103 protein-coding genes, 2 tRNA genes and 3 pseudogenes (2 of these 108 cut by a window edge) are annotated in these 113,153 nt (G+C 68.6%); 40 read left to right on the forward strand and 68 right to left on the reverse strand.

The genetic code is table 11. The features are described from left to right. A protein-coding gene (locus QFZ52_RS08030) for an APC family permease (RefSeq protein ID WP_307497097.1) crosses the window boundary here: on the forward strand, positions 1-657 show its end. 846 nt of this gene lie to the left of the window's left edge; 657 of the gene's 1,503 nt are visible here — the last part of the coding sequence; its start codon lies off the left edge, out of view; it ends in the stop codon at positions 655-657. 88 nt (positions 658-745) lie between these two features. Here the strand turns inward: QFZ52_RS08030 and QFZ52_RS08035 are convergent, their stop codons facing one another. The 4 genes from QFZ52_RS08035 to QFZ52_RS08050 are packed head-to-tail and all read right to left on the reverse strand — an operon-like array spanning position 746 to position 4,832. Then, the gene (locus QFZ52_RS08035) at positions 746-1,750 is read right to left on the reverse strand and encodes a sugar phosphate isomerase/epimerase family protein (RefSeq protein WP_307497098.1); all 1,005 of its coding nucleotides are present in this window, start codon (positions 1,748-1,750) and stop codon (positions 746-748) included. Between the two features lie 3 nt (positions 1,751-1,753). Next, positions 1,754-2,920, reverse strand: a complete 1,167-nt coding sequence (locus QFZ52_RS08040; RefSeq protein WP_307497099.1) for a Gfo/Idh/MocA family protein — start codon at positions 2,918-2,920, stop codon at positions 1,754-1,756. Then, on the reverse strand, positions 2,917-4,032 hold the full coding sequence (locus QFZ52_RS08045; protein WP_307497100.1) for a Gfo/Idh/MocA family protein: 1,116 nt from the start codon (positions 4,030-4,032) through the stop codon (positions 2,917-2,919). The genes QFZ52_RS08040 and QFZ52_RS08045 overlap by 4 nt, the downstream gene beginning before the upstream one ends. Then, positions 4,029-4,832 carry a sugar phosphate isomerase/epimerase family protein gene (locus QFZ52_RS08050; RefSeq protein WP_307497101.1) on the reverse strand — a complete coding sequence of 268 codons (804 nt, stop codon included), beginning with the start codon at positions 4,830-4,832 and terminating at the stop codon, positions 4,029-4,031. The genes QFZ52_RS08045 and QFZ52_RS08050 overlap by 4 nt, the downstream gene beginning before the upstream one ends. Positions 4,833-5,000: 168 nt before the next feature. Here QFZ52_RS08050 and QFZ52_RS08055 point away from each other — a divergent pair, with 168 nt between their 5' ends. The 3 genes from QFZ52_RS08055 to QFZ52_RS08065 all read left to right on the forward strand — a co-directional run bounded on the left by QFZ52_RS08055 (position 5,001) and on the right by QFZ52_RS08065 (position 8,267). Beyond that, positions 5,001-6,206, forward strand: coding sequence for an ROK family transcriptional regulator (locus tag QFZ52_RS08055; protein ID WP_307497102.1), 1,206 nt, complete (start codon positions 5,001-5,003; stop codon positions 6,204-6,206). A gap of 193 nt (positions 6,207-6,399) precedes the next feature. Continuing rightward, positions 6,400-7,509 carry a Gfo/Idh/MocA family protein gene (locus QFZ52_RS08060; protein ID WP_307497103.1) on the forward strand — a complete coding sequence of 370 codons (1,110 nt, stop codon included), beginning with the start codon at positions 6,400-6,402 and terminating at the stop codon, positions 7,507-7,509. Next, on the forward strand, positions 7,509-8,267 hold the full coding sequence (locus QFZ52_RS08065) for a ThuA domain-containing protein (RefSeq protein WP_307497104.1): 759 nt from the start codon (positions 7,509-7,511) through the stop codon (positions 8,265-8,267). Before QFZ52_RS08060 ends, QFZ52_RS08065 begins: the two co-directional genes overlap by 1 nt. Positions 8,268-8,438: 171 nt before the next feature. Here the strand turns inward: QFZ52_RS08065 and QFZ52_RS08070 are convergent, their stop codons facing one another. From QFZ52_RS08070 to QFZ52_RS08085, 4 genes are all read right to left on the reverse strand, one after another. After that, on the reverse strand, positions 8,439-9,833 hold the full coding sequence (locus QFZ52_RS08070) for a GntP family permease (RefSeq protein WP_307497105.1): 1,395 nt from the start codon (positions 9,831-9,833) through the stop codon (positions 8,439-8,441). A gap of 131 nt (positions 9,834-9,964) precedes the next feature. After that, positions 9,965-10,597 (reverse strand): bifunctional 4-hydroxy-2-oxoglutarate aldolase/2-dehydro-3-deoxy-phosphogluconate aldolase, encoded by a 633-nt coding sequence (locus QFZ52_RS08075; RefSeq protein ID WP_066212153.1) that lies wholly within the window; start codon positions 10,595-10,597, stop codon positions 9,965-9,967. After that, entirely contained in the window at positions 10,594-12,270 is a 1,677-nt protein-coding gene (locus QFZ52_RS08080) for an N-acyl-D-amino-acid deacylase family protein (protein ID WP_307497106.1), read from the reverse strand. The genes QFZ52_RS08075 and QFZ52_RS08080 overlap by 4 nt, the downstream gene beginning before the upstream one ends. Positions 12,271-12,278: 8 nt before the next feature. After that, positions 12,279-13,598, reverse strand: a complete 1,320-nt coding sequence (locus QFZ52_RS08085; RefSeq protein WP_307497107.1) for an amino acid deaminase — start codon at positions 13,596-13,598, stop codon at positions 12,279-12,281. Positions 13,599-13,782: 184 nt separating this feature from the next. On the opposite strand from QFZ52_RS08085, the gene QFZ52_RS08090 reads away from it, so the two are divergent. The 3 genes from QFZ52_RS08090 (at position 13,783) to QFZ52_RS08100 (ending at position 16,057) form a co-directional block, all read left to right on the forward strand. Next, complete coding sequence (locus tag QFZ52_RS08090) at positions 13,783-14,778, forward strand: sugar kinase (protein WP_307497108.1); 996 nt, start codon at positions 13,783-13,785, stop codon at positions 14,776-14,778. Beyond that, entirely contained in the window at positions 14,775-15,521 is a 747-nt protein-coding gene (locus QFZ52_RS08095; protein WP_307497109.1) for an IclR family transcriptional regulator, read from the forward strand. Before QFZ52_RS08090 ends, QFZ52_RS08095 begins: the two co-directional genes overlap by 4 nt. A gap of 131 nt (positions 15,522-15,652) precedes the next feature. Beyond that, entirely contained in the window at positions 15,653-16,057 is a 405-nt protein-coding gene (locus QFZ52_RS08100) for a RidA family protein (RefSeq protein WP_066212148.1), read from the forward strand. Positions 16,058-16,191: 134 nt separating this feature from the next. Here QFZ52_RS08100 and QFZ52_RS08105 read toward each other — a convergent pair whose 3' ends face one another. Further along, a complete protein-coding gene (locus tag QFZ52_RS08105; RefSeq protein WP_307497111.1) occupies positions 16,192-16,674 on the reverse strand; it encodes an Lrp/AsnC family transcriptional regulator in 483 nt (160 codons plus the stop codon). A gap of 126 nt (positions 16,675-16,800) precedes the next feature. Here QFZ52_RS08105 and QFZ52_RS08110 point away from each other — a divergent pair, with 126 nt between their 5' ends. Then, a complete protein-coding gene (locus QFZ52_RS08110) occupies positions 16,801-17,484 on the forward strand; it encodes a YitT family protein (RefSeq protein ID WP_307498688.1) in 684 nt (227 codons plus the stop codon). Position 17,485: 1 nt separating this feature from the next. Here the strand turns inward: QFZ52_RS08110 and QFZ52_RS08115 are convergent, their stop codons facing one another. The 8 genes from QFZ52_RS08115 to QFZ52_RS08150 form a co-directional block, all read right to left on the reverse strand. After that, positions 17,486-18,475, reverse strand: coding sequence for a HoxN/HupN/NixA family nickel/cobalt transporter (locus QFZ52_RS08115; RefSeq protein WP_307497112.1), 990 nt, complete (start codon positions 18,473-18,475; stop codon positions 17,486-17,488). Positions 18,476-18,524: 49 nt separating this feature from the next. Beyond that, entirely contained in the window at positions 18,525-19,487 is a 963-nt protein-coding gene (locus tag QFZ52_RS08120) for an urease accessory protein UreD (protein WP_307497113.1), read from the reverse strand. Further along, entirely contained in the window at positions 19,484-20,098 is a 615-nt protein-coding gene (ureG, locus tag QFZ52_RS08125) for an urease accessory protein UreG (RefSeq protein ID WP_307497114.1), read from the reverse strand. Before ureG ends, QFZ52_RS08120 begins: the two co-directional genes overlap by 4 nt. Before the next feature lie 10 nt (positions 20,099-20,108). Beyond that, positions 20,109-20,825: an urease accessory protein UreF gene (locus QFZ52_RS08130; RefSeq protein ID WP_307497115.1), complete on the reverse strand. Its 717-nt coding sequence runs from the start codon at positions 20,823-20,825 to the stop codon at positions 20,109-20,111. Next, positions 20,825-21,298 (reverse strand): urease accessory protein UreE, encoded by a 474-nt coding sequence (gene ureE / locus QFZ52_RS08135; RefSeq protein ID WP_307497116.1) that lies wholly within the window; start codon positions 21,296-21,298, stop codon positions 20,825-20,827. The genes QFZ52_RS08130 and ureE overlap by 1 nt, the downstream gene beginning before the upstream one ends. Before the next feature lie 37 nt (positions 21,299-21,335). Further along, entirely contained in the window at positions 21,336-23,486 is a 2,151-nt protein-coding gene (gene ureC / locus QFZ52_RS08140; protein ID WP_307497117.1) for an urease subunit alpha, read from the reverse strand. Between the two features lie 8 nt (positions 23,487-23,494). Then, positions 23,495-23,797 carry an urease subunit gamma gene (locus tag QFZ52_RS08145; protein ID WP_307497119.1) on the reverse strand — a complete coding sequence of 101 codons (303 nt, stop codon included), beginning with the start codon at positions 23,795-23,797 and terminating at the stop codon, positions 23,495-23,497. Positions 23,798-23,959: 162 nt separating this feature from the next. Next, entirely contained in the window at positions 23,960-25,654 is a 1,695-nt protein-coding gene (locus QFZ52_RS08150) for a purine-cytosine permease family protein (RefSeq protein WP_307497121.1), read from the reverse strand. A 343-nt stretch (positions 25,655-25,997) separates the two neighbouring features. On the opposite strand from QFZ52_RS08150, the gene QFZ52_RS08155 reads away from it, so the two are divergent. From QFZ52_RS08155 to QFZ52_RS08165, 3 genes are all read left to right on the forward strand, one after another. Continuing rightward, positions 25,998-27,875 (forward strand): beta-glucoside-specific PTS transporter subunit IIABC, encoded by a 1,878-nt coding sequence (locus QFZ52_RS08155; protein ID WP_307497122.1) that lies wholly within the window; start codon positions 25,998-26,000, stop codon positions 27,873-27,875. Between the two features lie 31 nt (positions 27,876-27,906). Further along, complete coding sequence (locus QFZ52_RS08160) at positions 27,907-29,340, forward strand: glycoside hydrolase family 1 protein (RefSeq protein WP_307497123.1); 1,434 nt, start codon at positions 27,907-27,909, stop codon at positions 29,338-29,340. 118 nt (positions 29,341-29,458) lie between these two features. Beyond that, the gene (locus QFZ52_RS08165; protein ID WP_307497124.1) at positions 29,459-30,301 is read left to right on the forward strand and encodes a PRD domain-containing protein; all 843 of its coding nucleotides are present in this window, start codon (positions 29,459-29,461) and stop codon (positions 30,299-30,301) included. 34 nt (positions 30,302-30,335) lie between these two features. Here QFZ52_RS08165 and QFZ52_RS08170 read toward each other — a convergent pair whose 3' ends face one another. The 4 genes from QFZ52_RS08170 to QFZ52_RS08185 form a co-directional block, all read right to left on the reverse strand. Next, entirely contained in the window at positions 30,336-31,202 is an 867-nt protein-coding gene (locus QFZ52_RS08170; protein WP_307497125.1) for an HAD-IIB family hydrolase, read from the reverse strand. Positions 31,203-31,380: 178 nt separating this feature from the next. Next, positions 31,381-32,235 carry an alkaline phosphatase family protein gene (locus QFZ52_RS08175; RefSeq protein ID WP_307497126.1) on the reverse strand — a complete coding sequence of 285 codons (855 nt, stop codon included), beginning with the start codon at positions 32,233-32,235 and terminating at the stop codon, positions 31,381-31,383. Between the two features lie 159 nt (positions 32,236-32,394). Beyond that, positions 32,395-34,440, reverse strand: coding sequence for a right-handed parallel beta-helix repeat-containing protein (locus tag QFZ52_RS08180; protein ID WP_307497127.1), 2,046 nt, complete (start codon positions 34,438-34,440; stop codon positions 32,395-32,397). A gap of 107 nt (positions 34,441-34,547) precedes the next feature. Then, positions 34,548-35,708, reverse strand: a complete 1,161-nt coding sequence (locus tag QFZ52_RS08185; RefSeq protein ID WP_307497128.1) for an ROK family transcriptional regulator — start codon at positions 35,706-35,708, stop codon at positions 34,548-34,550. Positions 35,709-35,797: 89 nt separating this feature from the next. On the opposite strand from QFZ52_RS08185, the gene QFZ52_RS08190 reads away from it, so the two are divergent. The 4 genes from QFZ52_RS08190 to QFZ52_RS08205 are packed head-to-tail and all read left to right on the forward strand — an operon-like array spanning position 35,798 to position 40,267. After that, positions 35,798-37,147 (forward strand): Gfo/Idh/MocA family protein, encoded by a 1,350-nt coding sequence (locus QFZ52_RS08190; protein ID WP_307497129.1) that lies wholly within the window; start codon positions 35,798-35,800, stop codon positions 37,145-37,147. Then, positions 37,144-38,436 (forward strand): ABC transporter substrate-binding protein, encoded by a 1,293-nt coding sequence (locus tag QFZ52_RS08195; protein ID WP_307497130.1) that lies wholly within the window; start codon positions 37,144-37,146, stop codon positions 38,434-38,436. Before QFZ52_RS08190 ends, QFZ52_RS08195 begins: the two co-directional genes overlap by 4 nt. Next, positions 38,433-39,395: a carbohydrate ABC transporter permease gene (locus tag QFZ52_RS08200; protein ID WP_307497131.1), complete on the forward strand. Its 963-nt coding sequence runs from the start codon at positions 38,433-38,435 to the stop codon at positions 39,393-39,395. Before QFZ52_RS08195 ends, QFZ52_RS08200 begins: the two co-directional genes overlap by 4 nt. Further along, on the forward strand, positions 39,392-40,267 hold the full coding sequence (locus tag QFZ52_RS08205) for a carbohydrate ABC transporter permease (RefSeq protein WP_307497132.1): 876 nt from the start codon (positions 39,392-39,394) through the stop codon (positions 40,265-40,267). The genes QFZ52_RS08200 and QFZ52_RS08205 overlap by 4 nt, the downstream gene beginning before the upstream one ends. A gap of 21 nt (positions 40,268-40,288) precedes the next feature. Here QFZ52_RS08205 and QFZ52_RS08210 read toward each other — a convergent pair whose 3' ends face one another. Genes QFZ52_RS08210 through QFZ52_RS08220 form a run of 3 tightly spaced genes read right to left on the reverse strand, consistent with a single transcriptional unit; the run spans position 40,289 to position 43,157 of the window. Next, positions 40,289-41,227 (reverse strand): hypothetical protein, encoded by a 939-nt coding sequence (locus QFZ52_RS08210; protein WP_307497133.1) that lies wholly within the window; start codon positions 41,225-41,227, stop codon positions 40,289-40,291. Between the two features lie 59 nt (positions 41,228-41,286). Further along, positions 41,287-42,468, reverse strand: a complete 1,182-nt coding sequence (locus tag QFZ52_RS08215; RefSeq protein WP_307497134.1) for a sensor histidine kinase — start codon at positions 42,466-42,468, stop codon at positions 41,287-41,289. Next, complete coding sequence (locus QFZ52_RS08220) at positions 42,462-43,157, reverse strand: response regulator transcription factor (RefSeq protein WP_307497135.1); 696 nt, start codon at positions 43,155-43,157, stop codon at positions 42,462-42,464. Before QFZ52_RS08220 ends, QFZ52_RS08215 begins: the two co-directional genes overlap by 7 nt. A gap of 195 nt (positions 43,158-43,352) precedes the next feature. On the opposite strand from QFZ52_RS08220, the gene QFZ52_RS08225 reads away from it, so the two are divergent. The 4 genes from QFZ52_RS08225 (at position 43,353) to QFZ52_RS08240 (ending at position 46,854) form a co-directional block, all read left to right on the forward strand. After that, entirely contained in the window at positions 43,353-43,832 is a 480-nt protein-coding gene (locus tag QFZ52_RS08225) for a DM13 domain-containing protein (protein ID WP_307497137.1), read from the forward strand. Continuing rightward, positions 43,832-44,320, forward strand: coding sequence for a DoxX family membrane protein (locus QFZ52_RS08230; RefSeq protein WP_307497139.1), 489 nt, complete (start codon positions 43,832-43,834; stop codon positions 44,318-44,320). The genes QFZ52_RS08225 and QFZ52_RS08230 overlap by 1 nt, the downstream gene beginning before the upstream one ends. A gap of 45 nt (positions 44,321-44,365) precedes the next feature. After that, positions 44,366-46,387: an ArnT family glycosyltransferase gene (locus QFZ52_RS08235; protein ID WP_307497140.1), complete on the forward strand. Its 2,022-nt coding sequence runs from the start codon at positions 44,366-44,368 to the stop codon at positions 46,385-46,387. Between the two features lie 71 nt (positions 46,388-46,458). Further along, positions 46,459-46,854: a hypothetical protein gene (locus tag QFZ52_RS08240; protein ID WP_307497141.1), complete on the forward strand. Its 396-nt coding sequence runs from the start codon at positions 46,459-46,461 to the stop codon at positions 46,852-46,854. Positions 46,855-46,866: 12 nt separating this feature from the next. On the opposite strand, the gene QFZ52_RS08245 is transcribed toward QFZ52_RS08240, so the two are convergent. The 4 genes from QFZ52_RS08245 to QFZ52_RS08260 are packed head-to-tail and all read right to left on the reverse strand — an operon-like array spanning position 46,867 to position 51,462. Further along, positions 46,867-47,490: a GyrI-like domain-containing protein gene (locus QFZ52_RS08245; protein WP_307497142.1), complete on the reverse strand. Its 624-nt coding sequence runs from the start codon at positions 47,488-47,490 to the stop codon at positions 46,867-46,869. Positions 47,491-47,519: 29 nt separating this feature from the next. Further along, a complete protein-coding gene (locus tag QFZ52_RS08250) occupies positions 47,520-48,692 on the reverse strand; it encodes an acyl-CoA dehydrogenase family protein (protein WP_307497143.1) in 1,173 nt (390 codons plus the stop codon). Then, positions 48,689-49,954, reverse strand: coding sequence for a beta-ketoacyl-[acyl-carrier-protein] synthase family protein (locus tag QFZ52_RS08255; RefSeq protein WP_307497144.1), 1,266 nt, complete (start codon positions 49,952-49,954; stop codon positions 48,689-48,691). The genes QFZ52_RS08250 and QFZ52_RS08255 overlap by 4 nt, the downstream gene beginning before the upstream one ends. Next, positions 49,951-51,462, reverse strand: coding sequence for a class I adenylate-forming enzyme family protein (locus tag QFZ52_RS08260; RefSeq protein ID WP_307497145.1), 1,512 nt, complete (start codon positions 51,460-51,462; stop codon positions 49,951-49,953). Before QFZ52_RS08260 ends, QFZ52_RS08255 begins: the two co-directional genes overlap by 4 nt. Positions 51,463-51,696: 234 nt before the next feature. Here QFZ52_RS08260 and QFZ52_RS08265 point away from each other — a divergent pair, with 234 nt between their 5' ends. The 4 genes from QFZ52_RS08265 to QFZ52_RS08280 all read left to right on the forward strand — a co-directional run bounded on the left by QFZ52_RS08265 (position 51,697) and on the right by QFZ52_RS08280 (position 55,932). Continuing rightward, on the forward strand, positions 51,697-52,749 hold the full coding sequence (locus QFZ52_RS08265; RefSeq protein ID WP_307497147.1) for an iron ABC transporter substrate-binding protein: 1,053 nt from the start codon (positions 51,697-51,699) through the stop codon (positions 52,747-52,749). A 121-nt stretch (positions 52,750-52,870) separates the two neighbouring features. Beyond that, on the forward strand, positions 52,871-54,355 hold the full coding sequence (locus QFZ52_RS08270) for an ABC transporter permease (RefSeq protein WP_307498689.1): 1,485 nt from the start codon (positions 52,871-52,873) through the stop codon (positions 54,353-54,355). Beyond that, entirely contained in the window at positions 54,352-55,512 is a 1,161-nt protein-coding gene (locus QFZ52_RS08275) for an ABC transporter ATP-binding protein (RefSeq protein WP_307497148.1), read from the forward strand. The genes QFZ52_RS08270 and QFZ52_RS08275 overlap by 4 nt, the downstream gene beginning before the upstream one ends. 81 nt (positions 55,513-55,593) lie before the next feature. Further along, entirely contained in the window at positions 55,594-55,932 is a 339-nt protein-coding gene (locus QFZ52_RS08280) for a transcription initiation protein (RefSeq protein WP_208189027.1), read from the forward strand. A gap of 58 nt (positions 55,933-55,990) precedes the next feature. On the opposite strand, the gene QFZ52_RS08285 is transcribed toward QFZ52_RS08280, so the two are convergent. From QFZ52_RS08285 to QFZ52_RS08310, 6 genes and pseudogenes are all read right to left on the reverse strand, one after another. Next, positions 55,991-56,812, reverse strand: a complete 822-nt coding sequence (locus tag QFZ52_RS08285; RefSeq protein ID WP_307497149.1) for an SDR family NAD(P)-dependent oxidoreductase — start codon at positions 56,810-56,812, stop codon at positions 55,991-55,993. Between the two features lie 35 nt (positions 56,813-56,847). Next, positions 56,848-58,164 carry a threonine/serine exporter family protein gene (locus tag QFZ52_RS08290; protein WP_307497150.1) on the reverse strand — a complete coding sequence of 439 codons (1,317 nt, stop codon included), beginning with the start codon at positions 58,162-58,164 and terminating at the stop codon, positions 56,848-56,850. Positions 58,165-58,316: 152 nt separating this feature from the next. Continuing rightward, entirely contained in the window at positions 58,317-58,748 is a 432-nt protein-coding gene (locus tag QFZ52_RS08295) for a universal stress protein (RefSeq protein WP_307497151.1), read from the reverse strand. Between the two features lie 234 nt (positions 58,749-58,982). Continuing rightward, the gene (locus QFZ52_RS08300) at positions 58,983-61,316 is read right to left on the reverse strand and encodes a glycoside hydrolase family 65 protein (RefSeq protein WP_307497152.1); all 2,334 of its coding nucleotides are present in this window, start codon (positions 61,314-61,316) and stop codon (positions 58,983-58,985) included. A gap of 106 nt (positions 61,317-61,422) precedes the next feature. Beyond that, positions 61,423-62,158: pseudogene (locus tag QFZ52_RS08305) on the reverse strand (HAD family hydrolase). Positions 62,159-62,167: 9 nt separating this feature from the next. Next, entirely contained in the window at positions 62,168-62,788 is a 621-nt protein-coding gene (locus tag QFZ52_RS08310) for a LacI family DNA-binding transcriptional regulator (protein ID WP_307497153.1), read from the reverse strand. A 113-nt stretch (positions 62,789-62,901) separates the two neighbouring features. Here QFZ52_RS08310 and QFZ52_RS08315 point away from each other — a divergent pair, with 113 nt between their 5' ends. After that, complete coding sequence (locus QFZ52_RS08315) at positions 62,902-63,054, forward strand: hypothetical protein (RefSeq protein ID WP_307498744.1); 153 nt, start codon at positions 62,902-62,904, stop codon at positions 63,052-63,054. 53 nt (positions 63,055-63,107) lie between these two features. On the opposite strand, the pseudogene QFZ52_RS08320 reads toward QFZ52_RS08315, so the two are convergent. The 4 genes and pseudogenes from QFZ52_RS08320 to QFZ52_RS08335 all read right to left on the reverse strand — a co-directional run. Beyond that, positions 63,108-63,224: pseudogene (locus tag QFZ52_RS08320) on the reverse strand (hypothetical protein); the annotation flags it as partial. A gap of 175 nt (positions 63,225-63,399) precedes the next feature. After that, positions 63,400-63,678 (reverse strand): hypothetical protein, encoded by a 279-nt coding sequence (locus QFZ52_RS08325; RefSeq protein WP_307497154.1) that lies wholly within the window; start codon positions 63,676-63,678, stop codon positions 63,400-63,402. A 476-nt stretch (positions 63,679-64,154) separates the two neighbouring features. After that, positions 64,155-64,760 carry a hypothetical protein gene (locus tag QFZ52_RS08330; RefSeq protein ID WP_307497155.1) on the reverse strand — a complete coding sequence of 202 codons (606 nt, stop codon included), beginning with the start codon at positions 64,758-64,760 and terminating at the stop codon, positions 64,155-64,157. Positions 64,761-64,769: 9 nt separating this feature from the next. Continuing rightward, complete coding sequence (locus tag QFZ52_RS08335; RefSeq protein WP_307497157.1) at positions 64,770-65,675, reverse strand: AvrD family protein; 906 nt, start codon at positions 65,673-65,675, stop codon at positions 64,770-64,772. A 105-nt stretch (positions 65,676-65,780) separates the two neighbouring features. Here QFZ52_RS08335 and QFZ52_RS08340 point away from each other — a divergent pair, with 105 nt between their 5' ends. Further along, positions 65,781-66,386 (forward strand): TetR/AcrR family transcriptional regulator, encoded by a 606-nt coding sequence (locus QFZ52_RS08340; protein ID WP_307497159.1) that lies wholly within the window; start codon positions 65,781-65,783, stop codon positions 66,384-66,386. Positions 66,387-66,551: 165 nt separating this feature from the next. Here QFZ52_RS08340 and QFZ52_RS08345 read toward each other — a convergent pair. Both QFZ52_RS08345 and QFZ52_RS08350 read right to left on the reverse strand, forming a co-directional pair. Then, a tRNA-Ala gene (locus QFZ52_RS08345) sits at positions 66,552-66,624 on the reverse strand. 136 nt (positions 66,625-66,760) lie between these two features. Then, the gene (locus QFZ52_RS08350) at positions 66,761-67,201 is read right to left on the reverse strand and encodes a MarR family winged helix-turn-helix transcriptional regulator (protein ID WP_307497161.1); all 441 of its coding nucleotides are present in this window, start codon (positions 67,199-67,201) and stop codon (positions 66,761-66,763) included. Between the two features lie 50 nt (positions 67,202-67,251). Between QFZ52_RS08350 and QFZ52_RS08355 the strand changes: the two genes are divergently transcribed. From QFZ52_RS08355 to QFZ52_RS08370, 4 genes are all read left to right on the forward strand, one after another. Continuing rightward, positions 67,252-67,674: an organic hydroperoxide resistance protein gene (locus QFZ52_RS08355; protein WP_066210439.1), complete on the forward strand. Its 423-nt coding sequence runs from the start codon at positions 67,252-67,254 to the stop codon at positions 67,672-67,674. 1 nt (position 67,675) lies between these two features. After that, positions 67,676-68,071 (forward strand): DUF1304 domain-containing protein, encoded by a 396-nt coding sequence (locus QFZ52_RS08360; RefSeq protein ID WP_144628336.1) that lies wholly within the window; start codon positions 67,676-67,678, stop codon positions 68,069-68,071. Positions 68,072-68,086: 15 nt separating this feature from the next. Further along, on the forward strand, positions 68,087-69,097 hold the full coding sequence (locus tag QFZ52_RS08365) for an NADP-dependent oxidoreductase (protein ID WP_307497162.1): 1,011 nt from the start codon (positions 68,087-68,089) through the stop codon (positions 69,095-69,097). Between the two features lie 235 nt (positions 69,098-69,332). After that, a complete protein-coding gene (locus tag QFZ52_RS08370) occupies positions 69,333-69,911 on the forward strand; it encodes a hypothetical protein (protein ID WP_373425643.1) in 579 nt (192 codons plus the stop codon). Here the strand turns inward: QFZ52_RS08370 and QFZ52_RS08375 are convergent. The 5 genes from QFZ52_RS08375 to QFZ52_RS08395 all read right to left on the reverse strand — a co-directional run bounded on the left by QFZ52_RS08375 (position 69,833) and on the right by QFZ52_RS08395 (position 73,877). Next, entirely contained in the window at positions 69,833-70,513 is a 681-nt protein-coding gene (locus tag QFZ52_RS08375) for a DNA alkylation repair protein (protein WP_307497164.1), read from the reverse strand. The two genes, QFZ52_RS08370 and QFZ52_RS08375, sit on opposite strands and share 79 nt — an antisense overlap. Positions 70,514-70,588: 75 nt before the next feature. Continuing rightward, positions 70,589-70,933, reverse strand: a complete 345-nt coding sequence (locus tag QFZ52_RS08380; RefSeq protein ID WP_307497165.1) for a zinc ribbon domain-containing protein YjdM — start codon at positions 70,931-70,933, stop codon at positions 70,589-70,591. 79 nt (positions 70,934-71,012) lie between these two features. Next, positions 71,013-71,750, reverse strand: a complete 738-nt coding sequence (locus QFZ52_RS08385) for a hypothetical protein (RefSeq protein ID WP_307497166.1) — start codon at positions 71,748-71,750, stop codon at positions 71,013-71,015. A gap of 181 nt (positions 71,751-71,931) precedes the next feature. Further along, positions 71,932-73,152 (reverse strand): aminotransferase-like domain-containing protein, encoded by a 1,221-nt coding sequence (locus tag QFZ52_RS08390; RefSeq protein ID WP_307497167.1) that lies wholly within the window; start codon positions 73,150-73,152, stop codon positions 71,932-71,934. Positions 73,153-73,208: 56 nt separating this feature from the next. Further along, a complete protein-coding gene (locus QFZ52_RS08395; protein WP_307497168.1) occupies positions 73,209-73,877 on the reverse strand; it encodes a TetR/AcrR family transcriptional regulator in 669 nt (222 codons plus the stop codon). Between the two features lie 152 nt (positions 73,878-74,029). Between QFZ52_RS08395 and QFZ52_RS08400 the strand changes: the two genes are divergently transcribed. The 5 genes from QFZ52_RS08400 to QFZ52_RS08420 all read left to right on the forward strand — a co-directional run bounded on the left by QFZ52_RS08400 (position 74,030) and on the right by QFZ52_RS08420 (position 80,312). Next, positions 74,030-75,046 (forward strand): ABC transporter substrate-binding protein, encoded by a 1,017-nt coding sequence (locus QFZ52_RS08400; protein WP_307497169.1) that lies wholly within the window; start codon positions 74,030-74,032, stop codon positions 75,044-75,046. A 27-nt stretch (positions 75,047-75,073) separates the two neighbouring features. Then, the gene (locus QFZ52_RS08405; protein WP_307497170.1) at positions 75,074-75,994 is read left to right on the forward strand and encodes an amino acid ABC transporter permease; all 921 of its coding nucleotides are present in this window, start codon (positions 75,074-75,076) and stop codon (positions 75,992-75,994) included. Continuing rightward, positions 75,994-76,752 (forward strand): amino acid ABC transporter ATP-binding protein, encoded by a 759-nt coding sequence (locus QFZ52_RS08410; RefSeq protein ID WP_307497171.1) that lies wholly within the window; start codon positions 75,994-75,996, stop codon positions 76,750-76,752. Before QFZ52_RS08405 ends, QFZ52_RS08410 begins: the two co-directional genes overlap by 1 nt. A gap of 119 nt (positions 76,753-76,871) precedes the next feature. Continuing rightward, the gene (locus QFZ52_RS08415) at positions 76,872-78,584 is read left to right on the forward strand and encodes an amidohydrolase (protein WP_307498690.1); all 1,713 of its coding nucleotides are present in this window, start codon (positions 76,872-76,874) and stop codon (positions 78,582-78,584) included. 3 nt (positions 78,585-78,587) lie between these two features. After that, on the forward strand, positions 78,588-80,312 hold the full coding sequence (locus QFZ52_RS08420; protein WP_307497172.1) for a thiamine pyrophosphate-binding protein: 1,725 nt from the start codon (positions 78,588-78,590) through the stop codon (positions 80,310-80,312). 41 nt (positions 80,313-80,353) lie between these two features. Here QFZ52_RS08420 and QFZ52_RS08425 read toward each other — a convergent pair whose 3' ends face one another. Then, positions 80,354-81,109 (reverse strand): SDR family NAD(P)-dependent oxidoreductase, encoded by a 756-nt coding sequence (locus tag QFZ52_RS08425; protein WP_307497173.1) that lies wholly within the window; start codon positions 81,107-81,109, stop codon positions 80,354-80,356. Positions 81,110-81,541: 432 nt separating this feature from the next. On the opposite strand from QFZ52_RS08425, the gene QFZ52_RS08430 reads away from it, so the two are divergent. Next, positions 81,542-82,933 (forward strand): NAD-dependent succinate-semialdehyde dehydrogenase, encoded by a 1,392-nt coding sequence (locus QFZ52_RS08430; protein WP_307497174.1) that lies wholly within the window; start codon positions 81,542-81,544, stop codon positions 82,931-82,933. A 125-nt stretch (positions 82,934-83,058) separates the two neighbouring features. Here the strand turns inward: QFZ52_RS08430 and QFZ52_RS08435 are convergent, their stop codons facing one another. Continuing rightward, on the reverse strand, positions 83,059-83,682 hold the full coding sequence (locus tag QFZ52_RS08435) for a ScbR family autoregulator-binding transcription factor (RefSeq protein ID WP_307497175.1): 624 nt from the start codon (positions 83,680-83,682) through the stop codon (positions 83,059-83,061). A gap of 426 nt (positions 83,683-84,108) precedes the next feature. Between QFZ52_RS08435 and QFZ52_RS08440 the strand changes: the two genes are divergently transcribed. Beyond that, entirely contained in the window at positions 84,109-84,936 is an 828-nt protein-coding gene (locus tag QFZ52_RS08440; RefSeq protein WP_307497176.1) for a DUF6357 family protein, read from the forward strand. Between the two features lie 61 nt (positions 84,937-84,997). On the opposite strand, the gene QFZ52_RS08445 is transcribed toward QFZ52_RS08440, so the two are convergent. Beyond that, positions 84,998-85,372 carry a VOC family protein gene (locus tag QFZ52_RS08445; RefSeq protein ID WP_307497177.1) on the reverse strand — a complete coding sequence of 125 codons (375 nt, stop codon included), beginning with the start codon at positions 85,370-85,372 and terminating at the stop codon, positions 84,998-85,000. A gap of 165 nt (positions 85,373-85,537) precedes the next feature. Between QFZ52_RS08445 and QFZ52_RS08450 the strand changes: the two genes are divergently transcribed. After that, positions 85,538-86,032: a hypothetical protein gene (locus QFZ52_RS08450; protein ID WP_307497178.1), complete on the forward strand. Its 495-nt coding sequence runs from the start codon at positions 85,538-85,540 to the stop codon at positions 86,030-86,032. A gap of 167 nt (positions 86,033-86,199) precedes the next feature. Here QFZ52_RS08450 and QFZ52_RS08455 read toward each other — a convergent pair whose 3' ends face one another. After that, positions 86,200-86,517 (reverse strand): hypothetical protein, encoded by a 318-nt coding sequence (locus QFZ52_RS08455; protein WP_307497179.1) that lies wholly within the window; start codon positions 86,515-86,517, stop codon positions 86,200-86,202. 579 nt (positions 86,518-87,096) lie between these two features. On the opposite strand from QFZ52_RS08455, the gene QFZ52_RS08460 reads away from it, so the two are divergent. Both QFZ52_RS08460 and QFZ52_RS08465 read left to right on the forward strand, forming a co-directional pair. Further along, positions 87,097-88,344, forward strand: a complete 1,248-nt coding sequence (locus QFZ52_RS08460; protein ID WP_307497180.1) for a hypothetical protein — start codon at positions 87,097-87,099, stop codon at positions 88,342-88,344. After that, positions 88,341-89,693: a DUF4041 domain-containing protein gene (locus tag QFZ52_RS08465; protein WP_307497181.1), complete on the forward strand. Its 1,353-nt coding sequence runs from the start codon at positions 88,341-88,343 to the stop codon at positions 89,691-89,693. Before QFZ52_RS08460 ends, QFZ52_RS08465 begins: the two co-directional genes overlap by 4 nt. Positions 89,694-89,931: 238 nt before the next feature. On the opposite strand, the gene QFZ52_RS08470 is transcribed toward QFZ52_RS08465, so the two are convergent. From QFZ52_RS08470 to QFZ52_RS08525, 12 genes are all read right to left on the reverse strand, one after another. Beyond that, a tRNA-Ala gene (locus QFZ52_RS08470) sits at positions 89,932-90,004 on the reverse strand. Positions 90,005-90,105: 101 nt separating this feature from the next. Further along, complete coding sequence (rsfS, locus tag QFZ52_RS08475) at positions 90,106-90,507, reverse strand: ribosome silencing factor (RefSeq protein WP_307497182.1); 402 nt, start codon at positions 90,505-90,507, stop codon at positions 90,106-90,108. Between the two features lie 68 nt (positions 90,508-90,575). Then, positions 90,576-92,153, reverse strand: coding sequence for a hypothetical protein (locus tag QFZ52_RS08480; protein WP_307497183.1), 1,578 nt, complete (start codon positions 92,151-92,153; stop codon positions 90,576-90,578). A gap of 69 nt (positions 92,154-92,222) precedes the next feature. Continuing rightward, positions 92,223-92,888 carry a nicotinate-nucleotide adenylyltransferase gene (nadD, locus tag QFZ52_RS08485; RefSeq protein ID WP_307498691.1) on the reverse strand — a complete coding sequence of 222 codons (666 nt, stop codon included), beginning with the start codon at positions 92,886-92,888 and terminating at the stop codon, positions 92,223-92,225. A gap of 1 nt (position 92,889) precedes the next feature. Beyond that, complete coding sequence (locus QFZ52_RS08490; protein WP_278266561.1) at positions 92,890-93,132, reverse strand: hypothetical protein; 243 nt, start codon at positions 93,130-93,132, stop codon at positions 92,890-92,892. Positions 93,133-93,220: 88 nt separating this feature from the next. Beyond that, complete coding sequence (locus tag QFZ52_RS08495) at positions 93,221-94,525, reverse strand: glutamate-5-semialdehyde dehydrogenase (RefSeq protein ID WP_307497184.1); 1,305 nt, start codon at positions 94,523-94,525, stop codon at positions 93,221-93,223. Positions 94,526-94,551: 26 nt separating this feature from the next. Beyond that, positions 94,552-95,685, reverse strand: a complete 1,134-nt coding sequence (gene proB / locus QFZ52_RS08500) for a glutamate 5-kinase (RefSeq protein WP_307497185.1) — start codon at positions 95,683-95,685, stop codon at positions 94,552-94,554. Beyond that, positions 95,682-97,292, reverse strand: coding sequence for a GTPase ObgE (gene obgE, locus QFZ52_RS08505; RefSeq protein ID WP_307497186.1), 1,611 nt, complete (start codon positions 97,290-97,292; stop codon positions 95,682-95,684). The genes proB and obgE overlap by 4 nt, the downstream gene beginning before the upstream one ends. Before the next feature lie 144 nt (positions 97,293-97,436). Next, a complete protein-coding gene (gene rpmA, locus QFZ52_RS08510; RefSeq protein WP_066210496.1) occupies positions 97,437-97,697 on the reverse strand; it encodes a 50S ribosomal protein L27 in 261 nt (86 codons plus the stop codon). 44 nt (positions 97,698-97,741) lie between these two features. Further along, positions 97,742-98,050 (reverse strand): 50S ribosomal protein L21, encoded by a 309-nt coding sequence (rplU, locus tag QFZ52_RS08515; RefSeq protein ID WP_066210498.1) that lies wholly within the window; start codon positions 98,048-98,050, stop codon positions 97,742-97,744. 284 nt (positions 98,051-98,334) lie between these two features. After that, positions 98,335-99,882, reverse strand: coding sequence for a bifunctional hydroxymethylpyrimidine kinase/phosphomethylpyrimidine kinase (thiD, locus tag QFZ52_RS08520; protein ID WP_307497187.1), 1,548 nt, complete (start codon positions 99,880-99,882; stop codon positions 98,335-98,337). A 149-nt stretch (positions 99,883-100,031) separates the two neighbouring features. Further along, positions 100,032-103,619 (reverse strand): ribonuclease E/G, encoded by a 3,588-nt coding sequence (locus QFZ52_RS08525; RefSeq protein ID WP_307497189.1) that lies wholly within the window; start codon positions 103,617-103,619, stop codon positions 100,032-100,034. Between the two features lie 457 nt (positions 103,620-104,076). Between QFZ52_RS08525 and QFZ52_RS08530 the strand changes: the two genes are divergently transcribed. Continuing rightward, positions 104,077-104,718 carry a vitamin K epoxide reductase family protein gene (locus tag QFZ52_RS08530; RefSeq protein ID WP_307497190.1) on the forward strand — a complete coding sequence of 214 codons (642 nt, stop codon included), beginning with the start codon at positions 104,077-104,079 and terminating at the stop codon, positions 104,716-104,718. A gap of 69 nt (positions 104,719-104,787) precedes the next feature. Here the strand turns inward: QFZ52_RS08530 and ndk are convergent, their stop codons facing one another. From ndk to QFZ52_RS08565, 7 genes and pseudogenes are all read right to left on the reverse strand, one after another. Beyond that, on the reverse strand, positions 104,788-105,201 hold the full coding sequence (ndk, locus tag QFZ52_RS08535) for a nucleoside-diphosphate kinase (protein ID WP_278266568.1): 414 nt from the start codon (positions 105,199-105,201) through the stop codon (positions 104,788-104,790). Positions 105,202-105,274: 73 nt separating this feature from the next. Then, positions 105,275-105,712, reverse strand: coding sequence for a DUF4233 domain-containing protein (locus QFZ52_RS08540; protein ID WP_307497191.1), 438 nt, complete (start codon positions 105,710-105,712; stop codon positions 105,275-105,277). Positions 105,713-105,714: 2 nt separating this feature from the next. Beyond that, positions 105,715-107,076, reverse strand: coding sequence for a bifunctional folylpolyglutamate synthase/dihydrofolate synthase (locus QFZ52_RS08545; protein WP_307497192.1), 1,362 nt, complete (start codon positions 107,074-107,076; stop codon positions 105,715-105,717). Then, a pseudogene (gene ileS, locus QFZ52_RS08550) lies at positions 107,073-110,334 on the reverse strand (isoleucine--tRNA ligase). The gene QFZ52_RS08545 and the pseudogene ileS overlap by 4 nt, the downstream one beginning before the upstream one ends. A 501-nt stretch (positions 110,335-110,835) precedes the next feature. After that, positions 110,836-111,612, reverse strand: coding sequence for an SDR family oxidoreductase (locus tag QFZ52_RS08555; protein ID WP_307497193.1), 777 nt, complete (start codon positions 111,610-111,612; stop codon positions 110,836-110,838). Between the two features lie 201 nt (positions 111,613-111,813). Further along, complete coding sequence (locus tag QFZ52_RS08560) at positions 111,814-112,806, reverse strand: TauD/TfdA dioxygenase family protein (protein ID WP_307497194.1); 993 nt, start codon at positions 112,804-112,806, stop codon at positions 111,814-111,816. Between the two features lie 149 nt (positions 112,807-112,955). Continuing rightward, on the reverse strand, positions 112,956-113,153 hold the 3' portion of the coding sequence (locus tag QFZ52_RS08565) for an NADP-dependent oxidoreductase (RefSeq protein ID WP_373425708.1). 633 nt of this gene lie beyond the right edge of the window; the window shows 198 of its 831 coding nt (coding positions 634-831); the start codon falls outside the window, past its right edge; it ends in the stop codon at positions 112,956-112,958.

Raw genomic sequence — 113,153 nt, forward strand, 5'->3', positions numbered from 1 at the left:
CTGCTCTTCAGTCTGGCCGGGCAGTACCTCGGGGATCCGCTCGTGAAGGTCATGATGGTCCTACTGCTCGTCAGCCTCTTCGCGGCGATGCTGGCTTTCCACAATTCGGCGGCCCGCTATCTCTACGCCCTGGGCCGCGCCCGGGTGTTCCCGTACGCCCTGGCCCGCACCAACGCGGGAGGGTCGCCGGTGGTGGCGTGCGTCGTGCAGGCGGTGTTCGCCGTCGTCGTAGCGGGGGCGTTCGCCCTGGCCGGCCTCGACCCGATCACCTCGCTCGTGCCGAGCATGATCGGGTTCGGCACGCTGTGCATCATGGTGCTCCAGGTGCTCGCGGCCCTCGCGATCATCATCCACTTCCGGCGGCAGCGGGACCCGCGGACCGGCCGGACCTTCGTGGCGCCGCTCATCGCCATGCTGGGTCTGGGAACGATCGTGGTCCTGGCGATCATCAACTTCGACATCGTGGCCGGCTCGGACGCCCTGGCCGTGCGGCTCCTGCCGCTCCTGCTGGTGGTGGCCGTCGTCGGCGGGCTCATCCTCGGCCCGTACCTCCGGCGCAAGCGGCCTCAGGTGTACGCGGCGCTGGCGGAGGACATGGACAAGGCCGGTCTGGACGACGCGGAGGAGTCCGAGCCGCTCCCCTCACCGGCCACGTGACCCCACCACCCCGCGAGAGAACAGCTGATGCCCGGATACACGCCGTATCCGGGCATCAGCTGTTCTTTCGCGAAGAACGGGAGGGTCGTCAGCTCTGGTTGCTGAAGGCGGCGTCGAAGGACTGGGAGCTGGGCTCGAAGTCGAAGCGCTTCAGGGCCGCCAGCGCCTCGGGCGCACCCTGCAGCCGGTCCATCCCGGCGTCCTCCCACTCGACCGAGATGGGACCGTCGTAGCCGATGGCCGTGAGCGCGCGGAACGAGTCCTCCCACGGCACGTCCCCGCGTCCGGCCGAGACGAAGTCCCAGCCGCGGTGCGGATCGCCCCAGGCCAGGTGGGAGGAGAGGATACCCGCGCGGCCGTTGCCCATCCGCATCCGGGTGTCCTTGCAGTCCACGTGGTAGATCCGGTCCGCGAAATCGGTGATGAAGGAGACCGGGTCGATGCCCTGCCACATCATGTGGGACGGATCCCAGTTGAGCCCGAACGCCTCGCGGTGCCCGATCGCCTCGAGCGTCCGCTGCGTGGACCAGTAGTCGTAGGCGATCTCGCTCGGGTGGACCTCATGGGCGAAGCGCACCCCGCACTCGTCGAAAACATCGAGGATGGGGTTCCAGCGGTCCGCGAAGTCCTGGTAGCCGGCGTCGATGACCTTGGCCGGGACCGGCGGGAACATCGCCACGTACTGCCAGATCTTGGACCCCGTGAACCCGACCACGGTCTTCACGCCGAGCTTCCTCGCGAGCCGCGCGGTGTTCTTCAGCTCCTCCGCGGCGCGCTGCCGCACGCCCTCCGGGTCGCCGTCGCCCCACACCGCGCTGCCGACGATCGCCTGATGCCGGAAGTCGATCGGGTCATCGCACACGGCCTGGCCCTTGAGGTGGTTCGAGATGGCCCACAGCTTCAGGCCGTGCTTCTCGAGGATCCCGAGCCGCTCGGCGATGTACGCGTCATCGTCCCAGCGGGCCGCGTCGAGATGCTCACCGGAGACGGCGATCTCCAGTCCGTCGTAGCCCCAGCCGGCGGCCAGGCCGGCCACCTCGTCCAGGGTCAGGTCGGCCCACTGGCCGGTGAAGAGGGTGAAAGGTCGTGCCATGGCTCAGGCCTCCTGGGTGGCTGGGGATGCGGGATGAAGATCGACGACGGCGCCACGCGCCTCCGCGGACCGGGCGGCGGCGTCCAGCACAGACTGCACCTGGAGCCCGTCCGCGAACGACGGCGACGGTGTGCCGCCGTCCCGGATCGCGACGAGGAAATCGCGCACCTGGTGCGTGAAGGTGTGCTCCCAGCCGATCACGTGGCCCTGGGGCCACCACGCCGAGACGTACGGGTGTTCCGGCTCCGTGACGAGGATCGTCCGGAAGCCCTGTTCCTCCACCGGGTCGGCGCCGTCCAGGAACTGCAGTTCGTTGGGGCGTTCCAGATCGAACGCCAGGGCGCCCGCGCTGCCGTAGACCTCGATGCGCAGCGCGTTCTTCCGGCCGAACGCCATGCGGGAGGCTTCCACCGAGGCGACCGCGCCGCCGTCGAGCGCTAGGGTCAGCCAGGCCGCGTCGTCCACCGTGACGTCCTCCTCGCCATCCGGCCCGGGGCGCCGGGGCACGAACGTCTCCAGGCGGGCCGAGACGCCGGTCACGTCGTGGCCGGTGAGGAACTGGACCTGGTCGATCGCGTGGCTGGCGATGTCGCCGAGCGCGCCGCTTCCGGCCGTTTCGCGGCGGAGCCGCCAGGACATGGGCGCCTGCTCGTCGGCGAGCCAGTCCTGAAGGTAGGAGGCCCGCACCTGGCGGATCTCCCCCAGGCGGCCGTCCCCGATCAGGCGCCGGGCGTAGGCGAGGGCCGGCACGCGACGGTAGTTGAAGCCGATCATCGACTTCACGCCGCGCTCGGCGGCACGCGCCGCGGCCTCGACCATGGCCTGCGACTCCTCGAGGGTGTTGGAGAGGGGCTTCTCGACCAGGACGTGTTTGCCGGCCTCCAGCGCGGCGATGGCGATCTCCGCGTGGGTCCAGCCGGGTGTGCAGATGTCCACGACGTCGATGTCCGGCCGCGCGATCACCTCGCGCCAGTCCGTGGCCGACTCCTGCCAGCCGAACCTCTCGGCGGCCTCGGCCACCTGGGCGCCGTCCCGGCCCACCAGGACCTTGCGCTCGAACGCGGGCACGTCGAAGAACGAGGCCACATTCCGCCAGGCCTGCGAATGCGCCTTCCCCATGAAGGCGTAGCCGATGGCCGCGACCCCCAGCGGCCGGGTCTCCCCGCTCATGCCGTCCCCTCCAGGGTGGCCGCGAGCGGATCCCAGTCCTCGGGGAGGGGCTCGGACGGCTCCGCGGAGCTGTCCACCGTGAGGAATTCCCCGCGTTCCACGGAATCGGAGATGGCGATCATCGTGTCCAGCACGTGGAAGGCCAGCTCGCCCGTGGCCCGGTGCGGCACGCCGGCGCGGATCGAGCGGGCGAGGTCCAGCACGCCCATGCCACGTCCCTGTGCCGCCCCGCTCGCCGCGATGACGGACCAGTCGTCCTCGCCGGGGCGGATCAGCCGAAGCTCGCCATCGAAGTTGTTGGGGTCCGGGATCAGCAGCGTGGCCTCGGTTCCCGCGACTTCGACGTAGCCCGTCCGGACGTGAGGCGACTGGAAGCTGAAGACGCTGTGCGAGGAAGCACCGCCCTCGAACTCGATCTGGGCGCTGACGTGGGTCGGGACCTCGACGTCGAAGGTCTCACCGGCCAGTGGACCGGTCGCCACCGTGCGCCGCGTCAGTGCCGCCGAGCCCATCGCGGCGACCCTGCGGGCGCTGCCGAACGTCTGGACGAGGGCGGTCACGTAGTACGGACCCATGTCGAACAGTGGTCCGGCGCCCCGCTGGAAGAGGAACGCCGGGTTCGGGTGCCAGCGGTCCGGCCCGGGGTACTGCATGACGGTCTGTGCGGTGAGCGGCGTGCCGAGGTCGCCGCGTTCGATCACGCGGCGCGCCGTCTGGAGCCCGGCTCCTAAGAACGTGTCCGGCGCGCAGCCGACCCGCACCCCCGCGGCGGCCGCCGCCTCCAGCACTTCCCGGCCGCTCTCCCGATCGAGGGCGAGCGGCTTCTCGCTCCACACGTGCTTCCCCGCGCGGATCGCCTGCAACGCGACGTCGGCATGCACGGCCGGGATGGTGAGGTTGACGATGATCTCGACGTCCGGGTGCTCCAGCGCCAGCTCGGGCGTGCCGTGCTCCGCGATCCCGTATTCCTCGGCGCGGGCCTTGGCCGCCTCCGGGTAGAGATCCGTGATGGCGACGACCCGGACATCCGGGAAGACGGTGAGGTTGTCCAGGTACTGCTTGCTGATGTTCCCGGCGCCGATGAGCGCGACGCCGACCGGGCCGCGGCTCACGCGCCGGCCTCGGAGGGGGCGCCGCTGTCCGGACGGCCGGCGTCGAGATAGGCCAGGGAGGCGGCGAGGCCCTCGAAGATGTCTCCGGCGTAGTCATCGAACTCCACGACGCCCACTTCCAGACCCGGGGCGGCGTCGATGACATCCCAGATGTTCACCTCGCCCTGACCGGCCGGGAGCTGCGAGGCGGTGATCCCGGCCATCTGCTCGGGGTCGAAGCCATCGCCGGGCAGCACGGTGATGGGGCCGTCCTTGAGGTGCACGGCGACCACGCGGTCTCCGAGGCGGCGGAGGAACGCGGCGGGATTCTGACCGCCGGCGGCCACCCAATAGGCGTCCACTTCAAGGACGACCTCGGGGTCGAGGAGGCCCGCGAAGAACTCGAGGGCCGTGGTGCCCTCCAGGGTGGAACCGATCTCCCAGTAGTGGTTGTGATAGCCCACGCGGATGCCGTACTCGGCACCCTTCTTCGCTGCGGCGTTCAGGCGCTCGGCGATGTCCCGCACGCTCCCGGCGTCCTGCCACTGCGCCGGTTCGACGAAGGGGTCGATGACGGTGCCGATGCCGAGTTCACGGGCCGCCGTGAAGATCTCGTCCTGGTCCGCGGACAGCAGCGAGGCGTGCCCGGTGGGCGCCGAGAGCCCGTTCTCCCGCAGGGCCGGACCGAGCTGATCGGCCAGCGCGGCGAAGCCGTACGGCTCCACCTGGGTGAACCCGAGCTCGGCGAGACGCCGGAGCGTCCCCGGAAGGTCCTGGCTGAGCGCGTCGCGGACGCTGTAGAGCTGCACGGAGTAGGACATGAGTGGGGCACCCCTTCTGACTGCTGATGGACATCCTGTGACATGGGTCATCCTCGGCCCAGGCTACGCCCCACGCTAAGGGCCACTTATGACGGAAGTCAAGCAAAAGTATCCACGAACCCCCAGTAAAGTAACGAGGCCGGCGGCCTCCTGTGCTATGTCTTATGCATGACCAGTAGTTCTCCCGCCGCACCCGGCGCCGCGGATCCCACCGCCCCGAGCGGTCCCGGCCAGCTCTTCCAGCTGCTCCGGGACGGCAAGGCCCGCACGCGCGCGGAGATCATGGACCTCACGGGACTCGCCCGGACCACCGTGGTCGCCCGCTTGGACGCCCTGCTCGGCGCGGGCCTGATCGAGGCCGCCGGCGAGGCCGCCTCCTCGGGAGGCAGGCCGCCGTCGCGCTTCGCCTTCCGCGCCTCCCGCCGGATCGTGCTGGCCGCGGACATCGGCGGCGCTCACGCGACGGTCGCCGTCGCGGACCTGGGCGGGACCATCCTGGCGCGCCATTCGGAGCCCCGGGACATCGCCGACGGCCCGGAATCCGCCCTCGCCTGGATCGCCGCCACCGGGAGGGAACTTCTGGCAGGCCTCGGCCGGGACGAGCTGGAACTCGCCGGGATCGGCGTCGGCCTGCCGGGTCCCGTGGAGCACGAGACCGGGCGTCCCGTGAACCCGCCGATCATGCCCGGCTGGGACGGCTTCGACGTGCCCGAGCGCCTGGCGCAGGAGTGGCAGGTGCCGGTCCTGGTGGACAACGACGTCAACATCATGGCCCTCGGCGAACAGCACACGCACTGGAGCGAACACCGGGAGTTCCTCTTCGTGAAGCTGGCCACGGGCGTCGGTTCGGGCATCATCGCCGGAGGCCGGCTCCAGCGCGGCGCGGACGGCACGAGCGGCGACATCGGCCACGTCCGGGTGCCCGACGGCGAGGACGTCCCCTGCCGCTGCGGCAACACCGGGTGCCTGGAAGCGGTGGCGTCCGGACCGGCGCTGGCGGCGAAACTCCGACTCCAGGGCCTGGACGCCGACCGCGGATCCGACGTCGTCGCCCTCGCAGCCCGCGGCGAAGTGGCCGCCATCCACGCCCTGCGACAGGCGGGACGGGACCTCGGTGAAGTCCTCGCGTTCTGCGTCAACGTGCTGAACCCCTCTGTGATCGTGGTCGGCGGCACGCTCGCACAGGCCGGGGATCCCCTCATGGCCGGCGCACGGGAGGCCGTGTACCGGCGGTCTCAGCCACTCGCCACGCGGCACCTGAGGATCGAGCCCTCGCGCGCGGGAGCGGATGCCGGCATCCTGGGAGCGAGCCGCCTTGTGATCGAGCACCTCCTCTCCCCCGAGTCCATCGAGGCGGCGATCGCTCACGCCTGAGCGCCGCAGGGATGTGTAAGCGCCGATGCGCCAACGGCGATGTGCAAACGCTGACGCAAAACCCTTGACGCACCGGGCGGCGCGTGAAAATCTGCTCTTGGCTTCTTGCGCGTTACTTATGACTTTTATTGTGCAAAAGTCTTCTCAAAAGCCCCGAGAACCACCCCTCTCCACCACCCCGAAAGGAACCCCTGTGACTCAGGAATCCACCCGGCCGGACGCTGAGCAGCAGCTGAGGGTCGGCGTCGTCGGCATCGGCTGGGCCGGCCAGCAGCACCTGGAGGCGTACTCCCGGATCCCCGGCGTCCGCGTGGTGGCGCTGGCCGCCATGGAGGCCGAACCCCTGGCGAAGCTCCAGGCGGAGTACGACGTCCCCGCGACGTACGCCCGCTGGGAGGACATGCTCGACGCCGGCGGTCTCGACGCCATCAGCGTCGCCGTGCCCACCTTCCTGCACGCGCCCATCACGGTGGCGGCCCTGGAACGCGGCCTCCACGTGCTCAGCGAGAAGCCGCTGGCCAAGGACGCCGTCGAGGGCCAGGCCATGGTCGACGCCGCGCGGCGCGCCGGTCGCGTCCTGGACGTGGCGTTCAACCACCGCCGCCGGGGCGACATCGGCGCCCTGAAGACGGTCATCGACTCCGGCGAGATCGGCCGGCCGTACTACGCCAAGGCGGCGTGGCTCCGCCGCAAGGGCATCCCGACCCTCGGCAGCTGGTTCACCAACCCGGCGCTGGCCGGCGGAGGACCCCTCGTGGACATCGGGGTGCACGTCCTCGACTACTCGCTGCATCTGCTCGGCGAGCCGAAGGTGCTCTCCGTCAGCGCCACGACGCACTCCGAACTGGGACACCGCGGTCTCGGCGGCAGCGGCAGCTACAAGGCGACCTCCACCGAACACCGCTTCGAAGTCGAGGACTTCTCCTCGGCGTTCCTCCGCCTGGAGGGCGGCGGCGCGCTCCTCATCGAGGCCGGCTGGGCCAGCTACCGCAACCCCGACGACGAGATCAACTTCCTGGTCTACGGCACCGACGGCGGCGCCGAGCTCCGGGTGGCCGGCGAACCGATGCCGGAAGCCGGGCACCTGACCGTCTACAAGGACACCGGCGAAGCGAGCGCCGACTACGCCCCGGTGATCGGCCCCAACGGGATGCACCAGCAGGTGGTGGAGGACTTCGTCTCCGCGGTCCGCTCCGGCCCCGAGGAATGGGCCCGGCACGACGGCTCGGTCGCCCTGGGCCGTGCCCGCATCATCGACGCCGCGTACCGGTCCGCCCGCGAGAACCGGGAGGTTCAGCTCTGATGTCCCGTCCCCTGCGCATCCTGGTGTGGAACGAAGGCGTCCACGAATCACTCAACGAACCGGGCCACATCGGCGAGATCTACCCCGACGGCATGCACGGCGCGATCGCCGACGGACTCCGGGAACTCCTGCCCGGCGCCGAAGTCTCCACGGCCACCCTGGCCTCCGCGCCGGACCACGGCCTGACCGAGGAGGTCCTCGCGGCCACCGACGTCCTCCTATGGTGGGGCCATATGGCGCACGGCGAGGTGGACGACGCCGTGGTGGAGCGCGTGCAGCGACACGTCCTGGGCGGCATGGGTCTGCTCGTGCTGCACTCGGGGCACTTCTCCAAGATCTTCATCAAGCTCCTGGGCACCAGCTGCTCCCTCGCGTGGCGCAACGACGGGGAGCGGGAACTGGTGTGGAATGTGAAGCCGTCCCATCCGATCTCCGAAGGCGTGGCGAACCCGATCATCATCCCGGAGCAGGAGATGTACGGCGAGCTGTTCGACATTCCGGATCCGGACGATCTGGTCTTCATCAGCTCCTTCGCCGGGGGCGAGGTGTTCCGTTCCGGTGTCACCTTCACCCGCGGCAAGGGCCGGATCTTCTACTTCAGCCCGGGCGATCAGGAGTATCCGGTGTACCACCACCCCGAGGTCCGCAAGGTACTGGCCAACGGCGTGCGGTGGGCGGCGCAGCCCGGTCTGGACCGGCGTGAGCCCGGCGTCCAGAACCTCCAGAGCGGCTGGTACGAGGCGCTCCCCGCGGTCTGACCACGGCTGAACAGGACACAGCAGGACAACACGAAGGGCCGGTCACCGAGAGGTGGCCGGCCCTTCGCCGTCGTCGGCGCCGGGAGTACCGGGACGATTCCGCCGGGGAGGCGCTGTGCTTGCAAAGGCGCTGCGCTCTTGAAGGCGCTGTGCCCTAAAGAGAGCGCTCCGTCAGGAGACGAGTACCCACAGGAGGCTCGCCATGCCGAAGCCGACCACCGAGAGCACGGTCTCCAGCACGGTCCAGGTCTTCAGCGTGTCCTTGACGGACATGTTGAAGTACTTGGAGATGATCCAGAACCCGCCGTCGTTGACGTGGCTCGCGATGATGGAGCCGGACGAGATGGCCATGACCAGCAGGGCCAGCTGCGGCTGCGAGTACTGACCGGAGGTCAGCGCCGGGGCGAGGATGCCGCCCGTGGTCACGATCGCCACGGTCGCGGAGCCCTGGGCGATGCGCATGCCACAGGCGATCACGTAGGCCGAGACGATGAGCGGCAGCCCGGCCTCGGACAGCGAGGTGGCGACGGCCTTGCCCACGCCGGTGGCGGCGAGCACCGCACCGAAGAATGCGCCAGATCCGACGACCAGCAGGATCATGCCCACCGGACGCAGCGAGGAGGAGCTGAGTTCAGAGAGGTCCTTGGACGTCATGCCGTTGCGGATGCCCAGGAGCCACATGGCCAGCAGCACGGCGACCGTGAGCGCGATGGCGGGGTTGCCGAAGAAGATCAGCACGTCCCGGAAGCCTCCCGCCGGGAGGAACACGTTGCCGAAGGTCGCGCCCAGGATCAGGATCATGGGCAGGCCGATGGTCAGGGCGACGACGCCGATGTGCGGCTCGCGCCCCTTGGCCTCCTCGGCTTCCGGGACGATGCGGTCCTCGGGGACGTTCACCATGACGCGCTTGCCGATCCAGGTACCCCAGAGCATGCCGGAGACGAACCAGGCGGGGATGCCGCAGGCGAGGCCCATGATGATGATCCAGCCGAGTTCCACGTGGAAGAGGCCGGCCGCGGCCACGGGACCCGGGTGAGGAGGCAGGAACGCGTGGGTCACGGAGAGGCCCGCGAGGAGCGGCAGGGCGTACAGGACCAGGGACTTGCCGCCGCGGACCGCGGCCACGTAGACGAGCGGCGCCAGGACGAAGATGCCGATGTCGAAGAACACGGGGATGCCGAGCACGAAGCCCGTGATGCCCATGGCGAGCGGGGTGCCCTTCTCGCCGAACACCTTCACGAGCCGGCCGAGCAGCACTTCCGCACCGCCGGAGCGTTCCAGGATGGCGCCCAGGACCGTGCCCAGGCCGATGATCAGGGTGATGTGACCGAGGATCCCGGCGAAGCCCTTTTCAATGAGGGCGTCGCTGCTCTTGATGGGTGAGCCCACCAATTGCTCGACTGTCACGCCGCCCACGAGGGCCACGAGCACGCCCGTGCCGACGAGGGCGATGAAGGGTTCGACCTTCACCTTGATGATGAGGAAAAGCAGGAGGGCGATGCCCACGCCTGCCAGCAGGAGCAAGCCTGCTGTGTCGTGGCGCAGCCACGACAGGAATCCATCCATGTTCTCTCCTTTGAGCTGTTCGCCTCCGGGGGCCGGGGCGCGGATGATTTAGTGGGGGGTCAGGGTGATGTCAGGGGGACGGAGTGTCAAAGCCCTGTGCCTCAGAGCCCGGTGCGTCAGAGCCCGGTGCCTCAGAGTGCTTGGACGAAGGCCTTGGCGCGCGCGGTGATGTCGTCCCAGTCCCCGGCGTCGACGGCGGCAGGCGGCACCACGGAGGTGCCGCAGCAGACGGCCAGCGCACCGGCGTCGAGGTAGCCACGGGCGTTCCCGGCGTCCACGCCGCCGGACGGCAGGAGCTTGATCCCCGGGAACGGTCCTTGCAGGTCCTTCAGGTACTGCGGACCGAGCTGGCGGGCCGGGAAGATCTTCACGATCTCCGACCCGAGGTCCAGAGCCGCGGCGACCTCGGTGGGGGTCATGGCGCCCAGGCTGATGGGCACCCCGGCCTCCCGCGCGACCGCGGCCACGTCCGGACGCAGGCCCGGGGTGACGAGGAACTGAGCGCCGGCGTCGATGGCCTCGCGCGCCTGCGCCGCGGTCATCACGGTGCCCACGCCGACGACGGCGCCGTGGTCACCGGCGGTCTCGGCGGCACGGCGGAGGTGCCGGGTGACATCGGGGGTGGTGAAGGTGAGTTCCAGGGTGCGGATGCCGCCCTTGGCCAGGGCCTCCGCGAGGCGCGCGGCGTCCGGAATGGCCTTGGCACGGACCACGGCCAGGGTGCGGTCCTCCGCGAGAATCCGTTCGAGCTCCGAGTTGTTCATCGCTGTGCTGCTGTTCCTTCCGGGGTTCGGCGGAGCGCGCGGCCCGCGCGGGCTCCGGTGGGCCGGCCGTCGGCGATGGCCGCCGTGCCGTTGACGAAGACGTAGTGGATGCCCTCGGCGGCCTGACGCGGCTGCTCGAAGGTGGCGGTGTCCCGGACGGTCTCCGGATCGAAGAGCACCAGATCCGCCGCGTAACCCTCGCAGACCAGACCCCGGCGGTCCAGCTTGAGGCGCGCCGCGGGCCGGCCGGTCAGATGGTGCACGGTCTCCTCGAGGCTGAGCAGCCCGAGCTCCCGGCAGTAGTGGCCGAGGTACCGGGGAAACGTGCCCCAGGCCCGGGGGTGCGGCTTGCCGCCCACCAGGAGTCCGTCGCTGCCGCCGGTGTGAGTGCGGTGCACCATGATGGCGCGGACGTTCTCCTCGTGGCCGACGTGCTGGAGGATGCCCGTGCCGCAGCGGTCCTCGAGCAGGATCCCGGCGAAGACGTCGAACGGCTCGCGCCCTTCCTCCTGCGCGATCTGTTCGATGGTGCGGCCCACGTAGCCGGCCAGCGCCTGATTCTGCACGCCGCTGATCTCCAGGGTGTCCCATTCGGCGACGACGCCGTGGCAGCCGTCGGATCCGTAGATCTCCACGTTCTCGCGGATCCTCGCGCGGGTCTCCGGATCGCGCAGCCGCTCCAGCGTCGCGTCCGTGCCGCCCGCGGAGGCCCAGCTCGGCAGGATCGCGGACAGCGTCGTGGCGCCGGGAAGGTACGGGTATGTGTCCAGGGTGATGTCCACGCCGTCGTCGAGCGCCTCATCGATCACGGCGAGGAGTTCGCCCGCCCTGCCCTTGTTCTCCGCGAAGTTCATGGTGGCGTGGGAGAGGTGCAGCGCACAGCCGGTGTCCCGGCTGAGGCCGATCATCTCGGCGTACGCGTCGAGCGCGCCCTTGCCGTACGAGCGGTGGTGCGGGGCGTAGAAACCCCCCAGCTCCCCCACCGTGCGGCACAGCGCGCCGAGTTCCTCGGTGGTCGCGTACATGCCCGGCGTGTAGGTCAGCCCGGAGGACATCCCGACGGCGCCCTCCTCCATCGCGGTCCGGACCACCTCACGCATGCGATCGACGTCGTCAGGGGTCGCCTCGCCCTCGTCGAAGCCCATGACGAGTGCCCGGACGGTGCCCTGAGGCACGAGGTAGGCGGCATTCGTGGCGATCCGGCCGCCGTCGGCGTCCGGACGGTCCAGCCGGTCCAGGTACTCCCGCACGGACCGCCAGTCCCAGTCGAAGTCCTCGGGATTGTCGTTCCATCCGGCGATCTTCTGACGGACCCCGGCGAGCGTCGGGTTGTCCACCGGGGCGTAGGACAGGCCGTCCTGACCCAGGAGTTCCGTGGTGACACCCTGGCTGAGCTTGGCGTAGTGGTCCGGGGTGACCAGGAGCTGGAGGTCGGAATGGGCGTGCATGTCGATGAACCCGGGGCTCAGGACCAGCCCGTCGCCCTCGATGATCTCGCAGCCGGGCTCCGCGTACTCCCGGAGCTCGCCGGGACCGGCGATGCGGGCGATCACCTCGCCTTGGACCAGCACGTCTGCGGCACGACGGGCATCGCCGGTGCCGTCCACGAGGGTGACGTTCGTGAAGAGGATCTGGGGAGCGTTGATCTGGGAAGCGCTGTTCTGGGAAGACATCGTCGCTCCTAGAAGAAGGTCCGCACGGCGCCTACCACGGTGGGCGCGGCGGCGTCCCGCGTGGAATCGAGCACGGGGATCACGGTCCACTTGTCCAGGGCCGTGCACGGGTGGGAGAGGCCCAGGCGGATCACGTCTCCGGGCTTGACGTCCACGGTTTCGGGGAACCGCAGGAAGGCGTGCTGGTCGTTGACCGCCGTGATCTCGGCGTCGTCCAGGGGCACGCCGGGCTCGCCGAGGCCGGCGCTCAGGAACTGCGGGACGGGCAGGCCCTCGTCGAAGGGCAGGTCGCGCTTGCCGCCTTCGAGGATGGCGAGGCCCGGCTCGGGCTGGGAGACCACCCGCACCCAGGCGTGCATGGCGGACCGGAACGACTCCGGGCCGTCCGGATCCTGGCGGGAGAACGGCGAGATGCCGCGGTAGAAACCGTCATCGTGGACGATGTAGGCGCCGCTGCGGATCACGACGTCCACCCGAGGCGTGCCGTCTCCACCGCTCGTCCGGACCGGTCCGAGCACGTCCACGACGTCATCGAAGTAGGCGCTTCCGCCTGCGGTGACCAGCAGCTCGTCCGTGTCGTAGAGCCCCTCGGCGAGCAGCGCTTCGTGGAGCGCGACGACGTCGGCGAGGTAGCCGCGCACGGCGGCCAGGCCGGCGTCGTCGGCCGTGTGGGCGAGCGCGCCTTCGTAACCGCCCACGCCGACCAGCCGGAGCCGCGGGGATCCGTGGACCGCGCGGGCGATGGCCAGGGCTTCCCCGTGGCTGCGGGCTCCCGTGCGGCCGCCGTAGCCACCGCGTTCGACGATGACGTCCAGGGTTCGGTTCCCGCCGAGGCCGTCCCCGGCCAGTTCGCGGTCGAGCAGGGCGACAGTGTCCGGTGAGTCCACCCACGAGACGATCCGGGCGCCGTCGGCGGCCTGCTCCGCGGCCCAGCGGATCGCCTGCGGGTCGGTGAGGCTGTTGGCGAGCATGAGGCGGGTGAACCCGAAGTGGCGGGCCACCCGGAGCTGCGCGGCGTTGGCGAGTGTGATGCCCCAGGCGCCGAGATCCATCTGCTGTGCCCACAGCTCGGGCGACATGGTGGTCTTCCCGTGCGGGGCGAGCAGAATGCCGCGCTCCTCGCACCATGCGGCGAGCAGCCGGGCGTTGAAGTCGAGGGCGTCGCGGTCGAGAGTGAGCAGCGGGGTCTGGAGACGGTCGAGTCCACGGCCCCCGAAGTCCGCGAGGCGGAGACCGTGCTGGGCCGCCGGCACGGCCTTGTGCCGGAAATCGAGGATCTCCTCCCCCAGGCTCCGGACCCGGGCCGGGTCGTACGTGGTCTCGCTCACTGGTGCACCTCGTCATCGTGGTCGCTCTTCCGGCTCTCACTGCGTGAGGAACCCGAAGGATCTGGCGTTGCGTATTTTGCAATCGGTATTGCAAAACTTCTGACTTCATGTTTAGCATTGAGCCGGGGCCGCGTCAACGGATGCGGCCGGAATCGTGTGAGCAGACCGTCGCAAAGGAGCCGAGATGCCACGAGCCATCTGCCTGGGAGAGACCATGGCGATGCTGACCCCGGGCGGCAATGGGAATCTGGAGACCGCGGACACCCTGCATCTCGGGGTGGGCGGAGCGGAGTCGAATGTCGCGCTGGGCCTCGCGGCGATGGGGCTGGACACGGCCTGGATCAGCCGGGTCGGCGACGACGGTTTCGGACGGCGCATTCTGCGCGAACTCGAGCGGCACCGCGTGCGGACCGACGGCGTCCAGCTCGACCCCGAACGCCGCACGGGCCTCTATGTCAAGGTCCCCGGCGACGCCGCCACCGGCTCGGCGATGCTGTACTACCGCAGTGGCTCCGCGGCCTCAGCGATGGCCCCGGACCTGCTGGTGGATCCCGCCGTCGCGGCCCTGCTCGACGGCGCCGACCTCATCCACCTGAGCGGCATCACCGCCGCCCTCGGAGACTCGTGCCGCGACCTGCTCCTGGCTCTGCTCTCCCGGCCCCGCGACCGGCAGCTGATCAGCTTTGATGTCAACTGGCGGCCCGCCCTGTGGGAGGGCCGCGACCCGTCGGTGCTCCGCCGACTGGCCAATCTGGCGGACATCGTCCTCATGGGCAAGGACGAGGCTCTGCTCGCCTTCGGCACCCAGGATGAGCGCGAGCTCCGCGCCCTGCTGCCCGATCCGGCGGTGCTCGTCCTCAAGAATGAGGCGATCAGCGCCATCGCCCTGGGGCACGACGGCGAACGCTGGGAAGTCCCTGCGCTCCACGTCGAGGTGGTGGAGCCGGTGGGCGCCGGCGACTCCTTCGCCGCCGGCTACCTGAGCGGCGTGGTGTCCGGACTGGAGCAGCCGCTGAGCCTGCGCCGCGGACATGTCGCCGCCGCCTGCACCCTCACGGTCCACGGCGACCGGGGGCCGCTCCCGGACGACGAGGATCTCGATCGCATCCTGCGCTGCCCCGAGCGCGAGTGGGAGTCCATCACCGTGACGCACGGCCGCTTCCTGGTGGCGCAGTCATGAGCCAGAGTCTGCTGCGCGCCCTCGACCTGCTGTCCGCGCTGGCCGCCGGCCCCGCCACGCTGGACGAGCTGGCCTCCACCGCCGAGGTCCACAAGACCACCGTGATGCGACTTCTGCACAGTCTCGAGGACCGGAGGTTCGTGGTCCGGGACGCCCAGCAGCGCTACCGCCTCGGCTCGAAGCTGTTCGAGCTCTCAAGCCTGGCGCTGGAGCAGCGGGACATCCGCAGTTCTGCCCACCCCTACCTGGCGCGGCTCAACGAGGCCACCGGGCACACCGTGCACCTCGCCGCCCCGGAGGGCCGGGACATCGTGTACATCGACAAGCTGGAGTCCCGCCATCCAGTGCGCATGTACTCGCGGATCGGTCTCACCGCCGCGTTGCACGCCGCCGCAGTGTCCAAGGTGATCTTCGCGGATCTGCCCCTCGAGCAGCGGAAGACCCTGGCCGACAGCCTGGAGTACCCCCGCTACACGGACAACACCATCACCGGCCCGGACGCTTTCCTGCGCGAGCTGGAGCAGGTGGCCGGCCAGGGCTGGGCGCTCGACGGCGAAGAGTTCGAGGAGTTCGTGCACTGTGTCGCCGCGCCCATCCGGGATGCCGGCGGCCGGGTGGTCGCGGCCGTCTCCTGCTCGGTTCCCACCGTCATGCTCGACCGCGAAGGCCTCCTGGGTCTGCTGCCCGCGCTCCGGGAATGCACCGACGCCGTGTCGGCCGAGCTCGGGTACACGAAGCGGTGACGGCTCTGCGGCCGGGATGCCCGGCCTCCACCAGCACTTTCTTCCATCAGCACCACTGAGATCAGCAGCACTTAATTCAGCACCGAACCTGAACCAGCACCGAACCTGAACCAGCACCGAAAGGAATCACCATGAGCTCCAAGGAAATCGTCTTCACGGAGAACGCTCCGGCACCGGCCCACACCTTCTCCCAGGGGGTGAAGAAGGGCGGCCTGTTCCAGGTCTCCGGCCAGGGCCCCATGGATCCCGAGACCAACCAGTACATCGGCGACGGCGACGTCCGCGTCCAGACCCGTCGCACCCTGGAGAACGTCAAGGCCATCCTCGAGGCCGGCGGCTCCTCGGTGGAGGACGTCGTGATGTTCCGCGTCTACCTGACCACCCGCGACGACTTCTCCGCCATGAACGAGGTCTACGGCGAGTTCATCCAGGAGAACGTCCCGAGCGGCCAGCTTCCCAGCCGCACCACCGTGTTCGTGGACCTGCCGCACGAGGTCATGCTGGTCGAGATCGACGCCCTCGCCGTCACCGCCTGAACCCGGCGAACGCCGTCTGGAGCCTGATCCCTCAGGCGAACTACCGGGCAGCACGAAGGTCCGGAGCGGACAGCCGCTCCGGGCCTTCGGCATCCCCGACACGCGTCAGCGCTGGATCGTTCAGCCGCGAGTCCTCAGCCCTCGACGGCGCGACGTTCCAGCAGCGCGCGTGTGCGGAACGGCATCGTCTCCTCGAGCGACACCGCCGTGCTCGACCGGACCACCCCCGGCACCGCGACCATCGCCTGCGTGACCCGGTTCAGATCCGAGGTGTCCCGCGCCACCACTTTGACCAGGAAGTCCGCGTCGCCGGTGGTCTTGTGGATCTCCACCACCTCAGGGATCTCCTGGACGCTCCGCACCGCCGTCGCGCTGTCCGCCTGAGCGATCGCGAGGGAGACGAACGCGACCAGACCGTAGCCGAGGGCGGACGGCGGCACCCGCTGGGTGAAGCCGAGCAGGAGCCCCTGACGGTTCATCCGCTGCAGGCGCGCGTGGACCGTGTTGCGCGAAACGCCCACCAGTTGAGCGAGTCGCAGCACGGAAGCGCCGGGCTCCTCGTCCAGGGCGAGCAGGATGCGGGCGTCGAGCGCGTCCAGGCCATGAGGGTCATTCATCGGCGGATCACTCCTCTTCTTGTCAGAAATGCAGGTGTTTCGCATCTTCTCTTGACATACATCCCAGCAAAAGCAATCGAGCTTGCGCGGACATCCCAGTCTTCCGAGAATTCTCTCATGACCACCATGCAGGCCCGTCGTCAGCAGGACGTCCCCCCGACCCGTCCGGACTCCCCCGACGCTCCCTCCGACGCGCCCCCCTCCGTCACCCCGGAGAGCACCCGGCACGGGCTGGCCGAAGACCTGCTCGGGCTCATCACGGGTACCTTCATCGCCTCGCTCGGCCTGTACCTCCTGCACAGCAGTGGGACGGTGACCGGTGGGACGGCCGGGCTGTCGCTCCTGCTCAGCTATGCGGTCGGCGCCCCGTTCGGCGTGGTCTTCCTGATCGTCAACGCCCCGTTCTTCGCCCTCGCGGCCTGGAAGAAGGGCTGGAACTTCACCCTCCGCACCATCGTGTGCGCCCTCGCCGTCTCGGCGCTGACCTCCCTGCACCCCCTGGCCCTCGGCGAGATCCACTTGAACCCCGTCTACGGCGCACTGGCCGGCAATCTGCTCTCCGGCGTCGGGCTGCTCATCCTGTTCCGGCACAAGGCCAGCCTGGGTGGCTTCAACATCCTGGCGCTGCTCATCCAGGAACGCAGCGGCTGGCGTGCCGGCTACGTGCTCATGGTGGCCGACATCCTCGTGATCCTCGGCGCCCTCACCGTCGTCCCCTGGAACCTGGTGCTGCTCTCGGCGGCCGGGGCGATCGTCCTGAACATCATCCTGGCGTTCAACCACCGCCCGGGTCGCTACACGGGGATCTGAGTCACGCGGCCGTCGGCCGCACCCGGCGTGCCAGGGCCGCGACGGCCCAGACCACGAGGAAGGACGCGACCAGGAGAAGGCCTGCGTCGCCCAGATCGATCGAGGCCAGGAATCCGGTGATCGGGTCCTCCAGCCCCAGCAGCTCCCGGAAGAGCGCCCCGAGCGTGATGGTGGCGACGAACAGTGCCGAGACGGCGGACATCCCCGTCACCACCAGGTTGAAGCGGAGCCGCTGCAGGGGCTGGGCGAGCGCGTTCCGGTAGAGCGTCATCATCGCGGCGCCGTTGGCCGTGTCGAAGAGGGTCATCGCGGCCGAGAACGCGAAAGGCATGGCCAGCAGCGCGACGGCGGGCACCCCGGCCAGCACGGCCGACGCGGAGGTCACCAGCAGGCCGACCGTGGTGGCGGTGTCGAAGCCGAGCCCGAACAGGAACCCCACCGCATACAGATGGCGCGGCGCCTGCACGGCCTTCAGCGGCGCGGCCACCAGGCGCGCCGCCAGGCCGCGCGGTTCGAGATCCTGCGTGCTGACCGGACGGCCCTCCCGCAGCAGCCGTGCCGTCCGGGCCGTGCCGAAGAACGCGCCCGAATTGAAGAGGCCGAGCGTCAGAAGGAAGAACCCGGACACGGCCGCCCCCGTGCAGGACAGCACCACGTTCGCGGTGCTGCCCTCGGCGAAGAGCTGCTGCATGGAGCCCACCCCCAGCACCACGAGCGCGCAGGCCAGCACCACCACGGTGCAATGCCCCAGGCTGAACGCCAGGCCGACGCCGGTGTGATACCTGCCCTGCGCGGCGAAGCGGCGGCTGGAATTGTCGATGGCCGCGATGTGGTCCCAGTCGTAGGAGTGCTTCACGCCGGCCAGGTACGCCACCGCGCACAGGCCCAGGGCGGCGCCGGACTGAGGCCCGGCGGCGGCGAGGAGGAACGCCCCGGCCAGGAGGTGCAGGACGAGGACCACGGCCGCGGCCCGGAGGGTCTTGTGTCGCATCTCGGTACTTCCTCGGGTCTGTATTTGCGGAGGTCAGTATGGGCGCAAGTCAGTATTTGCGCAGGTCAACGGGCGACTGCCCGTGCCATTCCCTGCGCATCCAGTCCAGTGCCCGGTGGAGGACGGCTTCCGCGGACTGGGTACTGCCGGTGAGGGCTCGGAGGACGAAACCCGGCACGGCCAGGCGGGTGATCCCCAGCAGTGCGCCGGACGACGCCGGCGGCAGAAGGACTCCGAGCTCCTCGCGGAGCCGCTGCACGGCGTCGTCGTCGGCGCGGGGGTCGACCACGAGCAGCGTGGCGAGGTGCGAGTGTCCGCCGAGCATGAGACGGGCCGTGCCGCCCTGGTCCGGGCGCAGCAGGAGGTTGTCGGAGACCGCGAGCCGGTCCCCCACGTGGACGCGGGTACGCAGGGACACCTCGTCGAAGCGGAACGGGGTGCCGTCGGGCGCCCAGCCATGCGTGACGGTCTCCGCGAGGGCGAGCGACGCCGTCGGATGCATCCGCACCTCGGTGTCCTGGTGGTAGCTGGAGGCCTGGTAGGCGATCAGCGCGTCCGGGACGGATTCGAGTCGCGCACCGGCATCCAGGCGGAACTCCTGGCTCGACCGGACGGGACCCTGGGGCGTGCGGTAGACCTTCGTGGCCGATTGCGTGGTCAGCAGGAGCGAAGTGTCCGCGCCCAGCTCCGCGCCGAGCACGTACCGGTCCCCGCCCAGATAGCCGCCGCCCGGGTTGATGGCGGTGACCAGGACCTGCTCGGCCCGCTCGGTCTGCTCCGCGGTCCTCTGACCGGCGGCCCGGCCCTGATCCCCCGGGTAGAGCGGCCGGAGCATCCGGAGTGCGCCGGCGTGGAACTGTCCGGCCACCACGGAGCGGCCGTTCCGGGCCTCGAGCCGGAGGCGCAGCTCGCCCGTGGGCAGCTCGGCAGGAGAGCCCGTGGGCTCAGCCGGGCCGGCCCCGGGAGCCCCGTAGGACCCGACAGCCCCGGGTGCCACAGTCGTCACGGTCACGCGAGGTCCGTCATGAGCACATCCCGGCGGATCCAGTTCAGCACGTAGTCCAGGCCTTCATCGGTCTTGAGGTTGGTGAAGCAGAACGGGCGGTCTCCGCGGAACGACCGCGAATCGCTCTCCATGACCGCCAGATCCGCGCCCACGTGCGGCGCCAGGTCGGTTTTGTTGATGACGAGCAGATCCGACTTGATCATGCCCTGCCCGGCCTTGCGCGGGATCTTCTCCCCCTGTGCCACGTCGATGACGTACACGGAGAAGTCCACGAGTTCCGGACTGAAGGTCGCCGAGAGGTTGTCGCCGCCCGACTCGACGAAGATCAGTTCCAGCCCCGGATGGCGTTCCTTGAGGTCCTCGATGGCCGCCGTGTTCATGGAGGTGTCCTCGCGGATGGCGGTGTGCGGGCAACCGCCGGTCTCCACGCCGACGATCCGGTCCTCCGGGAGCACGCCGTTGCGCGCCAGGATCTTGGCGTCCTCGATCGTGTAGATGTCGTTCGTGATGGCGGCCATAGAGAAGTCGTCGATGAGCGCACGGGTCACGCGCTCCACCAACTGGGTCTTCCCGGCGCCCACGGGGCCGCCGATTCCGATGATGACGGGATCGTTCATGGTCTGCTCCTCAACTGGCGAACATGCGCGCACGCTGGTGCTCGTGCCGCATCTGATGGATTTCAAGGGCGGGCGCCGCGGCGCCGAAGTGGCGCTCCTCGGCGGTTCTGGACCGTTCGACGGCGGCGGGCACCCTGGCGCGGACACCCGCCAGGACACGCTGCCCGGAGAGCTGGCCCAGCGGGATCGCCCGGACCGCGTTGTAGGCGAGGGAGGTCAGCGCCGCCGAAAGGTGCGCCTCCACCACGGTGTCCTCGTCGAAGCCGAGCCCGTGCGCCGCGAGGGCGAATGCCAGGACGAAGTGGCCCTGGCAGTCCCCCGCGGCCACCGCGTCGGCGTAGACGTCCACGGCCGGCGACGGGAACGACTCCCGGGCGATCTCCAGCAGACGGCGGCCCATGCGCAGGCTCGCCTCCCGGAGCTGGCGCGGGATGAGCAGCGCGCCGAGTTCGGCGTCGAGCTCCCGAAGACCACCGAGGGCAGCTCCCCCGGGGTGGTCCCCCAGCTCTGCGGCGAGCCTGCAGGCCCGGCGGACCGCGATGGCGTCCGTGAACGTCAGCTGGGTGCTGAGGTACCCCTCCAGCCAGGCCAGCAGGGTGTGCTCATCCGTCACCTCGCCGCCGTCCAGGTACGGTTCCAGGCCGAAGGAATGGCTGAACGCACCGGTCGGCAGAGCCGAGTCGGTGAGCTGGAGGAGCGCCGCGAGGCTGGGGGCCGAACGGCTCATCAGTGGGTGTGCTCCGCGTGGCGGAACGGCACGGCCATGACCCGCTCCTGACGGCTGAACGGCACCTGGTGGTGGTTCAGGAAGTCCTCCACGGTGTGGTCGTACTGGCACACCATGACCTCGGCAGCATAGTCCGAGTCCAGTCCGAAGAACTGCGCCTGCAGATGGCGGTTGCCGAGCGAATGGGCCGTGAACAGCGCCTCCCCGATGCTCCGCGGCGCGATCACCAGCACGTCGCTGGCCTCGACAGCGACGACGACGGCGTTCCCGTCCTCCGCGAACAGCACGTCGCCGTCGCGCAGATCGGGTGAGCCGGCCGGCAGCCGGATGCCAAGCTCGCGGCCGTGGTCACTGGTCACGCGCTGAATCCGCTTGGCCAGGTCCGCCACGGGAAGGGTGACCTTCTCGCGGTGGCCGGCCGAGAAGGGGTGGTCCTCGTCATGGATGTTGCCGAGGATGCTGGTCACGATCATGGTCGACTCTTTCTCCGGGTCCGGTCCGGAACAGCTATCAGAACAGGAAGTACCGCTGGCCCAGAGGCACGGTGTCCACGGGATCGCAGGTCACGGCCTCACCGTCCACTCGCACTTCATAGGTCTGCGGGTCGACCTCCAGCCGCGGGGTCTCCCCGTTGAACGGCAGGTCCTGTTTCCGCAGCGTGCGGATGCCGTGGACCGGCCGGATGACCTTCTTCAGCCCCAGCGAGGCGGCCACGCCCGCGTCCACGGCCGCCTGCGAAAGGAAGGTGATCGAGGAGGCTTGCACACTGCCCCCGTACGCGCCGAAGGCCATGCGGAGGGTCTGGGGCTGCGGCGTGGGGATCGAAGCGTTCGGGTCGCCCATCACGGAGTTGGCGATCGTGCCGCCCTTGAGGACCAGGTCCGGCTTGACCCCGAAGAACGCCGGATCCCAGAGGACCAGATCGGCGAACTTGCCCACTTCGACGCTGCCCACCGAGTCCGCGATCCCCTGCGCGATGGCGGGATTGATCGTGTACTTGGCGACGTACCGCTTGATGCGGAAGTTGTCCGAGTCCGTGCCGGCATCCGGCTCCGTCGTGCTGCCGTCGGCGTTCAGGTGGCCGCGCTGGGCCTTCATCTTGTCGGCCAGCTGCCACGTGCGGGTCACCACTTCCCCCACGCGGCCCATGGCCTGCGAGTCGCTCGACATGATCGAGAACACGCCGAGATCATGCAGCACGTCCTCCGCCGCAATGGTCTCGGGCCGGATGCGGGAATCGGCGAACGCCACGTCCTCGGGGATGGCCGGGCTCAGGTGGTGACACACCATGAGCATGTCCAGGTGTTCCTCGGCCGTGTTGCGGGTGAAGGGGATGGTCGGGTTGGTCGAGGCCGGCAGGACGTTGGGCTGTGCCGCGATCGCGATGATGTCCGGCGCGTGTCCGCCGCCTGCGCCCTCGGTGTGGAAGGTGTGGATCACCCGGTCCCCGATGGCCGCCACGGTGTCCTCCAGGAAGCCGCACTCGTTCAGGGTGTCCGTGTGGATGGCGACCTGCACGTCGTATTGGTCCGCGACCTGCAGCGCCCTGTCGATCGAGGAGTGCGTGGCGCCCCAGTCCTCGTGGATCTTGAGCCCGATGGCGCCCGCGCGGATCTGCTCCGCGAGAGGTTCGGTGCTGCTGGCGTGCCCCTTGCCGAGCAGGCCGATGTTCATCGGGAACGCCTCGGCGGCCTGGAGCATGCGCGCGATGTGCCAGGCGCCGGGGGTGACCGTGGTGGCCTTGGTGCCCTCGGCCGGTCCCGTGCCGCCGCCGATCATCGTGGTCACGCCGGAGGCCAGAGCGGTGGGGATCTGGTCCGGGGAGATGAAGTGGATATGGGTGTCGATGCCACCCGCGGTGAGGATCTTGCGCTCCCCCGCGATGATCTCGGTGGAGGACCCGACCACGATGTCCACGCCGTCCTGGATGAGCGGGTTCCCGGCCTTGCCGATCGCCTGGATGTGGCCGTCGCGCAGCGCGACGTCGGCTTTGTAGATCCCGCTGTGATCCACGATGAGCGCGTTGGTGATGACCGTGTCCGGCACGTCGCCGCCGTCGCGGGTCACCTGGCCGTTCTGGCCCATGCCGTCGCGCAGCACCTTGCCACCCCCGAACACCACTTCCTCGCCGTAGACCGTCAGGTCCCGCTCCACCTCGGCGAACAGCCCGGTGTCGCCGAGCCGGACGCGGTCACCGGTGGTGGGCCCGTAGAGCTGCGCGTACTGCGTGCGCGGGATGGTGAGATTCGGCAAGGCACCCTCTTCACTCGCGACCGACGACGACGCCGCCGCCCCCGCGCCGTCGCTCCCGACCGCGTCATCCAGCGGGCCCTCGGTCAGTCCGCGGAGGCCGTACACCTCGCGCGCTCCGGCGAGCGGGACGAGCCGCACCGTCTTGGTGTCGCCCGGCTCGAAGCGCACCGCCGTGCCAGCCGGGATGTCGAGCCGGAGACCGTGCGCGGCCTGGCGGTCGAAGTCGAGGCCTCGGTTGGTCTCGGCGAAGTGGAAATGGGATCCGACCTGGACCGGCCGGTCGCCCGTGTTGGTGACCGCGATCTCGGTGACCGGGCGGCCCGGGTTGAGCGTGATGTCGCCGTCCGCTACCAGGGTCTCGCCGGGCGTGAAGGACGGGGAGGACGGGGTGCTGTTCTCGATGCTCATGGCTCGGCCTAACGGATCGGTTCGTGGACGGTGACGAGCTTGGTGCCGTCGGGGAAGGTGGCCTCGATCTGAACGTCGTGGATCATCTCCGGCACCCCGTCCATGACGTCCTCGCGACGGAGGATCGTGGCGCCCCAGGACATCAGCTCCGGCACCGACCGGCCGTCCCGCGCCCCTTCGATCAGTTCGTAGCTGAGGATGGCGATCGCTTCGGGATAGTTGAGTTTCAGACCGCGTGCCTGTCTGCGCCGCGCCAGATCGGCGGCGACCACGATCATCAGTTTTTCCTGCTCACGTGGGGAAAGACGCATGGGGAGGCTCCTGCGATCACGAGAGACGGCTCTGGGGCTCCGGCACTCACGGGGTGGGGGGGAATTTGATCGTACGACCACACGCGGCGGATCTGTTTCATGGGGCAACAGAACCGTGGCGTGTCGCTGTTTGTTACCTACAGGCTCACGGCCGTCGCTGCCTCACCGCGGATCGGCGGGCAGGACGTGCGCGCCGCTGCGGTCCGTCGCGAGAGCGAGCGAGGACACATAGCGGATCTCGCCCTCGGGCCCATCGACGGCGGAGCGGATCATGTCCGGGCGTTCGAATTCCAGCCCCGTGACGTGGCACAGCAGCGTCTCCCCGGAAGGGTTGCCGTGCTCATCGAACATCGGCAGATCGACGCCGTCGTCGGCACGGCGCAGGTAATACTTGCCCCGGGTCAGGATGGCCATGAGCGGAGTGGCGATGAACGCGACTAGCACGGCGACCACGGGCGAGAACGGCTGGATCGCGGGACCGAAAGCCCCGAAGAAGACCGCGATGGAGAGGCCCGCCGAGAGGATCATCGAGACGAAGCCCACCGGGTTGATCGCGTAGAGCATGCCGCGGCGGAACTCCGGGACCTTCGGGGAGATCTTCAGGACGTACTTGTTGATCCCGATGTCCGTGGCGACCGTGACCACCCACGCCATGGCGCAGTTCGCGTAGAAGCCGAGGATCGCGTTGAGGAAGGAGAACATGTCCGCCTCCATCAGGACCAGGGCGATGCCCACGTTGACCACTACGAACACGAGCCGGCCCGGGTAGCGGCGGGTGAGCCGCGTGAAGGAGTTGGTCCAGGCCAGCGAGCCGGAGTAGGCGTTGGTCACGTTGATCTTGATCTGCGAGATGACCACCAGGACCACCGCGAGCGTCATGGCGAGCCACGGCGGCATCATCTCCCGGTAGACGCCCAGGAACTGGTGCACCGGCTCGTTCGCCGTCGCCGATGCCGCCGGGTCCAGTCGTGCGACGAGGTACACCGCGATGAACAGGCCGACCGCCTGCTTGATCGCCCCGAACACCACCCAGCCCGGGCCGGCCAGGATCACGGCGCGCCACCACGAGCGGCTGTTCTCCGGCGTCTTGGGCGGCATGAAGCGCAGGTAGTCGATCTGCTCGGCGATCTGCGCCATGAGCGACAGGCAGACACCGGCGGCGAGCATGGCCGAGGCGAGGTCCACCCCACCCTGCCCCGAGGTGCCCTGGTAGCTGAGGAAGGCGCCGAGCGAATCCGGATGCGCCGCCACAAGGTACACGAGCGGCACCACCATGAGCAGGAGCCACAGCGGGGTGGTCCAGACCTGCAGCTTCGCCAGGGCGTTCATGCCGAAGATGACGAGCGGGATGATCAGCACGGAGGAGATCAGATACCCCAGCCAGCGCGGGATGCCGAGCCCCAGTTCGAGACCCTGCGCCATGATCGAGCCTTCGAGGGCGAAGAAGATGAAGGTGAAGACGGCGAAGATGACGTTGGTCAGGATGGAGCCGTAGTAGCCGAAGCCTGACCCGCGGGTGATCAGGTCCAGGTCGATGTTGTAACGGGCCGCGTAGTAGGCCAGCGGGAAGCCCGTCACGAAGATGATCACGGCCGCGATCGCGATCCCGAGCAGCGCGTTGACCGTGCCGTAGGCCATGCCGATGTTGGCGCCGATCGCGAAGTCGGCAAGGTAGGCGATGCCGCCCAGCGCACTGGTCGCGACGACGCCGACGCCCCACTTCCGGTACGAGCGCGGCGCGAAGCGGAGGGTGTAGTCCTCCAGGCTCTCGCGGGTCGCCGCCTGGGCGGCGGCGTCCTGCGAAGACGTGTGCTGAGACGGTGTGGTCTCAGGTGTGGTGAGGGTGTCCTGCGTCAAGAGCTGCCTCCTGGTGGTCGGATGAGGTTCCTGCTCAGCACGCTACGGAGCCACGATGCCCCCGGGATGACGCTGGTGTTTCGGCGAGGTATCGACGTGTGTCGGCGGCGTAAATCCGCGTTTCGGTGATATTTCGCGGAGGCGGCGGCGAACCCGGCCCGCGCCACTTGCCTGTGAATCAGATCACGTGTATCTTCAAGTTTTGTGGTCCTCTGAGGCCACGAAGGATTGTCACCCGGGATGAACCGGGGCAAGACCTAGGAAACACCCCTGCGGGTGGGTCCTAGGTCTTTTGTCGTTTCCGGGCCAGTGCGGGCACGGAACACAGGAAGAAAGGACCACCATGGCATCGGTCGATTACCGGTCGCTGGCCGCCGACATCCTGCGGGAGGTCGGCGGGGAGGACAATGTGTCCAGCGCCGTGCACTGCGCCACCCGGCTGCGCCTGCGCCTCAAGGACGAGGGGAAGGCGGACACGGCCGCCATCGAGAAGCTGCCCGGCGTCATCACCGTGATGAAGGCCGGCGGCCAGTACCAGGTGGTCGTCGGAAACGACGTCCCCACCGTGTACGCGGAGCTGAGCCGGATCACGCGCTTCGGCTCCGAGGACGCGGGCGCCACCGGGGGCGACGCTCCCGCCCAGGGCAATCTGTTCAACCGCTTCATCGACATGGTCTCCGGGATCTTCACCCCGATGCTGTGGCCACTGGCAGGGTCGGGCCTCTTCAAGGCGTTCCTCACCATGGCCACCACCTTCGGCTGGATCAAGGCCACCGATCAGAGCTACATCATCCTGGCCGCGGCCGCCGATGCGCTCTTCTACTTCCTCCCGGTCTTCCTCGCCGTGACCGCGGCCCGCCGTTTCAAGGCGAACCAGTTCACGGCCATGGCGATCGCCGGCGCCCTCGTCTACCCGACCATCGTCGCCCTCGCGGCCGAAGGAAAGCCCGTCTCGTTCGCCGGGATCCCGGTGGTGATGATGAACTACACCAGCTCGGTCATCCCGATCATCGTGGCGGTCTGGCTGCTCGGCTACCTCGAGCGCTTCCTCGCGAGGATCCTCCCCTCGGCCGTCCGCAACTTCCTGGTCCCGCTCCTCAGCATCGCGATCATGGTCCCACTGACCCTCATGACGGTCGGTCCGGTCACCACCTTCATCTCCGCCGGCATCTCGAACGGCGTCTCGGCGATCTTCGGCTTCGCCCCCTGGCTGGCGGGCGCCATCATGGGCGGCCTCTGGCAGGTCTTCGTCCTCTTCGGCCTGCACTGGGGCTTCGTCCCGCTCATGGCCACCGACCTCGCCACCCTGCACTACTCGATCATGTTCGGCCCGGTGGTCCCGGCCGTGCTCGCCCAGGCCGCTTCGATGCTCGCCGTCGCCCTCCGCAGCCGGAGCGCCAAGCGCCGGGCCGTGGCCGCGCCCGCCGCCTTGTCCGGATTCCTGGCCGGTGTCACCGAACCGGGCATCTACGGCGTCAACCTTCCGCTGAAGAAGCCCTTCTACTTCGGCATCGCGGGCGGCGCCGTCGGCGGTGCGATCGCGGGCATGGGCGGCAGCGCGGCCACGGCGTTCGTGTTCCCGTCGCTGCTCTCCCTTCCCGCTTTCTCCCAGGTCGGCAGCTTCGCCGTCCTCATGCTGGGCGTCCTGGCCGCCGTCCTCATCGCGTTCCTCCTCACCTTCTTCTTCGGCCCCCGTGAGCAGGCGGACGACGACGCCGCGGCCACCGCCGCGCAGGAACAGACCGGTCCCGCCGTGGCCGCCGTCGGGAACATCACCGTCCTGGCCCCCGTCACCGGGGCGGTCATCGACCTGGCCGACGTCCCGGACAAGGTCTTCGCCTCGGGCGCCATGGGTGCGGGCCTCGGCATCGTCCCCGAGGAGGACCGGGTCTACTCCCCCGTCTCCGGCACCGTCCAGGCCGTCATGAAGACCGGCCACGCTTACGGCATCAAGTCGGACGACGGCGTCGAGGTGCTGGTCCACATCGGCATCGACACCGTGCAGATGAAGGGCGAGGGATTCGTCTCCGCCGTGTCGCGCGGTGACCGCGTCGAGGCCGGGGCCCTGCTCGCCACCGTCGACCGCGCCAAGATCCTGGAGGCCGGCTACGACACCACCACCCTCATGGTCGTCACCAACACCAAGGACCTCACCGCCGTCGTGCCCCTCGCCCAGGGCCGCCTGACGCACGGGGTGCCGGCGCTCGACGTCGAACTCTGATCCGGTCCCGAACAGAACAAGGAGCACCAGCATGAGCAAGACCGTGACCCGGCCCGCGACCGGCCCCTTCCCGGAGGGCTTCCTCTGGGGCGGCGCGACCGCCGCGAACCAGGTGGAGGGCGCCTATGCCGAAGGCGGCAAGGGCCTGTCCATCCAGGACGTCATGCCGCACGGCATCACCACGCCCCCGACCGAGGGCCCCACGCCGGACAACCTGAAGCAGGTCGCCGTGGATTCCTATCACCGGTACGCGGAGGACATCGCGCTTTTCGCCGAGATGGGGTTCAAGGTCTACCGCTTCTCCATCGCGTGGAGCCGCATCTTCCCGCTCGGCGACGAGGCCGCGCCGAATGAGGAGGGCCTCGCCTACTACGGCCGAGTCCTGGACGAGCTAGAGAAGCACGGCATCGAGCCCCTGGTGACCATCAGCCACTACGAGACCCCACTGCACCTCGCGCGGCAGTACGGCGGCTGGACCAACCGGGAGCTGATCGGGTTCTACGAGCGGTACTGCCGGGTGCTGTTCGAGCGCTTCGGCGCACGCGTGAAGTACTGGCTCACGTTCAACGAGATCAACTCGGTCATCCACGAGCCGTTCATGTCCGGCGGCATCCCGACGCCCCGCGAAGACCTGACGGACTCCGATCTCTACCAGGCGATCCACCACGAGCTCGTGGCGTCCGCCCGGGTGACGCGCCTGGCCCGCGACATCATGCCGGAGGCCAGGATCGGCTGCATGATCCTCGCGCTGCCGGTGTACCCGCTCACGCCCGCCCCGGCCGACGTCGTGAAGGCGATGGACACCGCTCACGCCAGCTACGCGTTCGGCGACATCCACTGCCGCGGCGAGTACCCGGGCTACCTCCTGCGCTTCTTCCGGGACAACGGCATCGAGCTGGAGATCACCGAACAGGACCGTGAGGACCTGCGGAACACGGTCGACTTCGTCTCCTTCAGCTACTACATGAGCATCTGTGAGACCGCCGATCCGGACCACCAGGTCCAGGGACCCGGCAACATCATGGGCGGTGTGCCCAACCCGACCCTCGAGGCCTCCGAATGGGGCTGGCAGATCGACCCTCAGGGCCTGCGTGTGGTGCTGAACGACTACTGGGAACGCTGGCAGAAGCCGCTCTTCATCGTGGAGAACGGCCTGGGGGCCAAGGATCAGCTGGTCGAGGTGGACGGCGTGAAGACCGTGGAGGATGACTACCGGATCCGCTACCTGAACGACCACCTCGTACAGGTGCGTGAGGCGATCGCCGACGGCGCGCAGGTGCTCGGCTACACGACGTGGGGCTGCATCGACATCGTCAGCGCCTCCACGGCACAGCTGAGCAAGCGCTACGGCTTCATCTACGTGGACCGGAACGACGACGGCTCGGGCACCCTGGAGCGTCACCGGAAGAAGTCCTTCGGCTGGTACCGGGACGTGATCGCCGCCAACGGCGCCAACCTCGTCTGACCTCTTCCGCATCCCTGCCGTGTGGCGGGACCGCCCGGTCCCGCCACACGGCCGTAACCTCTCCCCAGGAGCTCCTCCGGGGATTCCGCCCGATTCCGACAGACAGGCAGCACCCATCGTGGAGATCCTCCGCGTTTTCAACAACAACGTCGTCCTGGCCCGCAATGACGCGGGGCAGGAGACCATCCTGACCGGCCGGGGCCTCGGGTTCCAGGCCAAACCGGGTCAGCAGGTGGACCCGGCCAAGGTGATCCGGGTCTTCGTGCCGGAGAACGGCCGCGATCCGGACAACTTCGGGGCGGTGGTGGCCGCGATCCCGCCCGAGCATCTGCTGCTGGCCGATCAGGCGCTCAAGGCCGTGTCCGCCGAGTTCAGCGACGCCGTGGGATCGACGCTCCTGGTGGCCCTGGCCGATCACCTGAGCTTCGCCATCAAGCGCGTCCGGCAGGGCATCCGGCTCGAGTATCCGCTGCGCTCCGAGGTTCTGCACCTCTACCCTCACGAGTTCCGGATGGCCCGCCGGATCGTGGAGCACGTCAACGCCACCCTGGAGGTTCGCCTCCCGGAGGAGGAGTCCGCGGCGGTGGCCCTGCACCTGGTCAACGCGGGATTCTCCACGGGAAATCTGGCGTACACCTACCGCATGACGGGCGTGCTGACCCAGCTGTTCGAGGTCATGGAGACCGCCTACGGGCGACCCTTCGACCGCGACTCGGTGAACGCGGCCCGCTTCATCACCCACCTGCGGTACTTCTTCGTGCGGGCCCACTCCGGGCGACAGCTCAACGAAGGCAACGACAAGCTGTTCACCGCGATCCGGGAGGCCTACCCGGCGGATTACGCCACCGCCGTGAAGCTCCAGTCCGTGCTGGAGCTCCGGCTGGATCAGGAGCTCACCGACGACGAAGTCGCCTACCTCACCCTGCACCTGGCCCGTATGGCGGACGACTCCCGGGGCTGAGCGGGACTGGCTGGTCAGGTTTGCCGGCCGGGCGTCAGCCCAGCAGGCCGAGTTCCGCCAGCGCGCGGGCCACACCATGCTCCGCGGGACCGGCCGTCATGCGGTCCGACACCGCAACCAGGTCCGGCGCCGCACCCTCGACGGCGATCCCGATCCCCGCGTACTCCAGCATCTCCAGGTCGTTCGCGCTGTCACCGATCGCGATGATGTCCTCCCGGGCCAGTCCCAGATGGTCCTGGACCACCTGGATGCCCACCGCCTTGTGAGTTCCCGCGACGAAGATCTCGCCGGCCGTGTCGCCGAGCGCCGACAGCGAGCTGGGCACGAGCCCCACCTCGGGGCCGAGTTCGGCGATCACCTGGGTCAGCGGGGTGTCCGAGGCGAAGCAGGAGACCTTCGCGAAGGAGGTGCCGCGCAGGTCGTCGGCGTACTGCATGGGACCGAGGATGTCTGCCGCCGGATCCACGGTGGCACTGTGCCGTCCCGGGCTCGTCTCCCGCCCGGCGAAGATGGGGGCCAGCACCTCGCGGAGCCGCTGATCCACCCCGTGGCGGCCGTGCAGGGCGTGCGGAGCTTCCAGAATGTAGGCGGCGTGGTGGGCGTCGAGAGCCTCGATCACACGATCCGCCAGACCCTGCTCGAAGCGGGTGTCCCGCAGGGTCTCGCCGCCCACATCCACGCGGGCGCCGGCGCCCGAGACGACTCCGTCGAAGCCGGGATCCAGGATGCGGTCCGCGATCATCGCGAGGGGCCGCCCGGTGCACAGGAACACCTTGTGCCCGACGCTCCGCGCCAGCTGAACCGCCTCGACATGCGCGTCCGGGACCAGGCCGTGATCCGCGTAGGTGCCGTCGATGTCCAGGAAGACGGCACGGGGACGGAAAGGCTGCTGGCTGGTCACGCGGGAACTCCTCGGGTTGATGTCGGCCCTTCCGATCCTATCGGCTGACCACTCCCCTCCGCGGGTCGGCGACCACCCTGTGGACACGACGACGGCGGCCTCCCGCCGGGCCCGCGCCGGCACCCGGGGCGGCGGCGCCGTCGTCGTCCGTCACGCGGCGACGGCGCCTCCGCGGGGCTCAGCCGAGCGGGCTCCCCACGAGTCCCCAGGACGGTTCGGGTTCGACCCCGAGCAGGGACAGGATGTGCGGGTGGACGTCCGCATGGTCCACATCAGTGCGCTGCCCGGGTCCGCCGATGCCGGGGCCGGCGGCGCACATCCAGGCCGTGCGTTCCTCGTCGCTGTCGCCGCCGTGGTGCCCGGCGTCGCGATGGCCGTGGTCGGTCAGGACGATCACGGTCCAGTCTTCTTCGCCCCGAGTGGGACGCTGTTCGATCGCTGCGAGCATGACCCCGATCTGCTCGTCGCAGCGTTCGATCGCCTCCTGGTAGCGCGGGGTGACGCCCTCGTGGTGCCCGACCATGTCGACCTGGAGAAGATACGCGAACGTGACCGTCGGCGCGTCGTGGAGCAGCATGCGCGCCACCCGGGACGTGACCGCCTCGTCCATGACCTCGATGACGTCCAGCTCCCCCTCCTCGGAGTCGACCGGCAGGCCGGGCCGGTAGCCGCCCGGCGCGAAGACCGGACCCCCGGCAGACTCCGTCACGAGGGGTCCCCAGGCGGCCGCGGCGAACGTGGTGGCCCCGGGCAGGTGCTCCCGCACGCGGCTGAGGAAGTCCGGGTACTCCTCCAGCCGATGGCCCGCGAGCTGGTTGTCCCGGATGCCGTGGAGGTCCGAGTAGACGCCGCTCGCGACCGTGGACCAGACCGGCCCGGAGATGGTCGGGTTGCGCTCGTCGACGCGCACCGGCACGAGGAATCCCTGCCCTGCCAGCGCGTCGAGATGCGGGGTGTGGGCCTTCAGGAGGCTGTCGTGACGGCAGCCGTCCACGCCGATCACCAGGATGTGCTGCTTCTTCGCTGCGGGCATGCCGTCTGCCGCCTTTCGATGTGCTGGTGGTGACGCCGGGGCTGGCCCCGGCGCGGGGCGTGACGGAGCCACGCCCACTCTCGCAGGCCGGGCGCCGGACCTCAAGGAGGCCCGGCGCCCGGCCGGCTCGTTGGTGAGACCCAGTGCGGTCAGACCCGGTCAGCGCGTCGAGATCTCGCTGACCGCCAGATTGCCCCAGGTCAGATTGGCCGCCTTGACGACCAGCCGGATCTTGCCCGTCGTCACGGCGGACGGCAGCTGGACCGTCTTGCGTTCGACGGCCGCGGAGTTCCCGGTCCAGCTCAGCTGAGCGTTGGAGAGCTGCGTGACCCAGGCGGCGCCGTCCCAGCTCTGCACGTCGACGGTCTTGATGCCCTGACCCGTGCCGAAGATGGTCGCCAGCTCCACGGCCTTCACGCTCCGGGGATTCGCGAACTCCAGGGTGATGTTCCCGGGGAACTGGACCCCACTGGACGGACTCGCCCAGGGGGTCAGATCGCTGCCGTCGGCGATGGCGGCCGGCACGGTGGACTGACCGTTGCCGAAGCTCGTCGTCACCGTCGGCGCCGCCTCGTTCAGGCCCGCGCCCGCGGTCGACTGCACCGCGCCGAGGTCCGCCATGCCCGAGGGCAGCAGCGTGCCGCGGACGTCCCGGCCGCCGTCGAACGGGATGTCCAGTCCCTGCGCGGTGACGGGCGATCCCGCGGTCGGGGCGTACCCGGCGAGGTCGTTGATCGAGGTGGCCGCACCGGGCGCGCTCAGACCCGCCGTTCCGCTGAGGGCGGCGCGTTCACGGGCCGGGATGGGTCCGCTCTGGTAGAAGTTCCGGTCGTAGGTCACCGCGGCGGAGTCGCGGTAGGCGAGGCCCGCGCCGTTGTAGATGATGTTGTTGCGGAAGCTGACGTTGGAGACTGAGGTGTTCCAGACCTTGACCATGCTGAATTCGGCGCGGTCCGGGTTGTTGGCGATGAACGGCGTCAACGGGGTCCAGATGGTGTTGTTGTAGATGTCGATGTTCTTCGCGTTCGTGGACAGCGCGAAGATCTGATTGCCGTCGCCCTGGCTCACGTTGTAGCGGATGGTCGCCTCCGCGGGACCTGTGCCGGTGGAGACGGCGATGAAGAAGCCGCCCTCGTTGTCGTGGCTGTAGTTGTACTGCACCAGGCTGCGGTGCACGGAGGCGTCGGCGTCGAAGCCGTTGCCATCGCTCGCCAGTCCCCAGTACTTGGTGCCGGACACCTCGTTGTATTCGACCACCGTGTCATCCGCGCCGGCCCACCAGATGCCGACGTTGCCGTGGTTCTGGGCGGTCTTGTCCACCCGGTTGTGGTCGATCCGGGCGCCCTGGGCCTGCATCACCGTGATGCCGCCGGCGGAGATGTCATGGACGGTGTTTCCCGTGACGACCGTGCCCGTGCTCGGCGTCCAGGTGCGGTAGCCGCCTGCGGGAACCGGCATGAAGTCCCACAGGTCGTTCCAGCCTTCGCGCTGCATCCAGGAGGACCACGTCACAATGCCGTAGGAGCGCGAGTCGGCCACCTCGTTGCCTTCGATCCGGAGGCCCCGGTAGAAGGTGGGGGTCGTGGAGCCGAGGGCGGACACGATGATCCCGCCCACCGACGGATTCGAGGAGTCGTTGCCGCTCGTGGCGCCCTGGATGCCGTGAACGTAGCTGTTCCGGACCGTCACCCCGTCCACCGCTCCGTAGTCGCGCGCCGTGACCTGGATGCCGATCCGCGGGATAGCGCCCCCGCTCGTATTGGTCACCTCCAGCCCGTCGATGGTGATGTCGTGCTCGTTCTCCACCTTCACGGCGGCGTCCACGGCGCCCGCGCCGTCGATCCGCGGCTTGGCCCCGGTTCCATAGACGCCGACGACGATCGGCAGGCCCGGCGCGCCGGAGCCGTGCGTGGCGAGCTGGCCGGTCCACTGCCCGCCGGCCTTGAACAGGACCCGGTCCCCCGGTCCGAACGTCTGGGCCGAGACCTTGGACAGGCTCTTCCACGCGGTTCCCGGGGACCGGCCGTCCGCCGTGTCGCTGCCCGCCGGGTCGACGTAGTAACTGGTGGCGGTCTGCACTGCCGCCTGGATCCCGGTCGGTGCAGTGACCTCTCCCGGCAAGGCCACGGCGGGAGCCAGGCCTGTCGCCAGGAGGACACCGCTGCTGGCAAGGATGGCACCGATGGTGCTGGTCCGTCGCTTCATGGCACTCCTCATCGAGTTCAATAATGAAAGGAGTTTTAATTAAGTACAGGCGGTCCGGACCCGCGTCAAGGATTTTGTCCAGTCCCTCCCAACCGGCCGGGCGGCGGTCAGGATGCCGCGGCGAGTGGCGCGGGCAGCACGCTCTCGACGTCGTACAGCTGATCGTCCACCAGGTTCAGCGCGTGGCGCAGGGCCCCCGACACGACGGCGCGCTCCCCCAGCGAGGACAGGCTGAGCTGGGGCGCTTCGATGCACAGCGGCGCCAGGTAGCGGGCGAGCGGCTCCAGGAGGATCTCGCCGGAGCGCGAGACGCCGCCACCCAGGACCACGAGTTCCGGATCGAGCGTCAGGACCAGAGCGGCGATGCCTTCCGCCAGGTCGCTGGCATAGCGCTCCACCGCCCAGCGGGCCTCAGCGTCGCCGGACTTGGCGGCGTCGAACACCGTGGCCGCCACGGATTCGCCGGGTGTCCCTTCGCTCAAACCGGAGAAGGCGGCGAGGCGCGACGGCGCGCGGTGCCAGCCGACAAGCGGCAGCGCCCCGATCTCTCCGGACAGCCCGCGGGCGCCGCGGTAGAGCTTGCCGTTGATGAAAAGCCCGGCGCCCGTCCTCATGCCGCAGTGGATGTACGCGACCTCGCTGTACCCCGCCGCCACGCCCTTCCAGGCCTCCGCCATCGCCGCGAGATTGCAGTCGTTCTCCACCGCCACGGGGCAGGCGTAGTCCTCGGCGAAAGCGCCGGCCAGATCGACACCCTCCCACTCGGGCAGCGCCACGGAGTGGGTGACGACGCCCGCGGTGCTCACCGTGCCGGTGGTCCCGACGCAGACGGCGGCCAGCGCCGACGGCGTCAGGCCGGCGTCCGCCACCGCCTGGGCCGCGGCGGCCCGCGCCGCCCGGAGGCGCGCCTCCCGTCCGTCGTCAGGGAGCACCGCCACGGATGACGAGCCGACCGGCTCCCCCGCGAGATCCGCCACGACGGCACGCACGGTCACCGATCCGATGTCCACGCCCATGACGTGCCCGGCGCCCGCCCGGAACTCCACCAGGCGCCGCGGACGGCCCACCTGACCGGACTCTGGATCATGGGAGAACAGCCACCCGGCATCGAGGAGTGAGTCCACGATGCCTTCCACGGTGGGGCGGGACAGCCCGCTCTGCGTGGCCAGCTCGGTCAGCCCCATGGCTCCGTTGTCGCGGAGCAGTTTCATGGTCAGGACCGCGTTCTGGCGTCGCAGACGGGAGGTGTCACCTCGGCGCAATTCCACATTCACTCCTTCTCAAGGTCTTGACAGTTCCGTTCCCCGGACCTCAGATTAAAGAAACCTCTTTTAATTTCTATGGTCAGGGGAACCACGTGCAGTCTGCAAGTCCAACCGCGTCCGCTCCTCCAGCGGACGCACCCACCCTCGCCGTGATCGGCGCCGGCCTCCGCAGCACGGTCTACGCCCAGCGGGCCCGGGCGACCGGCGCCGCGCGGATCGTCGCCGTCGCGGAACCTGATCCGGCGCGCCGCGAGCGGTTCGCCCGCGAACACGGCATTCCGGCGGAGAACGTCTTCAGCGACTGGGAGGATCTCCTGGCCGGCGAACGGCTCGCCGACGGCGTCATCATCGGCACCCAGGACCGGATGCATGCCGGGCCGGCGGTGGCTGCGGCCGGGAAGGGGTATCACATCCTCCTGGAGAAGCCGATCGCGCCCACCGAGGAGGAGGCCGCCCGCATCCTGGCGGCGGCCGAGGAGAACGACGTCATTCTGGCCGTCTGCCACGTCATGCGGTACTCCCCCTACACGCGGGCTCTGCGGAAGATCCTCGAAGACGGCACTATTGGTCAGGTGATCAATGTGCAGCATCTGGAGCAGGTGGGCTGGTGGCATCACGCTCACTCCTTCGTCCGCGGCAATTGGCGCAAGGAGGCGGAGTCCGCCTCGCTCCTTCTGGCCAAAGCTTGCCACGACGTCGATTGGCTTGCCTACATGATGGGAGCAATCCCACAGCGTGTCTCCTCCTTCGGGGCGCTCACCCACTTCACGGCGGCAGCCCGCCCCGCGGGCGCCGCCGACCGCTGCTGGGACTGCCCGCTCGAAGCGATCTGCCCGTACTCGGCCAAGCGTTTGTACCTCGGCTGCCTCGGCGATCCGGAGAAGGAGTTCTGGCCACTGTCCGCCGTCACGGAGGACGCCACTCCCGAAGGCGTGGAGCGGGCGCTGCGCACCGGCCCGTACGGCCGCTGCGTCTACGCCTGCGACAACGACGTGGTGGACACCCAGACCGTCTCCCTCGAATTCGGCACCGGCGCGACGGCGACCATCACCGTGACCGCGTTCGCCGCCCTGGAGCACCGCAAGACCCGGATCTTCGGGACGCACGGCTCGATCGACGGCGACGGTCGCCACCTCCGCATCCACGATTTCGTGTCGGACAGCTGGACCGAGATCGACACCGGCGGGGGCGATGACGCCTCCATGGCCGGCGGCCACGGAGGCGCCGACGAATCCCTGGCAGACGCCTTCTTCGACGCCCTCCGCCATGACGATCCGTCCCGGATCCTCAGCAGCGGACGCGAGAGCCTCGACACCCACCGGGTGGTCTGGGCCGCGGAGACCGCCCGGAAGCAGGGCACCGTGGTCACGATCCCGCCCACAGCACTTTCAGCGACACACCTTTCAATGACGAAACAGGAAGAATCGGAGTACACAGCATGAAGAACCACTCACTGCGGATCCTCACCGCCGTCGTCCTGGCCGGCGCGGTGGCCACCGGCGCCTCCGCGTGCGGCCAGAAGAACAGCGCCTCGGCGGCCGCCGAACGCACGCTCAGCTACCGCTCCATCTGGAGCGCCGACGAGCCGCAGGCCAAGATCCTCAAGAGCGCCCTCGACGACTTCGCCCAGCAGGAAGGCGTCAAGGTCGACGTCAAGTTCGTCGGGCGCACGGGCGGCGACGCCCTGACCACCGAGATGGCCGCCGGGAAGGGGCCGGATCTGTTCGACGCCGGTTCGGACAACCTGCCCGCGTGGCGGGCCCAGAACCTCGCCGCCCCGGTGGACGACGTGCTGAAGATGCCCGTCCCGGGCGAGAACGGCAAGACGGTCGGCGACCTGGTGCCGGCGGCCCTGCAGAAGGCCGCCTCGGATGACAAGGGCCTCGGATTCCTCCCGCACACGGCCATCTCGACCGCCGTGTGGTTCGACGCCGCCAAGCACCCGGAACTCGCGTCCGCTCCCCCGAAGACCTGGGATGAGTTCGTCGCGTACCTCAACAAGGCGAAGGCCGCCGGGCGGACCCCGATCTGCCAGGACGGGACCGTCCCGTTCTACAACGTCTATTGGCTGTACTCCGCCCTGGTGAACGCGGGCGGCTCGGGCAGCCTGCTGGGTCTTCAGAAGACCTCGGAGGCGTGGGACAAGCCGGAGGTCCTCGCGGCCGCGGACAAGGTGGAGCAGCTGGCCAAGGGCGGCTACTTCCAGCCGAACTTCATCGCCACCAAGTACCCGGCAGCCCAGAACGACTGGGTTCAGGGCAAGTGCGATCTGAACATCAACGGCACCTGGCTCGCCAGTGAAGTCACTTCCGGCACCCCGTCCGGCGCTCAGATCCGCTCCTTCCAGCTCCCGGTGGGCGGCAAGGACTCCGTGGAGGCCGGCGCACTGGGTCTCGGGGTGAACGCCAAGGGCAAGAACGCCGAAGATGCCAAGAAGTTCCTGGCCTTCTTCGAACAGTCCAAGTACCAGAAGCGCATCGCGGACGAGGCGAAGAACATCCCGGCCCGCAGTGACGTGCCGGCTCCCAAGGCCCTCTCGGACGCCCAGAAGGCCCTGGCCGAGGCCAAGGACGTGCACCTGACGTATGACACCGCGGCCGGCAACAAGGCCTGGTGGAACGACATGTTCCTGCCCCTGGACGACCAGCTCCTCCAGGGCAAGATCAGCGCGGCGCAGTTCGTCCAGCAGGGCAAGCAGAAGTCCGCTCAGATCATGGCCGGGCAGAAATGACCAGTCGCCTCGCGGATGCCGGGGCGGTCCCGCAGAGCCGGACCGCCCCGGCGGAGGTGGCCCGCAAGCCGCTGCTGCCGTCCCGGGAGAAAGTCTTCTGGGCCTTCCTCGGACCGGCCCTGGCGCTCTACACGCTGCTGTTCGTGGCCCCGTCCTTCTTCGGGGTCTGGGTCAGTCTCACCAAGTGGGCCGGGCCGGGATCGGAGATGTCCTGGCGTGGCCTGCAGAACTACGTGTCGCTCCTGGGCAATGAGGCCTTCCTCCGTTCCTTCGGCAACACCCTGGTGCTCGCGGTGGTCAGCGGGACGCTCGTCTTCGGCGTCACCTTCCTGAGCATGGTGGTGCTGCGACAGTTGAAGGGCCGGGCGTTCATCCGCTCCGTGGTCTTCCTCCCGGTGATCATCTCCCCCATCGCCGTCGGTGCGGCGATCGGCTTCCTGCTGAACCCCGACGGCGTGGCGAACCGCATCCTCGGCTTCTTCGGCATCGCGCCCATCGGCTTCCTCGGGCCGGACACCGTGTTCGCCTGCATCATCGGCGGGGTGGTCTGGTCTTCGACCGGCCTGTACATCGCGCTCATGCTCTCCGCCATGGACGCGATCCCGGAGGACCTGTACGAGGCGGCTCTTCTGACCGGCGCGTCGAAGTGGCAGCAGTTCCGCTTCATCACGCTGCCGCTCTCCTGGGACGTGTTCGCCGTGGCCTCGGTGCTGTGGGTGGTGAACAGTCTCAAGACCTTCGAGATCGTCATCGCCTTCACCACGGGCGGCGCGGTCGGTGTGCCGCCCATCCAGGCCCGCACCGTGGCGGTCCAGCAGTACAACTCGGTGGTGGTGAGCGGCGGCGTGCCGGACCTCGGCGCCGGCGCGGCCATGGGCGTCATCGTGACCGTCCTGACCATCATCCTCATCGTCCTGGTCCGCCGGATCACGGCCCGCGAACAGGTGGAGCTCTCATGAGGAAACTCGGCCGCTTCTGCGGCAACGTCTTCGTCCCGTCCGTCACCGTCGCCGCCTTGTGGGTGTGGGTGGCGTTCAACCTGGTGCTGGTCGCCTGGATCGGCATCCAGTCGCTCAAGACCTCGGGCGACATCATCCAGAACCCGTTCGCCCTGCCCACCGACCCGCAGTGGAAGAACTTCGGCACGGTCTGGGAGCTCGGGCAGTTCGCCCAGGCGGCGCTCAACAGCGTGGTCGTCACGGGACTCGGGGCGCTGCTCATCGTGGCGATCGCCGCTCCGGCCGCTTATGTGCTGGCCCGGTCGAGCAAAAGGGTGGCCGGCCCGCTCACGGCGTATTTCGCCGTCGGGCTCTCGATTCCGCTGCAGACGCTCGCGGTGCCGATCGTGGTGGCCAAACTGGGACTGAGCAGCTTCATGGTGGACTGGGTCACCGGCTGGTGGGACGACCGGATCACGCTGCTGATCTTCGAGGTCGTGTTCTCACTGCCGTTCGCCGTCTTCGTCCTCACGGGCTTCTTCCGGTCCCTGCCGCACGAGGTGGAGGAGGCCGCGGAGATCGACGGCGCGGGCCCGCTCACGCTGTTCCGGCAGATCGTGCTCCCGCTGGCGAAGCCGGGGCTGACCACCGTTCTGGTGCTCAACATCATCGGACTGTGGAATTCGGCGCTGCTCGTGATGCTGATCGTGTCCGATCCGGAACAGCGCACCCTTCCGGTGGCGCTCCTGAACCTGTACTCCGCCATGCAGTACAGCTCCGATTGGGGCGGCCTGTTCGCCGGGATCGTGATCCTCGTGTTCCCCATGGTCGTGCTGTATCTGTGGGTCGGACGGCGGATCATCGACGGCATGACCGCCGGCATGGGCAAGTAGGGCCGCCGGCGAGGGCCAGAATCAGGCCACGCGCCGTCGTCGCCGGATCAGCCCGGCGACGACGGCGCCCACGGCGCCGATCACCAGCGCCACCAGCACGTATCGCCACGACATCCCCGCCGGTCCGAGCGCAGCGACGAAGGTCTCTCCGGCCGCTTCCAGCGCATCCCTGGGATTGCGGAGGAGCACCCGGGAGCCCGCCGCGGTCATGATCCCGGTGAAGAGCGCGGGCACGATCCAGAGCAGGAACAGCGAGACGATCCAGGCCAGCACACGGCCCACGCTGTGCACGCCGCACCAGGCCAGCACCGCGCCCACCAGGACGGCGGGGAGCCATTCCAGCAACGGCAACGGGGATGCGATCCGGAACGGGCCATCCTGCGCGTACAGCAGCGTGCTGAGCCACGAGTCGACGACAAGGGCGCCTATCGTCAGGCCCAGCGCGGCGCCCGGCGCCGGAGCGCGGGACACGAGCACCGCGACCAGCAGGCCCACCACGATGGACGCGATGATCACCCCCAGGATGGTCCCGAAGTAGAGATCACTCCGCGAGTCCGCCGACAGTCCGGGCCGCACCTCGATCACGGTCTGAGCGGTGGCCGCACCTTGCACGAGCAGGAGGCCCACCCACGCGAAGACGAACCCCGCGGCGGTTCGCGGCCGGGCGACCCTTCGGAGCAACAGTCCGGCCAGAGCCGAGCCCGTCACCATCAGGGACACGAGCAGGATCAGGGAGTACTGGCTGAACGGCAGGGCGACCAGCGGCATCGCGTCCGGGGAGACCGGATCCGACCAGAGGTTCTGAAGCGGCAACCGCATCCCCTGAAGAAGCCAGGGCAGCAAGCCCACCAGGGCACAGACGACTCCGAGCAGGAAGCAGAGCCAGCCGGGCAGCCCGGAGCGTGTGCGTGAGCGGAGTGCCGGGGCCGTGTCCGTGTCCCGGGTGTGCTTGGTCTCCATGACCTGATCATGGCATGGGCGCCTCGGCGTCGTGCTTCCCACAGGCTGATCGGGCCGGGTCAGCCCGCCGAAGCCGCGGGCGACGGAGCGTCTCCGGCCCCGTCGCGGCCCAGCGGGAGGGTGACCTCCAGCTGGAAGCCGTCGGGGACCTGGCCGGCCCGGACCTTCCCGCCGTGCGCCTCGACGATGCCCCGCACGATCGCCAGCCCGAGACCCGCTCCCGAGGAGAGCGCCGACGGTTCCTCGGCGGTCCGGGCCGCATCGGCGCGCCACCCGACGTCGAAGATCCGCCCCAGATCCTCCGCGGCGACGCCCGGGCCCTGATCGAGCACCGTGAGGACCAACCGGTCCCCCTTCAGGGTGTCCGCCGCGATGAGGATCTCCGAATGCTCCGGTGCGTGCCGGATGCCATTGCTGAGCAGATTCCCCAGCACCCGGCTCAGCTCCCGCGGATCGGCCCACAGGACCCGCCCCTCGACGCCCCGCTGGGAGATCCGGATGTCCTTCCGTTCCGCCAGCGGCTGGACATCGGTCACGGCGTCCGAGACCAGGTCCAGCAGCTCCACCAGTTCCGGCTGGAGCCGCATGGTGCCCTCCTGGAGCTTGGACAGCTCGAACAGGTCGTCCACCATCCTCGTCATCGCCTCGGCGCGGGACCCGATCCGGCGTGCGGTGGCCCCGGCGTCCTCCACCACGCCATCCTCGAGGGCTTCCGCGAGCGCGCGGATCCCGGTGAGGGGCGTCCTCAGGTCATGCGAGATCCCGGCGTAGAACTGCCGCCGCGCGGCGTCGAGCTTCTCCAGTTCCGCGCGTGCGGCCGCGAGCCGGCGTGACGTTTCGGCGAGTTCCGCGGACAGCTCGTTGAACTCCTGCCAGCCAGGCGTTCCCGCCACGACGACGGCGCCGTCCCCCACCCGCTGCGCCGAGGCCACGAGCGCGTCCAGGGACCGCCGTGCGGTCCTGCCGGTGATGAGGACGGCCGCCGTGACACTCAGGACCGCAGACACCCCGAGCACCCACACGAGGACCGTGAGGTCGTGGGGTGAAAAGAACATCTCCACCAGCACGGCGAGCGTGGAGCAGGCGATCGAGAGGACCACCGCGACGATCACGATCGCGAACTGGGAGGCGATCGACCCGCGGCGGTTCCAGCGCAGGGCCAGCCACGCGAGCAGGCTGACGGCCCCGGTGCACACGGCGGTCGTCACGACGATGAGCAGCAGATCCGCGGGACTCAGCATGACGGCTCGATCGTGAAACGGTATCCGGCGCCCCACTCGGTCCGGAGGTAGCAGGGGAAACGCGGATCGGGTTCGATCTTCTCCCGCAGCCGGCGGACGTGCACGGTCACAGTGGAGGGGTCGCCGAAGCCCCAGCCCCACACCTCGCGCAGGATCTCGTCCCGGCTCACCACCTGGTCCGGGTGCTGGACGAGGTAGAGGAACAGTTCATACTCCCGCGTGGTGAGCGCCACCTCCCGCTGGTCGGCCCAGACGCGGCGGTGCGCCGGGTCGATCCGGAAGCGGCCGGCCGTGAACGCCGACGGGGCGCTCGAGGAGACCCGGCGCCGGGCCAGGGCCGCCACCCGCAATTGCAGTTCGCGCAGGGCGAAGGGTTTGCTGAGGTAGTCATCGGCCCCGTGTTCCAGCCCCTCGATCCGGTCCTCGACGGCGCCCATCGCGGTGAGCATCATGATCGGCACATCGGAGAACGTCCGCACCTCGCGGCAGAGCTCATCCCCGCTGAGTCCCGGCATCATGCGGTCCACGATCAGCACATCGGGCACCTGGTCCCGCAGGGCGTCGCGAGCGCTCGCCCCGTCGGCGTGCTGGGCCACCGCATATCCCGCGGCGCGCAGGTAGTCGCTGACGATCATGCGGACGGTGGGGTCGTCCTCCACGACCATCACGCGGGCTGTTCCAGGGTCCATAGTCGAAGCTTAGCCGCGCCGCACCCGCTCTGGACGGTGGCGGATCTTACCGTTCTGAAAGGTCTCTTACGGCCGTGAAAGGACCGCCCCGCGAGCGCTTCCCGACTGCTTGACTCGAGTGCAACGAGCGGCCCTCCTCCGGGTGGTGTCCCGCTCCGTGACCGGATCACCTCACCTCATAGAAGGAAGAACATCATGCGTACCAAGGCTCTCGTCGGTGCAGGACTTCTCGCTCTCGCCCTCTCCCTGTCAGCGTGCGGCGGCGCCGGGACCGCCGGCTCGTCCAGCGCCGGCTCCTCCTCCATGCCCGAGTCGAGCATGGCGGCATCCAGCGGCTCGCCGTCGTCGATGTCCTCGGAGTCGCCCATGGCGATGTCCATGCACCAGGGCGAGTTCGCCGGGCTCAACGGAAAGTCCGTCAAGGGCACCGTGACCGTCGCCGACGGCAAGGTGACCCTGGCCGGATTCTCCTCGGACGAAGGCCCGGATCTGCACCTCTACCTGGCGTCCGGGACGGATGAGTCGGCCATCGGCACGGGCACCCAGCTCGGCAAGGTCTCCTTCAACACCGCGTCCCAGACCTTCACCCTCCCGGCCGGCGCCGGGTCCTCCGCCTACGTGGTGGTGCACTGCGACAAGGCGAAGGCCGTGTTCGGCGCCGCCAAGCTGTCCTGATGGACCGCACCGGACCACGGATCCCCGCCCTCACCGCCCCGCTCGTCGTCGGAGCGGTGAGGGTGGTCCTCGGGATCCTGTGGCTGAACGAGGGCATCACCAAATACCGTGCGGGCTTCGGCCGGGCGGACATCCTCCTGGTGGCGGGCAGCGCGTCGGGCAACAGCCGGGTGCCGGAGTTCTTCCAGTGGTTCGCCACCGGTGTCCTGGGCAAGGCGCCCGAGCTGTTCGGCGTGCTCATGCCGCTGCTGGAGACCGCGCTGGGTGTGGCGCTCATCCTCGGGGTCCTGACACTGCCCGCCGCCGTGGGCTCCGTCTTCACGCTCATGACCTACTGGATGGCCGACCAGCTCATTGCCCAATACCCGGTCATGGTGCTGCTGTCCCTGGGCGTGGTGCTGTGGCCCCGCAGCGCGACGCGCCTCGCGCTCGACGCCCCCCTGCTCCGGATCCTCCGACGACGGCGGTCAGGCACAGCAGGCGCATAGGGTCGCCACAGTCACCACATGCCCTGCCGGGGTGTGCTGGTGTGCATGACCTCCAGCCCAGCCTCCCTGTCCCCCGGTTTCTCACCGACGCTCGACCGTCCCGCGCCCCGCACCGGACGCTGGGGCCCCTGGCCGCTCGGGCTGCTCGTCCTGGGCCTCGGCGCGGCCACGCTCACGGTGTGGGGCGTGTGGTCCGGCTCCCGCTCCGAGTACTACGCCTCGATCGCCCTCTCGATGAGCCAGAACTGGCACAACTTCTTCTTCGGCGCCTTCGACCCGTCCGGAACCGTCACCCTGGACAAGATCCCCGGCTCGTTCTGGATCCCGGCGCTGTTCGTCCGGCTCTTCGGGTTCTCCACGCTGACCGTCGTCCTGCCGAACGCCCTCGCCGCCGTGACCGCCACGCTCCTCGTGGCGGTCACGGCGAAACGGGTGGCCGGCACGACCGCGGGGCTCGTGGGCGGCGCGGTCGTCGCCACCACGCCCATCCTGGTAGCCGTGTCCCGGTCGAATCAAGCGGAGACCTTCTTCGTCCTGGGTCTGGCCCTCACCGCCTGGGCCGCAGTCCGCGCCCTGGAACAGCGGAGCCTCGGCTGGTTCCTCCTCGCGGGGGCGTTCGTCGCGGTCTCGTTCCAGACGTACATGCTGGAAGCGTGGGCGGTCTGGCCCGCCCTGGCCGCCGCCTACCTGTGCACGGCACAGCCCTGGTGGCGGAAACTGTGGCACACGGCGCTCGCAGGCGTGATCAGCCTGGCCCTCTCCCTCGTGTGGATCGTGGCGGTCGCCCTCATCCCCGCCACCGGCCGCCCTTATGTGGGCAGCACGCTCCACAATGATCCGTGGGAGATGGTGTTCGGCTACAACGGTCTGGGACGCTTCGGGACGAGCACCGCGGACTCCTCCGCCTACAACTCGTTCACTCCGCCCTTCTCCGGCTCGGCCGGTGCATTCCGTCTCTTCAACGAGCAGCTCGCGGGGCAGATCGGGTGGCTGGTCCCGGTGGCGCTGCTCGCCGTCGTCGTGCTGGCGATCCTCCGGTTCAGGCCGGCGGTGACGGTGTTCCTCGGCGTGTGGATCCTGACCTTCGCGGCCATGTTCTCCGCGGTGGCCGGGATGCACCAGTTCTACACGGCGGCGCTCGCCGTGCCGATGGGGCTGGCGGTGGGCCTGGCGATCGGAGTCGCCCGACGTCGGCGTGTGGTCTGGGCACAGCTCGCCCTGCTCGGCGCCGCGATGGTGACCGCGGTGGCGATCGCGTTCGTCTATGGCGGGTATTCCGTGGCGGTCGCCGCCGTCCAGGTCGTGCTAGGACTCGGTGCAATGGCCCTCATCCTCCGGGAGACCCGGCGGGGTGCGGGATCCCGGCTCTGGACGTCCGCGCTGCTGCTCTGCGGACTGCTCCTCACCCCGGCGGCGTGGTCCGTGGTGACGATCGCTCACCCCAATGCGAGCAATCCCGTGGCCGGCGGCGTCAGCGGCATGAGCTTCGGAGGGCGAGGCGGACCTGACGGCGCCGCGGTCCGCTTCGGCGGCAACCGGCAGGGCTTCGGCCAGGGACAGCCGGGGGCCTTGCCGGGCATCCCGCCGAACGGATTCCGGGGCCGCGGCCTGAACGGCGCCCCGGGCGGGACCGGTTTCCCCCAGGGTGCGGCGGGCGGCCGTGAGGGCACCGCGTCGACGGCGCTGCTCGCCTATCTGCGGGCCAACCGTGGAGACGCGGACTACCTCGTGGCGGCCTTCGGAGCGCAGGAGGCTGCGGGTCTCATCACGGGAACCGGCGGCGAACCGGTACTGCCCATCGGTGGCTTCAGCGGCAACGACCCTGCGCCCACCCTGCAGAAGTTCACGGCACTCGTCAGCTCGGGAGCGCTGAAGTATGTCCTCGTGGGCGAGGGCGGCCGGGGTGGCGGCTTCGGAGGCGGGTTCGGCGGCGCACCGGGCGGGTCCACAGCGACGACCACGGCCTCCGAGATCAGGACCTGGGTGGAGGCGAACTGCACGGCGGTCACCGCCGACGGCGTCACGGGCCTCTACCAGTGCACCGCGACGGCCGCGCAGGGGGCGTGAGCCGTCTGTGGGGCCTGACCATGCCGATCCGGGCCGGATGACATGATGGGACCACCGACGAAGGAGATGACGTGTCCGGATTGATCGACGCCGCGTTGGACGAGGACGGCGCACTGACCGCCTCCACCACGCTCCCCGGCGAGCGGGACGTGGAGGTGCTGGCCGAACCCGGCGAGCAGGAGCTCAGCCTGGAGCAGCTCACCGAGATCGTCGAGGACGCGCTCCGGCCCCTGGACCGCGGGACGTTCTCCGAGGCGGAGCGCGAGATCCTTGCCGCGCTCGACGGCGGCGCCGCGACGGAGGCGCCCACGCTCCGCCTGGACGGCGTGATCGTCGAGCCGGCCGGCGTCGTCGTGCTGCTGTACACCGCGCAGTCCCCCGCCGGCGAATCCACCGTCTACTGCACGCTCGGGACGGACCAGAGCGTGGAGAGCCTCGAGGTGGCCGAAGACGACGTCCAGGGCTGACTCAACGCCGGCTCAGGGCTGCACGCGCTCCACCGGCTGCCGGAGGATGGTGCGCTGCTTCTCCGGGGCCGTCCGGCGGAAGTCGCTCAGGTAGATCTCGTGGTGCTTCCCGCGGAGGGCAAGCCCCTCCGCCGGGACGAACTCGTGGTGGAGGCGATGCAGCACGGAGGCCTCGTCGTCGAACGAGCCGATATGGAGCGTCTGCACGCACAGCCCCTCCGCGAGCGCTTCGAACCGGACGTCGTCCAGGCGCGCCGGGCGGTTCTTCGCCCCTGCCTGCTCCTTGGCCGCCAGCACCAGGTCCTCGTCGATCCACTCGGGCACCAGTAGCATCATGGTCCAGTCCCACTGGGACTTGTCCCGGGCCGTGGTGAAGGCGTCCAGATCCTCGGCCCACCACAGCCCTTCGAGCGGCGGGACCACATAGTCACGGCCTGTCGTGGCGCGGCTGCCGAACTTCAGCTTGTACGCCACCGGGTAGAGCGACTCGACCGCCTGCGTGAAGTCGGGCGAGGAGTTGGGGTCCCCGTGGCCGTCGATCATGAGGTACCGCCGTTCCGGAACGGTGAGTATCCGGAACGCGCCTTTCGGTGCCTGGTACGAGTCCAGGGTCTTCTTGAGATCGATCTTGTCCATGGTGTCCCCTCACTCCACGTGTCGGTCTGTCAGTCGTCCAGCAGGGCCGCTGCGAACATCGGGCGCGCGGCGTCGGCCGACGGCGGGTGGAACAGCCCCGCCGTCGCGTCCCGCCAGAGACGGCTCAACTCGGAGCCGTTGTCGAAGCCACTGCCCCCGGCGCACATCAGCGCGGTCTCGGCCGCCCGGCGTGCGGCGGTGGCCGCGTTGAGCCGGGCGCTCACGAGGCGCAGCGGCCAGCCGGCTCCGTGATCGACCAGGTCGTCGACGTCGCGGGCGTACGTGTCCAGCTGGGCAGGCACCGCCAGGTACTCGAGGTGGGCGTCGGCCAGTCGCGCGCGGTACTCCGGCACTTCCGAGAACGGGGTGCCGCTCTTCGCCGAGCTGCGGCGTTTCAGACCGGCGGCGCCCAGCTCCAGGGCGCGCCACGCCACCCCGGCGTAGACGGAGCCGATCATGAGCTGGAAGTGGCTCGTGATGGCGAACGTCAGCAGATCCGGCGTGCGGCCCGGCGGGATCCTCCGCACCACGTTCCCGGCCTTCAGCGGCACGCTCTTCAGGATCGTGGCGCGGCTCTGGGAGGCCCGCATCCCGAGCACGTCCCACTGATCCGAGACCGTGATGCCGGGGGCGTCCCGTTCAAGGAAACCGTAGACGAGCCGGGGGTTCTCCGGATCGGACGCATCGAGGCCGTGCGCCAGCAGGCGGGTCCAGACCGGGGAGAGCGACGTGAAGATCTTGACGCCGGTGAACAGGTATCCGCCGTCCTCCTGAACCTCGGCCACCGTGGTGGACCCTTGCAGCACCCAGTCGTTGGACGGTTCGCTGATCCCGAAGGCGAAGACCTCCCCGGCCATCGCCTCCTCGAACACCCGGGTCAGGGAGTCGTCGCCGCGCGCCCACAGTGCCCGCGCGACGCCGGTGCACATGAGATGCATGTTGATCGCCAGCGCCGTGGCCGGGGCCGCCGTCGCCAGGCGATGCTGCAGCCGCGTGACCTCGAGCAGATTCAGGCCGGGACCGCCGAACTCCTGCGGAACGAAGAGCTGCAGATAACCCAGATCCCGCAGCTCGGCGAAGTCCTCGTCGAAGAAACGGTTCTCCCGGTCGTAGACGGCGGCCCGTTCGCGGAACCGTTCGAGCAATTCCTGCGGCAGGTACCGCTCCGCCAGCTCCTTCTGCCGGGTCTCGAGATCGGTCACGGTGTTCCTCCTTCATCCGCGCGGGCCAGCAGCACCGCGGCATTGTGCCCGCCGAATCCGAACGACGTGGACAGCACACTGTTCACGCGGAGCGGCCGGGCGGTTCCGGTGACGATGTCCCAGTCGGGGAACTCGGGATCGTCGAGGTTCAGGGTGGGCGGCAGGAGCCCGTCGCGCAGGGCGAGGATCGAGAGCACGGCTTCCACAGCTCCCGACGCACCCAGCAGATGGCCCGTGAGGGACTTCGTGGCGCTGATCGGGATGGTGCGGGCCGCCGGGCCCAGTGCCGCCTCGAAGGCGAGCAGCTCCGCCGCGTCCCCCGCCGGGGTGCCGGTGCCGTGGGCGTTGATGTGCCCGACGTCGGCCGGTTCCGCCCCCGCGTCGGCAAGGCAGTCGCGGATCGCCTGCGCCGCGCCCAATCCCTGCGGATGCGGCGCGGTCGGATGATGGGCGTCACTGGACGCCCCGAACCCGGCGACCCGTGCCAATGGCGCCACACCCCGGGCCGCGGCGTGCTCCGCCGACTCCAGGACGAGCGCGGCCGCCCCGGCCGACATGACGAAGCCGTTGCGCGCCCGGTCGAAGGGTCGGCTGGCCGCTGCGGGGTCGTCGTCGTAGCCGGTGGCCAGGGCCCGCAGGTTCGCGTTGGACGAGAGGTTCACGCCATTGAGGCAATCCTCCATACCCACCACGAGGACCGCGTCGGCGTAGCCGTGCCGGATGCGTCGCAGGCCCTCGCCGAGCGCGATGGTCCCGCTGGCGCACGTGGCGGACACTCCCTGGGCCGGGCCGCGCAGGCCGTGACGCTGGCTGAGCAGCGCCGCGGCGGCGTCGGGCGCGCCATGCATCGAGAGCGTCAGCGGCACGGCCCGCGGGCCACGGGAGTCGAGGCGACGCGTGGCGTGCTGCATCGCGTCGACGGGGCCGGACCCCGTGCCTGCGATGACGGACACCCGCGCCGGGTCCCATGGCAGTTCCGTGCCCAGGGCCCCGGCCTGTCCGAGTGCTTCCTCCGCGGCGGCGAGCGCCCAGTGCTGCACCGGGCTGAGGCGCCGCACGATGTTCCGTTCCAGCACCGCTTCGGGATCGAAGCCCCGCACCTGACCGCCGATCCGCACCGGCAGGCCGTCGAATTCCTCTCCCGCCAGGCGCGTGATCGCGCTCCGGCCCTGGGACACGGACTCCCAGAGCACCTCCGCGCTGAGGCCGCTGGGCGTGATGGCCCCGAGCCCTGTGACGACGACGTCGCGCGGCGCCCTCACAGCCGGACCGCCGCGTCGCCGTCGAGCAGCTCAGCCGTGGCCGGGCGGCGGATCTTGCCGCCCACCGTGCGCGGCAGGCGGGGCACCAGATACCAGCGGCGCGGCACGAACTGAGGTGCCAGCCGTTCCCGGGCCCAGGCCTGGAGCGCCTCCTTGCCCGGGGCGCCATCGCCTTCGAACACGAGGGCCACCACGCTGCCGAGCCGCACACCCGGCACGGCCACCGCACACACGGCACCGAGGCCCGGCATGTCCTCGAAGGCGCGCTCCACCTCGGGCAGCGCGATCTTGTGCCCGCCGCTCACCACGATGTCGCCCGACCGACCCAGGAGTTCGATACGGTCCCCCACGTGCCGGGCCTGATCGTGCACCGTGGCCCAGCCGTCCGGCTGCCGGAGGACCGCGTCCGTGGTGCCTGCCAGATACCCGTCCGAACAGGCCGCCGCGCGGACCCACAGGGTGCCGGGCTCGCCGTCGGGCAGTTCCTCGCCCGCGCCGTCCCGGACGCTGACCTCGATGCCGGGGTAGACCGAGAGGGCCGTGCCGTCCCCGTCCCGGCTGTCTCCGATGAAGCCGATCTCCGCGGCGCCGTAGTAGCTGATCAGACGCGCCTCGGGCAGCACGCGGGCGAGTCCCGAGCGCATGGCCGAGGACAGATTGGCGCCGCCCGTGACGATGAGGTCCAGCGAGGCGAACCGTTCGGGGTCCCGACGGGCACCGTCCGTGATCGCCTGGACCACTGCCGGGACGGCCACCACCCGACTGATGCCGTCGGCGGCGAGTCGCGGGCCCAGCGCGATCGGGTCGAACGTGTCGGCCACGTGGACGCTGCCGCCCGTAGCGAGGCATTCGATGACCGCATACAGGGTGAGGCTATAGGAGACCGGCCCCGGTGCCAGAGTGCTCACGCCCGGGAGGGGCTCCAGATGGGCGCTCGAGACCGCCACGTTCGCGCGGTACTGCTGCCGGGTCTTCAGGAACGCCTTGGGATTGCTCGTGGTGCCGGAGGAGAACAGCAGGAGGAACGCCTCGTCGCCGTCGCGGACCGTCGGCGCCGGGGCAGGAGTCAGCGTCTGTTCCAGGTCCCGGAAGTCCGTCAGGCCGAGGAGGGTTCCCGTCCAGCCGCACGCCGCGAGGGCCGACGCGAGGTCCTCCGAGTCGCTGATGACCACACCGATCCCGGTCGAGAGGATCACGCCCACCCGGTGCTCCAGGGGCCAGCGGGGATCGATCGTGGCGGAGACCGCACGGTATCCGGCCAGGCCGGCCATGATCCTCGCGGTGTGGAAGGCGGAGCCGATGCTCACGGCGGTGATCGGGATCCCCCGGGCCTCGGCCGCGGGCGCCGGTGGAAAGGTCTGGCCGCGGTGCAGTGAGTCCACGGCGGCGAAGACCCGGCGTGAGTCCTCCACGAGACCCCGGTAGCTCAAGCGCCCCTCGGCTCCGGCGATGGCCGTCCGCTCGGGGTGGTGTTGCGCGACGTCCAGCACGGTCCGGGTGATCGGCACCTGCGTCCTTCCCTGGTGGTCGTCCCGGCATGGCCCGGCTCAGTCAGGCCTCGGGTTCGGCCCCAGTTTAGCAAGGGGGTCCGTGCCGAGCCGGGGCTCTCACGGACGGACCACGATGTCACATTCGAGCCGCCCCGGCCTTCGCCCATTGGCACCTTTAGGCATAGCTAACCTAAGCTTGCTCAGGACCCTCCCCAGGACTCCGAACCCTTTTGCACGTAGAAAGCAGTTCCCATGAAGTTGCGTAAGAACGCTCTGGCGGGCATCGCCCTCGCCGCGACCGCCGCTCTCGGCCTGGCCGCCTGCGGTTCCGGCAGCTCCGCGCCCGCCGCGGGCGGATCCGGAGACTCCAAGGTCTCCGGCGAGATCACGGTCTACAACGCCCAGCACGAGTCCCTGACGAAGGAATGGGTGGACGCGTTCACCCAGGAGACCGGCGTCAAGGTCACCGTCCGCCAGGGCGACGACTCGGAGATGTCCAACCAGATCGTCCAGGAAGGCGCCGCCTCCCCCGCCGATGTCTTCCTGACCGAGAACTCCCCCGCGATGGCCCAGGTGGAGAACGCCGGCCTGTTCGCGGATGTCGACAAGGCCACCGTGGACCAGGTCCCCGCCGCCTACCGGCCTTCCACGAACAAGTGGACGGGCATCGCCGCCCGCTCCACCGTGCTCGTGTACGACAAGAAGAAGATCTCCGAGGACAAGCTGCCGAAGTCCATGCTGGATCTCGCCAAGCCGGAGTGGAAGGGCAAGTGGGCCGCGTCGCCGTCGGGCGCCGACTTCCAGGCGATCGTCGCCGCGCTGCTGGAGCTCAAGGGTGAGGCCGCGACTACCGAGTGGCTCAAGGGCATGAAGGAGAACTTCAAGGCCTACAAGGGCAACAGCACCGCGATGAAGGCCGTCAACGCCGGTGAAGTGGATGCCGCGCTGATCTACCACTATTACTACTACGGTGACCAGGCCAAGACCGGCGAGAACTCCAAGAACGTCACCCCGTACTTCTTCAAGCACCAGGATCCGGGCGCGTTCCTGTCCGTCTCCGGCGGCGGCGTCCTGAAGTCCGCCAAGAACCCGGCCGCCGCACAGGCGTTCCTGAAGTTCATCACCGGCAAGAAGGGCCAGGAGGTCCTCAAGAACGGCACCTCCTTCGAGTACGCGATCGCGTCGAACGTCGAGGCGAACCCGAAGCTCGTGCCGATCAAGGATCTGCAGGCCCCCACGGTAGACCCGGCCAAGCTGAACTCCGCCAAGGTCACCGAGCTGATGACGCAGGCCGGACTGCTCTGATTCCGTGACCGCTGATTCAACGGCCTCCGCCCCGGTGGAGGCCACCGTCAGGCCGCCGCAGGCGGGCAAGGGCGCACGCCCTCGCCCGCCTTTCGGCGTCTCCGTGATCTCTTTGATCGCGATGCTCATCGCGCTGCTGTCCCTCATCCCGCTCGGGTACGTCGTCTACATGACGGTCACCACGGGCTGGGACACGGCGGTCTCGCTCATCTTCCGGCCGCGCGTCGGCGAGCTCCTGCTGAACACCGTGCTCCTGGTGGTCCTCACCGTGCCGCTGTGCCTGGTGCTCGGCGTCGGCGGGGCCTGGCTGGTGGAGCGGACCACGCTCGCCGGTCATCGGTTCTGGGCCGTGGCCCTCGCCGCGCCCCTCGCAATCCCCGCGTTCGTCAACAGCTACGCGTGGGTCTCCGCCGTCCCGTCCCTCGAGGGGATCGGGTCCGGGGTGCTGATCTCCACGCTCTCCTACTTCCCGCTGGTCTACATCCCCGCGGCCGCGGCTCTCAGCCGGCTGGATCCGGCGCTGGAGCACTCGGCCGCCTCCCTGGGCCTGGGTCCGTGGGCGTCCTTCTTCCGGGTGGTCCTCCCCCAGCTCCGCGTGGCGCTGACCGGTGGCGCGCTCCTGGTGTCGCTGCACCTGCTGGCCGAGTACGGCGCCTTCGCCATGATCCGCTTCGACACGTTCACCACGGCGATCATGATCCAGTTCCAGTCCACCTTCAACGGCACGGCCGGCAACATGCTCGCCAGCGTCCTGGTGTTCCTGTGCCTGCTCCTGCTGCTCGCCGAGGTCCGCGGCCGCGGAACCGCGCGGTACTCCCGCGTCGGCTCGGGCAGCCAGGGCGTCGCCTTGCGGCTGCCGCTGGGCCGCTACCAGGTGCCGGCGCAGCTGTCCCTGCTGGCGCTCGTGCTGCTCGCCTTCGGCCTGCCCCTCGCGCTCGTCCTCCGCTGGGCCGTGCAGGGCGGCGCCGCCGTCTGGACCGCGGACGAGTTCGTCCCGGCCCTGGTGCAGACTCTATTCTACGGAGTGGCCGGGGCCGCGGTGACCACCGTGGTGGCGTTCCCGCTGGCGTATCTGGCGGTGCGGAACCCCACCTGGTTCAGCAAGGCCCTGGAACTGTGCAACTACGTCACGAGTTCCCTGCCCGGGATCGTGGTGGGCCTGGCGTTCGTCACCGTGACCATCCGGCTCGCACCGGCTGTCTATCAGACCACCGGCGTGCTGATCGCCGCGTATGTGCTGCTGTTCCTGCCCCGGGCTCTGGTCAGCCTGCGCTCCGGGCTCGTGCAGGCCCCGAAGGAACTGGAGGAGGCGGCCCAGGCTCTCGGCACGTCCCCGTTCCTGGCGTTCCTGCGCGTCACGCTGCGCCTCACCGCCCCCGCGGCGGCCGGCGGCGCCGCTCTGGTGTTCCTGGCCATCGTCAACGAACTCACGGCGACGCTCCTCCTCTCCCCCAACGGCACGCACACCCTGGCCACCGAGTTCTGGAGCAAGAGCAGCGAGATCGACTACGCCGGAGCCGCCCCCTACGCGCTCCTGATGATCGTGCTCTCCGCCCCCATGACCTATCTCCTGTTCCACCAGTCCAAGAAAGCAGCCGGACAGTGACCTCCCCCTCCTCCGCCCACTCCGTCGCTCCCGGCGTCGCGCCCTCTGTGGCCGGCACCACCGACACCCATCTCGCCATCGACGGAGTGGTCAAGAACTTCGGCAGCCAGGAAGTGCTGCGCGGGATCAACCTCGCGGTCGCCCGCGGCGGGACCACTGCGATCGTGGGACCGTCCGGTTCGGGCAAGACCACGCTGCTGCGGCTCATCGCCGGGTTCGAACGGCCCGACGCCGGCTCCATCCGCCTGAGCGGCACGGCCGTGGCGCAGAGTTCCGCGTGGGTTCCGGCGCACCGGAGGAATGTCGGCTATGTGGCGCAGGACGGCGCTCTGTTCCCGCATCTCTCCGTGGCCCAGAACGTCGCCTTCGGTCTGGCAGGTGACCTGGGCAGCCACCGGTCCTCTGCGGCGAAGGCCCGGATCCGTGAACTGCTCGAGATGGTCTCCCTGGATCCGGCTCTCGCCGCACGTCGTCCCCACGAGCTCTCCGGCGGCCAGCAGCAACGCGTCGCCCTTGCGCGCGCCCTCGCCCGTGAACCCGAAGTGATGCTCCTGGACGAGCCATTCTCCGCGCTCGACGCCGGCCTGCGCGTCGCCACGCGCCGCGCCGTGGGCAAGGTGCTCCGGACCGCCGGCGTCACCACCGTGCTCGTGACCCACGATCAGGCCGAAGCCCTGTCCTTCGCCGATCAGGTGGCCGTCATGCGGGATGGCGCCCTGGCCCAGGTGGGAAATCCGTTCGTGGTCTACACCCGTCCCTCCGACCGCGCCACCGCGGAGTTCCTGGGCGAGGCTGTGGTGCTCGACGCCTGGCTGGAAGGGTCCCTGGCCATGTGCTCCCTGGGCGGGATTCCGGTCCGCCGTCCTCCGGCGCAGGGCAAGGTGCACCTGATGCTGCGGCCCGAACAGATCCGGATCGCCCCGGACGGCCCCATCCGCGGCACGGTCGTGGACACGGACTACTTCGGCCCCGAGACCACCGTGCGGATCCGTCTCAACCCCCGTCCGGTCTCATCGGGCGGTCCCGAGATCCCCGGCGGCGGCGAGACGATCACCATCCGTCACTGGAACGCCTCCATCACGCGACCCGGCACGGAACTGTGCCTGCGCGTCATCGGTGAGGGCGTGGCCTTCCCCTGGGATTCCGCTCAGGACTGAGTGCGCCCCGGCTTCGCCTTCGGCAGGACGGGCCCCAACCCACCCCTTGCGTGCGCCGGCCGACGGGTTCAGGATCGGCGTATGACCAAGTACCTGATTTCGTTCCCCAGCGACGCAATGGTGGTCTCGGAGGAGGACTTCCCCACCGTCGTCGCGGAGTCCCATGCCGTCATCGCGGAAGCCCAGGCCGCGGGCGTCTACGTCTTCGGCGGCGGCATCAACGAGGAGGTGGAGCCGGTGCGCGTCGGGGCCGACGGGTCCATCAGCCCAGGACCGTATCCGGGCCTCGACATCCGCGGCGGCTTCACGATCCTCGAGCTTCCGGACCGCGCATCAGCGGAGGCATGGGCGGCGAAGATCGCCGCCTCCTGCCGCTGTCCGCAGGAACTGCGGGAGTTCATGTACGACCCGATGAGCTGAGCGGGCTCCCGCTCACTTCGGTTCGCCTCCTCCCTCGCCAGGTCCGGGCTGACCGTCCTCAGGCGATCCAGGGGCGGGTGAAGCCGAACACTCGTTCGCCGTCGCCGTCGGAAAGGGAGACGCCCACGAAGTTCCGGGCGGCGTCGGAGGTCTGATTCCGGAAGTGGAAGTCCGGCGCGGTCGCGATCTCCGCGATCGCGGCCCCGGCGCTCTCGGCGGACTGTGCCCGGGAGAACGCTCCGGTGCTACGGCTGATGTAGGCGTCGAGCAAGGGCCCGTAGACGCCGGCATCCGTGGGGCGCGAGACGTTCGCCACGAACTCACTGGCCACCGCGGCGGGTTCGATCACGCCCACCTGCACGCCGAACCGTTCGGCGACCACCGCGAGCGACTGCATGAAACCCTCCACGGCGAACTTTGCTCCGCAATAGGCGTCGGCGAACGGCTGGCCCACGGCTCCGCCCACGCTCGTGACGGTGAGAATCCGGCCGCGGCCCTGTTCCCGCATGCCGGGCAGGACCAGCTTGGTGAGGTTCACGGGGGCCAAGTAGTTGACGTCGAGCTGAGCCTGGATCTGCTCCATGGACAGCTGTTCGGCCGTCGCCACGCTGCCGCGGCCGGCGTTGTTGATCAGCACGTCGATACGGCCGTGCTCGGCGAGCACGTCGCGCACCACCCGTTCGGCGGCGCCGTGATCGACGACGTCGAGCTCCCGCACGTCCAGCTCGACTCCGGCCTCGCGGGCGGCGGCGTGGAGGGCGGCCACCCGGGAGGTGTCGCGCAGCGTGGCGACCACGGTGAGACCTCGGCGTGCCAGGTCGACGGCGGCATGCAGGCCCATGCCCGAGGAGGTTCCAGTGATCAGTGCGACATCAGACATGCGGTCATCGTACGCCCCCGCACTGCACGGACCGATCACCGCGCGCTCCTCCTGAAACGTGCCAGGTGCACGCCGAGCGCGACACCCGTGCCGATGCCCAGACTGATGGCCGCGGCCGTGCCGAAGTGCTCCGCGGCGTTGCCTCCGCCCATCGCCTGGAGGATGCCGAAGAACACCGGGATCCCGGGGAGCAGGGCCCCCGTGATGCCCATGAGCGCGAGCACTTGGTACGGGTAGCCGGTGCGCTTCACCAGGGCTGCGCTGAGGAGACCCAGGACCACGGCCGAGAGCGAACTGGCCCAGACCGCGGACAGTCCGGCCACGTGAAGGAAGACCTGGTTGACGGCGGCCGTGACCAGGCCGAGGAATGCCGCGGGCGCGACGAGTGCCGCCCTCCCGCCGTTCGCGAACGCGTTGGCGACCGCGCCCAGGGCGGAGAACACCAGCACCAGATACCAGGGCAGGGTGGGCAGGGCATCGAGCCGCGGGTGGGCCATGCCGAGGACCTCCCCCAGCGCGAACGTGAATCCTCCACCGATCGCGATCCCTCCAGCCGCGATGGCGACGCTCGCCACGCGCGTCATCGCGGACAGATGGTCGGCTTCGATGGCGTCCGTGACCGCCCCGATGACCTGTGGCAGAGGGATCAGCAGGAGCCAGTTCACCGCGATCGCCGCGGCCGCGCCCACCGGATCCACGAAGCCGAGCTGGACGAGGACAGTGGCGAAGGCGCCCGCCGCGCAGCTCTGCACAGCGATGGCGAACAGCCGGGGCAGCCGCAGCCCGCCGATCGCGACGCCCGCCAGGGAGGTCACCGCCTGCACCAGGGCCGCGGTGACCCAGGCCTGCCAGCTCACGCCCAATTGCATGCTGATGAAGAACGCCAGGAGGGTCAGGCCGATCGTGACCACCCACCATGGCGTGGCCGTGTCGCGGAGCCGTTCGACCTCCTGCCGCGCCGCCGTGAGGCCGTCGTGGGCAGCGGCGGAATCGGCCCAGCCCCGGGCGTCCTCGACGGTGCGCTCAGCGAGCCTGTCGAGTGCGCGCGCCCTGGTGCAGTCGATGGCGTCGAGCGACCGGGCCGCGCCGGAGAGGGAGACCGTGCCGCCGTCGCGCGTGACGGCTTCCAGCAGCAGCATCCGGCCGAAGGAATTCAGCACGAGGCCGTCCAGGCCGAGCTCACGGCCGTACCGGCCGAGCGCTTCCTCGGTCTGGCGCGTGGTCTGGCCGGATTCCAGGAAGCCGTGGCCCAGCGCGGACAGGAAGGCGAGGCGGAGGCGCACCTTCTTGGCGGAGAGTCCTGTGGCGACCGGTTCGGGCGTACTCAGGCCGGAGGATGAGGCTGCTTCCATGCCTCGATCCTAGGGTGCCCCGGCAGGTGACGGCGGGGTCCCGCTGCCGAGTTCGGGGGAAACCGCCGAAGACACGGGCTGCAACCCGCGCATCCGGGCCTGACCCCCGACGTCGGCGCCGTCGCCTCCGCTACGGCGCCCCGGCGTGCGGACTACTCGGTGGTGTCCGCGATGTAGACGTTGCACTTGGCTTCGTGCGCCACGGAGTTGGCGACGCTGCCCAGGACACGGGCGAGGCCCTTCATGCGGCGGTTGCCCACCACGATCACGCTGGCGTCGTGCTGCTCGGCATGGGCGATGAGCGCCTCCGCGGGAGTGCCCACCACGGAGAACGACTCGACCTGGACGCCGTCCGCTGACAGGCTCTCGGCGACCGTACGGGCGGTCTCGGCTGCCTTCTCCTGGCGGTCGGCGAAGACCACGGCACGCTCGTAGTTGGCGCCGTGCAGCGATGCCTTGGTGCCCTCGTACGCGGTGACCACATGCAGCGTCGCGCCAAAACCCTGGGCGAGGCGCAGGGCCTGCTCGGCCGCGCGCGCCGCGGTCTCGGTTCCGTCCACTCCGACGACGATGATCTCCGGCATGCTGGTGCTCCTTCTCAACGATGATTGCCTGCTCAAAACGGTACCGTGCGGACCATCGGCTAGCGTGGGATCATCCGTAACAAACCCCGGAACTCCGCCCGAAAGTGATGGAGAAAACACCGTCCAGGGCTGAGCGGGCCACCCACTCCGGCCGAGCGGCCGACGACGGCGGTCACCCGCCGTCGCCGGCCGCCGTCGTCGGCCGCTTTCTCAGCCGCCCAGCCAGCCGTTCACTCAGACGCGGGTCAGCACCGTCTGCAGGCTGGCCGTGGCGGGCGACTGCGGGAAGACGCTCGGCGCCGGAGCCGGAACGTCCGCCAGGTCGACCGTCACAGGGTCCGTGCCCACCGGGACGACCTGATCCCGCACCTGGACTTCCAGAGGATCGCCGGAGTCGACGCTGAGCGTGATCCCGCCCGGCGCCAGCCGCACCGAAAGCACCGAGCCCCGCATCCGCAGACGGAACGCGAGCCCCTCCCAGCCCTCCGGCAACCGGGGGTCGAAGAGCGGGCGCTCCCCCTGGTCGCGGAAGCCCGCGAAGCCGTTGACGAGCGCGGCCCAGACGCCGCCCGCCGAGGCCGTGTGAACGCCGTCCACCGTGTTGTGGTGCAGATCGTCCAGGTCGATGAACGCCGCCGTCGTGAAGTGCCGCAGCGCCACGTCCCCGTAGCCGACCTCGGCCGCCATGATGCCCTGCACACACGCCGAGAGCGTCGAATCGCCGGTGGTCAGCGGGTCGTAGAAGTCGAAGGCGCGCTGCTTCTCCTCGGCGCTGAAGTCCTGCCATTGCAAGAACATCGCCAGCACCGTGTCCGCCTGCTTGAGCACCTGGTGCCGGTAGATGACCAGCGGGTGGAAGTGCAGCAGCAGGGGGTACTTGTCCCGCGGCACGTCCCAGTCCCACGGTTCCAGGGTCATGAAGTCGGCGTCCTGGGCGTGAACGCGCAGATCGCTGTCGTAGGGCAGGGTCATGCGCTCGGCGGCTTCGGACCAGAGCTGGCGTTCCGTCACCCTGGCGAAGGGCCCCTCGACGGCGGCCGCGGCCCGAAGATTGAACCGCGCCATGACGTTCGTGTACAGGTTGTTGTTGACCACGGCCGTGTACTCGTCGGGACCCGTGACGCCGTGCAGGTGGAAACGCCCGTCCTTGCCGAAGAAGCCCAGGGAGGCCCACATGCGGGCCGTCTCGGAGAGGATCTCCGCGCCTTCCCCGGTGCGGAACTCGTCGTCGCCCGTCGCCCAGACGTACCGGGCCGCGGCGAAGGCGACCGCGGCGTTGATGTGGAACTGTGCAGTGCCGGCGGCGTAATACGCGCTGGCCTCCTGGCCGTTGATGGTGCGCCAGGGGAAGAGGGCGCCGTCCACACTGAGCTCGGCGGCCCGGGCCCGCGCGGCGGGCAGCATCGAGTGCCGGAAGGCCAGCACCTTGCGGGCGGCATCCGGGGAGGTGTAGCTGAGGTAGGGCATCAGGTACACCTCCTGGTCCCAGAAGTAGTGGCCCTCGTAGCCCGAACCGCTGACGCCCTTGGCGGGGATCCCGGACACGCCGGCCTGCGCGGTCGCCTGGCCCAGCTGGAAGAGGTTCCAGCGGACCGCCTGCTGCAGTTCCGGCTGACCGGGAAGTTCGATGTCCGCGGTGGACCAGTACTGCGCCCAGTGCTCGGCCGATTCCGCGGCGAGCTCCTCGAAACTGAGGATCGACTCCTCGGCACGGGCCAGGAGCGTCTCCGGCGTCTCCGGACCCACCGCGTAGGAGACGCGCTTCTCGAGCACGAACTCCTCCCCCGGGTCGACCGGCAGGACGTAGCGGACCGAGCTCCGGTCGGCGTCCGTCTCCGTCGAGAAGGGCGGGAGGGCGCCCGGCGCCACATGATCGACCGCGACGGCGACGCTCTGGCGGGAGGCCGCCGTCGTCCAGGCGAGCCGCAGGGACCCGCGCGCGCCGTCGCTGAACGCCGGCATGAGCACGCGACCGGCGTGACGGCCCGAACGTCGGGGGTCGTGGTCCGAGTGGTCCTCGGCCGGCTGATCCTGCCGGTTCACCACCTGAGAAACCGCATCCAGCACGATCCGCCGGTCCGCGCTCAGGCGCAGTTCCACAGCCATCGAGCCGCGGTGGCCCTGGCCGAGCACCCGGCGTTCGACCGTGGTGACGACCGCACCGGAGGCACACTGCCAGACGACGGCGCATTCGTAGATCCCGCTCGCGAAGTCCAGGGTGCGGCGGTAGTCGAGGACCGGCACCGTGCCGAGCGAGAGTTCCTCCCCGTCCACGCGGAGCAGGGTCTCCTGGACGTCGGGCACGTACAGCATCCTCTGGCCCTGCTTCGCGAAACCGTAGGCGTTTTCGGCATGGCGGATGTCGAACGTTTCGTGGAAGCCGTTGATGAAGCTTCCCGGCAGGAAGGCGTCGGCGGCGGAAGCATGGGCGCCGCGCACCCCGAGATGGCCGTTACCGAGGGCGAAGACGGTCTCCAGGGCGCCCTCCGAACCGGGCGCGTAGGAGGTCTCGACCAGTGCCCAGGGCTGTGCGGGGAATCGGGTGCGGTCAGCGGAGATCAGTGACATGGGAAGGCTTTCGGACGCTGGATCGATCGGGGGCGCCGGGACGTGGGGGAAGGGTCCCGGCGAAGTGTGGGGGTGGGGCGCTCTGAGGATCAGGCAGGGAGCAGGGTCAGGCCGGGAGCAGCTCGTCGAGGTCGGACACCACGAGCGTGGCGCCGGCGGACCGCAGGACGTCCTCCCCCGCTCCTCGATCCACGCCGATCACGGCGCGGAACCCGCCGGCCGCTCCGGCCTCGACTCCGGAGACGGCGTCCTCCACCACTGTGGCGGCGGCCGGGTCGACCCCGAGCAGCTCGGCGGCTCTCAGGAACGTGGCCGGATGCGGCTTGCCGGGCAGCCCCTCCCGGGCCGCGACGTTTCCGTCCACCACGATGGGGAACAGATCCGCCATTCCGGCGGCCTCGAGCACCGCCGGCGCGTTGCGGGACGACGAGACGACGGCGAGCTTCACGCCGCGCTCCCGGGCCGCGGCGACGAAGCGGGACGAACCGGGGTACGGGTCGATGCCGTCCTCGATGATCTGGGCGGAACAGCCTGTTCTTGAGGTTGCCGAGGCCGCGGACGGTGCGCTCGGTCGGCGCGTCGTCGTCCTGGCCCTCGGGCAGGGTGAGGCCCCGGGAGGCGAGGAATTCGCGGACGCCGTCATACCGGGGCCGGCCGTCGATGTGGGCGTAGTAGTCGGCATCCGTGTACGCCGGCCCGACGCCTTCGACGGCGAGCACGTCTTCGAACAAGGTGCGCCACGCCTGCTCATGGGCGAGCGCGGTGGGGGTCAGGACGCCGTCGAGGTCGAACAGGAGCGCCTCGGTGCCGTCCCAGATCGATGTGTTCAGTGATGTGGTCATGGGGAGTCCTCAGGGTTGACGCCGGGGGCGGCGGGTGGTCTTGCGTTCGATCAGGGCGACGGGCAGGCGGTGGTGCTGGGGGTCCCCGCCCGCTCCCTGAAGCCGTTCAGTGAGCAGATCGGCGGCGAAGGCCGCCTGGTCCGCCACGGGCTGCGCGACGGTCGTGAGGCCCAGGACGGCGCTCATCGGATGATCGTCGATCGCGATGAGCGAGACGTCCTTCGGCGCGGACAGGCCGTGTTCACGGAGCGCCTTGAGCGCTCCGAAGGCGGCCTCGTCACAGGCCGCGAACACGGCCTCGGGAAGGCCTCGGTTGTCGATCAATTCGGTCATGGCCCGGTACCCGCCTTCGATGCTGGACGGTTCCTTGATGATGCGGTCAGGGTGGACTTCGAGATGGTGCTCCGCCAGGGCCTGGGAGAACCCTCGCAAGCGGTCGCCCGAGGTGCTGACGGTTCCGCGGTCATCCTCGCCGGCTGCCAGGATGGCGAAATCCCCGTGGCCGAGGCCGAGGAGGTGGCTGGTCGCACTGTGAGCCGCCTGGACATCATCGATCCCTACGGTGTCCCACGGTACGCCGCTCAGTCCCATGCTCGCCACCTCCAGGGGTGAGGACGCGAGAGCCTCCACCTCCTCGCCGTCGAGGTCGACGCCGAGCAGCAGGACCCCGTCGACGCGCTGGGCCAGGGCGTCCAGATCGCCGAAGATCCTCTTCCGGACATCGGCGCGTCCCCCGGAGGCTGATGAGCACGGAGTCGAGCCCGCTGTCGGCGAACACTTCCTCGGCCGCTTCGACGGCCTGCGCGAAGAACCAGGTGGTGGCCGTCGGGACGATGATCGCCACCGATCCCGTTCTGCCGCCGGCCAGTCGCGCCGCGGCGGACGACGCGCGGTAGCCGAGTTTGGCGGCCGCATCCTCGACCCGCCGCTGGGCGTCTTCAGAGACGTTGGGAAGTCCCCGCAAGGCCCGCGAGACGGTGCAGATGGACAGGCTGGACAGCAGGGCGACGTCCCGGATGGTCGCGCGGCTGCGCTCAGTCAAGGAACACGGCCTCAACCCTTTCATGATGCACTCTCCGGCGCGATGGAGTCAGCGCCGAAAGAGATTGTAAGCGTTTACACTCACCGCTGACAACGCTTCGGCAAAGGATGTCACGGCCGCGGCGGGGCTGCGTGGGAAGAGGTGGGCGACCGACGTCGGACGCCGGCGCATGGCTGTCAGTTCCCAGGGATTGCGGGACTCAGGATCCCGAGGCCGCCCGACGCCGCAGCGCTGACGTGACCAGGAGAGAGATCGCACCGACGAGGGTCAGGACGAGGCCGGCCAGAAGGAGGAGCTTCTCCACTCCGAACATCGTGGTGACCTGGGCATACACAGGATCGGGGATCGTCCCTTCCAGCCCGTCGAGCTGCGCATAGCGGATGAGGTAGGACCCCAGCCCCAGGCACGCCACGAAGAGCCCGACGGCGCACAAGGCTGCCAGAGCGATGTTCGCGATAGTGCCGGTTCTGCTTTTCACGCACGCCTCCTGAGTGAAGCTTAGGAGGCTCTTCTCCGGAGAGGAACAGTCCGTTCTCCAGGCAGGCCTACTCGGACACCCTCACCGGCGTCACGCCGAGCCGGGCTTGGGCTGCTGATCGGTTCGGCGTGATGCCCTTGCCCGATCAGCAGCCCTCCAAGCACCAAGAGCCTGAATCCCAGCGGCGGCGAGATGACGCAGGCCATCCGTCACGGATCCGATCTGCGTCCTGCGCACCTTCGCACGACGGTCCACGTCGGCCTTGCCCCCCAGAACAAAAGGCCGCCGCGGCCACCTTCAAGCCCCCAATGACATGAAGGTGATCCCGGCCCCGCGGGTGCGCACTCCTCCCACCGAGGGGTCTCCCCCAACAGGTGCTCGCGAGACGGCGACGTCTCGATGCCTTTACGTTACACCACCTGCCGTAATCTCGGAATCCCCTGGCCACGCCCCGGGGCGGCGCCGGGACATCCTGGTCAGCCCGCTCGGCGGGCGGGTTCACCGTCGGCCTCGAGCAGGGTGACGATCTGCCCGATGGTGTCCGCCATGAGCCCGGGCAGCTCATCCCATCGCCCGGTGAAAGCCACCAATTCCTTCGTCCCGAGTCCCGAGGACACGATCAGCCAGGCCGCTGACTCGCACTCGACTCCAGGACGAAGCCGACCCGCCGATTTCGCCAGTTCCAGCTGGCCCACCACGAAGGCCTTCCAGGTGCGGAACGGGTCGATGCGGCGCTCGGGATAGAGATGCCGGGACTCCTGCGCGATTCTGATGCCCGCACGGACGATCGGCCGCGAGCTGATGTTCACGGCCACGGCGTGAAAGGTCGCCTGGAGGACCGCGAGCGGATCGCGTCCGGCAGCAGCGCCGACGCGCTGAGCCTCCCGCATGCTGTCGCCCTCGGCGTCCAGAATGGCCGCACCGATCTCACGAACGGAACCGAAATGGAGACCCACGTCCCGAACCGGCACCCGCAGAACCTGGGCGACGTCCTCCAAGGTCGTGTCCGCCAGCGGCGCCGAGACGAGCAACAACGCCGCGGCAGCAAGGATCTCCTGCCGGCCTTCTGGGTCCGAAATCATGCTGATGCCTCATCCTTCTGTGAAATAGGCCAGATCCGCCACGCCCTCGACGCCGACCGACGCCAGGGACCGGACGCGCAGCGTCCGCAGCCGCCGGCCGTCGATCACCACGCCACCCTGCCGGTCGAGGGTCGTGACGGCGTCAAAGGCGCCGGGCGCGATAGGCCGGTGACCGTGAATCGCGATCGTCATCTTCCGCATCCAGAGATTGTCGACGCCGCTGCGGTCCGTTGCGTCAGCCCGGTACACCAGCGCCTGGGCCAGCTGGCCCATCGTCACGAGGAAGTCGATCGCGGACGCCTGTGCCGCGGCGGGGTCGGACGCCGGGCCGATCGGGAGGAGGTGCCGGGACCTGAGCCCGCCGTCCGGACCGTCGAAAGCCTCCACCGAGGAGCTGATCGAGTGACCTTTGTACTCCAGATCGCCGATCGCCAGGACGCCCGCCGATGACCGCACTCCGGCCACCGCGAGACCCAGCTCGACCGTCATGTTCCCCACCCGGGCGGAGCACCATTCGAGGGTCCGGCCCTCTACGGAGCGTCGACTCGTCTCGAGGGTGACCGGCACATCCGCCAGCCGGCTCCAAGGCTCACTCCCCGCCCGGATCTTCACGGTGCGGATCCAGAACCGCGCCTCGGCGTGGGCCGCCGCAGCCCACCGCGAGGGGTTCCCGGCGAGTGCCGCCATCGGGAGCACCACAGCGTCCACCGAGCTCAGGTGAGGTCGGCGCGAACGCCCGTCGGCCCCGACCGACCACCGCGCCGGATAGGTGACCCGACCCCGCCACCGCCTGCCGTCGCCGTCGCCCGCTTCCGTCAGTTCGTGCTCCACCTGGCGATATCCGCCACCGAAGTACCGGTCTTCCGCGGGACCGAGTTCATCGTCAAGACTCGTTCCGCCAGGCTTCTCCCCCACGACTTCTCCTTCACCGCGCAGAGTTGCGTTACAGCGCCATCCCTATATTAATTCACCGTAGGGGTGCCAGAATCCGCGATCTGAGTGGCTTGGTAGACTGGCCGCATGGCAACCAAACGAGGCCGGCCGCTCTCTTCTGATGTCAGCGAAGCCCTACGACAGGCCGCCGAACGCATCATGCGGAGTTCTGGTTACTCGAGCCTGACCGTCGACGGCCTGGTCGCTGAAGTCGGCACCACGAGGCCGACGTTTTATCGCAGGTACCGTAACGTCGGACATCTCGCGTTCGACGTCATTCAGCATCGGTTCGGTGTGAACGAAATCGACGACACGGGGGCACTCAGCACCGATCTCCTCCGGCTCCAGCGACAAGAAGTCGCCATGTTCGCGGACCCTCTGCTCCGGAACAACCTTCCGGGCCTGCTGGAGACGATCCGAATCGACGAGTCGATCCGTGTCCTCTACCTCACGCAGTTCATCGCCCCACGGCGCGCCAATGTGCAGGCCGTGCTCCACCGTGCGGTCGTCCGCGGCGAGCTGGAAGCCGACCAGATCGACCTCGACTGGATCTGTGACCTTCTGCTGAGCCCGCTCCTCACCAAGGCGTTGCTGCCGGTGGGCGCGGGCCTCACGGACGAGCTCGCTCGGCGAACGGCCGAACTGGCCTTCGATCAGCTCATGGCGGCCGCCACCCCTGCCGCCAGGGTCTGAGCCGCCAGGGTCTGACAAGGCGCGACGACGGCCGGCAAATTCGCGGCCGGGACGCCACCTCAGCGGCGGGGCAGGGAAGCGGGGCACGTCAGCGAGGCGCCTCGCCCCAATCGAGCGAACCCCGGGAACGCCGAAGGGCCGGTCTCTCGACCGGCCCTTCATCTGTGGAGGTAAGGGGATTCGAACCCCTGACCTTCTGCATGCCATGCAGACGCGCTACCAACTGCGCCATACCCCCATATTCACTTGCCCGCCTCGCCGGGAGATCAATCCCTGCCGCTGCGACTCATACAGCTTAGACCACCGGTGGCGGATCACCCAAATCGAGGCCTGACCTGCGCTTCCATTCCCAGAAGCTCAAGCCGCCCAACCCCTCAGCGGAGCCCGTCGAGCGAACTCATGACCGTGGTCAGCAGACTCTTCAGCTTCTCGGCATCCTCCCGGTCGAGCCCTACGATCTCCCCCAGCCGACCGGGCACTTCGGCGACCACATCGCGGAGGGCCAGCCCCTCAGGGGTCAGAGAAACGAGCACACGCCGCTCGTCCTGCGGCGAGCGGTGACGGGTCAGCCGGCCCGCCGCCTCGAGACGCTTGAGCAGCGGCGTAAGGGTGCCACTGTCGAGCCGCAGCCGCTCCCCCAGCTCGCCGACACTCAGCGACCCCTCCGCCTTCCACAGCGCGAGCATCACCAGATACTGCGGGTAAGTGAGGCCCGATTCGGCCAGCAGCTCCCCATAGGCGCGCGTCACGGCGCGCGATGCCGCGTGCAGCGGGAAGCACAGCTGCGCGTCGAGGTCGAGTTGTTCGTAGGACATGCCTCCATTCTAGATTGCGCATTTGTATTTTGCACAATATAGTTGCGTACATGACTACAAAAGCTCTCTACACCGCCACCGCCGTCGCCCATGGAGATGGCCGCAACGGCCACATCCAGTCCTCCGACGGCCTCCTCGACGCCCCGGTCCGCACCCCGAAGGAACTCGGTGGCGCCGGCGGGGCCACCAACCCGGAGCAGCTCTTCGCCGCCGGCTACGCCGCCTGCTTCCACTCGGCCCTCAAGCTGGTCGCCGCGCAGGCCAAGCTCGACGCCGGTGAGTCCGAAGTCGTGGCCGACGTCTCCCTGCACTCCCTCGACAACGGCGGCTACGGCCTCTCCGTCCGTCTCGAGGTCGACCTGCCCGCACTCCCCCGCGAGCAGGCTCAGGAACTGATCGAGAAGGCCCACCAGGTCTGCCCGTACTCCAACGCGACGCGCGGCAACATCGACGTCGAACTCGCGGTGGCCTGACATGACCGTCCTCGCCGTCGTCGGCCTCATCCTGAGCGGCATCGCCGCGCTCGTGCACGTCTTCATCTTCTGGATGGAATCATTCGCCTGGACCTCGCCACGGGCGCGTGCCGTGTTCGGCACCAGCGAGACCGAAGCCGCCGCCACTCGCGAGCTGGCCTTCAACCAGGGCTTCTACAACCTCTTCCTGGCGATCGCCGTCCTGCTCGGCATCATCCTCGTGGCCGCCGGCCAGCCCGCCGTCGGCAACACCCTCGTCTTCACCGGCGCCGGCTCGATGGTCGCCGCCAGCCTGGTGCTCCTGCTCTCCAGCCCGGAGAAGGCATCCGCAGCGCTCAAGCAGGGCGTGATCCCCGCGCTTGGCGTCATCTCCCTCATTCTCGGCATCACCCTCTGACCCGGAAGGAACCCCATGACTGACTTCACCACCACCGAGATCCAGCTCGCACGCCGCCCCGAGGGCTGGCCCGTGCCGGAGGACTTCAACACCGCGACCGTCTCCCACCCCGAGCTCGCGCCCGGTCAGGTCCGCGTCCGCAATGAGTTCATCTCCGTGGACCCGTACATGCGCGGACGGATGAACGACACCCGCAGCTACGTCGCCCCCTACCCTCTGGGCGAGGCGATCGCGGGCGGCGCCATCGGCCGCGTGGTGGAGTCCGCTTCCGACGATCTGCCCGTCGGCACGGTGGTGCTGCATCAGCATGGCTGGATGGATGGCGTCCAGGACGCCGCCGAGACCTTCCGCGCTGTTCCCGAGATTCCTGGCGTGCCCCTCTCCCTGCGTCTGCACATCCTCGGCATGACCGGCCTCACCGCCTACGTGGGCCTCACCGAGATCGCGAGTCTCAAGGAAGGCGAGACCGTCTTCATCTCCGGCGCTGCCGGCGCCGTCGGCACCGCCGCCGGCCAGATCGCCAAGCTCCTGGGCGCCAAGCGCGTCATCGGCTCCGCCGGTTCCCCCGAGAAGGTCGCGCTGCTGACCGAGAAGTACGGCTACGACGCCGCATTCAACTACAAGGACGGCGACGTGCGCGAACTCCTCGCGGCCGCCGCTCCGGAGGGCATCGACGTCTACTTCGACAACGTCGGCGGCGACCACCTCGAAGCCGCGCTGGACGCGTTCAACGACGGCGGCCGCGCGGCCCTCTGCGGCGCGATCTCCGCGTACAACACCACGGAGCGCACGCCGGGTCCGGACAACATGGCCAATATGATCACCCGTGGTCTGCGGCTCCAGGGCTTCACCCTCGGTTCCTACCTGCACCTCGGCCAGGAGTTCTCCGAGCGGATGAACGGCTGGTTCAGCGAGGGCCTCATCAGCTATGACGAGACGATCGTGGACGGCGTCGAAAACACCGTCGAGGCGTTCCTCTCGATGATGCGCGGAGCCAACACGGGCAAGATGCTCGTCCGGATCTGATTCTCCAGCGGTTCGACCCCCGGCTTGGTGGGTGACCCACGGAAATTTCCGTGGGTCGTCCACGAAGCCGGGGGTCTTTTCATGCGTCGGGCCGCATGCCCGCCCCGCCCCGGCCCAGCCACGACCGGGACCGATCTCAACTGAACCAGGCGACCTCGATCAGGCGGCGATCCGTTCTCCGGACCAGCGCCCAGGATGATCCTTCGCTGAGGACCTGGAACCGCACGCTCTCGCCTTGAGGGATGCGGCCCAGGGGACTTCGGAACCGGTAGAACATCGTGAACCGGACCGGATCACCCGAGACGCCGGGTGCATCGACCTGGAGGCCCTCAAGGAGATCAAGGAAGTGCGGCGGGGCCGGATCGCCGACTATCTCGAGTTCCGTCCGGCGGCGCGCTTCGTCACCGGCGCGTCGATCTGGGAGGTTCCCTGCGCCATCGCGCTCCCCTGCGCCAGGCAGAATGAGCTCGACGGCGGGGACGCGCTCACGCTGGCCCGCAACGGCTGCTCCATCGTCGCGGAGGGCGCCAACATGCCGTGCAGTCCCGACGCCGTGAAGGTCTTCGCGGAGGCCGGAGTGACGTTCGCGCCGGGCAAGGCCGCCAACGCCGGCGGGGTCGCCACGAGTGGCTTGGAGAGGCAGCGCAGCGCAGCGCCGCCCGCGATGCGTGGGCGTTCGAGCACACGGAGCAGGGGCTCCGCGCGATCTGAGCGCGACCACGACGCCGGCCGGCCTCAGCCTTCCTTGCGGCGCACCATCTCGGTGATCCACACCGGGGCGAAGGGCGAGGTGCAGCCCGGCGGAGTGGGATAGTCCTTGAGGACTTCGAGCCGCTCCCCGATCTCCAGGGCGCGGGCCCGCAGTGCCGGGTGTTCGATGCCGATCTGCGCGAGACAGTGGTTCATCGCCCACTGCAGGCGCTCCGGCGCGTCCTTCATGCGGGCCTCGATCGTGTCCAGGAGACCGTCGAGGTCCAGTCCCTCGGGCTTCTTGGCGACCCGGTCCACCGTGAGCATCCATCCCGCACTCGCCACCACGGGGTCCTCGTCCGCAAACCACAGGAGCCGCAGGTCTTCGGCGTGAGGGGACTTCTTGACGACGTAGTTCACCAGCCAGTCCTGCACCTTCGGGGCACGGGCTTCGCGCAGCATGGTGTCGAGTTCGTCGCGGCTGAACTCCTTGGGACGGCAGATCAGCAGTGACAGCAGCCTGGCCGCGGTGTCGCCGGTGGCCCAGAGTTCGCGGGCGAGGTCCTGCTGGGTCTTCAGACGTTTGGCGATGGCCCGCAGTTTGCCGAGATTCACGCCGTGATCGTCACCGTGCCGGAGATTGACCTCGCGGGCCCGCGGGTCATCGAGTGCGGCGAGTTCCTCCAGGAGCCCGGCCACGGTGGTCGCCTCGGTGGTGGCGGTCATCGCCTCTCCTATCGCTCGTGGACCTCATGGTGCTTTTGTGTCAGCCTACGCCGCAGGAGCGCAGGCCGAACCGGATCAGACTTTCTTGACCACGCTGGACTTGAGCTGCATGGGTCCGAAACCGTCCACTTTGCAGTCGATGTCGTGCTCCCCCACGCCTTCGATCAGGCGGATGTTCCGCACCTTGGTGCCCACCTTGATCGAGGTGGGGCTGCCCTTGACCTTCAGGTCCTTGACGATCGTGACAGTGTCGCCGTCGGCTAGCACCTTGCCGACGGCGTCCTTGATGACCTTCTCCGCGGGCTCCTCGGTGGACGCAGGCTCCCATTCGTGGGCGCATTCCGGGCACACCAGGAGCGCGCCCATCTCGTAGGTGTACTCGCTGGAGCACTCGGGGCAGGGAGGCAGGGTTTCACTCACCGTCAGATTTTATCCGGGCGGAACTCGGATCGTGACGTTCCGGTACGATGCATCGGCCCGAGGCCCGCCGGTGGAGACATCAGCGCAGCGGCACCACCGTGGCGAGCGGCTCCCATACCGCGGTGTCGTTGTTCAGGACAGCCGCGTCGCGCCCGTCACCCTTGATGTCCCGCAATCCATGCTGGAACCCGACGATCGCATACTCCCGGAGCCGTCCGTCCTTGGACGTCTGCGGTGTCAGGAAAGCCAGATACTCCTTGCCCACGTGGACGTCGATGTCACCGGATGACTTCGCCTGCACGTAGTCGGCACCGACCGGCTTGTGCCCGCCGTTCAGGCGCGTCATCTTCTCCTGCTGCTCGGCGTTGAGACTCTTCCAGTACTCGCCATACGAGACGATGCCGCCGGACCGCGAGTAGTTCAGCTGGGAACCGGCCTTGACCGGGCCCTTGAACACCTCAAGCACGGTGAACCGTCCCACGGTCTGCGGGTAGACCGCCTGTTCCGCAACGGGACTGAACGTGCGGCCTCCGGCGATGGTGTCGACACGGATCCGCGCGACGACGGGCGCGGTCCTGAACCCGTACAACGGATCGCGGGCGTCCCACACGAACTCGACGAGGCTGATCCCCGGCTGAACCCTGTCCTTCGGAATCGCCGCATAGGCGTCGAGCGCGGTGGTCTCCACACTGGAGTTCGGCTGAGCCTCGGGCATGCGGGAGCCGGGCGCATGGTCGCGGTGGTCTCCAGGCGTGCAGGCCGTCAGTGCGGTCACGAGCAACGCCGTCGCGACGGCGGCGAGGGCCTCACGCTTCATCGCAGACTCCCCCTTCGCGACGGACTCCCCGGCAGGCGACCGTGAACGAATCGTAGATCAGTTCGCCCGCGCCGACCAGACCGGACCAGACCGGACCGGACCGGCATCGGCGTCCGGGGACGCCGAGGGCCGGCCGCGTTGCGCGACGGCCGGGCCTCTCCTTGCCCGTGTCCGCCTCGGCTCACCGACCGGCGATGGCGCCTCCCAGGCGTTTCACACCCTCCCGCAGGGTCTCCTCGTCCTCCAGCGAGAACGCCAGCCGCAGCTGCGAGAGGCCCGGCGCCCCGGCGCCGAAGTCCGGACCGTCGTAGAACGCGGTCCCCGGAACGAAGACCACCTTGGCATCGATCGCGGCGTCCAGCACCGTGTGGCAGGAGGCTCCCTCGGGGAGGTCCAACCAGGTGAAGAAGCCACCGCGGGGCACGCTCCAGCGCGTACCCGCCGGCATGTGCTCCTCCAAGGCCTCCCGCACCGCGGTGGCCCGGCCGCGGTACAGGCCACGCGCCGTCGTGAGCGCAGCCTGCCAGTCATGACCCAGCACGTACTCCTCAATGAGCGACTGACTCAGCACCGAGGCGCAGATGGTCGTGGCTTCGGAGGCGAGCTGCAGCGGACGGCGCAGCGGCTCGGGCGCCACGGCCCAGCCCACCCGGATACCGGGCGCCACGATCTTGGAGAACGATCCGAGGTAGATGACGTTCTCCGGATCGAGCTGCTGCATGCTCTGCTGGACCTCACCGTCGAAGGACAGCAGGCCGTAGGGATTGTCCTCGATGATCGGCACCCCGGCGCGGCGGCACACGTCGACCACCTGGGGGCGCCGCTCGGCCGAGAGCGTGATCCCGGTGGGGTTGTGGAAGTTCGGGATCGTGTAGAGCGCCTTGACCGTGCGGCCCTGCGAGAGCAGCCGGGCGATCGTCTCCTCGAGGGCGTCGGGGCGCAGGCCGTCCTGGTCCATGGCGACGTGCTCCACGTCCACCTGCAGGCCCGCGAACACGCCGAGCGCGCCCACATAGGTGGGCCCCTCGGCCAGGATCACATCGCCCGGATCGCACAGCAGCTTGATGACCAGCTCCAGGGCCATCTGCGAGCCCGCGGTGATCTGGACGCTGTCCGCGTCCACCGGGATGCCTTCCGCCGCCATGACCCGCACGACGGCGTCGCGCGCGCCCTGCGTTCCGGTGCCGGAGCCGTACTGGAGCGCTTCCATGCCCCGCTCGGTCACGATCCGCGAGGCCGCGGCCCCCAGCTCCGCGAGGGGAAGGACGGTGAGGTCCGGGTTGCCGCCGGCCAGCGAGATCACGCCCGGCTGCATCGAGACTTCCCAGAAGTCGCGCACCGGAGAGGGGCGGTAGCCGGCCGCACGGGCGGCGGGCTGAAGGAAGGTGGGGGTAGTGCTCATGGTCGCCTCATTCATGGTGGGAGCGGCACCGGCGTCGTCGCCGGCCTGGCCTGGTTTCAGTGGTAGTCGACGGCGGCCGTGTCAGCGCCGCGTGGGAGTTTCAGTTCGGATTCGACGAAGCTGTGGAGGATCGCGTGCATGCGGGGCGCGGTCATGCCGAAGGTCCCGTTGATCGCCTGGAAGGCGAGCCCATCGGTGAGGCCCAGGACCGAGTTCACCACGTCCTCCACGGATCGTTCGGTGACGGCCTGGCCGGAGTCCAGGGCGTCCTGGATCGCCTCGGTGAAGAGCCGCTGCCAGTAGCGGAGCCTGTCGTTGACCTTTTCCGCCAGGGTCAGATCCAGGCGTGCGGCGGCGTAGAGCTCGAACCAGAACCCCCACGCGTCGGTGAAGTCCTTCTCCCCCATGACCGCGTAGTCGATCAGGCCGCGGAGCTTGCGGGCGGCGTCCGCTCCGCTGTGCCGCGAGGCGATCTGACGCCATTCGGCCTCGGACTCCTTCATGCGGTGCTCCACGCAGGCCTCGATCAGCTTGTCCCGGGTGCGGAAGTAGTGCTGGATCATGCCGACGCTGAATCCCGTGGCGTCCGACACCGCCCCGAAGGAACAGCCGGACAGGCCGGAATTCACGATCACGGACGCGGTGGAGCGAAGGATCTCGACCCGCCGTTCGGCGATGGCCTCCTCGGTGACGGCATTGCTCCTGCGACGCACCACGGTGCTCATGGACTTCCTCCTGACGGATTGCAGTGACATTCAGAACGCTAGCGGATCGCCCTTGACAGTGACTCGCATCACTCAAATAATAAGTTGAACTTATTGAAGTTTTCAACAGCAACCCCAGCTGCCTCCCCACCCATCCGCCAAGGAAGACCCCCATGAAGAAGATCGCCGAGAAGACGACCACCGAGAAGAACGCCGCCGAGAAGATCACGGCCGGCCGCCTGGCCCGCCGCACCGCTCTCACCCTGACCGCCCTCGCACTCGTGGCCGGCACCGCAGCCTGCACCAACACCGAGACCCCGACGGCGGGGGGCAACCCGGGAGCCTCCGGCACCAGCGCCCCCGGCGGCGTGGGGGCGGGCGGCCGCGCGGCGGCGGAAGCTGTCCAGGCGGATCCCGCCGTCGAAGCCCTCGTGCCGGCGGCCCTCAAGCAGAAGGGCTCCCTCAGCCTCGTCACCGACCCCACCTACGCCCCCATCACCTTCACCGACAGCAGCGGCGCCTTCGTGGGCCTCGAGCCGGACCTCGCCGTCGCCGTCGGCAAGAAGATGGGCCTCAAGGCCGACTTCAGCAAGGGCGATTTCAACGGCATCATCGCCGGCATCCAGGCCAAGCGCTACGACGCGTCCTGGGCCGCCTTCTCCATCACGGCCGATCGCGCCGCGCAGGTGGACATGGTCAGCTACATGAAGGGCGGCACGTCCGTCATGGTGAAGAAGGGCAACACCTCCGGCATCCAGAAGGTGGAGGACCTGTGCGGCAAGACCGTCGCGGCGCAGACCGGCACCACCCAGGCGCTGTCCGTCCTGCCCGCCTTCCAGAAGCAGTGCGCGGACGCCGGCAAGGGCCAGATCACCACGCTGATCCTCCCCCAGCAGGACAACGTGAACCAGGCCGTCTCCACGGGCCGCGCCCAGGCCATGGCCGCCGACAACGCCCTCGTGGCGTACTACTCGCAGCTGCAGCCGGACGTGTTCTCCGCCGTGGACAGCATTCTCGTGGAGCCGGCACTCACCGGGGTGATCACCAACAAGGCGGACTCCTCGCTCGCCAAGGCGTTCCAGAAGGCTCTCGGCTCGCTCATGGCGGACGGCACCTACCAGAAGATCCTCTCGGCCTGGGGCATGTCCGCCTCCGCGATCCCGGCCTCCGAGATCAACCCCGTCAAGTAGCCCGCGCGCCGACACCAGGAGCACCCCGTGACCCCTTCAAGCCCCGGAACCGTGACCGAAGACCACGGCCGGATCGATTACCTGGCCATGTCCGGGCTTCCCGTCCTGAAACGACGGCGCCCCGGGCAGGTGGTCTCCGTCATCGTCATCGCCCTGCTCATCCTCCTGATGGTGGGCACCCTGCTGACCAACCCCGGCTTCGGCTGGCCCACCGTCGGCAAGTACCTCTTCGACACGCGCATCCTCGCAGGCCTGCTCCTGACCCTGGAACTGACCATCATCGCCGAGGTCATCGGCTTCGCGGTCGGGATGATCCTGGCCGTCATGCGGATGAGTCCCAACCGGCTCATCTCCGGCGTGGCCGGCGCCTACATTTGGTTCTTCCGCGGCACACCGCTGCTCGTCCAGCTCCTGTTCTGGGGTTTCGCCGCGGCGCTCTTCCCCACCATCGGCATCGGCATCCCGTTCATCGGACCGAACTTCGTGGAGTGGAACACCAATGACGTCATCTCCCTGATGGGCGCGGCGATCCTGGGTCTCGGGCTGAACGAAGCCGCGTACACGGCGGAGATCATCCGGGCCGGTCTGCTCAGCGTTCCCGCCGGGCAGACCGAGGCCAGCCGCTCCATGGGCTTCAGCCACCTGAAGACCCTCTGGTACGTGGTGATCCCCCAGTCCATGAAGGTGATCATCCCGCCCATCGGCAACAACGTGATCTCGATGCTCAAGACCACGTCCCTGGTGATCGTGATCGGCGTCGGCGATCTGCTCTACAACGCCCAGCAGATCTACGCCCAGAACCTCAAACAGATCCCCCTGCTGATCGTGGCCAGCATCTGGTACATCGCCCTCACCAGCGTCCTCAGCTGGTTCCAGTCCCGGCTCGAGAAGAAGTACTCCAAGGGCACCGCCCGCCCGGCCAAGCCCGCCAAGAAGGAGGCCCGCTGATGGCTACCGTCGAGTTCCTCAACGTCCACAAGAGCTTCGGCCCGGTAGAGGTCCTCAAGGGGATCGATTTCCGCGTGGAACCGCAGCAGGTGGTGTGCCTGATCGGCCCGTCCGGCTCCGGCAAATCCACGCTCCTGCGCTGCGTGAACCACCTCGAGGTCACCACCGCCGGCGCCATCCTGGTCAACGACCAGATGATCGGCTACAACGTGCACGGAGACCGTCTGGTCGAGGCCTCCGACGCCGAGATCGACCGGCGCCGCTCCCGCATCGGCATGGTGTTCCAGAGCTTCAACCTCTTCGGGCACATGACGGCCCTGGAGAACGTGATGTTCGGCCCCACCAAGCTCCTCAAGACGCCCAAAGCCCAGGCCGAGAGCGAAGCCAGGGAGCTCCTGGCCAAAGTCGGCCTGGCCGAGCGCGCCAACAATTACCCGTCCCAGCTCTCCGGCGGTCAGCAGCAGCGGGTGGCGATCGCCCGGGCCCTCGCCATGAAGCCGGACCTCATGCTGTTCGACGAACCCACCTCGGCCCTGGACCCGGAACTCGTGGGCGAGGTGCTGGACGTGATGAAGCAGCTGGCTGCCAGCGGCATGACCATGATCGTCGTGACCCACGAGATGGGGTTCGCCCGCGAAGTGGCGGACGTCGTGGTCTTCATGGACGGCGGCGTGATCGTGGAACAGGGCCTCCCGGACGATGTCCTCCTGAACCCGCAGCACGAACGCACCCGGGCCTTCCTCTCCAAGGTCCTCTGACACAGCTCCGCTGACGCGGGTTCTCTGGCCCGGGTTTCCCAGCCCCAGGATTCCCGCACCCCGTGCCTGCCGCCACGGACTGCCGTCCCACCCTTCGCCTCATCGACCGAAAGCCCTCCATGCGCACCCTCTCCACCTTCCACCGGCCCGCCGCCCAGGCCCACCCGGTAGTGCTCCACCACGCCACCTTCCACACCCTGGAGGACGGGTCCTCGCCGGAGGCCCTCCTCGTCTTCGGCCAGGACATCGCCGCGGCCGGGACGCTCGAGCACTGCCTCGCGGCAGCGGCAGCCCTGAGCCCCGCGGCGCCGGAGGTCGTCGACCTGGGCGGCGCCGTCGTCGTCCCCGGCTTCATCGACGCGCACGCCCACCCGCTCATGTACGGCCAGCTCATGACCTGGGTGGACTGCGGCCCGGAGAAGGCCGGCTCCATTCCCGAGATCGTTGCACTCCTGCAGGAGGCCGCGAGGGAACTGTCGGCGGGCCGGCCGGTGCGCGGGTACGGCTACGAGCACCGGAACCTCGTGGAAGGCCGCCACCCCACGCGGCACGAGCTGGACCAGGTGGCCACCGACCGCGAGGTGTACCTGATGAACGCGTCGGGGCACGGCGGGGTGGTGAACAGCTTCACCCTGGAGCTCCACGGCGTCACGCGGGACACCCCGAATCCCCCGGGCGGGGAGTTCTTCCGGGACGCCGACGGCGAGCTCACGGGCGAGCTGTCCGACGCCGCCTGCAACGTGCTCACCGGAGTGCATGGCGTGAAGGTGGGCCACCATGGTCCGAACTTCCACCTCGCCGACGCCCCCGAGGAGCACCTCCGCCAGCTCGCCGCCGCTCAGGAGAAGTTCCTGGCCGGCGGGGTGACCGCGATCGGCGACGCCCAGGTGTCCCGTCGCGAATTCGACATGTATCTGCGCCTCGCCGAAGCCGACGGCCTGAAGACCCGCGTGAGCATATATCTGCTGTCTCATCTGCTCGATGACGCGCTGGAGATGGGCCTGCACGGCGCCTTCGGCAACGACATGCTGAGCTTCGCCGGGATCAAGCTCTACGCGGACGGGACCCTGGGCGGCTGGACCGCGTACTTCCCGGACGGCTACGTCGGTGACCCCTGCCGGACCGGCCAGCTCTACCACGAGCCCGCCGAGTACCGGGAGCTGATCCGGAAAGCGCACGCCGCGGGCGTCCAGACGGCCACGCACGCGCAGTCCCCCACCGCGCTGGAGATGGTCATCGGTGCGATTGAAGCGGCACTGGAGGAACGTCCGGACGACGACGCCCGGCACCGGATCGAGCACTGCGGACTGCCGACGCCCGAGCAGATCGAGCGGATGGCCGCCGCCGGCATCCACCCGGTCAATCAGCCGCAGCACTACTACAACTGGGGCGAGGGCGTCACGGCCGCGATCGGCACGCCCGGCGAGCGCTTCAACCCGCTCGGTGAATTCGTCCGGGCCGGCGTTCCGGTCACCATCAGCTCCGACGCCCCCGTCGCCGATCCGCTGCCCCTCGAAGCCATCCAGGCTGCGGTCACCCGGGTCACCCGGCGCGGCCACCGGCTCGGTTCCCTCGATCTGCGGATCAGCCGCGAAGAGGCCCTGAAGGCGCACACCCTCACGGCGGCCCGGGCGATCGGCCGGGAAACCGATCTCGGGTCCCTCGCGGTCGGCAAGCGGGCCGACTTCGCGGTCCTTTCCGCCGATCCCCTCACGGTCCCCGAGGACGAGATCGCCCGGATCCAGGTCCTGCAGACCTGGGTGGACGGGCGGCGCCGCTTCCTCGCCGGAACCCCCACCGCCATCCCCGCACAGCACGCGATCCAGGACTGAGACATGAACACCATCACCTCCCCCGAGCAGCAGCCGATCGAGGCCGGACCGTACGCCAACGCCGGGCTCGCGATCATGACGACCCTGAGCAACTACGGCATCGACACGATCTTCGGTATCCCCGGCACCCACAACCTCGAGTTCTACCGCCACCTGGCGCCCCTGGGCATCCACCCCGTGACGAGCCGTCACGAACAGGGTGCCGGGTACGCCGCGGACGGCTGGGCTCAGCAGACGGGGCTGCCGGGCGTCGTCATCACGACCTCCGGCCCGGGCCTGCTCAACGCCCTGTCCGCCGCCGGGACGGCCTATTGCGAATCCCGCCCCCTGCTGCTGCTCTCCCCCGGCCCCGCACTGGGTGACGAGTTCGCGGACCGCGGCGCGCTGCACGAGACCAAGGACTCGACGGCGGCCGCCGGGGCGATCGTCGAATGGAGCCTGCGCGCCACCTCCGCCGAGGAGGCCGTGGAGGCCATCCACCGGGCCTTCGAACTGTTCCGCGGCACCCGTCCGCGTCCGGTCCACGTCGAAGTGCCCCTGGACGTCCTGGAAGGTCCCGCTGCGCTCAGCAGCCGGCTCCTCGCCGCCCGCCCCGCGCCGGCACCCGCCCCCGCGGACGACGACGCCGTCGCCACCGCCGCGCGACTGCTCGCCGGGGCGGCCCACCCGGTCATCCTGGCCGGCGGAGGATCGCTGCCGGGCCGTGGTGCTCTGCGCGCCTTGGCGGAATCCCTGCCGGCCCCCGTGGTCACAACCCTGAACGGGAAGGGCGCCCTGCCCGAGTCCCACCCGCTCTCCCTCGGCTCGGACATCCGTCTTCCCGCGGCGCAGGCGCTCTGCAATGACGCCGACGTCCTGCTCGTCGTGGGTTCCAAGGTGGGCGAGGCAGAACTCTGGGGTGGCGAGGTGGCGCCCAGCGGCACCGTGATCCGGGTGGACATCCTGGAACGCCAGATGGACACGAACCTGACCGCGGACGTCCGGCTGGTCGGGCACAGTGCGGCGGTGCTCCCGCAGTTGCTCGAGGCGGTGCGGAGCGCGCTCTCGGAAGCGGCAACCGCCACCTCGACGACCCACAAGCCGCGCGGCTCCGGACTCACGGCCCGGCTCAGCGCCCTCCGCACTGAGCTGAAGGACGCCGGCCGCGCGATGGCCCCGGATCTCGCCGCCCTGGCCTGCGAGATCCAGGCCGCGATCCCGGCGGACACGATCATCGCCGGTGACTCCTCGCAGATCACCTACTTCGGCACGTCCACCTTCATCCCCCAGGACGAACCGCACTCGTTCCTCTACACCCCCGCCTACGCCACGCTCGGCTACGGGCTGCCCGCCGCGATCGGGGCCAAGGTCGGCGCACCGGACCGGCCGGTGGTGGCGGTCGTGGGCGACGGCGCGCTGATGTTCGCGGTGCAGGAGTTCGCCACGGCGGTGGAGCAGGGCCTGGACCTCGTGGTGGTGTGCGTCGACAACGGCGGCTACGCCGAGATCAAGCAGAACGAGGCGGACCGCGGGATCCCCCCGGTCGGCGTCGAGCTGCACCAGCCGGACTGGGCGGCCCTCGCCGCCGCCTTCGGGGGCAACGGGGTGTCGGTGAGCGCCCCGGCGGAGGTGCAGCCCGCCGTCGAGCGGGCCCTCGCCGCCGGAGGCGTCCAGCTCGTCCATGTGCCGCTCGGAGTCTTCAGCGACGCCCGCCTGGGCGAGGAGTCGCCAGAGGACGCTCAGGGCTGAGCCACGGGTTCCGGGGCGGCGCCGCCCCGGAACCCCTCCGGTTACTGCGGAGCCATCCTGAGCGCGCCGTCCATGCGGATGGTCTCGCCATTGAGGTAGTCGTGCTCCACGATCATGGTCACCAGGCGGGCGTACTCCTCGGGGCGGCAGAGCCGCTGCGGGAACGGGACGCTCGCGGCCAGGCCCGCCCGGTACTCCTCGCTCACCGTGGCGAGCATGGGGGTGTCCACGATCCCGGGCGCGATGGTGCAGACCCGGATTCCGTGCCGTGCTAGGTCACGCGCTGCGGGCAGCGTCATGCCCACGACGCCGGCCTTCGACGCGGAGTAGGCCACCTGGCCGATCTGGCCTTCGTACGCGGCGACGGAGGCGGTGTTGATGATGACGCCGCGCTGGCCGTCGTCGTCCGGGGCCGTGGCCGCAATGGCCTCCGAAGCGTAGGCGAGGACGGTGAACGTCCCGAGGAGGTTGACGTTGAGCACGGTGGCGAACAGCTGGGGGTCGTGGACACCGTTCCTGCCGAGGATCCGGCGGCTCGGGGCGATCCCCGCACAGTTCACCACGGTGCGGAGCGGCAGCTCCGCACCGGCCTGCTCGACGGCGGCCTGGACCTGCTCTGCGTCGGTCACGTCCGCGGGGATGAAGGTCACGCCGTCGGGTGCCGAGGCGCGCTCCAGCTGCTGCGGGAGGTCCAGGGCGAAGACACGGGCCCCGCGCTCCACGAGGGCGGCCGCCGTGGCCGCTCCGAGGCCCGAGGCCCCTCCGGTGACGAGGGATGCTGTGGCGGTGAGTTCCATGGACCCGGCTCCTTGAGTGGAATGCGGGCCCGGGCCGGTTCGTGCCGATCCACGGGCCCCAGGCTGAGGTGGGACGGCTTCGTGAGCGTCCTCACAGGACACTTGGCAGGCTAGCAACAGTCCCGCTCCGGGGCCAGAGCAGCCGGCGTACCGGCTTCCCGGCGTCGCCCTTGGGAATAAATCATCTGGAACTATAGTATTTACTCATCAGACCTTGTGGCCGGAGTCACAGACCCCTCGCGGGCGACGTTTTCCGGCCCCACGCAATCCTTCGCATTCAGGGGGCGCGCGGGGATAGGCTCGTGAGGCACGGCGTCCGCAAGACGGGCAGGGGCTAGCCGAACCGCGTCTGCCAGTGGAAAATGAATGCGTGTAGAAAATTAGGTCCGGTTCCCACCGGATCTCGTAGCTGAAGCGAAAAGGACACGTTCAATGGCGACGACCACAAAACAGGGCTACCGGGTCACCAACCCTGCCACCGGCGAGGTCGTGGAGGAGTTCCCCTTCTCCACCGATGCTGAGGTGCAGGATGCGCTGACCAAGGCCCAGACCGCCTACGAGGACTGGGGATCGCGGACCATCGAGGAGCGCGCCGCCGTCGTGCAGCGCGCCGCCGAACTGTTCGAAGAGCGCAAGGAGGAGCTCGCCCGTATCGCCGCCACGGAGATGGGCAAGCCGTTCCACGAAGGCATCGAAGAGGCCGAGTTCTCCAGCGCGATCGTCGGGTACTACGCCGAGCACGGCCCCGCCTTCGTCGCGGACCAGGAGGTTCCGACCCTCGCCGACGGCAAGGCCGTCATCCAGCGCTTGCCGATCGGCCCGCTGCTCGGCATCATGCCGTGGAACTTCCCGTACTACCAGGTGGCACGCTTCGCCGGCCCGAACCTCGTGCTCGGCAACACCGTGCTCCTGAAGCACGCTGAGTCCTGCCCGCGTTCCGCGCTGGCCATCGAGCAGATCTTCCGTGACGCGGGTGTTCCCGAGGGCGCCTACGTCAACGTGTTCGCCACCCACGAGCAGATCTCATCCATCATCGAGGATCCCCGCATCCAGGGCGTCTCCCTGACCGGTTCCGAGCGTGCCGGCGCCATCATCGGCGCCCAGGCCGGCAAGGCCCTGAAGAAGGCCGTGCTGGAACTCGGCGGCTCCGACCCGTACGTGATCCTGGATTCCGACGACATCAAGGAAGCCGCCGCCACCGCGTGGGGCACCCGCATCTACAACACGGGTCAGGCCTGCAACTCCAACAAGCGCATGATCGTCATGGAGGACATCTTCGACGACTTCGTCTCCGAGCTGACCGAGCTGGCCAAGGCCGTCAAGCCCGCCGACCCGCTGGAGCCGGGCGAGAACTCCTACGGCCCCATGTCCTCGCGCCGCGCTGCCGAGGACCTCGACGCCCAGGTGCAGGACGCCGTCGCCAAGGGCGCGACCCTGCACGCCGGTGGTGTCCTGGCCGAGGGTGACAGCGCGTACTACTCCCCCGCCGTCCTCACGGGCGTCACCCCGGACATGCGCGCCTTCCAGGAGGAGCTGTTCGGCCCGGTGGCCGTGGTCTACAAGGTCACGAGCGATGACGAAGCCCTCGAACTGGCCAACAACACCCCGTTCGGCCTCGGCGGCGCCGTGTTCGCGAAGGACGAGGACCGCGCCCGCCAGATCGCAGACAAGCTCCAGGTCGGCATGGCCAACGTCAACACCCCCGCGGGTGAGGGCGCAGAGCTGCCGTTCGGTGGCGTCAAGCGCTCCGGTTTCGGCCGCGAGCTGGGCCCGCTGGGCATGGACGAGTTCGTGAACAAGCGCCTCTACTTCGTGGCCAACTGATCATCTCAGTCCCGCATCAGGGGCGGTGCACCGGTTCTCCGGCGCACCGCCCCTGATCGTTTCGGGCCTGTTCTCTTCGCGCAGCCACGCTCCGACGACTCAGCCGAGCGGGCACCTGCTCGCCGCTAAGCCCGCGAGGCGAACAGCTCCTCCGTGTTCCAGCGCGAAGGGTCGACGGCCACGGCCGGGAGCATGAAGTCCCACATCTGGCGGATCCGCTCCATGACGTCCTGGCGTCCGGTCAGAACATTGGAGACCATCTGCACCCCGGTGAAGGAAGCCACCAGATACCTGGCGAAGTCGGCGGGATTCACCTCCGCCTTGATGTCGCCTTCCAGCTGCCCCTGCGCCGTCATCTGCGTCATGGTCTCCACCCAGTCCTGATAAGGCCCCGTGACGTCGGCGTCGAAGACCGAGGCTTCAAAGGTGAGCCGGATGCCGGCCCGCACCACGACGTCGTCGAGCAGCTGCTGCCCGAAGACACGGCAGCATTCCAGAATGGTGGGCAGTGCTTTGTCACCGCGCGAAGTCACCTTGTCCCCCGCGTCACGGGAGCGGGCATGCTGGGCTTCGATCACCGCGAGGGCGATCTCCTCTTTGGACTTGAAATGAAAGTACAACGCGCCTTTGGTGACCTCCGACTGCGTGGAGATCTCGCTGAGGCTGGCATTGCCGTACCCGGCGCGTTCAAAAACCTTGGACGCGCCTTCAATCACGGAACTCCGGGTTTCGATGGCCCGCTGCTGCATGGCGGAGGTGGACCTTTCGTCGTGGGGTCAGGAGTGCTTGCCTCTATGAAAGACCCGACCGTCAAGGAGGGGCAAGGCGGCGCTCCGGCTTGTGGGTGACAGGCTTGGCACGTCCTTGCCCCACACGGTATCACCCTGCTCAGCGACCCCCGCCGACGATGCCGCACCTCCTCCCGCCCTGAAAATGATCAGTCCGATCCGAGGGAAAGATTACCGAGAGATAACAATACGATCATATTGTGCAAAACCGGCCGAACGGTTTGTTTACCGTGGAGTACAGGAATACACTGAGAACTGTTGATGCCACCAACCGTGCCCGGTTGATCTGTCAGCGAAGCAGGATTGGGGGGAGGTGCGGTCATCGGCCGCACCTCTTGCTTTAACAGTCCGCACCTCCCGTCACATCAGCCTCCTGAGGAGCAAACCGTGGCCGTCGTCTTCAGCAGGGATCCCTGGATGCCCACCGCGATCCGCGAGGGAGAGATTCTCAGCCTCCGCATCGTCGGGGGCGCGGACGCTAATCACGATCCCCGCGAATTCAGCATCCCTCTCACAGAGGTGCAACTGGACGCCATCGAAAAAGACCTGCCGCGCCATCTGCTGCTGTGGAGCGCTTTCCTGCCTCTCTGCTACGACGCCGGGATCAAGGGCCCGCTCAACGCTCGTGCGGCAACGGCACTGCTGGACCCCATCCTCTTCGGCACACCCCAGGACATCACCGCGCTGTTCCGCCGGATCCCGTGGGACAAGCGCCAGCTGGTCGCGCAAGGGGCCGACATCCCACTGCTCGAACGCGGGAAGGTGCTCGACGCCGTGCAGACGGCCACGCAGTACTCCGATTGGAACCGCCTGTGGGAGTACGACGCCGATCAGCGCCGCGCGGAGCGGGGCGTCAGGCTCGGCCCCCTCGACGCAGCACTGCTCAGGTACACGGGACGCTACGCGCAGGGCGGGAAGTCACCCGATCGCCGCCCCTCCGCCGTCGATCCCGCACTCCTGCCGCAGGTCCTGGAGGTGATCGCGGTCGCGGAGCACGCAACCGAGGGAATGCCGATGTCACCCGGCTGGGGCGAAGGGGAACGCCGCGAACGGAAGCGGCAGGAATGGAACAGGGTCAAGGAAGCTGCGCAGCTGGCTGTCAGGGCCGCCTACCCGGAATTGGTCGATGATGCAGTGGAGACGGTCAGCTTCCTGGTCTGCAGCGAGGCTCATGAACTGGCGGGCCTCCTCGCGGAGGACGAAGGCCAGGCCTGACGGTCACCGCACAGGGGCAGCCGCCCGCATGCCACGGATCCGGGGCATGCGGGCGAGAGGGTCAGCCGTCGGTCCGGGGCCGCACCAGGCAGAACGGGTGTCCCACCGGATCGGCGTAGACCCGGAATCCCGGATGGCCCTCGGATCCCTCCAAGAGGGTGGCGCCGGCTGCCAGAACGGCCTTCTCCCCCTCGTCGAAGTCGTCCACCCGGATATCGAGGTGCAGCTGCTGCGCCGGGTCACCCGACGTCCAGTCCGGGGCGTGGAACTTCTCGGTTTTCTGGAGATCCAGGGAAGGCAGTCCCGGTCCGAGGTCCAGGGAGATCCACTCGTCGTCTTCGTAGGTCCTCGAGGCACCCAGCAACTCCTCATAGAAGGGTGCGAGGGCACGAGGGTCGGGGCAGTCGATCACAATTCCACTCAGGCGTCCGATCATGTCTTCAGTCTTCGCGGCCGGGGCGCACTGCGCAAGACCCCTCCTGTCTTGCTCAGCCGCCGTCGGCCGTGTCATCCTCACAGCAAGAGGCCGGCGCAGTCGGGTCGGGTCGGAAGAGGTGGTCACATGCCGAGCGAATCGCTCCAGCCGATAGGCGGCGTTCCCATGCATCCAGTGACCACACTCGACGACTTCGTGCCCCTCCGACGGCCCCGTACCGGGCTGCCGCTCGTGATCTGGCAGATGGCGGCCACTTATGTGCTCCTCATGATTCTGGGTGTCCTCATCCTGTCCAGCCTGGTGGTCAGCTACGACGGTGGCCTTTCAATCCTGCTCTGGGCGTTCACACTGTCGGTCTCCCCCACCCTGACGCTGGTGGTCACCGAGTTGCCGGGCCTTCCCTTGCGATGGGTGCCTCGAGCATGCCACTGGTGGGCCAAGCACTGGTGGATCGGGGTCGTCGGCACGCTGACCGGCCTGGCCCTCATCGGCTCCTCGTATCTCTTCAACCACCTGGACACCGGAGTCGTGGACGGAGAATACTACGCCGAATACGTGCCCGACGGCTGGCTGATGCTCGCCGGGTGGCTGGGCGTGGCCTTCTTCGCCTCCCACACCGTGTTTCCGTCCAGGAGGAAACACGCCTCCAGCGCCACGTGACAGGGCAGTGACCCTGGAAACGCCGAAGGGCCCGTCTCTCGACCGGCCCTTCCTTGGCGGTGCTGACAAACCTTGATGCTGGAGTCCCGCCGGCCAGGGGAAATGCTGCCTCCACCGCACGTCAAGTGCGGGGGTGGCGCACCTCATCCGGCGTCCGCTACGTGCCGTCAAAATCCTCCGACTCCAAAGATCAGCATGAGGTACAGGGACACCAAGAACCATCCGAAAGTGATTCCGCCAAGGATCCAGTACATTGTCTCGCCACTGCGACGGAAGATCTTCTCGGCGAAAAGAATGGCCAACATCAGGATCACAAAAGGCACGATCATTACCGCAGTGACCGTCAACGTAATCGACTTGCTGAGATCGGTTGCACCTGCGCCGTATCCTTGCGCGACTTCCAGCGCACCCCAGCCGCCAGCAATCACCATGAAAACCAGCGCGAAGAGGAATGTTCCCAGTTTGAATCCATTGGTGGGTGCCATCAGCCGATACTCTACATCGTGTACGCGTCGAGGCCCGAAGTGCCAGGTGAAAACCGGTTTCGACTAGCCAGAAGCATCCACGATCCTGAGGCGTGTTGTCCAGACCCCTGCGTTGACAACACGGAGGAATGTTCACGCGGGGTCGGAAAAGGCGAACCCAGCAGCCCCGGATTGGCGACTCAACGCCATGCAGCGCGAACCCGAGCCGTTCGCTTCCATGAGACCACAGCGCAAATCAACCCCGCCACGATCTCAAGACCGACCTCGCCCGGCCCCGGGTGCCCCTGTGTCGCAGTTCCATGCCCTGGTCCTCAGAACAGTCCCAACAACAAGCAGGTCCTCGTCCCCAAAACGACAAGGACTCCGGAAACGCCGAAGGGCCGGTCATTCGACCGGCCCTTCGTTCATCTCGCTGACCACCGATCACTGACATCCCCAGACTGGGCCGCACCACACTGGTTTGAGAACCATGACTCGGTCCACAGCGCGAGCTGCTGCAACCCAAGAACACCACCTCATGTTTGAGGGTGAGGTTAGAGTGATCCTTGTTCGCTAGCTCAGATTGGGGAGGGTGTTGGAATGGCGCGACGTCGCGGGTTCCTTGCAGAGATTCAACGTCAACAGAGATTGGCGCAGTCCCGGGCAAATGCCGCTTACAAGGCGCAAGTTGCTGCGCAAGCACGCGTGGAGCGCGCCCAAGCCGCTGCCCAACGGGCTGCGGCGGCAGCAGCCCGCGCAAGTGAGAATGAGCGAAAGCGCCTCGAGAAGGAAGCACATGCTGCCTATGTCGAAGCGAGAATCGTAGAAACCGACCGACTGAATGAGGCTCTCATTGAGGAGTATGCCGAAATCGACGGGATCCTAGAAGCTACTCTGGCGACTGACGACTGGGTAGACCTCGAGGCCATGAAGTTGACTGTGGATCACCCGCCGTTCCCCCGTCGAGACTTGCAGATTCCAGTGCCGACCAGCCCACCGATCGAGGTGCCACCCGAACCGGTCTATCAGGAACCAGAGCCACCAACTGGACTCTTTGGCCGCAAGAAGAAATTCGAGCTCGCCCGGCAGCAAGCATGGACCGAGTATCAGCAGTCGATGCACCAATGGACCGCCTTCTGCGAATCCCTTCCTGCGCAACAGGCCCGCATCGACGCACAGCACAAACTGCTCGAGGAAGAGAGGCTCCGTCAGCTTCAGATGGAAATGGCGCGCTACGCTGCAGACTGCAAGGCTCGTGAAGACAAGGTTGCCGAACACAACGACGCGCTCGAAGCGCTTTCCGTTGGACTAGGTTATGGCTCAACCGAGGCGATTGAAGAGTACATTGGAATTGTCCTAGCGAACTCAATCTATCCCGCAACGTTCGAGGTGTCGGGTGAAGCGCAGTTCAATCCAGAGTCAGCGGAACTCTCACTTGTCGTCACAGTCCCCTCGCCGGACCAAATTCGAAAAGTCAAGGCGTTCCGATACGTGAAGAGTACGGACACGATCAACGAAACACTGCTATCAAAGAAGGAGGCAAATGATCGTTACAGCAGTGCTCTGGATCAGGTCGCTTTACGCTCACTTCATGAAATTTTCGAATCTGATCGCCGGGGAGTAGTTCGCGCCGTATCGCTCCAAGTCGGGCCTCGCACCAAAGATCCAGCAACTGGGCGAGAGATGTATCTTCCAATGATTGTGGTCAACGCTTCTCGTGAAAAATTCATGGAACTCGACCTTTCTGGAGTTGTTCCATCAGCAACTCTCCAGCACCTCGGCGCAACCGTTTCCAAGAATCCCTCGGCGCTGAGCGCAGTCGACCCAGCAGGGATCCGGCGAGCATGACTAACCCAGCCATGCGATTCAATCCCCCGCCAGGCTGGCCGCCCGTTCCGTCCGGCTGGAGGCCGCCGGCAGGCTGGACACCCCCGGTGGATTGGCCAGCTGTCCCACCCGGATGGAACCTCTGGACTGACGAGGCGCAGGGAGCTCAGGAGAACCTCGGTGAGGATCTAGCCAGTAGCAGTCCTGAGCCGACCGCGATCCCACACAGGCCTGCTGGATTGCCAGGTCGAATTCTACAGGGCAGCCGACTCGAAGACCTTGAAGCCGAAAACGCACGCCTGCGGGAGCGGCTCCGTGTCGTCTTGTCCAACACCGACCTGATCCAGTTGGACGACCAGAAGGTGCTGCAAGAAGTCGGAGTCTATAGATACCACCACCCACTCGAAGACTCTGCAGCCTACCTTCCTCGCCTCAAGGACGTCGACGCCAGAGCAGTTGCGTTGATCCGCGAGGGAATCGCGATTCAGAAATCGAATTCGTTCACATTCGACAACTCGATCGCCAAGGGCCGAAGAATGGCTGACGATCTCGCCAAGTTGATGCTGCGCGCTTATAACGCAGAAGCCGACAACAGTATTCGGGCACTCAAGGCAGGGAACATCCGGACCGCCAAGGGGCGTCTAGAAGCTTCCAGAGAAGCAATTGCCAGGCTTGGGTCAATGATGGAAATGCACATTAGCGATGAATATCACGCACTTCGCATCGAAGAGATCGAACTTACAGCCGACTGGCTGATGAAGAAGCAAGAGGAGCGAGAACTCGCACGGGACGAGCGTGCCAGATTACGCGAAGACCGCAGGGTGGAACGCGAACTTGCTGAGGAACGTGCCCGCCTGGACAAGGAACGGGCGCTGCTCGTCCAAGCTCTGAGCGCTCTCTCGAGTTCCGGGACAACCGACGGCGACCTGGTTCGAAGGCTTGCGGAGATTGACAAGGCCATCTCAGACAACGACTTTAGGGCTGCCAATATACGTGCTGGATACGTCTATGTCATCTCCAACCGAGGCGCCTTCGGGCAAGGTGTTGTAAAGATTGGACTAACTCGACGACTGGATCCAGCAGACCGAGTGAGAGAGCTGGGCGGAGCTTCAGTGCCGTTCAGGTTCGACACCCACGCCATATACTTCTCCGAAGATGCAGTCACCCTGGAAACGGAGTTGCACCGGCACTTCGCCCGTCGCGCACTTAATCAGGCCAATCCAAGGAAGGAGTTCTTCTTCGCGACTCCTGCCGAAGTCCGAGATGTGCTGACGAGCAAAGTTGGAAACATTCTGGAGTTCAGCGAGAATGCCGAGGCGACTGAGTATTTCCAGTCGATGTCGTCGTGGCCCTCTGAACATAGAACCTAGATTGGACCCTTCTTAGGTTCATGAAACAACCGAAGGCCAGCCACCAATGCACCGAAGCGGTGCCGCAAGCACGTCGAATGGGACAGATTGCCGGGGACCGAGTAAGTGAATCGATGACGCGCTGAACCTCGTCACCTGCGACCATCGAGCTACGGCACTCTCACTCAGAATCGTGGCCGGCCGAAAGAGCCACTCCGGAAACGCCGAAGGGCCGGTCTCTCGACCGGCCCTTCATCTGTGGAGGTAAGGGGATTCGAACCCCTGACCTTCTGCATGCCATGCAGACGCGCTACCAACTGCGCCATACCCCCATATTCACTTGTTCACCCCGCCGTTTCAGCGTGCTTTCCCGGCCGGGGCAACTCATCCAGTGTAGACCATGAGCCGGATGAGCAGCAAATCCGGGCGTCGCTCAGGCGGTCTCTTCGTCGTCGTCAGATACGGCGGCGGAGTGCTCCGGAAGTTCGAGATCCACCACGGGGCAGTCCTGCCACAGACGCTCCAGAGCATAGAAGACGCGCTCCTCGCCGTGCTGGACGTGGACGATCACATCGGAGAAGTCCAGGAGGATCCACCGGCCGGCGGCGCGGCCTTCCTGACGGAGGATCTTGCGGCCGCTGGCGATCAGCTGCTCCTCGATCTCGTCGGCGATGGACTTGACCTGCCGTTCGGACGCGGCGGAGGCGATGACGAAGATGTCCGAGAACGGCATGCGCTCACTGACATCCAGAGCCAGGATCTCCTCGGCCTGCTTGTCATCAGCTGCCTTGCCGATCAGTCGGGCCGTTTCAATCGCGGAAGAGCTAGCGCTCACAGGTCTCCTTTGTCACACACAGTTGCCGCTGGACGGATGCCAGCATCGTTCAATTCTAGTCCCTGCACTCAGCGGCCACCGGCGGAGATGGCCAGGATCACACCGACCACCAGCGCCACGCCGCCCAGCGCCAGCACACCCCAGTAGAGCAGCCGCAGCCGCGTGGCGACATGCACTCCGGCGGTTCCGACGTCGAGCGGGTCCAGGCCATGCGCATCCCGCGCGGCCACCGGCCGTGATTCGATCGCCACCGCGCCCTGGGCGGCCTGAGGCGCCGAGGCCGGAGCGGGGGGTGCCTTCACGGCGGGTTCCCGCCGGCCCGAAGCCGGCTCCGCCACCGTGACCGGGGCTGCGACCGGCACGGCCGGAGTGAAGACCTTGCCGAGGTTCTGCGTCTGCGTCTCCACGGCAGCAGCCGGGACGACGACGGCGCCCTCCGGCTCCCCCTCCGCCTCACCGGCGCTGGCGAGAGCCTCCGCCTGGGCCAGGAGCTGGGCGCGCCGTCCAGGCTTGCGGCCCTTGCCGCCCTTCTTCCCGTGGTGCGCGGAACCCGATGTGGCGGCCTCGGCCTGCGCCGCCGTCGTGTCCACCGCCTCTGTCCCGGCCGAGGCCTGTCCGTCGACCGGCACGCGCTGCACCTGAACCGTGTCGAGGGCCGGCTCTTCGCCCGTGGTGGGGGCGTCCGGGGCCGTCTCGGGCTTCCGCGGCAGACGCTGAGGAACCGGGATCTGGACCTGAGTGGTCGGCGCCTTGATGACGGGATGCGCCACACCGGGCACCTCGACCGTCTCCTCACGCGACACCGTGCCGAGATTATGGGCGGTGGCAGGAGCGAAGGACGGCTTCGGCGCGGCCTTGGCGCTCTCCGCCTCCCGCGCGAGCTGTTCCTTGCGCTGCGCACGCTGATTGAGGATCGCCGCGCGTTCCGCCATCGCGATCTGCTCGGCGAGGACGTCCTGGTCCACCTCTCCAGGGGCGGCGCCGGGATTTTCGGCAAGCTTTGAGAAATACTCCTGAGCCTGGGCCGTGAAACGTTCCCGCTCGGCCAGCGCTTCTTCGAGGCTCATGTCCTCGGGAAGGGGCTCCCCCGCGCTCTTCGTCACCACGCGCACCGCGCCGGTGCCGGGAACCGGGCCGAAGCTCACGCCCATCGCAGGGCGCTCACCGCCCTCGGACGCCGCCTGGTCTGCTCCGTCCTGAGCGGGCGTGGGCATCGGCACCACAGGCCGCTGCGTCGTCTCCAGAGCCAGCTCCTGGAGCCTGCGCTGCCGACGGGTGGGCGTTCCGCCGCTGAGCTGCTCTTCCTTCTCCGCGAGGTCCTTGATGGCACGCAAGGCGGCCCGGTCCCGGGCGCGCAACTGCGAGCTGCGTTCGGAGCGCACGGGTTCAGCGTCGATCGGGCCTTCGGCGACCCGGCGGGTGCGTCCCGTGGGAGGGGCTGGCTGCGCGCTCGGCCCGGGCGTCCGGACGGGCGCGTTGGCGGCGGGCGCCTCCGGGACGGCGGATGCCTCTGAGCCGGCCGATGTCTGCTCATCCGGCCGGGCGTCAGGAGTCGGCGAGTCCGCAGCGGTGGTCTGCACCGTCGCCCGCTCGCGCGCCTCACGCAGTTCTCGTCGTGTGCGGAAAGGCTGCTCTTCCTGACTCATCAGTTAATCATCCAGTTCCGTTCAATGGTGCGGGGTGTCCGCGAAAGGCCTGCCCCGCCGTTCAAGTTTTCAGTGTCCCCGTGAAGGAACGGATGGCAGCACGCCAGGGTTCCCCGGTACGGAAGATGCCGCATCGCGTTCGTACAGGCCGTACTTGGCAATGTACTGCACAACACCGTCCGGCACGAGGTACCACACCGGATTTCCGTCGGCCACGCGGGCGCGGCAGTCGGTGGAGGAGATCGCCATGGCCGGCACCTCCAGCAGGCTGACGTCCTCGCGTCCCAGAGCGTCGAGCTCGTGCCCGGGCCGGGTCACGCCGACGAAATGGGCGAGCTTCCAGAGCTCCTCGGAGTCCTTCCAGGAGACGATCTGCGCCATGGCGTCCGCGCCCGTGATGAAGAACAGATCGGATTCCGGCCGCAGGCGGTGAAGATCCCGGAGCGTGTCGATCGTGTAGGTCGGACCCGCACGGTCGATATCGACACGGCTGACGGTGAAGCGCGGATTCGACGCCGTGGCGATCACCGTCATGAGGTACCGGTGTTCGGCCGGGCTGACCTTCTTCTTGGCCTTCTGCCAGGGTTCTCCGGTGGGGACGAAGACCACTTCGTCCAAATGGAACTTGGCGGCCACCTCACTGGCGGCCACCAAGTGCCCATGGTGGATCGGATCAAAGGTGCCGCCCATCACCCCGAGACGGTGACGGCGCGGCTCCTGGGTGCCGCTGGGAATGTCAGTGTCCCTGGTGGCTGTGATCGTGCTTGTTGGGGTGCTGGCGGTGCGGGTCAGCGTGCTCCTCGACGGCGTCGTGACGGTTGCCCAGGTTGCTGTAGGACACCGTGATGAACAGCAGCGTCAGCAGGATCGCCATCATGACGCCACCCACCACGAACGGCGGGGCGATCAGCGGAGCGAGCTCTTCGTGGCCGCCCTCGGCGGATGCCTGGATTACAGTGGTGGCCAGTTGAGCCAGCATGGTGTTCCCTTCACAGTGCTTCTTCCCGGATCACTCCGGGGGCGACCAGCGACGCTGCCGCCGTGACGTTGTTCAATCCTACCCGCACTCAGGCGCGGGTCTGCCCTTCGCCCTGGACGATCCACTTGGTGGTCGTCAGCTCCCCCAGGCCCATGGGTCCGCGGGCGTGGAGCTTCTGGGTGGAGATGCCCACCTCGGCGCCCAACCCGAACTCGCCACCGTCCGTGAAGCGGGTGGAGGCGTTCACGATCACCGCGGCGGAATCGATCTCCGCGATGAACTTCTCCGCATTGCGCAGATCGTTGGTCAGGATCGCTTCGGTGTGCCCCGTGCTCCAGGTGCGGATGTGCTCCAGCGCCTCGTCCAGGGTGTCCACCATCGCGACCGCGAGGTCGAGGTCCATGTACTCCGTGCCCCAGTCCTCGTCGGCGGCGGCGGAGACGTCCTCACCCGGGGGCAGCAGCGCCGCCACCCGGCCGTCGACGTGGAGCCGCACACCGGCATCGCGCAGGGCACGCGCCACCGCGGGCAGCACCGTCGAATGCGAGTGCACCAGGAGGGTCTCCACGGTGTTGCAGACGCTCGGACGCTGGGTCTTGGCGTTGAGGAGGATCTCGACGGCCATGTCCTCGGAGGCCGACTCGTCGATGAAGATGTGCACGTTGCCCTCGCCCGTCTCGATGACGGGGACGGCGGAGTTCTGCACCACGGTCTGGATGAGCTCACGTCCGCCGCGCGGGATCAGCACGTCCACACGTCCACGCGCCCGCATGAGCACGTTCGCGCCCTCCCGGCCGTAGGCGTCGATGGTCTGGATCGCGTCCGCGGGCAGGCCGACGGAATCCAGTGCGTCCCGCAGGACCTCCACGAGCGCCTCATTGGTGCTCGCGGCGGCGGAACCGCCTCGGAGGATCACGGCGTTGCCGGACTTGAGCGCGAGTCCGGCGATGTCCACGGTCACGTTGGGGCGGGCTTCGTAAATCGCCGCCACCACGCCCATGGGCACGTTGACCTGGCGCAGGCGCAGGCCGTTGGGCAGCGTCTGGCCGCGGACCACCGTGCCGACGGGATCCGGCTGGGAGGCGAGGTTCTCCAGAGCGTCCGCGAGGCCCTGGATGCGCGCAGGGGTGAGGCTCAGGCGGTCCAGCATGGCCTTGGAGGTGCCGTTGCCACGGCCGCGCTCGACGTCCTGCGCGTTCGCGGCGAGGATGCGTGGCTCATGTTCCAGGAGCGCCGCGGCGATGGCCCGCAGCGCTTCATCCTTCCGCGCCCGGGTGGCACGGGCGATCCGGCGGGACGCGGTGCGCGCCCGGTCGGCGATCGCGTGGACCGCGGCCTCGACGTCGTGCAGCTGCGCGTCGTCGAGGCCGGTGGAAAGAGCGGTGTCAGTCATGCCACAAGTTTAGGCCAGTGTCCGCCTCAAAGGACGACCAGGTCGTCAACATGGACCACTTCGCGTTCATATTCGTGGCCCAGCTCGCGCGCCAGCTCCTTGGTGGACCGTCCGAGCATCCGCGGGAGCTCCTCCACGGAGTAGTTCACCAGCCCGCGGGCCACCACGGTCCCGGCGGGATCCAGCAGGTCCACCGGGTCGCCGGCCTCGAACTGACCGCGCACGGCGGTGATACCCGCCGGCAGGAGCGAGCGGTTGTTCCGCGTCACGGCCCGCACGGCGCCGTCGTCGAGCAGGATCTCACCGCGCGCCGTGGCCAGATGTGCCAGCCAGAGCAGACGGATGGGCTTGCGGTCCCCCTGCACGGCGAACCACGTGCCCACATCTTCACCGCGCAGTGCGGCCTGGGCGTTGGCGGTCGACGTCACGAGCGCGGGGATTCCGGACCCGGCCGCGATGCTCGCGGCCTGCACCTTGGTGGCCATGCCACCGGTGCCGACACCCGCCTTGCCCGCACTCCCGACCACGACGCCGGCCAGGTCCTCCGGGCCGCGGACCTCGGCGATGCGGCGCGCGCCGTCCTTCGGCGGACCGTCGTAGACAGAGTCCACGTCGGAAAGGAGCAGCAGAGCATCGGCCCGCACGAGGTGCGCCACGAGCGCGGCGAGCCGGTCGTTGTCGCCGAAGCGGATCTCGTGGGTGGCCACGGTGTCGTTCTCGTTGACGATCGGCACCACGCCGAGATTCAGCAGCCGGTCCAGCGCCCGGAAGGCGTTGGCGTGCTGCGTGCGGCGCACTAGGTCCTCCGCGGTCAGCAGCACCTGGCTGACGGTGATCCCGTGCACGGAGAACGCCTGGGTGTAGCGCGACATGAGCCGGCCCTGGCCCACGCTCGCCGCGGCCTGCTGGGTGGCGAGATCGCGGGGACGGCGCGCCAGACCCAGCGGAGCCAGACCCGCGGCGATGGCGCCCGAGGACACGAGGATGACCTCGGTGCCCACGTTGCGCCGCTCGGCGAGAGCCTCCACGAGCGCGAGCACCGATTCCTCGGAGATCCCGCCCTGAATGCTGGTCAGCGAGGAGGAGCCCACCTTGACCACCACGCGCTTGGCGTCACGCAGGACGGCGCGGCCCTCCTGCGTGAGCGACGCGAGGCTCATGCCTCGTCCTCGTCACCCAGGCCTTCGGCGGAGAGGATGTCACGTTCGACGGCGGCGGCCTTGTCCTGACGACGGCCGTGCGTGGACTCGGTCCAGATGCCGGCCTTGCGTTCCGCTTCCAGCTCGGCACGTGCGGCGGCCTTGGCGTCGCGGCGTTCCTGCTGTTCCTCGCGCTTCTGGGCACGGGTCGGGCGCGAGCTGGTCTCGGCGTCCGCAATGCGGATGTCCGTGCCACGCGGCGACGCGAGCAGCTCGGCTCCCGCGGCCATGGTCGGCTCCCAGTCGAACACGACGCCGTTGTCGTCGCCGATCACGACCGTGTCACCCGGCTTGGCGCCCATCTTGAAGAGTTCCGTCTCCACGCCGAGCTTCGCCAGACGATCCGCGAGGTAGCCGATGGCCTCCTCGTTCTCGAAGTCGGTCTGCTTGACCCAGCGCTCGGGCTTCTCGCCACGGACGCGGAACAGCGGCTCCAGATTGCGTTCCTCACGGCGGATGACGAAGCCGGTCTCATTGACGGCGCGGGGCCGCAGGACGGTCGGAGCGACCACCGGCGGGGCGACCGCGAGGCGATTGCGCGCCTCCTGGACCAGCTCGGCCATTGCGAAGCCGAGGGCCCGGAGGCCTTCGTGGCTCGTGGCGGACACTTCGAAGACGCGGTAACCGCGGGCCTCCAGATCGGGGCGCACGAACTCGGCCATGTCCTTGCCGTCGGGCAGGTCGACCTTGTTCAGCGCGACGATGCGGGGACGCTCGTTGAGCGGGATGACCTCGCCGTCACCGTAGGCCATGTCCACGGCGTAGCGCTCGAGTTCACGTTCGATGATGTCCAGATCGCTCAGGGGGTCACGGTCCGACTCGAGGGAGCCACAGTCCAGCACGTGCACGATCGCCGCGCAGCGCTCCACGTGGCGGAGGAAGTTGTGGCCCAGGCCCTTGCCTTCGCTCGCGCCTTCGATCAGTCCGGGCACGTCGGCGATGGTGAACCGGACATCGCCGGCCTGCACGACGCCGAGGTTCGGGACCAGGGTGGTGAAGGGGTAGTCGGCGATCTTCGGGCGCGCCGCGGACATGGCGGCGATGAGGCTCGACTTGCCGGCGGACGGGAACCCGACCAGCGCGACGTCGGCGATCGACTTCAGCTCCAGGACGATGTCCCGCTGCTCCCCCTCGATGCCGAGCAGGGCGAAGCCGGGAGCCTTGCGGCGCTGTGAGGCGAGCGAGGAGTTGCCCAGCCCGCCGATGCCACCGGCCGCGGCGATGAACTCGGTGCCCGGCTCCACGAGGTCGGCCAGGACGGCGCCGTCGCGGTCCTTGACGACCGTGCCCTCGGGCACGGAGAGCACCAGGGTCTCACCGGCCTTGCCGCCGCGCCAGTCGCCCATGCCGGGTCCGCCGTTGCCGGCATGACGGTGCGGCGAGTGGTGGTACTCAAGGAGGGTGGTGACCTGCGGATCGACGCGGAGCACCACGTCTCCGCCGTTGCCGCCGTTGCCGCCGTCGGGACCACCCAGTGGCTTGAACTTCTCCCGATGGACGGAGACACAACCGTGTCCCCCATTGCCGCCGGAGACGTGCAGGACCACACGGTCCACAAAGCTCGCCACTGGTTCTCCTTTGTTCTGCTGTCGAAGATCCGCGTCGACGCGCGGCTTCCACAATGATTCTATGGTCCCGGCCAGAGCCTGGTCGGGATGTTAAACGCCGATGGGGCGGGCCTCAGGCCCGCCCCATCGAAAGTGTGCGACTGATCACTCAGCAGCTGCGGCCACCACGTTGACAACGCGGCGTCCACGGCGGGTGCCGAACTCGACAGCACCGGGCGTCAGGGCGAACAGGGTGTCGTCCTTGCCACGGCCAACACCGTTGCCGGGGTGGAAGTGGGTGCCACGCTGGCGGACCAGGATCTCACCAGCGGAGACGACCTGACCACCGAAGCGCTTCACACCGAGGTACTGAGCGTTCGAATCGCGACCGTTGCGAGTGGAACTCGCGCCCTTCTTATGTGCCATGCCTTATGCCTGCCTTCTAGGTAGAAGTAATCCCGTGAAGGGTCTTACTTGATGCCGGTGATCTTGACGCGGGTCAGTTCCTGACGGTGACCCTGACGCTTCTTGTAACCGGTCTTGTTCTTGTACTTCTGGATGACGATCTTCTTGCCGCGCAGGTCTTCCAGGATCTCGGCAGTGACCTTGACCTTGGCCAGATCGGCAGCCTTCGTGGTGAGCTTGTCACCATCCACCAGCAGGAGGGCAGGCAGCTCGATGGTGCCACCCACTTCACCGGCGACGCGGTTCAGGGTTACGAAGTCTCCAACCGAGACCTTTTCTTGACGGCCGCCGGCGCGGACAATCGCGTACACCACTTGGGAACTCACTTCTCTCGACGATTCTTACTAAGTTTGCGTGCCGGACCAGAGGAAGATCCTCCAAAGTCCTGGCTGTGCCTCTGCGCCGTCGGACCCTACGATAAGGGGCCGATAAAGGAGTCCGGGCGATTCCTCTTCAGGATCTTCCCGCAATACCCATGGGTTGGCGTTAGCACCGAAGGTCTAGCTTACGCTAGTGCTCACCCTCGCTGCAAATGAGGCTGGTCCACAGGGCGCTGAGCGTGGTATATCCCACGTGGCGCCTTTCCCGACATTAAAGTCTAGCGGATGGCGGACGCACTCCGCGGACCCCGGCGGCGCGGCGCGTCAAAGAAGTCCACTTCGAAGCCCGAGGACACCGCGAAAGCATCCTGCATGCGGGCCCAGCGCTCCGGATTGGCCTGCCGTGCGGCCTGAGCCGTCCAGGCGATGGCCTGCCGGGTGGACTCCGCGAAGGCGGGGTCCGAGTAGCTGCGGAGCCAGACCGCGTACGGGTGGCTCTCCGGCGCACCCGCCTCCTCGAAGGCGCGGAACAGGGTGGCTCCCACCTCGGCGTAGAGCCAGTAGCAGGGCAGCACGGCGGCCACCAGGACGGCGTAGTCCCCCTCGGCGGCGCGCGCGAGCAGGTGGTCCACGTACTGACGCGTCTCGGGCCCCTGCGTCAGGCTGACCTCACGGCCGACGAGCCACGTGCGGTGCAGTTCGGCCTCCACCTCGAGGCATTCCCGGGCGCCTTTGGCCCAGAACGCCTGCTCGGCCTCCGACGGCGCCAGGGTGCTCGCCGCGGCCAGGACCCGCGAGTAGGCGTTCAGGTAGAGGGCGTCCTGGGCCAGGTAGTAGGCGAAGTCCGCTTCGGCCAGAGTCCCCGCTCCCAGCTGCTCGATGAAGGGCAGCGCGTGGATCCGCTCCAGGCCCGTGGCGGCGGTGGCCCAGAGATCCTCGGCGTAGGCCGCCTGGCTCCGCGCTCCCGGAAGGACCCCGTGGTGGAAATGGTTGACCGGACCGTGTCCGCGGCCCACCTGCAGCTCGGAGGAGGTCCTGATGGCGTCCAGCAGCCAGGACTTCGCCTGCCGCACCGCATGCTCCGGGTCGAGCCCGGCGCCCAGCAGCGTCGCCACGGCGGAGGAGAGCGAGCACCCGGTCCCGTGCGTGTTCAGCGTCTCCACGCGGGGCCCCTCGAACACCGTCACGTCGGACACCGAGCGGCCGCTCAGGTCCACCAGAGCGTCCCAGGCCGTCTCGCCGTCGAGGTGACCGCCCTTGACCAGCACGGCGAGCCCGTGGGCCGCGGCAAGCCGCTTGCCCTGCTCCAGAGCCGTCTCCCAGTCGGAGGCCGGGCTCTCCCCCAGCAGCACGGCCAGTTCGGGGATGTTCGGGGTCACGACGTCGGCCAGGCCGAGCAGGCGCTCCAACGCGGCCTCCGCCTCGGCGTCCAGGAGCCGGTCCCCGCTGCTGGCCACCATGACCGGGTCCAGGACCACGACCGGCGGGCGGTGCGACTCCAGCCACGAGCTCACCGTGTCGATCACCGAGGCGTTGCCGAGCATGCCGATCTTCACCGCGTCCACGGTGATGTCGTCACTGATCGACTCCAGCTGCTGCGCCAGGAACTCCACGGGCGGGACATGCACCCCTCGGACACCCTGCGTGTTCTGTGCCGTCAGCGCGGTGATCACCGCCATGCCGTAACCGCCGTTGGCCGCGATGCTCTTGAGATCCGCCTGGATGCCTGCTCCCCCGCCCGGATCGGATCCGGCGATGGTGAGCACGCGGGGCCGAGGCGGAGCCTGCGCCGGCAGGAGCGAGGAGGCGGCGGGCACACGGGTCATGGGAGAACTCCAATCGGGGATGTGCCACCAATGTAATACAGGAGGGGGCGCGGCTTTCGCCACGCCCCCTCCTGTGAGGTGCTCCATCGGTCACATGCCGTCCGCAGACGGTCCGTGACCGTTCCGGCCGCCGGACGGCGGCCGGTGACTTACAGTTCGGACGCCGGGACCCCGACGCCGAGCACCAGCGGCTCTTCGCCGCTGGGACCCTTGTCCCGGGACTGCTCGGCCTGCACGGACGCCCTGCGGACGGACCCGCTCTCCTGAGCCGCGGTCACCTCCACCTGCTGCACGTCCGAGGCGCCGACGGCGCTCTGAGCCCGGCGGGACGCACGAGGACGGCGCGCGGGGCGCTTGGCCTCAGGGGCCTTCTCCTCGCGAGCCTCGGCGGGAGCCGTCTGCTCGGCGGCCGACTCCTGAACCGGCGCCGCGGCAGCAGTGGGAGCCGACGGTCCACCGATGCTGTCGAAGGCCGCCGCCAGGGCGTCCAGACTCAGCACAGGCGCCGGCTCCTGAACCGGCTCCTCGACCTGACCCAGGGGCAGCTCGACCACTTCACCGCCGATGGTCAGCACGGCCGCCGGGCGATCCGTCTGGTCGTCCTCGGTTCCCTCGTGATCGGGTTCCCCGTCGTGGGAATGCGCGGCGTGGGCCGCGGCAGCGATGTTGGCCAGGACCGCACGGGTGGCGGCGGCCTTCGCGGCCTTGTCCTCGTCGTCGTGCTCCGGAGCCTGCTGCGGCGCGGGAGTTTCCTCAGTGGCCGCTGCATTGGAGCGTCCGCGACGGCGCTTGCGCTCCGAACGGCCGCTCGGCTGCTGCGGGGTCTCCGGGCGCACACCGTGCTGGTGCTCGAAGTGGCCGGTCGGACGGCGGGTGTCCAGAGGTTCGTCATGCGTGATGACGCCGCGGCCGGCACAGTGCTCGCATTGCTCGCCGAAGACCTCGAGGAGGCCGGTGCCCATCCGCTTGCGGGTCATCTGCACGAGGCCCAGCGAAGTCACCTCGGCCACCTGGTGCTTGGTCCGGTCACGGCCCAGGCACTCGACCAGGCGACGGAGCACCAGATCGCGGTTGGACTCGAGCACCATGTCGATGAAGTCGATCACGATGATGCCGCCGATGTCCCTCAGGCGGAGCTGGCGCACGACCTCCTCGGCCGCCTCAAGGTTGTTCTTGGTGACGGTCTCCTCGAGGTTTCCGCCGCTGCCGGTGAACTTGCCGGTGTTGACGTCCACCACGGTCATGGCTTCGGTCCGGTCGATCACGAGGGAGCCACCCGACGGCAGGAAGACCTTGCGGTCCAGGGCCTTGTGGATCTGCTCGTCGATGCGCCAGGCGGAGAAGATGTCCTTCTCGTCCGTCCACTTCTCCAGGCGGCCCACCAGGTCCGGTGCCACGTAGGTCACGTAGGCCTCGATGGTGTCCCAGGCTTCCTCACCGGAGACGATCAGCTTCGAGAAGTCCTCATTGAAGACATCGCGGACCACCTTGATGGTCAGATCCGGCTCGCCGTACAGCAGTTCCGGAGCCAGGACCTTGGTGGAGCCGGTCTGGGCCTCGATGGACTCCCACAGGGCACGGAGCCGGTTGATGTCGTTGGTCAGCTCCTCCTCCGAGGCGCCTTCCGCCGCGGTGCGGACGATCACGCCGGCGTTCTCCGGCAGACGGTCCTTGAGGATCCGCTTGAGACGGTTGCGCTCGACGTCGGGCAGCTTGCGAGAGATGCCGGTCATGGAGCCGCCCGGCACGTACACCAGGTAGCGGCCCGGGAGGGAGATCTGGCTCGTCAGGCGTGCGCCCTTGTGGCCGATCGGGTCCTTGCTGACCTGGACCAGCACGGAGTCACCGGACTTCAGCGCGTTCTCGATGCGGCGCGGCTTGCCCTCCAGGGAGACGCTGTCCCAGTTGACCTCACCGGCGTACAGCACGGCGTTGCGGCCGCGCCCGATGTCCACGAAGGCGGCTTCCATGCTCGGCAGCACGTTCTGGACCTTGCCCAGGTACACGTTGCCGATCAGGGAGTCCTGCTGGGTCTTGGAGACGAAGTGCTCGGCGAGCACACCGTCCTCCAGGACGGCGATCTGGATGCGGTCGTCCTTCTGGCGCACCACCATCTGGCGGTCCACGGACTCGCGGCGCGCCAGGAACTCGGCCTCGGTGATGACCTGACGACGGCGGCCCGACTCACGGGACTCGCGGCGGCGCTGCTTCTTGGCCTCCAGACGGGTGGAGCCCTTCACACTGGTCACCTTGTTGCTGACGGACTCGGAGGGCGTGCGCGGCGCGCGGACCCGGGTGACCGTGTTGGGCGGATCATCGTCCAGGCCGCCGGTCAGTTCAAGGTCCTGATCGCCACGGCGGCGACGACGACGGCGGCGCGAGGTCACGCCGTCGCTCTCCTCCGCGTCGTCCTCGGCAGGCGAAGCCTCCTGAGCGCCTTCGCCGCTGCGGCCGCGCGAACGGCCGCGACGCCGGCGGCGCGAGCGGCTTCCCGCGCCCTCGGCGGAATCGTCCTCGTCCTCGTCGTCAGCCGCGTCTTCGGCTTCCTCGTCCTCGGGGAAGGCGACGGACAGGTCCGGGGCGTGGAACAGCACGGAGGTCACGTCAGCGGGGGCCAGGAAGAGGCTCGAGACCGAAGAGGTCTCCTCGGCTGTCTCCTCGGCCGCGGCGTCCGCGGAATTCTCAGCAGCGGGTTCGGCGGGCTTCTCAGCGGCCGTGTCACCCGCCTTCTCCTCGGGCTTTTCCTCAGGCTTCTCCTCAGCCGCGGCCGGCTCGGCCGCCACGATCAGCACGGCGTCGGCGGTCTCCGGCGCCTGCACGGACTCGACGGTTTCAGCAACCACCGCCTCCGGAACGACGTTCTCCATCGCCTCGGCTTCGACCGCCTGCGGGGCCGCCCTGTACTTGCTGGCACGGCGACGGCGCACCGGCGCCGTGGTCTCCTCGGACACCGGAGCGGCGGTCCGACGGTCAGCGACGTGGTTTGCGGCTCGGTCGGCGCCGGTCGACGCCGCACCCTGAGCGCGGGAGTTCCTGCTCCGGGGATTCTGGGACCGGCCGCCCTCGGTGCGAGCGCCCTTCGACCGGTCGGCCTGCTGGCGGCCACGCGAGGAACGCGTGCCCTCGCTCTTGGAATCCTGGGCCTTGGCCTCCTGCGCCGGAACGTCGGCGGCCGCGGTCTCCGCGACCGCGGCGGGAGCGGCTTCCTCGGTCGACGCGGTCAGCTGAGCCGCGGTATCGGTCGCCTTACGGCGGCGGGTCGGCGCCTTCCGGCTGGAGGTCTTGGCGGCCGGGGCCTCTGCCGCGGGCGACTCGGAGGCCGGGGACTCCACGGGAGCCGGAGCGGACTCGGCTTCAGCGCGCGGCTCCGGCGAAGAGGTCGGGGCCGTGGCCTTCCGGGGCGCGCGCTTGCGGGCCGGCGCCTTGGCGGGTGCGGCTGCTGCAGGGGCTTCAGTGCTCACTGCGGCGGTCTCTGCCACCGGAGCAGCCGGAGCGGTCTCCTCCGCGGCAGCGGCCTTCGCCCGGGACGGACGACGGCGCGTGGTGGTCTTCGCGGGTGCTTCCCCGGCGGATTCGGCCGCGGGCGCCGCTGCGGCCGGGGCCTCGGTCACGGGAGCCGGCGCACCGGCCGGAGCGGACGCGATGCGGCGCCGCGACCTGGCGGGCTTCTTCACCGCCTCCGTGGAGTTCTGTTCTGCGTTCGTTGCTTCCCCTGCGGGGAGATTTTCGGAATCCATGGTCAACATTCCCGCCCGTCGGGAACCCCCACACCCGGTCCCGCGCAAGGCGTTTCACGAAGTCAGCACCCTCAGGCACCGACGAAAGTCAGTAGGTACCCGGCGGCTGCGTGCCTCTGCTCAAGGCGAGGACCACGGCCGGCTCGGGCCAGTGGAGCCTGGAACCCGCCGTAAGGACTACGGCCAGGTGCCACAGTGGCTTCAGGGCGCCTGGTTCCGGGCCGGGAAGCGACGAAGCATCCCTCCGGTGATCGGGCACCCGACGCATCACGTGGATCTTGCGGGCATCACACTGGGCCAGGGCTCCGGGTGTGGACCGGGCCCAGCCGTACCCATCATCCCACAAAAGCCCGCGAACCGGCTTTCCCACCCCGTGGCGCACTGCTCGGAGTTTTTCCGGAGGTCCCATGGTTACAATCGGCGGCATACCGGTCTTATCGAAAGGACACGCCAGCGCATGAGTACCGCCGCGGGAGGCACTCCCACCCAGCACCTGGAGGAGAAGGCGCTTCCCCTCATGACCCGGCACCGGCCTTTCGCGTGGCTCCTGCTCGTGACCGGCGTCGTCGGCTTCATCGCGTCGTGGTGGCTCGTCATCGAGAAGCTGGAAGTGCTGCAGGACAAGAACCACTCGACCATCTGCGACATCAACCCCTGGATCTCGTGTGGCCAGGTCATGCAGACCGCGCAGAGTTCGGTGTTCGGGTTCCCGAACATGTTCATCGGCATCGTGGCGTTCCCCATCATCATCACCACGGCCATGGCACTGCTGTCCGGCGCCCGCTTCGCGCGCTGGTACTGGCTCGGCCTCCAGACCGGCGTCACCCTCGGCTTCGCGTTCGTCTGCTGGCTGTGGTCACAGGCCCTCTACACCATCGGCATCCTGTGCCCGTTCTGCATGATCGTGTGGGCCATGATGATCCCCATGTTCGTCTGGGTCACGGTCCGGAACATCGTCCACGGGGTCATCCCCGTCCCGGAGAAGTTCCGGAAGTCGGTGGGCGATTTCGCCTGGCCGCTCGTGGCGCTGCTCTACATCGGCGTGATTGCCTCGATCCTGATCCGCTTCAGCGGTGTCTTCTTCGGCTCCACCATGTGAGTCCTGCGGAGACAGCAAAGCCGGTCCAGGAGAATTCCTGGACCGGCTTCGTGGTTTAAGCCGACGTTCTCAGAACCAGATGGCGATCTCGCGCTCGGCGGACTCGACCGAGTCGGAGCCGTGCACGAGGTTCTGCTGGACCGCGACACCCCAGTCGCGGCCGAAGTCACCGCGGATGGTGCCCGGGGCGGCCGTGGTGGGGTCGGTGGTCCCGGCCAGCGAACGGAAGCCCTCGATCACGCGGTTGCCCTCGACGATGGCTGCCACGACCGGGCCGGACTGCATGAAGTCGAGCAGCGGCTCGTAGAAGGGCTTGCCTTCGTGCTCGGCGTAGTGCTGCTCGAGCAGCTCGCGGCCGGCGTCGAGCTTCTTCAAGGCGGCCAGGGTGTAGCCCTTGGCTTCGATGCGGGCCAGGATGGCCCCGGTCAGCTGCCGCTGGACGCCGTCAGGCTTGACGAGGACAAGGGTGCGCTCAATGCTCACTACTGCTCCCAAAAAGAGGTGGTTGGTTCCGTAACGATTCTAAGTTGTGGCCGGAGCGGCCGACGACGGCGGGTCAGGCCTCGTCCGGGTGCTCGGCTTCCCAGCGGGCCTGCTCCGCGGCGCGCTCACGCTGCTCCCGGTCGATCCGCCCGCCGGCCCGGAGTCCGTACCACCACGTGATGGCGAACAGGACGCCGATCACGAACATGGTGGGCTCAAGGAAACCGGTGAGGATCAGCAGCAGCTGGATGCCCCAGCCCAGGCCGTAGCCCCACTTCTTCTGGAGGAAGGCGCAGGAGAGCACCATCAGGACGGCCAGGCCGATGCCGACCCCGAGCAGCACCGGGGCGATCGGCTCACTCTTGCGGAGGCCGAAGACCACGAGCGCCGCGAAGAACATCACGAACGCTTCGAGGACCAGCACGGTCGAGGCGAAGGTGACCTTGGTCGAGCGGGCCTTCTTCGGGGTGCCGGGACGCCATTCCCGCTGCGCGCGGGTCAGTTTCGCCATGCTCACGCCCCCTTGGCCTGGAGCAGGATGCGGGCCTCCGCCACCACGGTGATCGAACCGGTGATGAGGACCCCTCCGCTCAGATCATCGTTCGCCTCGGAACGGGCCACGGCCCACTCGATGGCGTCGTCGAGCTTCTCGGAGATGTGGACGTTCTCCTCGCCCCATCCCAGATCCACGGCCAGCTCAGCCAGCTCCGCGGCAGGGATGGCGCGCGGCGAGGTGGACTGGGTCAGGCAGATCTCCTCTGCCAGGTCGCCCAGGGACTCCTTGAGCTGGTTGAGGATCTCGGCGGCGTCCTTCTCCTGAAGGACGCCCAGAACCACGACGAGCTTGCTGAAGCTGAAAGACTCCTGGATCGCTTCGGCGGAGGCGCGGATGCCGTCCGGGTTGTGCGCCGCGTCCACGATGATGGTCGGAGCGGTGCGGACCACCTCGAGGCGGCCGGGCGAGGTGACGTTGAGGAACGCCTCGCGCAGCACCTCGGGATCGAGCTCGCGCTCTCCCCCGCCGAAGAACGCCTCCAGCGCCGCCACGGCCACGGCCGCGTTCTCCGCCTGGTGGGCGCCGTGCAGCGGGAGGAAGACCTCGTCGTAGCGGCCGGCCAGGCCCTGGATGTCGAGCATCTGCCCGCCGACGGCCACGGCGCGGGATTCCACACCGAACTCGACGCCTTCGAAGCGGAACGGCACACCCACTTCCTGGGCCTTCTCCAGGAGCACCTGAGCCGCATCCCGCGGCTGGACGGCGCTGACCAGGAAACCGCCGGGCTTGATGATCCCGGCCTTCTCCACGGCGATCTCGCCCGTGGTGTCACCCAGCAGATCGGTGTGGTCCAGGGAGATAGGGGTCACCACGGAGACCGCACCGTCGCCCACATTGGTGGCGTCGGTGATGCCGCCCAGGCCCACCTCGATGACCGCGACATCCACGGGCTGGTCGGCGAAGACCGCGTAGCCCAGGATGGTCAGGCACTCGAAGTACGTCAGGCGCGGCTGATCATCCGCTTCCAGCTCGGCGTCGACGATCGCGAGGTACGGACGGATCTCATCCCAGATCCGCACGAACGTCTCATCGCTGACCGGCTCGCCGTTGATGCTGATGCGCTCTGTCACCTTGGACAGGTGCGGGCTGGTGTACCGCCCGGTGCTGAGCCCGTGGGCGATCAGGCCCTGCTCGATCATGCGGGCCGTGCTGGTCTTCCCGTTGGTCCCGGTGATGTGGATGATGGGGCACGCCTTGTTCGGCTCGCCCAGCACCTCCATCGCCCGGAACAGGGGGGCCAGGCGCGGCTCCATCTTGTTCTCCGGCGCGCGCCCCAGCAGTTCGGCGTAAACGCTCTCCACCGAGAATTCGTCGCTCATGCTTCCACCTTTTCCACGGTCACGGTCTGCTCGTCAGCGGTCGCAAGGTCCAGCTCCAGGCTCAGGGTCTCTCCCTTGACCAGCTCGCGGTGCGCTTCGAGGGCGTCCACGGTCGCCTGATCGGCGCCGATGCGGGTGCGGATCCGATCGGAGACCTCCAGCCCGGCGTCCTTGCGGGCCTGCTGGATGGCGCGGACCATGTCACGGGCCACGCCTTCGGCCTCCAGCTCCGGCGTCACCTCGGTGTTGAGCACCACGAAACCACCGCCGGGCAGGACCGCGGCGGCGCGGGAGCCCGCGTCCTCCGACTCGGCCACCACGGTCTCCAGGGCGTACTCGTGCGGCTCGAGGACGAGCCCGCCCGCGGTCACCACGCCGTCGTCGCCCACAGACCAATCGCCCGACTTGCTGGCCTTGATGGCCAGCTGGACGTTCTTGCCGAGGCGCGGGCCGGCGGCACGGGCGTTGACCACGAGCTTCTGCTCGATGCCGAACTCCTCCGGGGACGCCGAGCCGGCATCCAGGACGCGGACTTTGCGCACGTTCAGCTCATCGGCGACGACGCCGGCGAACGCCTCCAGCGACGCCCCACCGGGCGCCACCACGGTCAGCTCCTGCAGCGGCAGGCGAACGCGCAGTTTGGCGGCCTTCCGCAGCGAGGATCCCGTGGAGCAGATCTGCTGCACGCGGTCCATGGCCGCGACCAGCTCGTCGTCCTGCGGGAACAGCACGGCGTCCGGGTAATCCGTGAGGTGCACGGACCGGCCGCCGGTGAGGCCCCGCCAGATCTCCTCCGCCACGAGGGGCAGGAGCGGCGCGGCGGCGCGCGTCACGGTCTCGAGAGCCGTGTAGAGGGCGTCGAAGGCGTCCGTGTTCTCGTCGAAGAAGCGCTGGCGGCTGCGGCGCACGTACCAGTTGGTGAGCATGTCCAGGTACTCGCGCAGGGCGTCGCACGCATCGGAGATGTCGTACGAGTCCAGCGATTCCCGGACGGTCGTCACCAGGGCGCCGGTGTTGGCGAGGAGGTAACGGTCCAGCTCATCGCTGTAGCCGTCATAGCGGAGCTTCGCCTCGTAGCCCTGCCCGCCGTTCGCGGTGTTGGTGTAGAGCGAGAAGAAGCTGTACACGTTCCACAGCGGGAGCAGCACCTGGCGCACACCGTCGCGGATGCCCTGCTCGGTGACCACCAGGTTGCCGCCGCGCAGGATCGGGCTGGACATGAGGAACCAGCGCATCGCGTCGGATCCATCGCGATCGAGCACCTCGGACACGTCCGGGTAGTTGCGCAGGCTCTTGGACATCTTCTGCCCGTCGGAGCCCAGCACGATGCCGTGGCTGATGACGTTGCGGAACGCCGGTCGGTCGAAGAGCGCGGTGGACAGGATGTGCAGCATATAGAACCAGCCGCGCGTCTGACCGATGTACTCGACGATGAAGTCCGCCGGGTTGTGGGTGTTGAACCACTCCTCGTTCTCGAACGGGTAGTGCACCTGGCCGTACGGCATGGAGCCGGAATCGAACCAGACGTCCAGCACGTCCTCCACGCGCCGCAGCGTGCCGCCGCAGCCTTCGTGGACGCGGGTCAGCTCGTCGATGAAGGGACGGTGCAGATCGGTCTCGCCCTGGTGGTTCACGGGCAGGCGGCCGAAGGCCTCCTGCATCTCGGCCAGGGAGCCGAAGACCTCACGATGCTCGCACTCCTCGCCGTCGCACTCCCAGACCGGGATGGGGCTGCCCCAGAAGCGGTTGCGGGAGATCGACCAGTCACGGGCGTTCTCGAGCCACTTGCCGAACTGGCCGTCCTTGACGTTGCCCGGGATCCAGTTGATCTCCTGGTTGAGCTCGACCATGCGCTCCTTGAAGGTCGTCACGGAGACATACCAGGAGGAGACGGCGCGGTAGATCAGGGGGTTACGGCAGCGCCAGCAGTGCGGGTAGCTGTGCTCGTAGCTCGCCTGGCGGACCAGGCGGCCCTGGGCCTTGAGGTGCTGCGTGATCGGCTTGTTGGCCTCGAAGACCTGCAGGCCGGCGATGTCGGCCAGCTCGCCGTGCTTGAACAGCGGCAGGAACTTGGCGCCCTCGTCCACGGACAGCACGACGGGGATCCCGGCGGCCTCGCAGACCTTCTGGTCGTCCTCACCGTAGGCGGGCGCCTGGTGGACCAGGCCGGTGCCGTCGGTGGTGGTGACGTAGTCGGCCACCAGGATGCGCCAGGCGTTCTCGGTGCCGTACTTCTCGGCGTCGGCGAAGTCGTCCCAGAGGCCGCTGGTAGCCGATGCCCTCGAGCTGGGCGCCCGCATAGGTGGCGGTGACCGCCTCGGCGGCGGCAGCGGCGTCGTCGTATCCCAGGTCCTTGGCGTAGCCGCCCAGGAGATCCTGGGCGATCAGGAAACGGGACCCTTCGGGGACGTCGGAGGCCTTGACGCCGTTCGGCCCCATGGGCACCACGGCGTACTGGATCTCCGGCCCAACGGCGAGCGCGGCGTTCGTGGGCAGCGTCCAGGGGGTGGTGGTCCAGGCGAGGGCGAGGACACCGTCGAGGTCGTGGGACAGCGGGTTCTCCCCCGCGACCAGCGGGAAGGTCACGGTGACGGTCTGGTCCTGGCGGTTCTTATAGACGTCGTCATCCATGCGGAGCTCATGGTTGGAGAGCGGCGTCTCGTCCTTCCAGCAGTACGGGAGGACGCGGTAGCCGTTGTACGTCAGACTCTTCTCGTGGAGCTGCTTGAAGGCCCAGATCACGGACTCCATGTACTCGACGTTGAGCGTCTTGTAGTCATGCTCGAAGTCGACCCAGCGGGCCTGCGCGCGGACATAGTCCTTCCACTCGTCCGCGTACTTCATCACGGAGGCGCGGCAGGCGTCGTTGAACTTGTCGATGCCCATGGCGGCGATCTGGGTCTTGTCGGTCATGCCCAGCTGCTTCATGGCCTCCAGCTCGGCGGGCAGGCCGTGCGTGTCCCAGCCGAAGCGACGCTCCACGCGCTTGCCGCGCTGCGTCTGGTAGCGGCCGACGAGGTCCTTGGCGTAACCGGTGAGGAGGTGGCCGTAGTGCGGCAGGCCGTTGGCGAAGGGAGGGCCGTCGTAGAAGACGAACTCGTTGCTGCCATCGACGCCCGCATCCCGCTGGTCGATGCTGGCCTGGAAGGTGCCGTCCTCATCCCAGTACTTGAGGATCCGCTTCTCGATCTCGGGGAAGCGGACGGAGGCGGAGACGGTGCGGTCCTCGCTGGAGGAGACCTTGGGGTAGATGGTCACTGTGGCATCCTGGCGTTTCGCTGCGTGTCGGCGCGCTGTGCCCGCAGGGGCACGGTGCGACTGCGCGAGGACGCTTCCCTGCCGCTGGGGACAGGTGGCGCGGTACCACCCCGCTTGCCGTCCTCCCGCTGCTGCGGAGGGACGACCGCTCATTGGTGCGCTGTGACGGGCACGACCGTCCGGTTCTACTCTCCCGTTGCTCCTGACGCACGACGACGCCGGGACGGGATTTCTTCCGGAAGCTCACCGGTGATGGCCGGGTCGAAGCTTTGTGTCCAGTTTAGCGGATACCGCAAGGTGGCGTGGGCCCGCCGAAGTGGACGCGCACGGAACCGGATCGGCGTCGGGGCCTGGCGCGGGGCCTGTCCCCGCGCCGGCCTGAGCCACGCTGAACTCGCTGACCTTGATCCGAGGGCGCTACGGGGATCCGAGGACGTTACGGGCGGCAGCGAGTTCAGACCGCCGCCAGCGAGTTCAGCGACGGGAGGCCCTGCCGACGCCTCAGCGGCCGCCGAGCGGGCCGCGCAGAAGCTTGTGGGCCGCGGGCTGGGCCACGGGCCGGATGGTCACGTGAGCGAGGTTCACATGGTGCGGCGCCTGAACCGCATAGGCGATGACGTCGGCGACATCCTCGGCCACCAGGGGTTCCTCCACGCCCGCGTAGACCTTCGCGGCGGCCTCGGCGTCGCCCAGCCGGCGGAGGGCGAACTCCTCGGTCTGCACCAGGCCGGGCGCGATCTCGATGACACGGATGTTGTGCTCGGCTTCCTCCAAGCGCAGTGCGTCATTGAGCGCCGCCTGACCGAACTTGGCGGCGTTGTACCCGGCCCCGCCCTCATAGGCGACGTGACCGGCGGTGGAGGTGACGTTGAGCACCGTGCCGCGGCCGTGAGCGCGCAGCTGGGGCAGGAACGCCTTGGTGAGCTTGAGGGTGCCCAGGACGTTCACCCGGTACATCCATTCCCAGTCGTCGGTGTCGGCTTCAGCGACACGGTCCGCGCCGCGAGCGCCCCCGGCGACGTTGATCAGGGTGTCGATGCCCCCGTCGGCGGTCACGGTCTCCACGAGACGCGCGACGTCGGCGTCTTCGCTGATGTCCGCCACGAGCGGCACGACGCCGGTCTCCTGCGCGAGGCGTTCCAGACGGTCCGCACGGCGCGCGACGGCGTAGACCTTCCAGCCGTCCGCGCTCAGCCGACGGGCCGTCGCCTCGCCGATGCCGGTGCTGGCTCCCGTCACGAGAGCGGTACGAGAAATCTGGGAGTTCTGGAGGGTCATGGGACCACTTTAACCGGCGCCGAGGAACGATTTGTCACAGGCGCCTCCCGCGCGGACCGCCGGCGGGAGGGAGCTTCTCGCCTCGGGCCGGACGCGACGAAGGCGGAAGGATGCCACTCCCTCCGCCTCCGCGCAGTCCTCACGACGCCCCAGTGCCTCTGACAATCAGCTGGACAGTCGCAGTCACTGGCCATGGCGCTCTCACAGGCCATGACCGGAGACCTCCCGGTCCAGCTCCTCGCCCGCCGCGGCATTGACGGTATCCCGAGGTGCGTCCACTGGGGCGATCACGGAGTACACCGAAGAGTCGCCCTGGAGCGACTGGCTCACCGTGCCGTCCACGCCGACAGGGATGTCGCCGGCGATCGTGACGCGGTTGAGCCGGCGCGGCTGCGAATCGTAGTTGTCCGGCGCGTAGTGCTGGGTGATGCGGTTGTCGAAAAGAACCAGCTGATTGGGTTCCCAGTTCACGCGGACGACATTTTCCGGCCGGGTCACATACGCCTGGAGGAGGCGCAGGATGTCCCGGGACTCGGTGTTGGACAGACCGACGATCCTGAGCCGCTGGGCGAAGCCGCCGATGAAGAGGCCGTGTTCTCCGGTCAGCGGATGGACGCGGACCACGGGATGCGCGGTCTCGAAGTGCACCCGGGTGAACTCCTTACGCCGTTCCTCCGCGGTCGCGTGCTCCAGGTTCTTCGGGACGGAGTAGTCATAGTCGTTCGTGTGGATGGCCCACAGGGTGTTCGCGAAGCGGCGCAGTTCCTCGGGCAGGTCCCGATAGGCGCCCTCGGTGGTCGCGATCAGGGTCTCTCCGCCGTAGGCCGGCACCTCGATGCTGCGGAGGGTGGAGGCCTGGGGCGGGTTCAGCACGAAGGTGACATCGGTGTGCCAGGTGTTCGCCGAGCCGTTCTCACTGTCCACGGGAAGGACGTTCTCCTCCCCTTCCACGGACGCGACCGTCGGGTGGGCCTTGGTCAGCGGGCCGAAGTGACTGGCGAATCGGACCTGATCCTCATCGCTGAGGATGTTCGCCTCGCGGAAGACCAGGGCCTTGTGCCGGTTGAGGGCCTCACGGATCTGGGTCACCGTGTCCGGGTCCAGGTCTCCACTGAGGTCCAGCCCTCGGATCTCGGCCCCGATGCGGGCGCTGAGCGGCGTGAATTCAAGCTTGGTGGCGGCGATGGTGCTCATCACGTGCCGTCCTTTCGGTCGTCTTTCTGGAAGGTCAGCGGACCCGCCGTGGGGCGGGCCGTACCCCGTGTCTACCGGGGTTTCCGGCCCGACGGAAGGCGCACCGACTTTCAGCTCAACCGTGCGACGTGGCGGTTAAACGGGCGACATCAGAGGTCACTCCCGGCACGCTCGTGTGACTCGGTATGAGCCTCCGTGACGTCTGATTCCAGGCCCGGAATGAGCGTCAGTTTTCCGCCGGGATGGCCCGTGGACAGGAAGCGGTGAGCCTTCGGGGCCTCGGACAACGGGTAGCTGCGGCTCAACGGGACGCGCAGCAGACCCCGGCCTGCGAGCGTCACCAGGTC

Origin of the sequence: Arthrobacter woluwensis (assembly GCF_030816155.1) — a bacterium.
In the GTDB taxonomy this organism is placed as follows: Bacteria; Actinomycetota; Actinomycetes; order Actinomycetales; family Micrococcaceae; genus Arthrobacter_E; species Arthrobacter_E woluwensis_A.

Coding starts and splice junctions, on each gene's coding strand:
- QFZ52_RS08035 (WP_307497098.1), bottom strand. CDS start 1,750: ATGGCACGACCTTTCACCCTCTTCACCGGCCAGTGGGCCGACCTGACC.
- QFZ52_RS08040 (WP_307497099.1), bottom strand. CDS start 2,920: ATGAGCGGGGAGACCCGGCCGCTGGGGGTCGCGGCCATCGGCTACGCC.
- QFZ52_RS08050 (WP_307497101.1), bottom strand. CDS start 4,832: ATGTCCTACTCCGTGCAGCTCTACAGCGTCCGCGACGCGCTCAGCCAG.
- QFZ52_RS08055 (WP_307497102.1), top strand. CDS start 5,001: ATGACCAGTAGTTCTCCCGCCGCACCCGGCGCCGCGGATCCCACCGCC.
- QFZ52_RS08065 (WP_307497104.1), top strand. CDS start 7,509: ATGTCCCGTCCCCTGCGCATCCTGGTGTGGAACGAAGGCGTCCACGAA.
- QFZ52_RS08070 (WP_307497105.1), bottom strand. CDS start 9,833: ATGGATGGATTCCTGTCGTGGCTGCGCCACGACACAGCAGGCTTGCTC.
- QFZ52_RS08075 (WP_066212153.1), bottom strand. CDS start 10,597: ATGAACAACTCGGAGCTCGAACGGATTCTCGCGGAGGACCGCACCCTG.
- QFZ52_RS08080 (WP_307497106.1), bottom strand. CDS start 12,270: ATGTCTTCCCAGAACAGCGCTTCCCAGATCAACGCTCCCCAGATCCTC.
- QFZ52_RS08090 (WP_307497108.1), top strand. CDS start 13,783: ATGCCACGAGCCATCTGCCTGGGAGAGACCATGGCGATGCTGACCCCG.
- QFZ52_RS08095 (WP_307497109.1), top strand. CDS start 14,775: ATGAGCCAGAGTCTGCTGCGCGCCCTCGACCTGCTGTCCGCGCTGGCC.
- QFZ52_RS08100 (WP_066212148.1), top strand. CDS start 15,653: ATGAGCTCCAAGGAAATCGTCTTCACGGAGAACGCTCCGGCACCGGCC.
- QFZ52_RS08105 (WP_307497111.1), bottom strand. CDS start 16,674: ATGAATGACCCTCATGGCCTGGACGCGCTCGACGCCCGCATCCTGCTC.
- QFZ52_RS08110 (WP_307498688.1), top strand. CDS start 16,801: ATGCAGGCCCGTCGTCAGCAGGACGTCCCCCCGACCCGTCCGGACTCC.
- QFZ52_RS08115 (WP_307497112.1), bottom strand. CDS start 18,475: ATGCGACACAAGACCCTCCGGGCCGCGGCCGTGGTCCTCGTCCTGCAC.
- ureG (WP_307497114.1), bottom strand. CDS start 20,098: ATGAACGATCCCGTCATCATCGGAATCGGCGGCCCCGTGGGCGCCGGG.
- QFZ52_RS08130 (WP_307497115.1), bottom strand. CDS start 20,825: ATGAGCCGTTCGGCCCCCAGCCTCGCGGCGCTCCTCCAGCTCACCGAC.
- ureE (WP_307497116.1), bottom strand. CDS start 21,298: ATGATCGTGACCAGCATCCTCGGCAACATCCATGACGAGGACCACCCC.
- ureC (WP_307497117.1), bottom strand. CDS start 23,486: ATGAGCATCGAGAACAGCACCCCGTCCTCCCCGTCCTTCACGCCCGGC.
- QFZ52_RS08145 (WP_307497119.1), bottom strand. CDS start 23,797: ATGCGTCTTTCCCCACGTGAGCAGGAAAAACTGATGATCGTGGTCGCC.
- QFZ52_RS08155 (WP_307497122.1), top strand. CDS start 25,998: ATGGCATCGGTCGATTACCGGTCGCTGGCCGCCGACATCCTGCGGGAG.
- QFZ52_RS08160 (WP_307497123.1), top strand. CDS start 27,907: ATGAGCAAGACCGTGACCCGGCCCGCGACCGGCCCCTTCCCGGAGGGC.
- QFZ52_RS08175 (WP_307497126.1), bottom strand. CDS start 32,235: ATGCCCGCAGCGAAGAAGCAGCACATCCTGGTGATCGGCGTGGACGGC.
- QFZ52_RS08180 (WP_307497127.1), bottom strand. CDS start 34,440: ATGAAGCGACGGACCAGCACCATCGGTGCCATCCTTGCCAGCAGCGGT.
- QFZ52_RS08195 (WP_307497130.1), top strand. CDS start 37,144: ATGAAGAACCACTCACTGCGGATCCTCACCGCCGTCGTCCTGGCCGGC.
- QFZ52_RS08200 (WP_307497131.1), top strand. CDS start 38,433: ATGACCAGTCGCCTCGCGGATGCCGGGGCGGTCCCGCAGAGCCGGACC.
- QFZ52_RS08205 (WP_307497132.1), top strand. CDS start 39,392: ATGAGGAAACTCGGCCGCTTCTGCGGCAACGTCTTCGTCCCGTCCGTC.
- QFZ52_RS08210 (WP_307497133.1), bottom strand. CDS start 41,227: ATGGAGACCAAGCACACCCGGGACACGGACACGGCCCCGGCACTCCGC.
- QFZ52_RS08215 (WP_307497134.1), bottom strand. CDS start 42,468: ATGCTGAGTCCCGCGGATCTGCTGCTCATCGTCGTGACGACCGCCGTG.
- QFZ52_RS08220 (WP_307497135.1), bottom strand. CDS start 43,157: ATGGACCCTGGAACAGCCCGCGTGATGGTCGTGGAGGACGACCCCACC.
- QFZ52_RS08225 (WP_307497137.1), top strand. CDS start 43,353: ATGCGTACCAAGGCTCTCGTCGGTGCAGGACTTCTCGCTCTCGCCCTC.
- QFZ52_RS08230 (WP_307497139.1), top strand. CDS start 43,832: ATGGACCGCACCGGACCACGGATCCCCGCCCTCACCGCCCCGCTCGTC.
- QFZ52_RS08235 (WP_307497140.1), top strand. CDS start 44,366: ATGACCTCCAGCCCAGCCTCCCTGTCCCCCGGTTTCTCACCGACGCTC.
- QFZ52_RS08245 (WP_307497142.1), bottom strand. CDS start 47,490: ATGGACAAGATCGATCTCAAGAAGACCCTGGACTCGTACCAGGCACCG.
- QFZ52_RS08265 (WP_307497147.1), top strand. CDS start 51,697: ATGAAGTTGCGTAAGAACGCTCTGGCGGGCATCGCCCTCGCCGCGACC.
- QFZ52_RS08270 (WP_307498689.1), top strand. CDS start 52,871: ATGCTCATCGCGCTGCTGTCCCTCATCCCGCTCGGGTACGTCGTCTAC.
- QFZ52_RS08280 (WP_208189027.1), top strand. CDS start 55,594: ATGACCAAGTACCTGATTTCGTTCCCCAGCGACGCAATGGTGGTCTCG.
- QFZ52_RS08285 (WP_307497149.1), bottom strand. CDS start 56,812: ATGTCTGATGTCGCACTGATCACTGGAACCTCCTCGGGCATGGGCCTG.
- QFZ52_RS08290 (WP_307497150.1), bottom strand. CDS start 58,164: ATGGAAGCAGCCTCATCCTCCGGCCTGAGTACGCCCGAACCGGTCGCC.
- QFZ52_RS08295 (WP_307497151.1), bottom strand. CDS start 58,748: ATGCCGGAGATCATCGTCGTCGGAGTGGACGGAACCGAGACCGCGGCG.
- QFZ52_RS08300 (WP_307497152.1), bottom strand. CDS start 61,316: ATGTCACTGATCTCCGCTGACCGCACCCGATTCCCCGCACAGCCCTGG.
- QFZ52_RS08315 (WP_307498744.1), top strand. CDS start 62,902: ATGAGCACGGAGTCGAGCCCGCTGTCGGCGAACACTTCCTCGGCCGCT.
- QFZ52_RS08330 (WP_307497155.1), bottom strand. CDS start 64,760: ATGATTTCGGACCCAGAAGGCCGGCAGGAGATCCTTGCTGCCGCGGCG.
- QFZ52_RS08340 (WP_307497159.1), top strand. CDS start 65,781: ATGGCAACCAAACGAGGCCGGCCGCTCTCTTCTGATGTCAGCGAAGCC.
- QFZ52_RS08350 (WP_307497161.1), bottom strand. CDS start 67,201: ATGTCCTACGAACAACTCGACCTCGACGCGCAGCTGTGCTTCCCGCTG.
- QFZ52_RS08355 (WP_066210439.1), top strand. CDS start 67,252: ATGACTACAAAAGCTCTCTACACCGCCACCGCCGTCGCCCATGGAGAT.
- QFZ52_RS08360 (WP_144628336.1), top strand. CDS start 67,676: ATGACCGTCCTCGCCGTCGTCGGCCTCATCCTGAGCGGCATCGCCGCG.
- QFZ52_RS08365 (WP_307497162.1), top strand. CDS start 68,087: ATGACTGACTTCACCACCACCGAGATCCAGCTCGCACGCCGCCCCGAG.
- QFZ52_RS08375 (WP_307497164.1), bottom strand. CDS start 70,513: ATGACCGCCACCACCGAGGCGACCACCGTGGCCGGGCTCCTGGAGGAA.
- QFZ52_RS08385 (WP_307497166.1), bottom strand. CDS start 71,750: ATGAAGCGTGAGGCCCTCGCCGCCGTCGCGACGGCGTTGCTCGTGACC.
- QFZ52_RS08390 (WP_307497167.1), bottom strand. CDS start 73,152: ATGAGCACTACCCCCACCTTCCTTCAGCCCGCCGCCCGTGCGGCCGGC.
- QFZ52_RS08395 (WP_307497168.1), bottom strand. CDS start 73,877: ATGAGCACCGTGGTGCGTCGCAGGAGCAATGCCGTCACCGAGGAGGCC.
- QFZ52_RS08400 (WP_307497169.1), top strand. CDS start 74,030: ATGAAGAAGATCGCCGAGAAGACGACCACCGAGAAGAACGCCGCCGAG.
- QFZ52_RS08410 (WP_307497171.1), top strand. CDS start 75,994: ATGGCTACCGTCGAGTTCCTCAACGTCCACAAGAGCTTCGGCCCGGTA.
- QFZ52_RS08415 (WP_307498690.1), top strand. CDS start 76,872: ATGCGCACCCTCTCCACCTTCCACCGGCCCGCCGCCCAGGCCCACCCG.
- QFZ52_RS08420 (WP_307497172.1), top strand. CDS start 78,588: ATGAACACCATCACCTCCCCCGAGCAGCAGCCGATCGAGGCCGGACCG.
- QFZ52_RS08425 (WP_307497173.1), bottom strand. CDS start 81,109: ATGGAACTCACCGCCACAGCATCCCTCGTCACCGGAGGGGCCTCGGGC.
- QFZ52_RS08430 (WP_307497174.1), top strand. CDS start 81,542: ATGGCGACGACCACAAAACAGGGCTACCGGGTCACCAACCCTGCCACC.
- QFZ52_RS08435 (WP_307497175.1), bottom strand. CDS start 83,682: ATGCAGCAGCGGGCCATCGAAACCCGGAGTTCCGTGATTGAAGGCGCG.
- QFZ52_RS08445 (WP_307497177.1), bottom strand. CDS start 85,372: ATGATCGGACGCCTGAGTGGAATTGTGATCGACTGCCCCGACCCTCGT.
- QFZ52_RS08450 (WP_307497178.1), top strand. CDS start 85,538: ATGCATCCAGTGACCACACTCGACGACTTCGTGCCCCTCCGACGGCCC.
- QFZ52_RS08455 (WP_307497179.1), bottom strand. CDS start 86,517: ATGGCACCCACCAATGGATTCAAACTGGGAACATTCCTCTTCGCGCTG.
- QFZ52_RS08460 (WP_307497180.1), top strand. CDS start 87,097: ATGGCGCGACGTCGCGGGTTCCTTGCAGAGATTCAACGTCAACAGAGA.
- QFZ52_RS08465 (WP_307497181.1), top strand. CDS start 88,341: ATGACTAACCCAGCCATGCGATTCAATCCCCCGCCAGGCTGGCCGCCC.
- QFZ52_RS08480 (WP_307497183.1), bottom strand. CDS start 92,153: ATGAGTCAGGAAGAGCAGCCTTTCCGCACACGACGAGAACTGCGTGAG.
- QFZ52_RS08490 (WP_278266561.1), bottom strand. CDS start 93,132: ATGCTGGCTCAACTGGCCACCACTGTAATCCAGGCATCCGCCGAGGGC.
- QFZ52_RS08495 (WP_307497184.1), bottom strand. CDS start 94,525: ATGACTGACACCGCTCTTTCCACCGGCCTCGACGACGCGCAGCTGCAC.
- proB (WP_307497185.1), bottom strand. CDS start 95,685: ATGAGCCTCGCGTCGCTCACGCAGGAGGGCCGCGCCGTCCTGCGTGAC.
- rpmA (WP_066210496.1), bottom strand. CDS start 97,697: ATGGCACATAAGAAGGGCGCGAGTTCCACTCGCAACGGTCGCGATTCG.
- thiD (WP_307497187.1), bottom strand. CDS start 99,882: ATGACCCGTGTGCCCGCCGCCTCCTCGCTCCTGCCGGCGCAGGCTCCG.
- QFZ52_RS08525 (WP_307497189.1), bottom strand. CDS start 103,619: ATGGATTCCGAAAATCTCCCCGCAGGGGAAGCAACGAACGCAGAACAG.
- QFZ52_RS08530 (WP_307497190.1), top strand. CDS start 104,077: ATGAGTACCGCCGCGGGAGGCACTCCCACCCAGCACCTGGAGGAGAAG.
- QFZ52_RS08540 (WP_307497191.1), bottom strand. CDS start 105,712: ATGGCGAAACTGACCCGCGCGCAGCGGGAATGGCGTCCCGGCACCCCG.
- QFZ52_RS08545 (WP_307497192.1), bottom strand. CDS start 107,076: ATGAGCGACGAATTCTCGGTGGAGAGCGTTTACGCCGAACTGCTGGGG.
- QFZ52_RS08555 (WP_307497193.1), bottom strand. CDS start 111,612: ATGACCCTCCAGAACTCCCAGATTTCTCGTACCGCTCTCGTGACGGGA.
- QFZ52_RS08560 (WP_307497194.1), bottom strand. CDS start 112,806: ATGAGCACCATCGCCGCCACCAAGCTTGAATTCACGCCGCTCAGCGCC.